Here is a 115,343-nt window from a genome sequence, read left to right as displayed (position 1 = left end):
AGATGCAGCTTTTAAAGCAGGATGTCATCGTTTTGATGGTGCAATTAAAGGTTATGGAGGTTGCCCAATGGCAAAAGACGATTTAACAGGTAATATGCCAACTGAAAAATTATTGTCATATTTTACGGCAAATAAAGTAACAACAAATATAAAACCAATGAGTTTTGAAAGTGCTTACAACAAGGCACTTGAAGTTTTTTAATAAAATATGAAGTTTAAATTTATCATACTTTTTCTAGTTTTCACATCACTTTGTCAATCTCAAATGGACAAAAGGATAGGAGTATGGCAAATTCGAAACGGAGAATTGATAAAAAACAGGTCTAATAAAAATGATTTAGCAAACGATTATTGGAAAGAGTTTTATAGAATTTTTCCACAAGAGTTAACAACAAGGTTTGTAAGAAGAATTGTTTTAATGACTGATGGTGTTGATGAAAAAACCGGAGCATTGGTTTCTTTAAATTCTAGAAATGATAAATGGCAGTTAGAAATAGATGTTAAAGATGTTAACTTAAAATCTAGAGATAAAAAAAGATTACATGAATCTATTTATACGATGGTTCATGAATTTGGTCATTTATTAACACTGAATAAAACTCAAATAAGACCAACAAAAAAACAAGAACAACAAGAGGGTGAGTTGTATTTAACGCTAGAAGGCGAGGCGTACAAGGATAGTTATATAAATAAGTTTGTAAACTTATTTTGGAAAGGTAATTTATTAACCCGCTGGGATACAATTCAGAAAGAATATTGCTTTACAGAAGCAAACTGTGTCGAAAAACTATATGATTTATACAATAATAACCGCTCGGAGTTTTTAACTGATTATGCAGCCGAAAGCCCTGAAGAGGATATTGTAGAAAGTTGGACTGCCTTTGTTTTAAGATCTAAAATTAGAAGACCAAAAACAACTGCACACAAAAAAATAAACTTCTTTTATCAATTTCCAGAATTGGTAGCATATAGAAAAATGATTAGACAAAATACCCGTAAATATCTTCATTAGAATATGTAAATTTGCTTCATTAAAAAACACACAATGAAACAAGTTAAAATTATATTTATAGTTACACTAACAATCTTTATAATAGGTTGTACTTCTAATAAAAACACCAATGCTGCTCATCAATTTAAAAAAGAAGCAGGAAAAACTTACTTTAATATACTGCAATTAAACGATGTTTATGAAATAGCACCTATTCAGGGAGGAAAGTTCGGAGGAATGGCTAGAGTAGAAACCGTACATCAAAATTTATTAAAAGAAAATAAAAATACCATGCTTGTTTTGGCAGGAGATTTTTTGAATCCTTCATTAATCGGAACCATGAAAGTTGATGGTTCTCGAGTAAGAGGTAAGCAAATGGTTGAAGTAATGAATGCGATGAATTTTGATCTTGTTGCTTTTGGTAATCATGAGCTAGATTTAAGTTATACGAGTTTGCAAGAAAGATTAAATGAAAGTAATTTCGATTGGATTTCATCAAATGTATTGCATAATAAAGATGGAGAACATTCTTATTTCCATAAAGTTATCAAAGAAAAAAAAGAAAACCTTAAAGATTCTTTCATTAAAGAATTTGATAATGAAGATGGTACAAAATTAAAAGTAGGTTTTATAAGCGCTTGTATTCCGTCAAATCCGAAAGGTTATGTGTTTTATGGAGATATGTATGAAGAAATACAAAGAGCTTATAATGATATAAAAGATAATGTTGATGTTGTTATAGGTTTAACGCATTTAACATTAGAGCAAGACAAGAAAGTAGCAGAAATGTTTCCTAATATCCCCTTAATAATGGGTGGACATGAGCATACTAATACTTACGAACATGTAGAAGATGTAATTATAGCAAAGGCAGATGCAAATGCAAAAACAGCTTACATTCATAGATTTGAATATGATTTAGCAACAAAAAAAGTTGAATTAAAATCAGAATTAAAAGAGATTAACGATCAAATTCCAGCAGATAAAAACGTCGGAGAGATTGTAACTAAATGGCAAGGAATTTTAAAGAACAAAATTCAAGATATAGTACCAAATCCGTATGAAGTAGTTTATAAGGCAAAAACGCCCTTAGATGCAACAGAAACAGCTATAAGAAGTGTGCAAACTAATATGGGGCAAATTATTACAAAAGCAATGAGTTTTGCTTATGATAACAAAGTAGATTGTGCTTTAGTAAACGGAGGTTCTGTTCGTATTGATGATGTTTTAGAAGGGGAGATAAATGTTATAGATATTTTTAGAGTTTTACCTTATGGTGGAGCTGTTTTAAAAGTTGAAATTAAAGGAAACTTACTAAAAGAAGTTTTAGATTACGGTTTTAATGCCGCAGGTACTGGTGCTTATTTACAGCGTTACAATGCAAATAAAGTAGATGAGAGTTGGCAAATAGCTAATGAACCTATAAATTTAGATAAAGTATATACAGTAGCTTTTTCAGATTATTTATTAAGAGGATTAGATATTCCTGGTTTATCTGATAAAAATCCAGATGTTATTTCGGTTTATAAACCAAAAGAAAGTGAATTAAGCTTTGATATTCGTAAAGCCATTATTACTTACTTGAAAAATAATTAAACAATAACTTTTTGATTTTTAAATTATTAAGATTTATTTTAAATAATATGTTAAAGTTTATTTAAAATAAATCTTAATAAGCTTTGTTAAATTGATTAACTCTTTTACATTTGCACCCGTAAAACAATTAATTATTTAAAGTTAATCTAAATAAAGATGAAGAAAGTATTTTTTGCAGTGTTACTAACTGCATCATTATTCGCAACAGCACAATCAGCTCCGCAAGATAGTATTCCTACAAACCCACAAAGTCAACAGAATGCTGCACAGCGTATTTTGTCTTCTAATTTAAGTCAAAAAGGATTAACTGTAGGAGGTTATGCAGAGGCTCATTATAATAGAGCTACAGGAGAAAATGCAAAATTAGACGTGCACAGAGTTGTAATGTTATTTGGTTATAAATTTAACGAAAGAACACAGTTTGTTACAGAAATTGAATTTGAACACGTAAAAGAAGTATACATAGAACAAGCTTTTTTACAATATACTTTAACAGATAATATTAACTTAAGAGCAGGTTTAATGCTAGTGCCAATGGGTATTGTAAATGAATACCATGAACCAACTACTTTTAACGGAGTTGAAAGACCAAGTATGGATAAATCGATTGTACCTACAACATGGAGAGAAATTGGTTTAGGAGTTTCTGGTAGATGGGATGAAGCGTCTTTACGTTACCAAGCATATGTTTTTAACGGATTTATTTCTGATAATGATGGTAAATATTTAGGAGGTAGTAACGGATTTCGTAACGGACGTCAGAAAGGTGCTGAATCTATGATGAATAATGTGAATTTTTCAGGTAAAGTAGATTATTACGGATTACCAGGCTTACGTTTAGGTTTGTCAGGATACTTTGGTAGAACACAATCAGAAAAGGCTGTTGAAGATATTGAAGGGTCAGATGTTGGTATTGCAATGGTTGGTTTAGATGCTCGTTATGCATACAAACGTTTTTCAGCAAGAGGTCAGTTTATTCATGCAAATGTAACAGATAGTGAAGAATATAATGCTTATTACGGTTCTGATTTAGGAAGTGCATTACAAGGTTGGTATTTAGAAACAGCTTATAATTTATTAGCTCAAGATAAAAAGCAACAGTTAATCGCATTCGCTAGATATGAAGATTATAATACACATGCAGCTACAGATGGTGGTTTAGCTGAAAACTTAGCTTATGATCGTGATGAGTGGACATTTGGTTTAACATATAAGGTAGCACCAGGAGCTGCATTTAAGGCAGATTACCAATTTAAAAATAATGCAGTTGACGGTAGTCAAACAATCAAACAATTAAACTTAGGTTTTGGTGTTTGGTTCTAATTAAAATTAAAAGTTTGTTATTATTTGTAGAGATCGAACCAATTTTTTAAAATTTGGTTCGGTTTTTGTTTTTTATTTAGACTAATTCTAATTATTTTTGCGGTATGAAAAATCGTTTTGTAGTACTTTTCTTATGTATCGTTACTTCTTTAGGGCTGTTGTCTTTTAGTATGCCTAAAAATTTACAGAAAAAAGTTGAAAAAGAAATTAAAAAAACATTTAATGTTGATGAGTTTTCGTTGAGTAAAGTTATTGTTCCAGAAGTAGTTAGCAATAAGTTGAAAGGGAGAATTACCGAAGAAAACCTGCTAAAGATTACAATTGGTGATAAAGTTTTAGGATTTGCTTTTATTGATAAAGCACCAAGTAAAACTGATGAGTTTGACTATTTGGTTTTATTAGATAAAGAATTAATTGTAATAAAAACGAAGATATTAATATACCGCGAAGATTATGGTGGCGAAATAGGTAGTAAGCGTTGGTTAAAACAATTTATAGGTAAAACATCAAAAGATACTTTAAAATACGAAAAAGATATTATAGCAATATCAGGAGCAACAATTTCGGCTTCTTCAATGACAATTGCAGTTAATACTTTCCTTCAAAATTTAGAAATCCTTCATCAAAATAAAGTATTGTAAATGCAAATTCACGGTCTAATTCATCAATTTCCGAAAGAAATAAAATTATTAATACTAGCTTTTATATGCACTTTAAGTATTGGTTTTTTTGGCGGAATATCATTTGTTAGAGATACAACAAATTCTAATCCAACAGGAATAGAAGAACGTTATCTAGGAAACGAAGATGTTGAAGAGGCTACCACAATGAAGTTTAAAAAATCTGCAGGAGAAATAAAAACAACAGTACACAATCATATTTTATCGCTTTCGGTAATTTTCTTTTTATTGGCTGTAATTGTATCTACAACAAGTATCAATAAAAAATTAAAATTATTTTTAATGATTGAACCTTTTATATCAATCATTTGTACTTTTGGTGGTATTTATTTAATGTGGACAGGTATTACTTGGATGAAATATATTATTATGATTTCAGGTTTACTAATGACCCTTTCTTTCGGAACAGCAGTTTTAATGATTTTTAGTCAAATTATATCAAAAAAGAAGTTGACTTTAGAATAAAGTGTACCTTATTTCTAAAACAAGATATTCAATAAATGGATTTATCTGCAAATTTTTGGGGAAATAAATATAAGTCCAATAAAATTGGTTGGGATTTAGGTGCTATTTCTCCACCTTTAAAAGCTTATTTTGATCAACTAGAAAACAAAGAACTAAAAATTTTAATTCCTGGAGGAGGAAATTCTTATGAAGCAGAATATCTTTTTAAAAACGGATTTAAAAATGTTTCTGTAGTTGATATATCTAAAGAGCCTTTAGATAACCTGAAGAAAAGAGTTCCAAAATTTCCTTCATCACAATTAATTAATGCTAATTTTTTTGATGTAAATTTTACATTTGATTTGATAATCGAACAAACTTTCTTTTGTGCCATAGATCCGATTTTACGTGTGAAATATACTTTAAAAATGAATGATTTATTGAATGAAAACGGAAAGTTAGTTGGTTTGTTATTTGATGCAAAACTAAATGAAGATCATCCGCCTTTTGGTGGAAATAAACAAGAATATTTATCTTACTTTAAACCTTATTTTAAGATAACAAAAATGGAGTCTTGCTATAATTCGTATCATAATAGAAAAGGTATGGAGTTGTTTGTTATGCTTCACAAAAAGTAGTTTTTAAATATCATATTTAATTTCCTTTTAAACGTATCCATAATTCTGATAGTAATTTTTTCCCATCTCTTTTATCTTTAGGTTCTTCTTTTAAAAGAATATTACCTAAGCGATCTTCTATAATTTTATATTTAAAAACAAAGTTTTGAGAATTTGGCGCCAAACTTAAAAGTCCAAATCGTAAGTCATTATAATAAAGATTTTTATCCTTTTTTGTAATCGTATACCAACCTTCAGAAATAGCAATCATTTGTTTTATTTTTATATTATCAGCTATTTTTCCTAATAAATGATGATTTTTAGGATAAGAATTAAAAGTAATAGGTTGTGTATCAAAAAATGAGTAATTGGCTAATAGATAAGCATTTTCTGTTGCTACATTAGCGCTCCAAAGAACAGTATTCATTGGCGAAGGCCTAGTATCTAATTCTAAATAGGATATATTTTGATTTTTTAAAGCAGCTTCAAATTGATTGAAAGCAATCCATTTAAAAAAAAATGTAAGGACTAAATAAGAAGAGCTTACCACTAAACCAATGGTGTTATAAATGTAACGTTTTCTTGATGTTCTTTTTTGTCTTATAGCTAAAATTAAAAAGATTAAAAAAGGCATTGTGTAAAGCGGATCGATAACAAATATAGTTTTAAATGCTAGCCGAATATCAAAAGGCCAAAAAAACTGCGTTCCCCAAGTGGTGTGAGCATCTAAAATAGGGTGTGTAATAAAAGCCCAGAAAAACAACCAAGACCAACCTTTAAAATTCTTGTATTTCTCATATCGAGAAACTAACCACCCAAAAATAGGAGCGAAGAGTATAGAAAATAGTATAGAATGTGTAAATCCACGATGAATAGAGAGTGCTGTAACTGTATCAGTAAAATAAGAAGCAAGCACGTCTAAATCAGGAATAGTTCCTGCTATGGCACCATAAAACAAGGCCTTATTGCCAATTTTTTTTCCTAAAACAGCTTCGCCAACAGCGGCACCTAATATTATTTGAGTAAGTGAATCCATATAGCAACAAAAATAAGTTATGTTTATTATAAAATATGGAAAACTTTATTTAATCTAGTTGTATAATATAATTGTAAACAAGTGATTTTTATTAACTTTAATTTAAAATTGAGTTGCCGTTATTTGTAGTATATTTGCATGTAATTAATTAATAACACACTAAATTAATTGCACATGCAAGCTCACGAATCAAAAATAGTAGGCGAAGGTTTAACGTACGATGACGTTTTATTAATACCAGCTTATTCAGAAATACTTCCAAGAGAAGTTTCTATTCAAACAAAATTCACAAAAAACATAACAATAAACGTTCCTATAGTTTCTGCAGCGATGGATACTGTTACCGAATCAGCTATGGCAATTGCTATGGCTAGAGAAGGAGGAATAGGTGTTTTACATAAAAATATGACTATCGAGCAACAAGCTCAAGAAGTTCGTAAGGTAAAACGTGCAGAAAGCGGAATGATTATCGATCCAGTTACGTTACCATTAACAGCGGTAGTTTTAGATGCTAAAATGTTAATGAAAGAACATAGTATTGGCGGAATTCCAGTTGTTGATGATAACGGAATTTTAAAAGGAATTGTTACCAACCGTGATTTACGTTTTGAGCATAAAAATGACAGAGCTATTGTTGAAGTAATGACCAAAGAAAATTTGGTTACCGCAGCAGTAGGAACTTCATTAAAATCAGCTGAAAGCATTTTACAAGAAAATAAAATTGAAAAATTATTAATTGTAGATGATAATTATAAACTATCAGGGTTAATTACTTTTAGAGATATTACAAAAGTTACTCAAAAACCAATAGCAAATAAAGATACTTACGGACGTTTACGCGTTGCAGCTGCATTAGGTGTTACTGCAGATGCTGTTGATAGAGCAGAAGCTTTAGTAAAAGCAGGTGTAGATGCGGTTATTATTGATACGGCTCACGGACATACAAAAGGCGTGGTTACTGTTTTAAAAGAAGTAAAAGCAAAGTTTCCTGAACTAGATGTTATTGTAGGTAATATTGCAACGGCAGAGGCTGCTAAATATTTAGTTGAGGCAGGTGCTGATGCAGTAAAAGTAGGTATCGGTCCAGGTTCTATTTGTACAACCCGTGTAGTTGCAGGCGTAGGTTTTCCTCAGTTTTCTGCAGTATTAGAAGTTGCAGCAGCTATAAAAGGCTCTGGAGTTCCAGTAATTGCTGATGGAGGAATTCGCTATACAGGTGATATTCCTAAAGCAATTGCAGCAGGTGCAGATTGTGTAATGTTAGGATCTTTATTAGCAGGAACAAAAGAATCCCCAGGTGAAACCATCATTTATGAAGGACGTAAGTTCAAATCATACCGTGGAATGGGATCTGTTGAAGCAATGAAACAAGGTTCTAAAGATCGTTATTTTCAGGATGTAGAAGATGATATAAAAAAGTTAGTGCCAGAGGGTATTGTTGGTCGTGTACCTTATAAAGGAGATTTAGAAGAAAGTATTCATCAATTTGTTGGTGGTTTACGAGCAGGTATGGGATACTGTGGTTCTAATAATATAGAAACATTAAAAGATACAGGTAAGTTTGTACGTATTACTTCTAGCGGAATAAATGAAAGTCATCCACATGATGTAGCAATAACTAAAGAAGCGCCTAATTATAGTAGAAGATAATATTATTTAGAATCCATAAATATCAAACTCTGTTGAAAACTAATTCAACAGAGTTTTTTGTTTTTTAAAGAGTAAATACTACTTTAGCAAAGACTTCAATTTCCTCAATTTATATGGCTCAAGAAACAAAATATACCGAAGATAATATACGCTCGCTCGATTGGAAAGAACACATTCGTATGCGACCGGGAATGTACATTGGTAAATTAGGAGATGGTTCTTCTGCTGATGACGGAATTTATATTTTGGTAAAAGAAGTTTTAGACAACTCTATTGACGAATATGTGATGGGAGCCGGTAAAACCATCGAAATTTCTATTCAAGGTAATAAAGTTATTGTAAGAGATTATGGTCGTGGTATTCCGTTAGGAAAGGTAGTAGACGTAGTTTCTAAAATGAATACGGGAGGAAAGTACGATTCTAAAGCATTTAAAAAATCGGTTGGTTTAAATGGTGTAGGTACAAAAGCCGTAAATGCACTGTCTTCGTTTTTTAGAGTAGAATCTTCAAGAGATGGTAAATCTGCAGCAGCAGAATTTTCACAAGGAAATTTAACCGATCAAGAGTTTTTAGAAGAAACCTCTCGCAGAAAAGGAACAAAAGTATCTTTTGTACCTGATGAAGCTATTTTTAAAAATTATAAATTCAGAAACGAGTACGTTGCTAAAATGCTTAAAAACTATGTGTATTTAAACACAGGTTTAACGATTGTTTTTAACGGCGAAAAATATGTTTCAGAAAATGGATTGAAAGATTTATTAGAAGATAACAACAGTCAAGATGATATGTTGTATCCGATTATCCATTTAAAAGGAGATGATATAGAAGTTGCTATCACACACAGTAAAACGCAATATTCAGAAGAATACCATTCGTTTGTAAACGGACAGCATACTACGCAAGGAGGTACGCATCAAGCAGCATTTAGAGAAGCTATTGTTAAAACCATTCGTGAGTTTTATGGTAAGAATTTTGAAGCTTCGGATATTCGCAAGTCAATTATTTCGGCAATTGCCATTAAAGTGATGGAGCCTGTTTTTGAAAGTCAAACAAAAACAAAATTGGGTTCTACAGATATGGGAGGCGAATTGCCAACTGTAAGAACGTATATAAACGACTTTTTAAAAACGAAATTAGATAATTATTTACATAAAAATGTAGATACGGCTGATAAGCTGCAACGTAAAATTATACAAGCAGAAAAAGAACGTAAAGAGTTATCAGGAATACGAAAATTAGCAAAAGACAGAGCAAAAAAATCAAGTTTACATAATAAGAAATTACGTGACTGTAGAGTGCATTTAGGTGATATTAAAAAGGATAATTATTTAGAGTCTACGCTGTTCATTACCGAGGGAGATTCAGCATCTGGATCTATTACAAAATCTAGAAACGTAAATACGCAAGCCGTTTTTAGTTTAAAAGGGAAGCCTTTAAATTCATACGGTTTGAGTAAGAAGATTGTATATGAGAATGAAGAGTTTAATTTACTACAAGCAGCTTTAAATATAGAAGACGGTTTACAAGATTTACGTTACAACAATATTGTAATTGCAACTGATGCCGATGTTGATGGTATGCACATTCGTTTATTATTAATCACGTTTTTTTTACAATTTTTCCCTGAAGTAATAAAAGAAGGTCATTTATATATATTAGAAACTCCGTTGTTTAGAGTTCGTAATAAAAAAGATACTTATTACTGTTATTCAGAAGAAGAAAAGCGAGAAGCAATAGAGAAGTTAAGAGGAAAACCAGAAATAACTCGATTTAAAGGATTAGGGGAAATTTCACCAAACGAATTTGTTCATTTTATTGGTGATGATATTCGTTTAGATCCTGTTATGTTAGATAAAGAAATGTCGATAGAGCAAATGCTAGAATTTTATATGGGGAAGAACACTCCAGACAGGCAAAAATTTATCATCGAGAATTTAAAAGTTGAATTAGATGTTGTTGAGGAAGAAGTTTAATAACTAAGTTTTAAGTGTTTTATAATAGTAATAATGAATAAAGAAAGAAGAGCAAGAATATATCTAATTATAGCTTTTACCATCTTTTTTATCAATTTGTTAAATGTTGATTTTGATAACTTAAGCTGGGAGATTAATAGCAAGCATTATATAAATATGTTAGTAGCATCAGTAGTTTTTGCTATCATTTTTATCCTCAATAAAAAAAACAATAACTCTTAAAAGAATACCCATTATTCAATGAGTGAAGAAAATAATAATTACGAGCACGACGAAGAGCTGAATCAACCAATAGAAAATACAGAAACGATAACGAAAGTTACCGGAATGTATAAAGAATGGTTTTTAGATTATGCTTCGTATGTAATTTTAGAAAGAGCTGTTCCGTCGCTTGAAGACGGATTAAAACCAGTACAGCGTAGAATAATGCATTCTATGAAAGACTTAGATGATGGGCGTTATAATAAAGTAGCAAACATTGTTGGGCATACCATGCAGTACCATCCACACGGAGATGCTTCTATAGCAGATGCGATGGTGCAAATTGGTCAGAAAGAGTTACTGATTGATATGCAGGGTAACTGGGGTAATATCTTAACAGGAGATCGCGCAGCGGCTTCTCGTTATATAGAAGCTCGTTTATCGAAATTCGCTTTAGATGTTGTTTTTAATCCGAAAACAACAGAATGGAAAATGTCGTATGATGGTAGAAGAAAAGAACCTATAGATTTACCAGTAAAGTTTCCTTTACTATTAGCACAAGGAGCAGAGGGAATTGCAGTTGGTTTATCAACAAAAATATTACCACATAATTTTAATGAATTGATTGATGCTTCAATCAAATATTTAAAAGGAAGAAGTTTTACAATTGTTCCCGATTTTTTAACAGGGGGAATTGCAGATTTTACTAATTATAACGATGGGGTACGAGGAGGAAAAGTTAGAGTAAGAGCAAAAATATCTCAATTAGATAAAAAGACCTTAGTGATTTCCGAAATTCCGTTTGCAACGACTACTACAACTTTAATCGATAGTATTTTAAAAGCAAATGAAAAAGGGAAAATAAAGATTAAGAAAATTGAAGATAATACTGCTGCCAATGTAGAAATTTTAGTGCATTTACCAACAGGAATATCACCAGATAAAACCATAGACGCTTTATACGCATTTACGAATTGTGAAAATTCAATTTCACCACTATCTTGTACTATTGAAGATAACAAACCTGTATTTGTTGGGGTTTCTGAAATGCTAAAACACTCTACAGATTTAACAGTAAATTTACTTAAGCGTGAATTAGAAATTCAGTTAAACGAATTGCAAGAGCAATGGCATTTTGCATCGTTAGAACGAATTTTTATTGAAAATAGAATTTACCGTGATATTGAAGAGGTAGAAACTTGGCAAGGTGTAATTGAGGCAATTGATAAAGGTTTACAGCCTCATATAAAACATTTAAAAAGGGCAATAACAGAAGAAGATATTGTTCGTTTAACGGAAATCAGAATTAAGAAAATCTCTAAATTTGATATTGACAAAGCCAAACAGCATATAGAAAGTTTAGAGGAGAAAATAGCTGAAGTAAAGAATTACTTAGATAATTTAATAGAGTTTGCTATTAACTACTTTAAAAACCTAAAAACAAAATACGGTAAAGGTCGTGAGCGTAAAACTGAAATCAGAATTTTTGATGATATCATCGCTACGAAAGTAGTAATGCGAAATACAAAACTTTATGTAAATAGAGAGGAAGGTTTTGTTGGTACTTCACTTAAAAAAGATGAATACGTTACAGAGTGTGCCGATATTGATGATATAATTATCTTTAAAAGCGATGGTAAAATGATTGTTACCAAAGTGGCAGCTAAAACTTTTGTAGGTAAAGATATTATTCACATTGCAATCTTTAAAAAGAAAGACAAGCGTACGGTTTATAACATGATGTATAAAGATGGTGCAAAAGGACCGAGTTATATGAAACGTTTTAACGTAACAAGTGTAACGCGCGATAAAGAATATGATTTAACAGCAGGGAATAAAGGTTCAAAAATGTTATACTTTTCAGCAAATCCTAATGGTGAAGCTGAGGTTGTTACTATAAATCTTCGAGCAGTTGGTAGTATAAAAAAATTAAAATGGGATATAGATTTCTCTGACTTAGCAATAAAAGGTAGAGCAGTTCGTGGTAATCAAATAACTAAATTTGCTATTAGAAAAATTGATTTTAAATCAGCAGGAGTATCTACTTTAAAACCACGAAAAATATGGTTTGATGATGCTGTACAGCGTTTAAATGTTGATGATAGAGGGGAGTTATTAGGAGAGTTTAGAGCAGAAGATAAAATTTTAATAGCAACACAATCAGGTAAAATAAAAGCGGTATCTCCTGAGCTAACAATGCATTTTGAAAATGACATGATTGTGTTAGAAAAATGGAAACCTAACAAACCTATTTCAGCTATTTATTTCGATGGAGAAAAAGAGCGTTATTATGTTAAGCGTTTTTTAATTGATACTACTGATAAAGAAGAATTATTTATATCAGAAACAGAAAAATCGAAATTAGAAATTGTTTCTACAGATTATCGCCCAATGGCTGAGGTATTATTCTCTAAGCGTAGTTTGGATAAGATTGATATAAATTTTGAAGATTTTATAGCCGTAAAAGGTATTAAGGCACAAGGAAATCAATTAACAACAGATAAAATACGTACGGTTAACTTATTAGATTCATTACCATACGAAGAGCCTGAAGAAGAAAAAGTTGAAGATATTGAAGTAAACGAAGAGGAAGAGATAACTGAAGAAAGTTTACCTCTTGATGTCGAAGAAATAGCGCCAAAAGAGTTTGTAAACTCTAAAGAAGATAAAGCAAAAAAAGCATTAGAAAGAGCGCTTCAAAAAAAGAAAAAGCAAACTGAAGAAGACGATGATAGTCAAACAGCATTATTTTAATGGATAAGTTATTTAAATATCATTTTAACTTAGATTCTTTTTTTGGAATTTTAGGGTATGTATTAATAGTTGTTTTTGTTGCTTGGGTATTATCTAGAATTATACGTTATATCATTGTTCAGATAATAAAACGCAGAAAAATAGATCGTTATGGGAAAACAAGTATTTTGTTTTTACGTAATTCGGTAAAGTTTTTTCTAGGGCTTTTCGGTATCATATATATTATTATGACCGTACCAGCTTTTAGAAGTAAAGCTACTTTAATTTTTTCGGGAGCAGGTATATTAGCTGCAATTATAGGTTTTGCTGCTCAAGCCGCCTTATCAAACTTAATAGCAGGTGCATTTATTGTTGTTTTTAAACCTTTTCGTGTTGGAGATTATATTAGACTAGATGATACTAGGGTTGGTATTGTTGAAGATATTACGTTGCGACACACGGTAATTAATAATTTTGAAAATAAGCGATTAATTATACCGAATTCTGTAATAAGTACCGATTCAGTTTTAAATCATACTATTGAAGATTCGCATGTATTAAGTTTTAATAATTTTAAACTAGGTTTAAAGGCAGATATCGATTTAGCGAGAAGAATTATACAAGAAGAAGCGATTAAACTTCCTACAGTAATTGATTTTAGAACGCCACATCAGGTAATTATTAATACAGATCAAGTAGATGTTCGAGTAATTGATGTGTATACAGATCATATACATTTAAGGGCTTATGTTTGGTTAAATGAACCGTTTCAAGAATTTAAAACCAAATGCGCTTTAAAAGAAGCAGTTCATAAACGATTTTTAGCTGAAGGTGTAGCTTTGCCGATACCTATTTATAAAGTAGTAAAGGTATAATGAGTTTTTAGTTATCTTTTTACTACGTATTTATATTTTTCAAATTTTTTAGGTAGCTCATTTGTAATTGTTAGCCTGTTAGATGTAATGTTAGGTTTAATTTTTATGATTTTTGTGTTTTCGCTAATTTTCACATCATGTATGCTTTTCATTTTAAGAACATCAATATGTAAAGCCTTAAAGGTATAATCTCCTTTCTTTAGGTTAATTATAACATATTCTTTAGGTCTAATTTGCCCTAATGCTTTATCGTTTATCCAAACATTTAATCTGGCAGTGTTATCTATTTTATGTAAAATATCCGCGCCATTATAAATTAATACTGTTCCGTTACCTAATTTATCAAGCGTTACTTTATTTAAACCTGTTTCTACAAAAGTATATTGAGAAGTTATTGGTTTTAAAGCACATGAGTTTAACAATGAAGTTATTAAGAATAGAATTATATATTTATAAGTTTTCATAGATTATTTTTTAGTGATTATAATTTAAATAAATATTAAGTGTTTTTTTGATAAAAAAGACTGCGAGAACTTTTAATATTAACTTATGATATGAACTATAAACATACAAAAAAAGTAATAAAAAGAACAGTATGAATACCTGTAGCTTTAAGTGTGATTAATTTAAAATAAATATTAAAAATAAAATAAAGAAGTATAATTTTTATTCTTAATCGAAATAAGGATTATTTTTTAAAAAGAAACCCTAAGCCTAAACGACTTAAAAACTTCTTTTCAAAAGCCCAAAAGAATTTAAATTGCCCAAATAACCAACCTACTAAAGGCAATGTAGTTTGGTAAATAGGAAAAATAAGTAGAATACGTAAAGGCCAATACAACCAAGGCGAAGTAGTTTCAGGAGAAAGTCCAAAAAAGGCAGTAATAGGTTTTGCAACCCATGAGGCAAACGAACCGTTAATAGAAAATACAATTAATACAGCTATTACATCCCAAGTAGTATTTAAACCCCAACGTTGTTTCAATTTTTCCATGGCGGCAAAAGTAATTAAAAGAAAAAGGGCAAACAAATGTTTACCCTTTTTGATATTATATAAATGTAAAATTTATTTTTTTCCAAAAATACCACCTAATAATCCTCCAAGTAATCCTCCATCAGACTTTTTTTGATCTGCATCACCTAAAACCATACCAGCAATATCATCAACAATACTACCATCACCATCTGCATCTAAAATTTGCTCTAAAAAACTTTGCTCTTTATCAGCAGAGCTACCACCAAGCAACCCACCTAATAACTCACCTAAATCACTTGATTTGTTTACATTATCTTGACGAGATTGTTTACCTAAAACTCCCATTAAAATTGGCGCGGCTGTTTTTAAGATATTAGCAACAGACCCTGCATCTATTCCAGCTTTTTGCCCAATGATTTTTTCTACACCTTGTTGTTTATTTCCTAAAACGTGTTTTAAAATATTACCTCCATCTTGCAAAACATCAGCATTTACACCGCCATTAAATAAACCGCCTAAATTATCTAAAATACTACCGTCGTGTTTATTTAAAGCACCCATTAATCCTTCAGCTCCTTGTTGGGTTGCAGTATTGCGTTGCATTGCTTTCATTAAAACAGGTAAAGCCATAGTTAAAACACTGCTTGTTTTGTTAGTGTCTTGCCCTGTAGAACCTGCCACTCCTGATATAATTGATTTACCTAAGTCGCTGTTTAATAAGTCTAAAATTCCTGCCATTTTAATGTTGTTATAAGGTTTGTAATTAGTTATTGGTAATTAAGACACAAGTTACGTATTTATGGTCACATTTTTTAAATATTTATTTTATCTTACAGCCTTTAAAAATTTAAATCAATTAGATGAAAAAACTGGCGTTACATTGGAAAATTTTAATAGGAATGGTTCTAGGAATCTTATTCGGATTTTTAGCATTGCAATTTGGCTGGAATAGTTTTATAGAGGACTGGATAAAACCATTAGGAACTATTTTTGTGAAATTATTAAAATTAATAGCTGTACCGTTAATTGTAGCTTCATTAATTAAAGGAATTTCAGATTTAAAAGATATTTCTAAATTTAAAAGTATTGGTGTAAGAACTATGCTTATATATATTGGTACTACTGTAGTTGCAATTACAATTGGTTTGGTATTGGTAAATGTGATTCAGCCAGGAGACGGAATATCTCCAGAAACAGTAGATAAGCTAACAAATACGTACGCAAAAAGTTCTGGAGTAACAGCTAAAATAACCGAAGCAACAAGGCAACAAAGTAGCGGTCCTTTACAGTTTGTAGTAGATATGGTACCAGATAACGCAGTCAGTGCGATGAGTAATAATAAAGCAATGTTACAAGTAATATTCTTTACTATTTTCTTAGGAATATCAATGTTATTAATAGGTGAAAAGAAAGCAAAACCTTTAAAGAATTTTTTCGATTCATTAAATGAAGCTATTTTAAAAATGGTAGACCTTATAATGTTAATTTCTCCGTTTGCTGTTTTTGCTTTATTGGCAAATGTTGTGGTTACTTCTGGTGATCCTGATATTTTACTTGCTTTATTAAAATATGCCGGAGTTGTAGTTTTAGGCTTATTGTTAATGATTGTTTTCTATTCAGTTTTAGTAAGTGTTTATGCAAAGAAAAATCCTTTTTGGGTTTTAAAACAATTAAGTCCAGCGCAATTATTAGCTTTTTCTACAAGTTCGAGTGCGGCAACGTTACCCGTTACGATGGAGCGTGTTGAGGAACATATTGGTGTAGATAAAGAAGTATCTAGTTTTGTGTTGCCAGTAGGTGCAACTATAAATATGGACGGAACAAGTTTATACCAAGCAGTAGCGGCAGTATTTGTAATGCAAGTTTTATGGCCAGAAGGTTTAGGCTTTGGAAATCAAATGGCAATTGTTTTAACGGCTTTGTTAGCATCTATAGGTAGCGCCGCTGTTCCTGGGGCTGGAATGGTAATGTTGGTTATTGTGTTAGAATCTATTGGTTTCCCTAAAGATTTGTATCCGGTGGCTTTAGCATTAATTTTTGCTGTAGACAGACCATTAGATATGTTACGTACTACTATTAATGTTACAGGTGATGCAACTGTTTCTATGGTTGTTGCAAAATCTGTAGGTAAATTACACGATCCTAAACCTAAAAATTGGGACGATAATTATGATGATGTAAAATAAAAAATGAATGTTATTTTTGAGTTAAAAAAGACTTTTGTAATGTCAGTTCGAGTGATTTTTGATAAAAAAATAGTATCGAGAACTAATTTAGAAGTAACAGCTTTAATTCTCGATATAAGTTTTGCTCATTTCAATCGTAAAACTCACTCGAATTGACAAAAAAATCACCAAAAGTGAACAATAGAATAAAAACATCAATGTATATTTTAACATTGATGTTTTTTAAGTTTATAAATTGATTTTTAAAAAGAGATAAATGAAAATTACAATTCCGAGTCCGCTTGTTTCAGTTCATTGGTTATTTAAAAATATAAAAGCAGATAATTTAATTATTTTAGATGCAAGTATTTCTAAATTAGGTGCTCAAGAAAATAAAGTAGATAGTAAAGAGCAAATTATAAATTCAGTTTTGTTCGATTTAAAAAGTGTTTTCTTAAATAAAGAAGGTGAGTTTCCGAATACAATTCCGACAAAAGAGCATTTTGAAAAAGAGGTTCAAAAACTGGGAGTTAATAAAGATAGTTGTATAATTATTTATGATGATTTAGGCGTGTATTCTTCACCTCGAGCTTGGTGGTTATTTAAACTGTTTGGTTTTGAAAACGTAGCTGTTTTAAACGGCGGATTACCTGCTTGGCAAGAAGCGGAATTTCCAATAGAAACTTATAAAAACAAACAACTATTAAAAGGTAATTTTAAGGCATATTTTAAAATTAACTACTTAAGCACTACTAAAGATGTATTGATAGCGTCAAAGAATAAGAAACATATTTTTGATGCGCGTTCTAAAGGACGCTTCGAAGCATCATTGCCAGAGCCTAGAAAAGATTTAAGAGGTGGTCATATTCCGAATTCTAAAAGTTTACCACATTCCGAATTACAGCTTGATGGTAAGATGAAATCTAAAGAAAAATTACAAGAAATTTTATCAGCATTAAATCCGAATAAAGAAACCGTTATTTTTTCATGCGGATCAGGTATTACAGCCTGTATTTTAGCATTAGGAAATGAATTAGCGGGGGGTTCAAATTATTCCGTATATGATGGCTCATGGACGGAATGGGCGAGTACTTTAGCCTTGCCAGTTGAGAAATAATTTTTTTTTAAAAAATAAATTATGAAAAGAAAAATATTAGTGTTTATGTTGTTGTTAGTTGCTGTTGAAACTTTTGCACATGAAGGATCAGAAGCTGTTATAAATAAAACAATCGTTAAAAACGGAATAGGTTTAGGAAGCGTAATTGCTGTTGTTATTTCTTGGGATAGAAATAAATCAGTTTTATACTCCTTTATTCACGGTATTTTTGGCTGGTTGTATGTAATTTATTTTATAATAGTTAGGGATAAAAAATAATTTAAATCAATTTCTTAACTTCTTGTTTTAAATATGCAATTGATGTTTGTGTAGGATTCTCATTCTGAGAATAATCAATTAATATACTTTCGCGTAAATCTTTTGCTGTTTTTGCTGTTTCTGATTTTTTACGAAGCTTAGCAATTATTGTTAATTTTGCAGCCACAATCGCTTTCCAACTGTCTTCCGATACATATAGTTGTTGCACCATATTGTGTTCGTATTCTTGTTCGATATTAGCAATTAATAATTGCACATAACTGTTAGTATCTTCTCCAATAGGAATTACTCTTACCAATAATTTTGTAGGGTTTATGCGCTCGCAAAACAAAAGTAAGCGCTCGTAAGCTTGCAGTTTAATAGGTAAGCTTTCACGTTTTTTATCAACTAAAGCATTAAATTTTTTTTCGTTGTTATCTTGTTTAATAAATGCGCCTAATATAAAATAGGCTACAAAGCCTGTTACCATTGCTGGTAAAGCGTATGCGAATCCTTCAATAATTTTATCTTCCATAATGCGAATATACAAGTCCTGTTAAAATTGCCAATCCAAAACTTAATAAAGTTCCGATTAAAATGTATTCTGTTAGTTTTCTATCTTTAGCTGAAGTTAAATCTCCAAAACGGAAAATAGATTTTGCAGCTAATAAAAACCCAACACCTGCCCATTGTCCGATAACAATGAACGTAAATATTAATAAACGTTCTAAAATTCCGATATATTTTCCTGCTTTAGCCAAAGAGTCATCTTCTTTTTTAAATTCTTTTTCAGGACTCCATTGCGATATTATCGTTTGTATTATTATTGATGCAACAAAACTCACAAAAATCAAACAAGATATCAGTAAAAGTGCTTTTAGAGAAAAAAGAAAATCAATATTAAATCGATAAGGGAAATACCAATAAGTTACCAAGGCTAACATTAAAATATGTAAAAACTGACCTATAAAAAACAACCAAGTTTTGTTCTTTTTATGCTGTAAATATAATTTACTTAAATCAATTAAATAGTGAGTTGTAGTTATAAAAAATACACCCAAAATATATTTAAAACTAAAGCTGGTCATTATTAATAACAATAATAAATGAACAGTAATATGTAAGTATAGTTTTTTAGATTTAATCTTTTTTTTCTCTTTATTTTTCACCCATTTTTCTGATTGAAAAATAAAATCACCTAAAAAATGAGCAATTAGAAACTTTAAGAATAAGATCATGATAAAACTGTTTTTTGTTGAATTAATTCTCTGTATCTTTTTTCTAATTTGATAATAGCATCGTAGCCAGCGCGTTTTTGTCGTTCACTAATATTACTTTGTGTGATGCCTATTTTTTTTCCAATTTCACTTTGAGTTAATAACGGGTTTTCTATTGATAATTGAAATACTTCAGCTGAATTTTTTGTCCAACTATTCATAGTCAATAAAGCCAACTCTAAAGCTAAGTTAAGTTCTTCATTTAACGCTAACCAAGGAGTTTTTATTGCAATTAATTGTTTTTTCACCAAACTGTCAAAAACTTCACCTGAGTTAACATAAGCTTCTCCATTGGCTTCTGTAATATGTAAATTTTTAGAATCTTTACTGCCAATACCAATACCAATTCTAACATCAATATTATCTACCTGTTTTAGCTGAGCTTTTAATAAAAAAGCAACATAAAGAGCCTTTTCTATAGGAACCTCTAGTTGAAAACTATCGCCTCTAAAAATTTCCCAATCAATAGGTTGTTTTCCGAATTTATTAAGAATAGTTTTTAGCTTTTCTAGCCAAACACTACTGTCGGATTTCCTAGATTTTACAATGTCTCCTGTTAAAATACTTGTCATTAATGTTTTTTATAAGTCTTAAAAATACTTAAATATTTATAGTTGACCAAAAATATCTGTAAATAAGCAGATATTGTTATTTATTTGCTCTAAAGCAAATATGTTATTTTATCCGCTTTTAAGGAAATAAAAATTGTGAATAAAAAAAAGGTTACATTCTTTATATAACCTAAAAGAATGGTTAAATTTCCGTTTTAAAAATTATTTCAAATTTTTTCTATTGAATACTTACTTAGAGCAACTTAACGAACCACAAAGAGCAGCCGTTTTACAAAAAGATGGCCCAATGATAATTATCGCAGGAGCCGGATCTGGTAAAACCAGAGTTTTAACCTATCGAATAGCGCATTTAATGAAAGAAGGAGTAGATTCTTTTAATATTTTATCGCTAACTTTTACAAATAAGGCAGCTCGTGAAATGAAAGAGCGTATTGGAGGTGTTGTTGGTTACAGCGAAGCAAAGAATTTATGGATGGGAACTTTTCACTCTGTTTTTTCTCGTATTTTACGATCAGAAGCAGATCGTTTAGGCTATCCTTCTAACTTTACAATTTACGATACACAAGATTCTGTTAGGTTGATATCTACGATCATTAGAGAAATGAAATTAGATAAAGATCGCTACAAACCAAAGCAGATTTTAAGCAGAATTTCATCGTTTAAAAATAGCTTAATAACTGTTAGAGCATATTTTAATAATTCAGATTTACAAGAGGCAGATCTAGAAGCAAGCAGGCCAAAAGTAGGTGAAATTTATAAAGCTTATGTAGAAAGATGCTTTAAGGCAGGAGCAATGGATTTTGATGATTTGTTGTTAAGAACCAATGAATTATTAACGCGTTTTCCTGAAGTTTTAGCAAAGTACCAAAGTCGTTTTAAATATATAATGGTTGATGAGTATCAGGATACAAATCATTCACAATATTTAATTGTTAGGGCATTAGCAGATCGTTTTCAGAATATTTGTGTAGTTGGTGATGATTCGCAAAGTATTTATAGTTTCCGTGGAGCAAACATAAACAACATCTTGAATTTTCAAAAAGATTATCCGGATGTTAAGACTTTTAAATTAGAGCAAAATTACCGATCAACAAGTAATATTGTTGAAGCTGCCAATAGTGTAATTGATAAAAATAAAACGAAGTTAGATAAGGAAGTTTGGACAGCAAATGACCCTGGAGAAAGCATTAAAGTAATGCGAACAATTTCTGACGGAGAAGAAGGGCGTTTCGTAGCGCAATCTATTTGGGAAAACAAAATGAATCATCAATTAACAAGTGATTCTTTTGCTATTTTATATCGTACCAATGCACAATCTAGAGCAATGGAAGATGCTTTGCGAAAAAAAGATATTAAGTACAAGATTTACGGAGGTATTTCATTTTATCAACGTAAAGAAATAAAAGATTTATTATCGTATTTACGTATGCTAATAAATCCGAATGATGAAGAAGCTTTAAAGAGAATTATTAATTATCCGGCACGAGGAATTGGTGCTACAACGATTGATAAATTAGCGATAGCAGCAAATCACTATAAAAAATCAATTTTCGATATTTTATTAAATTTAGATAAAGTTGATTTAAAAATAAATTCAGGTACCAAAACCAAGCTAGCTAATTTTACTAGAATGATTCAGCGTTTTCAAATAGACGCTCAAAAGATGAATGCTTTCGAAATTGCCGATTTGGTAGTAAAGCAAACACAATTAGTAAAAGATTTACAAAAAGATGGTACACCAGAAGGTGTAAATAAAGTTGAAAACGTTCAGGAATTATTAAACGGAATAAAAGACTTTATAACAGATAGAATTGAAACAGGCGAAGATGCTTCATTACCTATTTTCTTAGAAGATGTAGCCTTAGCAACAGATTTTGATAGTGAAAGTGACGATACACCAATGGTTTCATTAATGACCATACACTTATCAAAAGGATTAGAATATCAATATGTATACATTGTTGGTTTAGAAGAGGGGTTGTTTCCTTCTGGAATGAGCATGAATACACGTAGTGAGCTAGAAGAAGAGCGTCGTTTATTTTATGTAGCCTTAACACGAGCAGAAAAAGTAGCTTACTTAACGTATGCACAAACACGTTACCGCTGGGGAAAATTAACAGACGGCGAACCAAGTCGTTTCTTAGAAGAAATTGATGATAAATTTGTAGAGCATTTAGCACCTAAAGTGCCAGTAGCATTAGCGAATAGATTTATTGATGCAAGTATGTTTGATGATGATACTCCTAAGAATATCCGTTTTCAAAAACCAATTCAAAAACAACGAAAAGAGTTTTTAGCAAAAAAAGAAAAACCAAATATTATACCGCCAAAAAGTAAAATGAAAAAGGTATCAGATGTTAGTTCTGCAATCAATTTATTTGATGGTGAAATAGTGGTTGGTAATTTTGTAGAACACAACCGTTTTGGAACAGGTGAGGTAGTTGCTTTAGAAGGGAAAGGACCCAATAAAAAGGCAGAAATTAAGTTTGGTACCGTAGGGAAAAAGAAATTATTATTGCAATTCGCAAAATTAAAGGTAATCGGATAACTATGTAATTCGCAATAATTACCTATTTTGCATATATAAAATATAGAGAAATGACGTTTGATTTAGAGTACAATTCAGAAAGAGACCACTTAATAATTCCGGAATACGGAAGACATATACAAAAATTAATAAATCACTGCATCGCTTTAGAAACAAAAGAGGAAAGAAATACAATGGCAAAAGCGATTGTAGATGTAATGGGAAATTTACAGCCTCATTTACGTGATGTGCCAGATTTTAAGCACAAACTTTGGGATCAGTTACATATAATTGCTGATTTTAAATTAGATGCAGATTCACCATACGAAACTCCATCTAAAGAAGAATTGACAGAGAAGCCAGAAAAGATGGATTATCCAAAATCTGCTTCAAGATACCGTTATTACGGTAACAATATTCAAACCATGATAAATATTGCATTGACTTGGGAAGAAGGTGAAAAAAGAGAAGCATTGGTTTTTACGATTGCTAATCACATGAAAAAATGCTATTTAAATTGGAATAAAGATACCGTTGATGATGTTGTTATTTTTAACCATTTATATAATTTATCAGATAAAAAAATCGATTTAAGAGAAACTAATGAGAGGTTAGCAGAAAGTAAAAATTTATTAAGAAAACGTACTACACAGCAAGGTAAGACAAGTCATAAAAGTTCTTCTAAAGGAAAAACGAATTACAGTAATAATAAACACAGAAAAAAATAAATGGCATCATTTAAAATTGAAGGAGGTCACAAACTTAGCGGAGTAATAACACCTCAAGGAGCAAAAAACGAAGCATTACAAATTATATGTGCTGTATTATTAACTCCTCAAAAAGTAATAATCAACAATATTCCAGATATTATTGATGTAAATAAACTAATTTTTATTTTAGGAGAATTAGGTGTTAAAATAGAAAAATTAGGAAGTAATTCATATAGTTTTCAGGCAGATAATATTAATCTACAATATTTAGAATCACCTGAGTTTAAAAGAGACGGAAGTTCATTAAGAGGATCAATAATGATTGTTGGTCCGTTATTAGCGCGTTTCGGAAAAGGATATATTCCACGTCCGGGAGGTGATAAAATTGGTCGCCGTCGTTTAGATACACACTTCGAAGGTTTTATTAACCTTGGGGCTAAATTTCGTTACAATAAAGAAGAATACTTTTACGGTGTTGAAGCAGAAGATGGATTGGTTGGTACCGATATGCTCTTAGATGAAGCTTCGGTAACAGGAACTGCTAATATTATTATGGCTGCAGTTTTAGCTAAAGGAACTACCACAATATACAATGCTGCTTGCGAACCTTATATTCAACAATTATCTAAAATGTTGAATTCTATGGGCGCTAAAATTACAGGAGTAGGCTCTAATTTATTAACTATTGAAGGAGTAACTTCTTTAGGAGGATGCGAGCATAGAGTATTACCTGATATGATTGAAATTGGTAGTTGGATTGGTGTGGCAGCAATGACACGATCTGAATTAACCATAAAAGATGTTAGTTGGAAAAACCTAGGACAAATACCAAGTGTATTTGGTAAGTTAGGAATTAAATTAGAGAAAAAAGGAGACGATATTTACATTCCGGCACAAGATAGTTATGAAATTCAGAATTATATTGACGGATCTGTTTTAACAGTTGCAGATGCACCTTGGCCAGGATTTACACCAGATTTGTTAAGTATTGTATTAGTTATTGCAACACAGGCAAAAGGAACGGTATTAATCCACCAAAAGATGTTTGAAAGTCGTTTGTTTTTTGTTGATAAATTGATTGATATGGGCGCAAAAGTAATTTTATGTGATCCGCATAGAGCAACTGTAATTGGTCATGATTTTAAATCGATGTTAAAAGCAACAAAAATGACTTCACCAGATATTCGTGCAGGAATATCTTTACTGATAGCTGCTTTATCTGCAAAAGGTATCAGTATTATTAATAATATTGAGCAAATTGATAGAGGATACGAAAACATAGAAGCTCGTTTAAAATCTATCGGAGCCAAAATTGAAAGAATAGAAGATTAAAATTTATTTATAACAAGTATTCAATTAACTGTAAGTAATATTTAAGGCTACGACTACAAATCAAAACATATTAATTATAATATTATGAAAACATTATTTTCTTTAGCGTTAGTATTTAGTCTATTTTTAAATGCATCAGCTCAAATAATATCAGCTAAGGAGTTTACAAGTTCAATAGAGAAAAAACATCAAAAAGATGTGTTTTTGAAAAAGAAATATATTTCTTTTGATATAGATATTAAATTTGGTGGAGCAGAACATTTATTAGGTAAAATAACGCAAGAAACAGGAGGCGGTAAAATAAAAATAGAAAAGAAAGACGGTTCAATAATAATTTTTGACGGAACTAACGTTTACGTAAAAGGTATTGCTGAAAAATTACATGAAGGAGCGCGTTTTGATATTTTTACATGGTCTTACTTTTTAGGTTTACCATATAAATTAAATGATAAAGGAACAATTTGGTCTGATTTAGATAAAAATAAATGGGGGCAGGTTGATTTAGAAACAGCAAAACTATCTTTTTCTTCAGGAACAGGAGATGCACCAGATGATTGGTATATAATCTATAAAAATTCTAAATCAAGTATATTAGAAGGAGCAGCTTATATTGTTAGTTATGGAAAAGGCAAAGAAAAAGCAGAAAAAGAACCACATGCTATTAAGTACAATTCATACACAGTTATTGATGGTGCTCTTATCCCTAAAAATTGGACATTTCATATGTGGTCTTTAGAGGATGGGTATAAAAATAAAATAGGTGAAGTACAATTATCGAATGTGATTTTTACAGAACAGGCCGATTTTAGTAAGCCAAAAGGTAGTGCTATGGTAAATGCACCAAAACTATAAAAGTTAAAGTGAAAATATAAAATAAAAATCGTGTCAACATGACACGATTTTTTTATTGGCAATATTATTGATAAAAGTATGCTGAAGAATTTAAAGAGACGATTTACAATGAGTAAAGATCAATATACAAAAGAAGACGAATTAAAAGATGCTATAGATAAAGCACCTTTAGAGGAAACGCCACAAGTAGAGGAAGTTGTAGAGAAGGAAGAACCAACTACTGAGGAGTTATTAGCAACTGAAAAAGATAAACATTTACGTTTGTTTGCTGAGTTCGAAAACTATAAAAAGCGTACTTCTAAAGAACGTGTAGAGCTTTATAAAACTGCGGGACAGGAAGTAATGACAGTTTTACTGCCAATTTTAGATGATTTTGAGCGTGCTTTGACACATGCTGATGATGACAAAGAAGCAGAAGAATTACGCAAAGGAGTATTGTTAATTTATCAAAAATTAACAAAAACTTTAGAGCAAAAAGGTTTAACAGCTATTGAAGTAAAGCAAGGAGATGTCTTTGATGCAGAAGTGCACCAAGCAATTACGCAAATACCAGCACCTTCAGAAGATTTAAAAGGAAAAATTATTGACTGTATAGAAACAGGTTATAAGTTAGGAGATAAAATTATTCGTCACCCAAAAGTGGTGGTAGGACAAGCATAAAAATGATTTTATTATCAAAGCAATAGCTTTGTGCATGTATAAGAATAATTTTTAAAAATTGCTTTATATAATAAGCAATTCTAGAATAGAATAAAATGGCAAAACAAGATTACTACGAAGTATTAGGTATTTCAAAATCGGCGTCACAAGCAGAGATAAAAAAAGGATATCGTAAAATGGCGATAAAATATCATCCAGATAAAAACCCGGATGACAAAACAGCTGAAGAAAAATTTAAACTATGTGCCGAGGCTTATGAAATATTAAGTGATGACAATAAAAAAGCACGTTACGACCAATATGGTCATGCAGCTTTTGATGGTCCACAAGGTGGCGGTGGCGGCTTTGGCGGCGGCGGAATGGATATGGATGATATATTCAGTCAATTCGGAGATATCTTCGGTGGTGGCGGAGGCGGCTTTGGTGGTTTCGGCGGCGGCAGAGGGCAACGACAAGCCAGAGTTAAAGGGTCTAATATGCGAATTCGAGTAAAACTTACTTTAGAAGAGATCGCAAACGGAGTAGAGAAGAAGGTAAAGGTTCGTAGAAAAGTTCAGGCAGACGGTGTTACTTATAAAACATGTACAACATGTAATGGTAGTGGACAGCAAATGCGAGTTACCAATACTATTTTAGGTAGAATGCAAACAGCAACTACTTGTGGTACATGTCAAGGAGCAGGAGAAATGCTTAATAGCAAACCAAGCGGATCAGATGCGCAAGGTTTAATTGTTAAAGAAGAAACTGTTTCAATAAATATTCCAGAAGGAGTTACAGAAGGAGTTCAATTAAAAGTAGGAGGAAAAGGAAATGAAGCGCCAGGTAAAAACTCTATTCCAGGTGATTTATTAGTTTTAATAGAAGAAATTCAACACGAAACATTAAAGCGAGAGGGAAGTAATATTCATTACGATTTATATATTAATTTTTCTGAAGCAGTTTTAGGAGTTTCTAAAGAAGTTGAAACAGTAACAGGGAAAGTAAAAATAAAGATTGATGCAGGAACTCAATCAGGTAAAATATTAAGGTTAAAAGGAAAAGGTTTACCAAGCATTGAGCGTTATGGTACAGGTGATTTTTTAATACATATTAATGTTTGGACACCACAAGAATTAACAAAAGAACAGCGTGGTTTCTTTGACAAAATGGTAACCGATGAAAATTTTAGCCCAAGACCGCAAAAATCAGATAAGTCATTTTTTGACAAAGTAAAAGATATGTTCTCTTAAACCTATTTTTTCGTTGTATAATTAAAAAAACCACTCAAATTTTGAGTGGTTTTTTTGTAAAAATTAAAACTATGTTAATTTTTATGTAAAATATTTTTTTTAATTAAAAAACTGCACTATATTTGTAGTCGTTTAGAAGACGTTCTAAACACTTTTTCTTTTTCATAGCAATTTTCCCACTCAATTTATTGAGTGGGTTTTTTTATGAAAACAGCAAATTTTATAAAAATATTGAAGCAGACCATCTTATCGACTTGTATTTAGTATAAGTAGGAAAGTCTGGACACCAAAGAGTAGCATAGCGGATAACACCCGTCCGGTGAAAACCGAGGACAAGTGCAGCAGAAAGTATGTACAGGTAAGGCTGTAGTGAAACCAGGTAAACTCTATGCGGTGCAATGTCATGTACATTAGAGCTCGAGCGCTACTCGCGCGATTCTAAGGGGTAGGCAGATTGATTTTACGAGTAATTGTAAAACTAGAGAAATGATAAGAGCCTTATTTATAAGGAACAGAATCCAGCTTATAGGTCTGCTTTTTTATTTTTATTAATTATAACCATTGATTTACTAATTTCTCAATGGCTTTAAATTGTTAATTTGATAATATATTAACATTTTAAGTCTTTTTTATTGTTGATTTCTTTTTTTTTTAAATATAAATTATTATTTGCTTAGTAATTCACCTAGTTATGTGTTTATTTTTTAAAATTGAGATGAAAGCAGTACTTTTGCTCAACTAAAATTGCACAATTTTACTTTTAATATTTATATAATTAAGAGTGTTTGTATAAAACTCCAAAAGAGAATAAATACAATTAAAAGATTGTAATTAGGTGTTTAATGTTTTAAAAAAAAACTTTAGAATGAGTATTTATATAGAGTATATAAAAGAGATAGAAGAGAGAAAAACACAAGGACTTCATCCAAAACCAATCGATGGTGCAGAATTGGTGGGTAAAATAATTAATCAAATTAAAGATGTAAATAATGAGTTTAGAGAAGATTCTCTTAATTTTTTTATATATAACGTTTTACCAGGTACTACAAGTGCTGCTAGTGTAAAGGCTAAATTTTTAAAAGAAATTATTTTAGGAGAATCTGTAGTTGAAGAAATTTCAACAGCTTTTGCTTTCGAACAGTTATCTCATATGAAAGGTGGACCTTCTGTAGAAGTTTTATTAGATTTAGCTTTAGGAAATGATATAGTTTTGGCAAAACAAGCTTCTGATGTGTTAAAAACACAAGTGTTTTTATATGAGGCAGATACTGCTCGTATAGAAGAGGCTTTTAAACTAGGAAACACTATTGCAAAAGAGCTTATTGAAAGCTATGCAAAAGCAGAGTTTTTTACAAAATTACCAGAAATAGATGAAAAAATACAGGTTGTAACTTTTATCGCAGGAGTAGGTGATATCTCAACAGATTTATTATCTCCAGGTGGTGATGCACACTCTCGTTCAGATAGAGAATTACACGGTCAGTGTTTATTTGAACATAACATAGAACAACAGAACGAATTAAAAGCAGTACAAGCACAACATCCTGATAAAAGGGTGATGTTAATTGCAGAAAAAGGAACAATGGGAGTTGGATCATCAAGAATGTCTGGTGTAAACAACGTCGCATTATGGACAGGTATTAAATCGAGTCCTTATGTACCTTTTATTAATATCGCTCCGGCAATTGCTGGAACAAACGGAATTTCTCCAATTTTCTTAACAACTGTAGGTGTAACTGGTGGTATTGGTTTAGACCTTAAAAACTGGGTTCAACAAAAAGATGCAGAAGGAAACACAATTCGTGATGAAAACGGAGATCCAGTATTAAAAGAAGAGTATTCTGTTGCTACAGGAACCGTACTTACTATTAATACAAAAGAGAAAAAATTATACAACGGCGATAAAGAGTTAAAAGATATTTCTGCTGCATTTACACCACAAAAAATGGAGTTTATGAAAGCAGGTGGTTCTTATGCTGTTGTTTTTGGTAAAAAATTACAAACGTTTGCTTCAAAAGTATTAAACATTGATGTGATACCAGTTTATGCGCCATCAAAAGAGATTTCTATTGAAGGACAAGGTTTAACAGCTGTTGAAAAAATATTTAATAAGAATGCAGTAGGAACTACACCAGGTAAAACATTACATGCAGGATCTGATGTTCGTGTAGAAGTTAATATTGTAGGGTCGCAAGATACTACAGGTTTAATGACTTCTCAAGAATTAGAGATGATGGCTGCAACGACTATTTCTCCAATTGTAGATGGCGCTTACCAATCTGGTTGTCATACGGCTTCAGTTTGGGATGATAAATCGAAAGCAAACATACCAAGATTAATGAGTTTCATGAACGACTTTGGTTTAATTACTGGTCGTGATCCTAAAGGAAAATATTTTCCTATGACGGATGTTATTCATAAAGTATTAAATGATATTACAGTTGGTGATTGGGACATTATTATTGGTGGAGATTCTCACACACGTATGTCTAAAGGTGTTGCATTCGGAGCCGATTCAGGAACAGTTGCCTTAGCATTAGCTACAGGTGAAGCCTCAATGCCAATTCCACAGTCTGTAAAAGTTACTTTTAAAGGACAAATGAAATCTTATATGGATTTCCGTGATGTAGTTCATGCTACACAAGCTCAAATGTTAAAGCAGTTTGGTGGTGAAAATGTTTTCCAAGGAAGAATCATTGAGGTTCATATTGGAACATTAACTGCTGATGAAGCTTTTACATTTACAGATTGGACAGCAGAGATGAAAGCAAAAGCATCTATCTGTATCTCTGAAGATGATACTTTAATTGAATCATTAGAGATAGCAAAAGGTCGTATCCAAATCATGATTGATAAAGGAATGGACAATGCAAAGCAAGTACTTAAAGGTCTTGTTGATAAAGCAGAAACTAGAATTGTAGAGCTTAAAACAGGTATTAAACCATCTTTAAGACCAGATGCAAACGCAAAGTATCATGCAGAGGTAGTTATCGATTTAGATGAAATAGCTGAACCAATGATTGCGGATCCTGATGTTAATAACGATGATGTTTCTAAGCGTTATACACACGATAATATTAGACCATTATCATTTTACGGTGGAACTAAAAAAGTAGATTTAGGGTTTGTAGGTTCTTGTATGGTTCACAAAGGTGATATGAAAATATTAGCTCAAATGTTGAAAAATGTAGAAGCGCAACATGGTAAAGTAGAATTTAAAGCACCTTTAATAGTTGCACCTCCTACTTACAATATTGTTGATGAGTTAAAAGCAGAAGGAGACTGGGAAGTATTGCAAAAATACTCAGGTTTTGAATTCGACGATAACGCACCAAAAGGAGTAGCACGTACAGGATATGAAAACATGTTGTATTTAGAGCGTCCTGGTTGTAACCTATGTATGGGTAACCAAGAAAAAGCAGCTCCAGGAGATACAGTTATGGCAACATCAACACGTTTATTTCAAGGAAGAGTTGTAAAAGATTCAGGTGAGAAAAAAGGAGAGTCTTTATTATCATCAACTCCAGTAGTAGTTTTATCTACAATTTTAGGTAGAACTCCAACTATGGCAGAATATGAAGCAGCTGTAGATGGTATTGTTTTAACGAAGTTTAAACCTTCTACAAAGCAGTTAGTTAGATAAATATAAAATTATTATATATTGTTAAAAGCCTGAATTATATATTCAGGCTTTTTTTGTGCCTTAGTTAAAATGTTAAAAGATATATAAAAAACTTATTTTAGAATCAATCTATAATATGATAACTACTTTTAAATTGATGCTGTATTTTGTATATTACAACAATAAATTTTTAAAAAAAAAGTATGGCATTTGATATAGAAATGATAAAGAAGGTTTATGCTACAATGGCTGAGCGTGTAGAAAAAGCTAAAGAAATTGTAGGTAAACCGTTAACACTTTCAGAAAAGATTTTATACGCTCACCTTTGGGATGAAACTTCTAACAAAGCATTTCAAAGAGGTAAAGATTATGTCAATTTTGCACCAGATAGAATTGCGTGTCAAGATGCTACAGCACAAATGGCTTTATTACAATTTATGCAAGCCGGAAAACCAAAAGTAGCTGTACCAACAACAGTACACTGTGATCATTTGATTCAAGCAAAGCAAGGAGCTGCAGTAGATTTAAAACGAGCAAACAAAACAAGTAGTGAAGTTTTTGATTTTTTAGCTTCAGTATCTAATAAATACGGAATTGGTTTTTGGAAACCAGGAGCAGGAATTATTCACCAAGTTGTTTTAGAAAATTATGCCTTTCCAGGAGGTATGATGATTGGTACTGATTCTCACACCGTAAATGCAGGTGGTTTAGGAATGGTAGCAATTGGTGTAGGTGGAGCAGATGCAGTTGATGTAATGGCAGGAATGGCTTGGGAACTTAAATTCCCGAAACTTATAGGGGTAAAATTAACAGGTAGCTTAAATGGATGGACGTCTGCTAAAGATGTTATTCTTAAAGTAGCTGGTATTCTAACTGTAAAAGGAGGTACAGGAGCTATAGTTGAATATTTTGGAGAAGGAGCAAGGAACTTATCTTGTACCGGAAAAGGAACCATTTGTAATATGGGAGCAGAGATTGGTGCTACGACTTCTACTTTTGGTTATGATAAATCAATGGAGCGTTATTTACGTGCTACCGATAGAAGTGATGTTGCCGATGAAGCGAACAAAGTAAAAGAATATTTAACAGGTGATGAAGAAGTATATGCAAATCCAGAAGAATATTTTGACCAAGTTATTGAAATTGATTTAAGTACGCTACGTCCACATTTAAACGGACCTTTTACACCAGATTTAGCAACACCTGTTGGTGAGTTAGGAGCAAAAGCAAAAGAGAATGGTTGGCCAATTAAAGTAGATTGGGGACTTATAGGTTCTTGTACAAATTCTTCTTATGAAGATTTAACGAGAGCTGCATCCATCGCAAAACAAGCGGTAGATAAAAAGATTAAACCGAAATCTGATTTTGGAATCAACCCTGGTTCTGAACAAATTCGTTTTACTGCTGAACGTGACGGCGTTTTAAAAATATTTGAAGATTTAGATGCTACTATTTTCACGAATGCCTGTGGACCATGTATTGGGCAATGGGACAGAAGTGATAGAAAAGGCGAAGAAAAAAATACAATTGTACATTCATTTAATAGAAACTTTTCTAAGCGTGCAGACGGAAACCCAAATACACATGCATTTGTAGGATCACCAGAAATGGTTGCTGCTATTGCAATTTCAGGTCGTTTAGATTTCGATCCAATGAACGATACTTTGATTAATGAAGATGGTGAAGAAATAAAATTAGATGAACCAAAAGGTATTGAGTTGCCTCCTTTAGGATTTGATGTTATAGATTCTGGTTATGAAGAACCTTTAAAAGATGGAAGTGCTGTGAAAATTTCAGTGAATCCGAGCTCTGAACGTTTACAGTTATTAACACCTTTTAAACCTTTAGGAAATAATATAAAAGGGGCTAAACTTTTAATAAAGGCATTTGGTAAATGTACTACAGATCATATTTCTATGGCAGGACCATGGTTACGTTACCGTGGACATTTAGATAATATTTCTAACAACTGCTTAATTGGTGCCGTAAACGCTTTTGGTAAGAAAACAAATTTTGTTAAAAATCAATTAACAGGAGAATTTGGTGGTGTACCAGATGTAGCTAGAGCATACAAAGCAGCAGGAATAGAATCTATTGTAGTAGGAGATCATAATTACGGTGAAGGTTCATCAAGAGAACACGCAGCTATGGAGCCACGTCATTTAGGTGTTGCAGCGGTTATTGTAAAATCTTTTGCGCGTATTCATGAAACCAATCTTAAAAAACAAGGAATGTTAGGTTTAACGTTTGCTATTGAATCTGATTATGATTTAATTCAAGAAGATGACATTTTTAACTTTGTTGATTTAAAAGATTTTGCACCTAATAAACCTTTAACGATTGAAGTTGTTCATGCTGATGGTTCTAAAGATGTAGTTATGGCAAATCATACGTACAATCAAGGGCAAATAGAATGGTATAATGAAGGTTCTGCTTTAAACTTAATTAAAAAGCAAAACGCTTAGAGTAGGCTTAACTAATAATATAAAAGAACTCCAGATTTTATCTGGAGTTTTTTATTTTTGTCAAATGATACAAGCACTCAAAAATATTTCAAAAAAACCATTATTTGTAATTGATAAAGAAATACCAATTACCAAATATATTCCTATCTCAATAGCGAGCTCAAATAAAGATTTAACCTTTGATGTTGCTTCTTCAGATGAATGGGAAGTTTATATCAATAATTATCTTAAAGAAAATGATAAAGAAGTTGCTTTTGGAGGATATTTAGAGACTAGAGATATTTACAATAGAAGTGAATATTTTAATAAACAATCCAAAGAAAATCAGCGAAATATTCATTTAGGTATCGATTTATGGTGCGATGCTAATACTGCTGTTTTAGCGGTTTTAGATGGTGAAATACATAGTTTTAAAAATAACACAAATCACGGTGATTACGGACCAACAATGATTTTAAAACACACTGCTGATAATTGTGTTTTTTATTCACTTTATGGTCACTTATCAGAAGATTCACTAAACAACTTAAGTGTTGGAGATAAAGTATTACAAGGTGAAAAAATAGCAATGTTAGGTGATAACTCAATAAACGGAGATTATGCTCCTCATTTACATTTTCAACTGATAATCGATATGGAAGGTAACCTAGGTGACTATCCGGGAGTTTCATCTATAAAAACGTTAGACTTTTATAAAAATAATTGTCCAAACCCTAATTTATTATTAAAATTGCCAAATGAAGTATAGACAACTTACCAAAGAACAATTTGAAGGATTGCATGAAGAATTCGCTCGTTTTTTAGCCTCTCAAAGCATTGATGCTAAAGAGTGGAAAGAATTAAAAGAAGAGAAACCTAAAGTGGCTGAGGATGAAATGAATGTTTTTAGTGATGTTGTTTGGGATGACGTGCTTACTAAAACAAAACATTTAGAACATTTTTCCCCAAAAGTGGTAAACTTATTTAAATGTGATGAAGAAGAAATTCATCGTATTGTTATTAAAATCGACAAAGAAATAAATTTATTAGAGCAAGAAGGTTTTGAATGGTTGATGAAAAACCCAAATGACGAAAAAATAGAATTTTTTACAGGAAGTAAAAAGTATGATAAAGAAAGAAATATAGAGGTTTTCGATTTGATAGAAAAAGGGAGTTCAATTTCTAAAGGTGAGCTATTTACATATTTTAACAAGCTAACATCGTAAGTAATTTTTCGGTTCCTAAACTAGCAACGTCTTTAATAATTGTTAAATTACTAAAGGCGTTTTTGTTTACAATAGGTTTTGGGTCTATAAAATAAATAGGTGTTTTATCTGATATATAATCAATCAAACTAGCCGCAGGATATACTTGCATGGAAGTTCCAATTATTACTAAAATATCAGCTTTTAATGTAATTTCAATTGCTTTGTCAAGCATTGGCACATCTTCACCAAACCAAACAATATGCGGTCTTAATTGCGATTTTTCTTCACATAAATCACCTAAAACAATATCTGTTGTACAGTTATAAATTAAACTTGGATTAGCCGTACTTCTTGCTTTTAATAATTCGCCGTGTAAATGTAAAACGTTTTTGCTTTTGGCGCGTTCATGCAAATCGTCTACATTCTGAGTAATAATATCAACATGGTAATTTTTTTCTAGTTTAGCGAGATTATAATGAGCTTCATTAGGAGAAACATTTAGTAATTGTCTTCTTCGTTGATTGTAAAAATCGAGTACTAATTCAGGGTTTTTATAAAAACCTTCAGGTGTGGCAACTTCATAAATATCATGACCTTCCCATAAACCATCAGCATCTCTAAAGGTTTTTATTCCGCTTTCTGCACTAATTCCAGCACCTGTTAATATTACGACTCGTTTTTTCATCAGTAAAATTTTTACTCCTTAAAAATATGAAATTTTAGTATGTTTGTACTATGATTGACGAAGGATTATTTGCATATTTAGAAGGTTTTATTACGGATAAAAGAAAAGAAACATTTAATAGGGTGTTAAATGAGCGAACACGCCATTTTACAGTTGTTTTAGAAGATATTTACCAACCTCATAATGCAAGTGCGGTGGTGAGAAGTTGCGATATTTTTGGAGTACAAGATGTGTATGCGATTGAAAATAGGTTTACCAATAAAGTTTCTCGTCATGTGGCAAAAGGAAGTCAGAAATGGTTAAATATTAACCGTTTTAAAGAAGATGGCGATAATACCAAAGCTTGTTTAGAAGATTTACGAGCGAAAGGATATCAGATAATTGGTACTACGCCGCATACCGATTCGTGTGTTTTGGCTGATTTTGATGTTACTAAAAAATCTGCTTTTGTTTTTGGAGCCGAAAAAGACGGAATTTCAGATTATATTAAACAAGAAGCTGACGGATTTTTAAAAATACCGATGGTTGGTTTTACCGAAAGTTTAAATATATCGGTTGCAGCAGCAATTACTTTAAATGAGGTAACTTCTCGTTTAAAGAAGACAAATATCGATTGGCAATTAAGTGATGCAGAAAAGAAAGAGTTGTATTTTGAATGGATAAAAAACACCATTAAAAACCCTGATAAGTTAACAGAACACTATTATAAAGAACTTAGTAAATAAATACATCCGTTAACCGATTTTTTTTTCAGTTTCTTATAATAGAGTTTACGTCATTGCGAATAAAATGAAGCAATCTTATTGTAAGAGATTACTTCGTTCATTCTTCTCTCGTAATGACGTTTAAGGAATAAGTTTAATGTTTTAAAGCTTTGTCATTGCGAATAAAATGAAGCAATCTTATTAAAAGAAGTAAGAGATTACTTCGTTCATTCTTTACTCGTAATGACGTTAAATAGTAAGTTTAGTGTTTTTATGTTTCGTCATTGCGAATAAAAAGAAGCAACCTTATTAAAAAAAGTAAGAGATTACTTCGTTCATTCTTCACTCGTAATGACGTTAAATACTAATTTTAATGTTTTTATGTTTCGTTATTGCAAATAAAATGAAGCAATCTTACTATTGAGAGAAGAGATTACTTCGTTCGTTTTTCACTCGTAATGACGTTAAATAGTATATTTAGTGTTCTAATGTTTTGTCATTGCGAATAAAATGAAGCAATCTTCTTTTAGATTACTTTGTTGATTCTTCACTCGTAATGACATTTAATTTAACTAGAACTAATAATTTTTAAAACCAACTCTTTAGTCAATGCTTGTCCGTTGGCTATTTTTTTAATGTTATCAAACGTAAACACAAAATTACAACCGTTTTTGTAAAGAGAACATCCGTAAGCAGATTTTCCTTTTAAAACAGTTCCTTTTTTACATTTCGGACAAATAATTGTTTCAGAAACTTCGGTTGTTTTCGATTGCGCTTTAACCGACGTTTGTTTTTGTTCTAGTTTTAAATTGAAATTAGCATCAAAACGAACCAATCCTTCAACTTTATCGTTGCCGTGCTTAAACCCTTTTAAATTAGTAGTACATCCTTTGTCAATCAAGCGAATTAATTGATTCTCAGATATTTTTTTATCCATAAAACTAAAAGGTAATTTAAAGTCACATCCGCTTTTATAAGCTGAACATCCGTAGGCGGTACTTCCTTTTAATAACTGACCTTTTTTACATTTCGGACATTCTTTAGATACTACTGATTTTTTCTTAGATGCTGCCTTTTTTGGTTTTGGTTTCGGAGCTTCATTTTCTGAAGACAGTCGTTTTGTTTTAGTACTAGAACGGACTTCGTACACTAATTCGTCTACCATTTTTTTCATGTTGTTTATGAAAGTTCCGGCATTAAATTCTCCTCGTTCAATTTCTTTTAAACGTTTTTCCCAACGACCGGTTAATTCGGCAGATTTTAATAATTCATTGTCAATTAAATCAATTAAATCGATTCCTGTTTGGGTAGGAATCACTAATTTTTTTTGACGTTCTATATATTTTCTTCTAAATAAAGTTTCTATAATACTTGCACGAGTAGACGGACGACCAATTCCGTTTTCTTTCATCAATTCTCGCATTTCATCATCATCAACCTGCTTTCCCGCAGTTTCCATAGCACGTAATAAACTTGCTTCAGTATAATTACGTGGCGGTTTGGTTTCTTTTTCTAAAAAGCTAGGTTCATGTGGTCCTTTTTCACCTTTTACAAAAGTAGGTAAGGTGTTTGCTTCTGTTTTTTTAGTATCGTTTCCGTGCTCAAAAACAACACGCCATCCTTTGGATACTATTTCTTTTCCGCTTGTTTTAAAAGCTATTTTATCAACTTCACCAATTACCGAAGTGTTAGAAACATCACTTTCTGGATAAAAAACAGCAATAAAACGACGTGTAATAATATCATACACTTGTTGTTGATTGTACTGTAAATTATTCTGAATTCCGGTAGGAATAATAGCGTGGTGATCGGTTACTTTTTTATCGTCAAAAACCTTTTTAGATTTCTTTATTTTCTGTCCTAATAAAGGTTTTGTTAACTGACTGTAATTTGTAAGCTTACCTAAAATACCTGCTACTTTTGGGTAGACATCGTTAGGTAAAAAAGTAGTATCAACCCTTGGATAGGTAACAACTTTCATTTCATAAAGCTTCTGAACCATTTTTAGGGTTTCATCCGCAGAAAAGCCAAATTTATTATTACAATATACCTGCAAACCTGTTAAATCGAATAATTTAGGTGCGTATTCTTTTCCTTTCTTTTTGGTAACCGAAGTAATTTCGAAATCGCTTTCTTTTACTTTATCAGCAAAAACCTGACCTTCTTCTTTCTTTAAAAAACGCCCTTCTTCGTAACTAAAAAGTGTTTCGCGATATAAAGTTTGTAGTTCCCAATAAGGTTGTGGTTTAAAATGTTGAATTTCTTTAAAACGATTCACCAACATGGCTAGGGTAGGAGTTTGCACTCTACCAACCGACAATACTTGTTTGTAACCGCCAAATTTAACGGTATATAATCGTGTTGCATTTAAACCTAATAACCAATCGCCAATGGCACGAGAAAAACCTGCGTAATATAAATTATCGTATTGCGCGGCGGGTTTTAAATTATTAAAACCTTCTCTAATAGCTTCTTCAGTTAGTGAAGAAATCCATAAGCGTTGTACTTCACCTTTATAATTTGCTTGGTTTATTACCCAACGTTGTATGAGTTCTCCTTCTGTACCAGCATCTCCACAGTTTATAACAACATCAGCTCTTTCAAATAACGATTTAACAATGTTGAACTGTTTTTTTATACCACCATCGTTGGTTACTTTGGTGTTAAAACGTTCGGGAAGCATGGGTAAGTTATTTAAATCCCAACTTTTCCAATGCGGTTTGTAGTCTTTAGGTTCTAAAAGTGTGCATAAATGTCCGAAAGTATAGGTAACCGCATAACCATTACCTTCGAAATAACCATCTCGTTTGGTATTGGCTCCTAATATATTAGCAATTTCGCGAGCTACACTCGGCTTTTCGGCAATACAGACTTTCATTAACGCTATTTAGAAATTCGAAATTACTAAAATAAATTGGTTCGTGTAGATAGTAATTTTGGAATATGTTAATTGATGATTTATTTTAAAATAAACACTTTTTTCGTAATAAAATTAAATCATTATTAAACTCAATAGCCTTTTCAGCTCTATTATATGCGTCCTCAGAATTTTTTAAAGCATTTTTTTTGAATTTATCATTATCAATGGTTGCAATTGATTTAAAGGTTTTTTGTAATCTTAGCATAACCTCAATATTATTAGCACCGTCTCTTGCAATTGGTCTAAAAGCATCATCAAAAAAATCAGCGATAGCTATTTGGGGCACTTCAACACGATTATATGTAATTTCATGTTCTTGTTCTTCTTCTTGAGCTTTTTGTTGCCATAAAAAAAAGAGCCTCTCATGGCAACCAATAATTTGTATTGCTGTGCCAGGGTCATTTATCCCTGGTGATAAAGCTCTACTTGCAATTTCGGTTAAAGAGGTAAATCCTAATCTAGGATCATCTTCATACAACCTATTATGACCTACATGAATCGCACTATTAATACTTTGTTGTATTTCTTTAATTTCTATATCAGTCTCGCTAACATAAGCAACAACAAAGTTTTTATTAATAAATTTTCCTGGTAAACAATTTAGTTGAATTTTTATTTTTTTTTCTTCAGCCAATTCTTGTAATACTTCTATATTAATGTGTTGTATATAACCAATTGTGTTTCCGCATATAGCATTAGCCTTGTTAAATTTTTTTTTAATGGGATTAGCTTTTAGATTTGGGTATTTAATATAAGTTGCTAAAGCTTTAGAAGCTACCGTTTCTATTTGTTGTATTGTGTGCTCTAAACGACCTAATCTTGAAATTTTATCTACCCATCGTAAAAATGTTAAAATAACAACAGTAAATAATATTAAGGTTAATAAAAAAAGTAAAAACCTACCTGCTTTTTGATAATACCCATTATCAAGAGCTATAGTAGCAACTATACTAAATATAAAGGCTCCGATAAAAACGGATAGAGCATTTTGAGAAACGTCATCTGTAACTACAATTTTAAAAGACCTTGGAGTTGCCGTGCTACTTGCTGATGAAAATGCAGATAGCATAGATGTTACAGCAAATATAGAAATTACCAACATACTTGAAGATATGGTATCTAAAAGCCCTTTTATAGAGTCTGTGTCTATACTAGGAACATGTTTACTAATTCCAAAACCATCTATTTGATGTGCTAAGAGTGCCCCAAAAACTGAAAATAAACAGAATAAAAGCGGTCTAAACCATAGTTGCTGACGGATTTTATTATAATAAATAATTACTTTTTTTTTCATCAAATAATTTTTTAATTAAACAAGAAGTAATTTTAAGCTATCATTTCATTTTAACTAAATAGCTAATTTACAGAAAAAAATGTTTTAGATACAGATAGACTAAAACCCACGTTGTCTTTTAGCTTCGAAAGTTAAAATAGCCGCGGCCACAGAAACGTTCATAGAATCTATTTGACCTTGCATTGGTATGTTGATATTTTGTGTTGCTTTATCTCTCCAAATTTGTGTTAATCCGGTTGCTTCTGTACCTACAACTAAAGCAGTTGGTTTGGTATAGTCATTTTTGTGATATTCGTTAGAATTTTGAAGCGTAGCACTGTAAATATTAATTTTATACTGTTGTAAAAATTCAATAATTTCTTCGGATGTTCCTATGCCAATCTGATTGGTAAACAAGCAACCAACACTAGAGCGTACAATGTTAGGATTAAATAAATCGGTTTTTGGATTTGCTATAAAAACAGCATCTACATTTGCAGCATCAGCAGTACGCAACATAGCACCAATATTACCTGGTTTTTCAATGCCTTCTAAAACTAAAACAAGTGGAGTAGTGGTATTAAATTGAATCGTTTTTAAATTAAATGTTTTAGACTTAACAACAGCAACTACACCTTCGGTAGTATCTCGATAGGCTATTTTTTGATAAATTTCTTTGGTGATTTCTATACAGTTTGTAGTATGTTTTAACAGCTTATCTAAATTTTCGTTAGAGAACATATTCGGAACAAATAAAATAGTTTCTATTTCATAACCACCGCCAACAACTAAAGATATTTCACGTTGTCCTTCTACTAAAAACAATCCTTTCTTTTTTCGCTCTCGAGATTTATCTTGAAGTTTTAATAAATCTTTAATATAAGGATTCTGTATGCTGCTAATTTGTTTCATAAATACAAAAATACCCAATTAAGGGTATTTTTGATAGTATTTATAATACAATTTATAATTGAATTAAAAAGCTATTATAATATTGATATATAACGTCGTTACGTGAAATTTTTAATTTCGAAGTAATCTTAAAATTAGAAGTTCATAACTTAAAGATTCCTTCACGTTGCTCGGAATGACGTTTCTTAAAATACTAATTTTATTATTGATTTTTATATTTATTAGAATAACGTTTCCAAAGTTTTGTTTGGTGCGATTCTAAGCTAATTTTTCGGCCCTGTATAAAAGCTTCGTTTAAAATATTTGTTCGCATATCTAAAGCATCACCTTCAGATATAAATAAGGTAGCATCTTTACCAACTTCTAAAGTTCCTACTTTATCATCAACACCTAAAATCTTAGCATTGTTTTGAGTAATTAACTGTAAAGCTTTTTCTTTTCCTAATCCGTAAGCAGCGTATGTACCTGCGTAAAACGGAATGTTACGAGCACTCATGCGCTCCATGTCACCTTCCATACCTAAACCAATTAAAATACCAGCGTCTGATAATATTTTGGCAGCACGATAAGGTAAATCATAATCTTCATCCTCGGCACTAGGTAAACGGTGTGCGCGTTCTAAAATTACCGGAATATTATTTTCTTTTAGTAAATCTGCAACCTTTTCAGCTTCTTGTCCGTGAACAATTACTAAATTTTTAATTCCTACCTTTTTTAATGTAGTAACAGCATCTGTAATCGCTTTTTGACCACTCACGTGAACAAACATTTTTTGAGATCCGTTTAAAACTCCTTGCAATGCTTCGTAAGGTAAAATCTTAGCAGTTTTATCACCAACCAAATATGCTTTTGCATTATTGATATAGCTAGTTATTTGAGCTATATTTTTTGCATAATCTTTATTTGGTTTTAAGCCAGGTTCTTCACCTAACCACCAACGACCGTTGCTAAAATTACTTGGCCAGTTCATATGAATACCATCGTCTGTTTTTAAAGCAGCGTCTTCCCAGTTCCAAGCATCAAATTGTACGATAGATGATGTTCCTGAAATAACACCACCACGAGGCGTAATTTGCGCCATTAAAACTCCGTTCGGACGCATAGATTCAATTACTTTACTTTCGGTATTATATGCTATAATACTACGAATATGTGGTAGCATAGAACCTACTTCATCAAAATCTCTTGTAGCTCTTACGGCATCTATTTCTGCCAAACCTAAAGAAGTGTTTGCTGCAATAAACCCAGGATACACATGTTTTCCTTTAGCATTAATTACTGTTCCTCTTCTAGCAATTTTCATCATTGCACTACCCACGAAAGCAATTTTACCCTCAGAGAACATAATTAATGAGTTTTCGATAACTTGTCCGTTTCCTAAATGAGCAGTAGCACCCTCAATACTATAATCTTGCGTTTGTTTGGGCGCAGGTGTTTGTTGTGCTAGTATATTTCCTAAGAATAAGAAACAAACCAAACTATATATTATTTTAAATTTCATGTTTATTATTTTTAAGTTCTTATTCTGTATCACAGTGAAATAATTTTTTAGCTTTCTTAACAGGAGCCTGTGTTTTAGCGCCTTTTAATTTTTCTTTTAGCATCATATTAATCAGTTTCGAACGCTCAGTTTTTATAACTGCACGTTTTTCTTTATCCTTTTTAATATCAAAATAAAGCGTACCATCAATAATGGTATTTTCTGCTTTAGAATAAATTGATAACGGGTTACCGCTCCATAGAACAACATCAGCATCTTTACCAACTTTAATACTACCAGTACGGTCGTTTAAGTGTAATAATTTAGCAGGATTTATGGTAACTGTTGCCCAAGCTTCTTGTTCAGATAAACCACCATATTTAATTAATTTAGCAGCTTCTTGATTTAAACGACGAGACATTTCTGCATCATCAGAATTTATAGCAACAGTAATACCTTGGTTGTGCATAATTGCAGCATTGTAAGGAATTGCATCGTTTACTTCGTATTTATAAGCCCACCAATCTGCAAATGTAGAACCACCAGCGCCATGCTTTTTCATTTTATCAGCAACTTTATAACCTTCTAAAATATGTGTAAAAGTGTTGATGTTAAAATTGAACTTTTCAGCAACTTTCATTAGCATATTAATTTCAGACTGAACATATGAGTGACACGAAATAAAACGTTTTTTATTAATAATTTCAGCCAACGTTTCTAACTCAATATCTTTACGATATGGTTGTCCGTTTTTCTTTTTAGTATCATATTCTTTTGCTCTTTGAAAATAATCGATATAAACCTGTTCAACTCCCATACGTGTTTGTGGAAAACGAACTGTTTGAGAATCTCCCCAGTTAGATTGTTTTACATTTTCACCTAAAGCAAATTTGATAAACTTAGGTGTGTTTTTATAGATTAATCCATCAGCTTCTTCTCCCCATTTTAATTTGATAATTGCAGAGCGACCACCAATTGGGTTTGCAGAACCATGTAAAATTTGAATAGAAGTAACTCCACCAGCAATGTTTCTATAAATATTAATATCATCAGGATCTACAACATCTTCAATCGTTACTTCGGCAGTAGAGTTGTGACCAGATTCGTTTACTGCAGAAGTTGCAATATGTGAATGTTCATCAATAATACCAGCAGTTAAGAATTTACCAGTTCCATCAATAGTTTTAGCACCGTGATTTGAAAGATTTTTTCCTATCTGAGAAATTTTACCATCTTTAATTAAAACATCCGTATTTGTTAAAACTTCATTGTTTTCTGAAGTCCAGACTGTTGCGTTTTTAATTAAAATAGTTTGTTGTTGTGGTTTAGTATAATTTCCAAACCCTATATTAGGATAAGAAACAGCAACTACAGTAGTTTTCTTTTCCTTTTTCTCATCTTTTTTCTCATCTTTTTTAGAGTTGAAAGTAGCTGTCCAATTAGTTTCGTTTCCGCTATTATTAATCGCAGTTCCGTTTAGGTTTTTATGATCAACAAATCCTGACAAACGAGAAAAATTATCACCATCTCTTAAAGTAATTTTCACCCAATTATCTACAAATGAAAACTTAGAACTAATTTTTTTAGCATCCTTTTTTATAGTAGCTTTTTGCTTAGTTCCTTTTCCGCTGATAGACATTTTATATGTTTCTCCATTTACAGCTAAAGTATATTCACCAGAAATATTTTTAATAGTAATATCGTTTACTACATTTTTATCTCCTTGTACCCAGTTTTCATAAAGCGTTGTGTTTTTATCAAAAATATCACCAGAAGTAATTAAAAAGTTAGCAAAGCTACCTTTGTTTAAGTTTCCTATTTTATCGTTTTGTAGAATTTTAGCAGGAATACTTGTTAAAGCTTCTAGGGCAGTTGTTTTGTCTAAACCAAACTTTATAGCCTTTTGTAAATTAGCTGTAAAGTCAGTAGCTTTTTTTAACTTATAAGTAGTTAATGCAAAGGGAACATTATTTTTAGCAAGTGCTGCAGGATTTGCAGGCTCTTGATTCCATTTACGCATATCGCTTAACTCAATTTTATCAGCTAAAAAAGCATTACTTACATCGTATGCTTTTCTGAAATTGATAGGAATAATAAAAGTAGCGTTGGTGTTTTTAATAGCATTGATACGTTCGTATTCGTTACCACCACCTACAATTGTATATTGAATTCCGAATTCATCACCTACTTTATCTGCACGTAAATCATCTAAATAATTACCTGCTCTAAATATTTGAGGAAGATCTTTTTTATCATTTAAAGCTTGTAAAGCTAAATCAGTATTTTCTATATTTCCTTTAGCATACCAAGCGGCATCTAAATACGTTTGTCTTAACAACGCCATGGCTCCCATACGCGATGTAGGGTAAGACTGACGTGTTTTATTACTTTTACTAAAAGAAAGGTAATTAGCAGATTGCTTATTTAAAATACGATAGGCATCAGAAGTAGCAGGGTTTAAAGCTACTAAAACTCCGTTACCTTGCATAATTCCATCTTCTAAATGCGTATTTACAGTACCAAAACCTAAGTTTAATAATTCTTTGGCTTTTTTAGTATCGAATTTAAAATCGTTAAAAGAATTTACGTCAGGCCTAATATGATCGTTCCAATAGTATCCTTTTCTGCTAGCATCGTATTGTGGTCCTTGTCCGCGACCACCTTCTCTTTTAGGTGCTTTTATTCCAAAATCAGAATACACATCAATAAAAGAAGGGTAAATAGTTTTACCATTTAAATTAACGGTTTCAGTTCCTTTAGGAATGGCAACAGATTTACCTATTTCTAAAACTTTACCGTCTTTAATAAGTAGTGTTCCTTTTTTAATAATATTGGTTGGACTTACATAAATTTTTGCATTTGTAAATGCATATAATTTATTTTTTGATGTTTTAACTCCCGTATTACTTGGAAAGTATTCTTGTGCATGTACTATTGATACACAAAGAAATAAGAGTAGAATGAGTACTTTTTTCATTGATTAATTAAGTTGATTTATGTGATAAAGATATTTATTTAATAATGAGCAGATAACGTTTTAACAAATAATTAAGATTACTTTAAGACTAGCTTTCCAATTTTTTGATTGCCAGATAACCATGCTGTGTTTTTGTCAACAAATTTAATAGCATAATAAGAATCATTGCTTACTTCCGTCCAAGTATGTCCGCCGTCATTAGAAAATGATACTCCGGTTTTACCGACAGCAAAAACTTCTTTACCATTAGTATCAGGTACATATTGCACACAACTTTTATAATTAGGGTTTTGATTATCGGCAACTAACGTCCAAGTTTTTCCACCATCAGAAGTAATGGCTTTGTTGGCACAGTTGTCGTTTGGTTTTGCATAATTACCACCAATGGCAATTCCGTTATTTTCATCATAAAAATCGATAGAATAAATTCCTTGTGGCCCGTTACCTTGAATTATAGGTGTATCATAAATTTGCCAAGTATTTCCGTAGTCAGTAGATTTTAAAATTCTTGCTTTAGTGCCTCCAGAAGCAATCCAAACGGTATTATTTATAATTTTTATATTGGTGTTACTTGCAGCAAAAAAAGCTTCACCTTCTTCAAAAATAGGTAAATTATCACATGACAATTTGTTCCAGGTATTTCCACCATCCGAAGTTAAAATAATAGAAGCACAATTTTCGGTAGGATCACCAACTGCGATTCCGTGTTTACCATCGGCAAAGAATTTCATACTGTCGTAAAATACTTTTTCATGTGCTTCTTTGTAAACTAAAGTGGTTTGTTTTTTAGTGTTATCTAATTTATATAATAATGCAGGGTTGCCAATACTTAACGCAAAAACAGCAGTTCCGTTATAAGTAATACTTCTAAAATTAGGAATAAGGGTGTCATTATCTTTAATATTAATAAAAGAATTTTCACCCCACTTGTCTCCATTGCTTTTGGTAAAACCAATCACACCATTTGAACTAGCGTAATACAAACTAGTTTTATTTATTGGATAAATAGCTCTAATACTTGCGCTATCTCTTTTAAACTCGGTGATATTTATTTTTTTTAGGGTTCTGGGTAAGTTTTCTTTTTTGCAAGAAATTGTTAAGGCAGTTAATAGAAAAAAGGCAAATAATCGATTCATTTTTGTAGTTTTAAGATCACTAATTTAATTAAATGACTTTAAAAAGAGTATGAAAAATTAAATAAAAAGTGTCTTTCAAGTATATTTAAACGAAAAGTGTCACTGGAAATATCAGTAGTATTTTTTTGAGTATAAAACTGTTCGTTTAAGAGGTTAACACCAGATAAACTAAATTGCCAATTTTTATTTTTGGGTCTAAAAGATATTTTAGAATTTAAAAATGAGTAATTATTTTTTTTATCTTTAAAAGAAGGTATAAAATAATTATAAGAAATTGAACCAGAAATTTCTTTAGATGGTTTAAAAATTAATTTTAGTTTATTTTCTAAAGATTTATTTAAAAAGATATTATTGGTACTTTTATTTTCTTGCAGCACATATGTAGTCTTGTTTTCTATATTTATAGGTATATAAAATGCTGTTTTAAAAAAAAGACTATTGGTTGAAAACTTACTTTTATTATTTCTAAGTTCTGAATTATTAATGATATTTTTATAATTAAAAATAGAATAAGCTGAAGTAATTTTAAAATTAGTTTTTAAAGCAGGTATCAACTTAGAAACATTAAAATTTAAAGCAATATTTTCGGTGCTTTCAGGTAGAAAGAAGTTTGTAGTTTTAGTAGCATTTTCGTTTATGGAAGTATTATTAAAAAAGTTTCCTTTTTGTTTTATATAATTTGCACCTATATATAATTGAAATTGATTAAATAAATCATTTTTTGAATAGAATAAATTAAATGCTTGGTTATTCTGTAAAGATATATTTGGGATGTTATTTTTTACAATTCTATTATCTATTAATATTTGATTAGAAAATAAATATTTCATAACTGAAGTATCTTTGTTTAACCCCGAATTTAAACTTAATGAAGATGTTCTATCTATTTTATATCTAATATTAATTGAAGGTTCAAAGACAACTATTCCAGAATTTAATGATGTGTTATTTTCGTTTAAATTTTGATATAAATATTTTAAGGAGTAATTGGGTGTTATAGATGTTTTTCCTAACTTAAAACTGTACGAAGCATGATTGTAAATTTCATTTTTTGTATAGTTTACATTATTTAAACTATTTGCAATAGATAAATTTTGTGTACTGTTTTGACTAAATAAATTAGAATTAAGATTTTGATTTATTAAGTTAGTTCCTACTGAAAACGTGTACTTATTATTGTTTTTTTTACCAAGTAAAATGGCTTTAAAAGAAGTATGCCTTTTTTTTGAATTAAGATTTTGAATATCTTTTTCATATTCGTTTCTGTTAAAAACAGAAGGTTCAATGTTTAACTTTTGATCAACAGTATTTATTGTATTTACTAAATTTAATTGCAATACTTTTTTATCAGATATTTTTTTAGTGTATTCTAGGTTTTGTTTAAGAAATATGTTTTTGAATTTTGAATATGAAAGAAAGTCATCACTTTGGTTAGAGAATATAGTTTTGTTATTATTAATAACTTCATCTCTTATGCTGATATCATATTTTAATAATGATGATTTTGAAGTGTTATATTTTAATTCAATATCTCCTCTATATTGTACAGGTCTTTTTTGAATAAATTGATTATCAAAAGTATTGAAAACTTGATTATTAATTTCTATGTTGCTTTCTGAAAATTGACTACTTTCAATTTTATCCGAAATAGAATATAAATTTACTTTAGCTTTTATTTTATTAGAAAAACTATAAATGCTATTTAAGTTACCAAAAAACTGATTATTTATATTAGATAAATTGTTGTTTGTAACTTGTAGTAAAGTTAATTCGGGTATTATTTTTTCAGCTAAATACTTAAGCTCTTTAATTTGCTCTAAATTTAGTTGATTATTAAAGTAATTAAAAGGGGATGCATTTTCTCCAATATTATTGTATGCTACTATGGCAAATGATTTGTGTTTTTTATTGATACCTAATAAATTAGCAGAGACATCTAACGGAGTTTTTTTTGAGTCAGGAAAATCTCCAATTCCTAAATCGGTACTTAGTGAATAATCTGTTTTGTTTTCTTTTAATTTCAGGTTTAAAACAACCTTATTGCTGTTTTCAATACCTTTAAGTAAACTGTTTTCAGAGTAATTCTCTATAGCTTCAATTTCTTTAACTAAATCTATATTAATATTTTTAGTACCAATACTGTAATTGTAATCAAATAAATTATCTCCTTCAATAGTAACCGTTTCAATAGTTTTTCCTTTATATTTAATGATGCCATTGCTATCATTTATCTCTACACCAGGTAAGTTTTTTAATAAATCTTCTACTTTTCTTTCTGTACCATCTTTATATGCTGCTACTTTATAAGTAACGGTGTCTTTTTTAATTGTAAACTTTTTTTTAGCTTCAATAACAACTTCATCAAGTTTTTCAATTTTTTGTTCTAGTAATATAAATTTTAAATTTATAATTTTTTTAAACTCTGAAGGTTTTATAATTTTTTCATAAGGAGTATAACCTGCAGCAGTAACTTCTAAAACTACACCAGTAGTATTATATTTCTTCTTTAATTGATAAGAAAATTTACCCTTATTAACTAAAATAAATTCACTAATAGTTTCAATATTATTAGGTGTTTTTATTAGAATATTAGCAGTTAAAGGGTTTCCTTTAATGTTTGAAATTGTACCTTTTATTATTTGGGAATAACTAAATTTTAAACCAAAAAAAGTAAGAAACAGAATAAACGTAATTTTATCTTTTGTACTCAATTTTAATAAGTAATTTATTGTTTCTTTTGATGTGCTTTTAAAGCTTTATTATATTCTCTATCATCTTCACTTATGTACATTTCAATACCACCCCTAGAGCTTTCTGTACCTAGATGATGTTTGTCTGTTTGGTAGGTGAAAAGTTCGAGAGCTTTTTTCTTATATAACGCCTTAAATTGATCCCAAGTAAGTGTTTTTTTTGTTTTAAAAGGATTCTTTAATGCGCCTAACTTAATTTTATTATTTTTAATACTAATAGTTTTAAAGGCTATAAAATTATCGGTAGATTTAAGCTCCAAAATCATACCAGGTAAACCATCATATTTCCAAGGGCCTCCAACAGGAAGTTCTGTGCTAAACCAAGCTTCGTATTTTCTTCCTCTAAAATCCATAGAAGCCAATTGACAACTAAAACCTAAAATTTCTTTCTTTTTATTCTTAATAGCCCAATTAAAAATAGTTAAACTGTCTTTAACAACAAAGGGTTTATTTATTATCTGGTGCTTGTAGAAAAATTCATTTTTACCATAATTTTTAAAAACGGTACCAACATTCTTGCCTGATAAATTAAAAAATATAGGAGAATCATTATCTTTTTCTTTTACTAAAGAGGAATTTGATTTTTTAACATTACTTTTTTTCTTGTAAATTGATTTATTATATTCAATAAATTTGGTATATTCATAAGTAGCTACTAAAGGATTGTATAGATGATCTAGATTCAATGTTCTTTCGTATTGTATTTGATATACACTTATAGAATCTTGTTGTGAATAGATAGAATTAATACCAACTATAATAAGACATAATGCAAATATTTTTTTTATCATAATAATTTTAGTTTTATAAAAAAAAGGAGGTTAGGTTTTAAATAACCTTATACCTCCCTAACATTTTTTTAATTATTAATTCCCTAATTCGCTTACTAAATCATTAGCTACTTTTAGTGAATTAGAATGACAATTAGCTCTAGCTGATGCTCGTGAACTACCAAAACCAAGACCGCTAACTGTGTAAGATTCACCTGTATCACTATTAGTAACAGTTCTAGTACAAGTAGACATCCACATGTCTGCTTGTTTGTTATTCATTAACTCAACCTTAACAGTTTTAATTTCTTCTTTTTTTACAGAATTGTTAGCAAAAGTTATAGAGCTAACTAGCATAAAAGCTAAAGTAAATATTATTTTTTTCATTATTTGTGTTTTTTAAATTAGTTAATAAATTTATATGCAACATTTATTGCATTTAAAACAATATTTATACTTTAGAAAAACGTTTTTCTAAAGTATAAGTGTATCTAGAATAATTTAAAAAAGAATGGTCGCAATTTATATATACATTCTTTTTCTACCGGCAATTTTTAAGTCAGAATTGATCAGATTCTATTTAAAAGTTTTCAAATCTAAAAAAAAAAAAAACTCAAAAAGCAAAATAAAATGTTATTTTTTATAAATATCTTCTACTGAATAATATTATCTATTTTTACAAAACTAAAAATAGATAAAATCAAATCAATTATATGAAAAAAGCATTGGTAATTTCTGGAGGTGGAAGCAAAGGAGCATTTGCAGGCGGTGTAGTTGAGTTTTTGATGAAAGAAAAGAAAAATGATTATGATTTGTTTTTAGGAACCTCTACAGGAAGTTTAATGGTTTCTCACTTAGCTTTAAAAAAACTAGACGCTTTAAAAGAATTATATACCAATGTAAATCAGAATTCTATTTTTAGTAACAGCCCTTTTAAAATAACAAAAGTTCATGGAGAAAAAGTTATTTCTATTCGCCACATAAATACTTTTTGGAATTTTTTAAACGGCAGAAAAACTTTTGGAGAGAGTAAAAATTTGCGAAAACTTATAAAGAAGAATGTTACGCGAGAAATGTATGAAGAAATTCGAAAAAACAACAAAGAAGTTGTCGTAACAGTGTCTAACTTAACAGCAAATCAAATAGAATACAAAGCTATTTCTGAATGTAGTTATGATGATTTTTGTGATTGGATTTGGGGTTCGTGTAATTATGTACCTTTTATGAGTTTGTTAGAAAAAAACAGTTGCCAATATGCAGATGGAGGTTTTGGTAGTTTAGTACCAATTAGAGAAGCAATTTTAAGAGGAGCCAAAGAAATAGATGCTATTATTCTAGAAACAGAGGTTACGCAAATTAATAGAATGCATGCTAAAAATCCGTTTTCGTTAATGTTAGATGTTTTTGATTTTATGCTCGAAAATGTAGAAAGACATAATATTACCATAGGTAAGTTATCAGCAAAGCATAATGATGTGAAGCTTAATTTATATTACACGCCAACAGTTTTAACAACAAATTCATTGGTTTTTGATAAAGAAAAAATGAAAAAATGGTGGACATCAGGTTATCTGTATGCAAAAAGACTAGACGATGAAAAAATGAGTCAATTTAGACCAGAAATGGTAGAGAATCAAGAAATAGAAGAGGGTTTAGAAAATAGATAAAATATGCAGTTCGGAAAAGTAGAGTTGCCAGAGTTAGTAGATTTTTCATTGCCCTGCACTCACGAGAGAACAATAAAATTATTAAATTCTTTTGATGATGTAGAAAAGTCTAATATATATGTAGGTTGTGCTAAATGGAATAAAGCCGACTTAAAAGGATTTTATCCGAAGGGAACAAAAGATGAATTAGGGTATTATTCGAAACAGTTTAATTCAATTGAATTAAATGCTACATTTTACCGTCTTTTCTCTGCAGAACAGTTTGAAAAGTGGAAATTAAAAACACCTAAAGGATTTAAGTTTTTTCCGAAGCTAACACAAGATATTAGTCATTTTAAACGCTTGCAAGGCACTCAAGATTTTGTAAACTCTTTTTTAGATAATTCAGCACATTTACAAGATAGGCTAGGAACTATTTTTTTACAAATGCATGCTGATTTTGGACCAGAAAACTTTAATACACTTAAAAATTTTGTAATTAGTTGGCCAAAAGGAATTCCGTTAGCGATAGAAGTTAGGCATGAAGAATGGTTTTCAAACTCTACTGTTTTTGATGAATTTACTCAATTACTACAAGAAAATAACATAGCAAACATATTAGTTGACACATCGGGTAGGCGCGATATGTTGCATATGAGTTTAACAAATAACGAAGCTTTTATACGATTTGTAGGAGCAAATCATCCGTCGGATTATGAACGTTTAGATGCTTGGGTGCATCGCTTAAAAGAATGGAGCGATTTAGGATTAAAAAACATACACTTTTTTATTCATCAGAATATAGAAGAGGAATCCCCTTTGTTAGCAGCTTATTTTATTAAAAAATTAAACAAAGAACTAGAAACAGATTTAAAAGTTCCGAATCAAAATATTCAGCAACAAATGAGCTTGTTGTAAAGTGAAAAATCCAGCTTTTAAAGCTGGATTTTTCACTTATTTAAAAATTTATAATACTATATGTTATGATCATAACCTGAAACAAGTTCAGGTTGACAAAATTGATTTACTTTAAATCGATATACATATTGTTATAATCACTGTATTTCATGTTAGAATTCCACTGTGGCCTATAGTTGGTATTTATTTTTTTAGGTAAAGAAACTCCTTTAGCACCTGTGGTAATATATTGAATAGCTCTTTCTAATAAAGGTTCCGTAGGATCACCAATTACACCCAAATTACCAGGATCTTCTTCCATAAGCACTTCGGGAGTAAATCCATCAGGCTTATTTTCGCCATCTACATTCTGAATTTCTAAAACAATTGGTTGCATTGCATACGTATGATTTGTTTTAAAATTAGGGCCATTTCTTCTAAAGTCGTCAGAATCGTATAAAGTAATAGAACCTACATGTTTCCCATAAGTTTGCGCTCCTATTAATTTTACATCAATATAAGGAGAAAGTGCATTTATAATTAGTTCTGATGCCGAAGCAGTATTTTCTGATACAATAAAATAGATGGTGTTTAAATTTAAACTGTTAATAGTCTCGTTTAAAACAACATTACCATTACTATCTTTATTTAAAATTTTATCTGTAAAGTTATTAATTAAAAACTCAGGGTTTATTGCAGCTAACACTTTGCTATTCCATACTTCTTTAGCATATAATTGGTCTTTAAACTGACCAGTAACCATGCTTCCTAAATATACAGCCGTTTGCACAGAACCACCACCGTTGTATCGTAAATCGATTACTAAATCGGTAATAAGTGGTGATTTAAACTTTGCAAATTCCGCATTTAATTCACCATCAAAATCACTAGAAAATTGGTTGTACATTAAATAACCAATAGTATTGCCACCATCAACAATTACTTTTGCTTCTTTAATAGGGTTTTCTGTTATTGTAGCTCTAGTTAATGTAATCGTTGTTCCGTTACTAACAGGGTTTCCTGCATTGTAATCGGCCAATCCCACCGTAAAAGAATCAGTGCTAAAAAGCGAATTTACATTAGCTCTTGTTAAAGAGGTTCCGTTTACTTCGGTAATTAGCATTCCTCTAACAACACCTTTGGTTTCTGCATCAGAATTTTTTACCACATCGTATACATACACATAATAATTATTAGAACCATCTGCAAAATCAGCTCCTCTAACTTTCATTCCTGTTGTTTGACGCGTACCTTCAAAAGATTCTTCTAAAGCAATATAATCATCAACAATCCAAGAATAAGTTCTGTTCGGGTCTTTTGGGTACTCATTAGGTAAAAACAATAAATTGTTAAATAAATTCTCCGGACTTCCTGCTTCAGATAAATAACTATACAATTCTTGATCGTTATTAAAACGCCTGTCTGATAAATCAGGAACATCACTTTGCCATAAATAATAAGCGTTTAATCCTTTCCAAACAAAATTCTGAATTTGAACATCGGTAGGCGTGTCATCTTTTTCACTACAAGAAACTATTGATAGTAGTAAAAAAACAATAAGAGAGGCTTTAAGTATTTTCATAAGGAATATATTAGCTTTAATATCAACGCAATTTAATGATTAATATTATTTTTTTAGATTTTGATGTAACAAACTTACAACTACCTCGTCGTAGTTATGTAAACCTGATAGTTAAGACGGTGTTTTAATACTAAGTTTACAAAACTAACTAACTAAACCATGAATCAATCAGACTTTTTAAAAGTTGTACTACCATTTAAAGACAAGGTCTTTCGTTTGGCAAAAAGACTTTTAGTTTCTACCGAAGAAGCTGAAGATGCTACACAAGAACTGGTTTTTAAATTATGGAGGAACAAAGAAAAACTGTCGGGCTATAAAAATGTAGAAGCATTTGCAATGACGATGACAAAAAATTATTGTTATGATCGTTTAAAATCAAAGCAGGCAAGTAATTTAACATTGGTTCATAGTAATTATAAAGAAAAAGAAACGTCTTTAGATAAAAAAGTAGAATATAATGACAGTGTAAGTTTAGTACACAAATTGATTGATAAATTACCAGAACAACAAAAAACAATTATTCAATTAAGAGATGTAGAACAATATGATTTTGATGAGATATGTAAAATGGTAGATATGAAACCAACTGCTGTTAGAGTAGCCTTATCAAGAGCAAGAAAGACAATTAGAGAAGAATTAATAAAAAAACACAACTATGGAGTTAGCTAACATAGATAAATTAGTAGAAAAATACCTTAACGCAGAAACTACTTTGCAAGAAGAGCAAATACTTCAAGAGTATTTTACGTCGCCTAACGTGGCGCCGCATTTGCAAGAGTACAGTATGTTGTTTGGTTATTTTAAACAAAGTAAAGACGAAACGTTTACCAAAACCATTCAGTTAAAACCTGAGAAACCTAAGAAGAACTGGAAATGGTTATCGGTAGCAGCGTCAGTAGTCTTACTATTTAGTGTATTTGTAGGTAATGAAAAGTACCAAGAACATCAGCAAAGAAAAAAGTTTGCGCAAGTAACAGAAGCGTTGCAACTGCTTTCAATCAATTTAAACAAAGGAAACGACGCATTATATGCGGTTTCAAACAACTTAAACAAAGGAACTGATGCTTTACAATACTTAAACACCTACGAAAAAACAGTAAACAAAGTAATAAGCAAAGTAAATTAATAACAAAAAAAGTAAAACCAAGTACTTTATAAATTAAGACAATCATGAAAAAAATAATTATAATATTCGCATTCGTATTCACGGCAAACTTAAGTTTCGGACAATCAATATTTGATAAGTTAGAAGATATAGACGACGTTTCATCAGTAGTTGTAAACAAAGACGCTTTTGAAATGCTATCGAAATTTAATGTAGGTTCAGAAGATAATGAAGCTGTTGAAGTTTTTAATATAGTAAAAGAATTAAATGAGTTAAAAATATTTACTACAGAAAATACAAGTGTTGCTTCGCAAATGGAAAGCATGGTAAAATCTGCCGTAAGTAAAAGTAATTTAACCGAATTAATGCGTATTAAAGACAAGGATTCTAGAGTTAAAATTTACGTTAGAACTACAAAAAACAAAGATTTTGTTAGTGAAGTTTTAATGTTCGTAAAAGATAAAGGATCTAAAAAAGGTGGAGTAGAATCGGTTATTGTTTCTTTAACAGGAACTATCGATATTAATAAAATGTCGAAACTAGCAGAAACATTTTCGAAAGATAATAATGTAAAAGTAAAAGTTAGTAGCAAGTAATACTTTCTTTAATATAGGGTTAAGAAATAAATTTTTTAACCCTATTTTTTTAACCAATTCAAAAATAAAAAATACAATGAAAAAACTATTTATATATTCATTACTAGCAATCTCATTTGTAACAGTTTCATGTAAAAAAGAAGCTTCATTGCAAAGTTATTTAGTAGACAGTCAAGATAAAAAAGGATTTATAACTTTAGATGTTCCTGCGAGCATACTACAGTTAAGTATGGATAAAGCATCCGAAGAAGATAAAAAAGCATTCGAAAGCATTCGCAAAGTAAACTTAACGGGTTTACCTTATAAAGATGCTGATGAAGCAACTTATGAAGAGGAAAAAGGAAAGTTAAAAGATATTTTAAAAGGATCTGATTATAAAAAATTAATCAACTTTAAAAAAGATGGTATGCATGCTACAATCTATTATTCAGGTGAAACTGATGCTGTAGATGAAATTATTGCCTTTGGTTATGGTAAAGAAATGGGAGTAGGTATTGCACGTATTTTAGGTGACAATATGAATCCTGGTAAGATTATGCAGATGATGCAGAAAGCAAAAGTAGATGGTGGTGATTTAGATTTAAGTAAGTTTAAAGCGCTGTTAGGGAATACAATACCAATGAAAAATAAAAAGCAAGTTACTGAAGAAGATACAGTAGAAGCTTCTAACTAAAAAACTAGTATAAAATAACTAAAAGCCATCAATTTATTGATGGCTTTTTCTTTTTAACGACTCATTAACAAGCCTCCCAATAGATTTGCTTATTTTTGATGCTCAAACGAAAGTATTTATGAAGTTTCAAAAAACCCTTACACTAATAGTTGTACTTTTTACGGTATCCTTTTTTGCGCAAGTAGAGAATACGTATCGAGGAGAAAAAGATAAAATTCACGATTTAATTCACACAAAATTAAAGGTTGATTTTAACTTTAAAGAAAAACAACTGAATGGGGAAACATGGCTAACAGTAAAACCTCATTTTTATGAAACAGGTAAATTAACGTTAGATGCTAAAGCAATGGTTATTCATAAAATAACAATGAATGCTAAAGTGTTAGACTATAATTACGATAATTATAAGTTGATAATCGATTTACCTCGCATATATAAACGAAATGAAGAATTTACCATTTATATAAAATATACAGCTCGTCCAGAGAAAGTACAACAAAAAGGGAGTGCAGCGATTACATCAGCCAAAGGATTGTATTTTATAAATCCAACTGGTTTGGATAAAAACAAACCAACACAAATTTGGACACAAGGTGAAACCGAAGCAAGTAGTTGTTGGTTTCCAACAATAGATGCACCAAATCAGAAAACATCACAAGAAATCTATATTACTGTTCCTAATAAGTATGTAACACTTTCTAATGGTAAGTTAGAAAGTCAAATAACTAATACAAACGGAACAAGAACCGATTATTGGAATTTCACACAAAAACATGCACCGTATCTATTTTTTATGGGAGTAGGAGAGTATGAGATTGTTAAGGATACGTATAAAAATATTCCGGTAGATTATTATGTAGAAAAAGAATACGCTCCTTATGCGAAGGAAATTTTTGGTAAAACACCAGAAATGTTAGCTTTTTTCTCTAAAATTACTGGTATCGAATATCCTTGGAATAAATATGCGCAAATTGTTGGGCGTGATTATGTAAGTGGCGCTATGGAAAATACTACCGCTGTTATTCACGGAGAAAATGCCTACCAAATGCCAGGGCAATTAATTGATGAAAACATACAAGAAAATACAATTGCTCACGAAGCTTTTCATCATTGGTTTGGCGATTTAGTAACCGCAGAGAGTTGGAGTAATCTTACCGTGAATGAAAGTTTTGCAAACTATAGCGAATATTTATGGCGTGAATATAAATATGGAAAAAATGATGCAGATGCTCATTTGCTAGAAGATACTGAAACCTATAAAAATGGTCAAAATTTTGATAAACATTTAGTGCGTTTTAACTACCAAGACAAAGAAGATATGTTTGATGCGGTTAGTTATAACAAAGGTGGCGCAATTTTACATATGTTGCGTAATTATTTAGGAAATGAAGCTTTTTATGCAGGTTTAAACAATTATTTAACTACAAATAAATACGGTACTGGTGAAGCACATCAATTACGATTGGCTTTCGAAAAAGTTAGTGGAAAAGATTTAAATTGGTTTTTTAATCAATGGTATTTTAATAATGGGCATCCACAATTAGAAATATCTTATGATTTTAATAAATTAAGAAAAACGGTTACTGTAAATATTATTCAGAACCAAGATTACGAGTTTAAATTTCCTTTTGCGATAGATATCTTTGAAGGAAGTAAACGAACAAGACATACTGTTTTTGTAGAAAGCAAAGAGGCTTCTTTTACTTTTCCGTTTAGAAAACAGCCAGATTTAATTCAGGTAAATGCTAACGGTGTTTTGTTATGTGACGTAATTGAAAATAAAATATTGAGTGATTATATTCATCAATTAAAATATGCAGACAGTTACATGCATAAAAAAGAAGCTTTGATAGAAGTTGCAAAAAGACAGCAAGACGATACCAAAGCTTTTGATGCGATTGCCAATGCAATGAATGATGAGTTTTATAAAATTAGAATATTAGCGTTAGAAAACATTAATTTGGTAAACAAGAATTCTAAAAAAAGAGAGATAGAAACAATAAAGCAAATTGCAAACAACGATTCTAAAACACTTGTACAAGCAGCAGCTATAGAAACCTTAGGTAAATTAACTGATCCTGAGTTAAAAGCTGTTTTTGAGAAAGGTTTAACAAGTAAGTCGTATGCTGTTTTAGGAAAGTCGTTAGTAGGAATGTATTATGTAGATAAAACGTTGGCTATTGCAAAATCTAAAACTTTACCTGATGCGGTTAAAAAGATTATTGCAACGCCTTTAACACGCATTTATTTAGAAGAAAATGATGATGATGAATTAACTTTTATAGCAAGCAATGTAATGTCAGGTATGTATTTAAGTCAGAATAAAAAAATACAAACCTTGTATAAAAAGGCTTATGAAAAAATAGCAAAAAGTAATAATACAGCTGCTATTAAAAACTTAACGGATGATATTGTTTCGAAAGGAATTCAGTACAAACAATACAATTTCGATAAAGTAGGTATAAATTTGTTACGTCAAGTAGTGCAAAAACAAAAGACAGAAAACCAACCAAACAAAAATAACAACATTGAAATTGTTAAATTAGCAATGGCAAAATTATTAGAGTAAATAGATAAAAAAATAAATATATTGGCATTATAATTGCCTACTCTAAACAAACTGAAATACATGAAAAAAATTACCTTACAGTTAATCTTTATAGCTTTTGTTGCAATTTCTTGTAGTAGCATTAAAACAACTGAAAAAGCAATTAATTCAGGAGATTACGATAAAGCAATAGCATTATCTATTAAAAACTTGGCTAAAGATAAGTTTAAAGAAAAAAACCAGCCTTATGTTGTAATGTTACAAAATGCTTTTAAAAAAGCAAGTGATAGAGATCTATCTAAAATTGCCTTTTTAAAGAAGGAAAACAACGCTGAAAACTTAAAAACTATTTATGATTTATATAATCGTTTAAATAACAGACAAGAAAAGATAAAACCTTTATTGCCTTTAAAAAAAACACGTTTTAAATTAACGAATTACGACAATAATATTATTCAGTCTAAAGAAAATTATTCTGATTTTTTATATAAAAACGGAGTAGCATTCTTAAAAGAAGGTCGTCGTAACAAAATGAATTATAGAAGCGCTTTTAATGAATTACAGCACTTAGATAAGATTAATTCGAATTATAAAAACACCAGAAAATTAATAGAAGAAGCTCATGTTAAAGGAACCGATTATGTTTTTTTATCAGTAAGTAATGAAACCAATCAAATAATACCAAGAAGATTAGAAAATGATTTATTGGCAATGGATACTTATGGTTTAGATGATTTATGGACGGTTTATCATTCTAGAAAAAACAAACAAATTAACTACGATTTTGATTTAGAACTTAATCTTAGAAGAATTGATATCTCTCCTGAACAAATTCATGAAAAAGAAATTATAAAAGAGAAACAACTAAAAGATGGTTTTAAGTATTTAAAAAACACTAAAGGTGTTTACGTTAAAGATAGTTTAGGTAATAAAATTAAGGTTGATAATTTTAAAAATATTAGATGTAAATTATACCGTTTTACGCAATCTAAGAGCAGCAAAGTAATCGGGGTTGTTAAGTTTTATAATAATTCTACTGATCAATTAATAGAAAGCTTTCCTATTGAAAGCGAATTTATTTTTGAGCATAGTTATGCTAATTATGATGGTGATAGAAGAGCTTTAGATAAATCGTTTTTTAATTTAACAAAGTTAAGGTCGGTCCATTTTCCTTCAAATGAACAAATGGTATACGATACAGGAACAGATTTAAAGGAGAGGTTAAAGCATATTATTTCGCGTAATAAGTTTAGAAATTAAAATAAACATTATGAAAACTCCTGTTTTAAACGGGAGTTTTTTATTTTTATAATCGATGGATTTATTCTCACAATTTACTGATTTTCCTCATAACTTACTTCCAAAAAACGGGACTGTAAATTACTACGGATTAGTTTTATCTAGCGTAAAAGCGGAAGCTTATTATAATGTTTTATTAGATTCCATAGAATGGAAAAATGATGAAGCTATTATATTCGGGAAGCAAATTTTTACCAAAAGAAAAGTAGCTTGGTATGCAGAAAAACCTTTCGAATACTCTTATTCTAACAGCACAAAAACAGCATTACTTTTTACAAAAGAATTGCTAGAATTAAAGGAATTAGTAGAAAAAGAAACAAACGAAACTTACAATTCTTGTTTGCTTAATTTATACCACGACGGATCTGAAGGAATGGCTTGGCATAGTGATGGTGAAAAGGATTTAAAAGAACAAGGCGCTATTGCTTCTTTAAGTTTAGGCGCAGAGCGCAAGTTTGGTTTTAAACATAAAGAAACCAAAGAAACGGTTTATAAAGTGTTAGAACATGGTTCTTTATTGGTAATGAAAGATGAAACACAAACGCATTGGTTACACCGTTTACCACCAACAAAAAAAATACACCGACCTCGAATTAATTTAACTTTTCGAACTATTGAGAAATAGGTTTTCATTAACGGTTTGTATAAGCTTTAGTTTTTTGGGATATCGAAGATTTTTCGTGTTATGACGGAAGTAAAATAGAAAATTTACAAGTTCGTTAGGAAACTCAGCTCAAATTGAGTTTATGCATTGTTGTGGTTAGTTTAATTCAATCCAATTTATTTCAAAACTTGAATTAGATTTTTTTCCTTGGAAAAAACTAATATTATTACTGTAGTTTTCAATAATAATTTTTCTGATTAATTCAATATTACTTTTTTCAGTTTTTACACCAAAATAAATTGCTTTAATATCTGTATCTATAAATTTTATTTTTCGTGATTCTTCGTTGAATAAATTATAATCAAAACTTCTAAGTTCTTGTTCATATTTCCAATTACTAGCTTTTGTGTAAATTAGATGGTATAAGGAATCTTTAGGCTGTTTTAAATATTGTGATTTATTGAATTTATCAGTGTAGTTTATATCTAAGGGGTTTATACCGAGTAATCTTTTATTTGTTTCAAACTCGATACAGAACCCTTTATGATTGTCTGCATAATGTGACCACATTAATATTGATTTGTTTGTTCTAGAAAAGCAGCAAATTCCAAGTTCTTCAATTTTAGTTTTTGTCTCTTGAAAGTTTTTTACTTGCTGTGGTTTATATCGTCCATTTTTTTTTGAAAAAGTAATTAAATCTAAACTACAATCAAAAGGGTCATTGAAATTAGAGTATTTAGAGAAATATAGATATTTTTCTCTTAGGCTGTCAAAATTGTGTTTTTCTAAGTTGAAATATTTAAATACACTTTCGGGAATTCCTTTTAAATCTCTTATTTTTTCAATATTTTTTTTAGAACTGATAGGATATGAATTTATTTTTCTCATAATAATTTAGGAATATTAGATACTCAATGGTAGTAATTAAGCACAATTTTATTGATGTTTTTATTTTTAAATTATTATAACATTAATCGAATTAAGAACCAAACCAACCTTATTTCATTTTTTCGAAAAAGGTTAATTTATAGTCAGGTAATAGTTCCGGGTGAGTAATTTTTATAACATCTTTTAAAACTAAATCAGGTCGGGTGGGAGCTAGTTCAAAGTATAAAATACCACCTGTTTTTCCTTTTTTCAAAGCAGGAGAATAAATATGGTCATTTTTAAAAGCCTTGAATTCGGCGTAGTGTTTATTGCTGTTTAACATTTGCTCTTTAGAAGTGAAATAACCTGGGGCAATCCAAAAATCAGCATTTTTACCTTTATCTAAAATAGATTCGAAACTTAATGATAAACTCCCTTTTCCTTTGGTATGTTTCCATAAATAATTAAGATTAGCATCATTTAAATATTTAGCAACAAAACTTTCCCCGGCAGGTAAATTCCAAATATCCTTGCTCATAATGGCGCCAGAAAGTACTGTTGGTTTGTTCGTTGCTTTTTTGGCAATTTCTATAGCTTCTAAATAATTCTTTTTTATAGTATTAAAAATACTATCAGCTTTTTCATTTTCGTTATATAAAGCTCCAAAAACTTTAATCCATTCTGCTCTACCAAGCGGTGTTTCTTCCAGCCAATCACCATTTATAATAACTGGGATTCCTGCATTTTTTATGGTATTTAATGTTTTATTTGTTTTTCCCATCGAAAAACCAACAACTAAATCAGGTTTAATATCTATTAAAATTTCGGTGTTTAAAGATTGTTCTTTACCTAATTCTCTTACGTAGCCACTATCAATTAAAACTCTTGTTTTTTCTGAAGAAACATATTTGGTATGTGGAAAACCGATTAAGGTTTTTTCTTTGTTTAATAATTCTAATATAGGAATGTGAGTAGTTGAAGTAACGACTATTTCATTGATTGGAGTTTTTATATCAGCATTATCATTACCTAAACGATAGGTAAATGTTTCTTTAGATTTTGGATACGGAGTTTTAATAATCAATGTGGTTTGATTATTTTCTTTAACCAAATCGAAACCTAAAGCATGTGATATAATACTTTTACTCTCTATTACTTGTTCTTTTTCTTTTGATTTACATTGTGTTATTAAAATACATACAACGATAAAAAGTGATTTTCTTAAAAGAGTAATTTTCATGGCTTTTATTTTTGCAACAAGGATACAAAACTATTTTGTAATACCAATTTTTAAACTACATTTGCCGCGAATTTGGTTTTCTTTAAGAAATCTTCTTAAAGAAATTAAAAGGGAATTTGGTTAAAATCCAAAACTGTTCCCGCAACTGTAAGCTATAAAGCTTGTAACTATAACTTTTACCACTGTTTTTTTTAAAAAATGGGAAGGTAAGTTACAAGACGTAAGTCAGGAGACCTGCCAAAATCAAAAAAAAGTAAAAACTTTCGGGATAAAGGTTACTGTACTTATTGCTATTCTGTACTGTACAAAAAATTTACCTGATTAATTGTAAAAATTAAATCATTAAAAATGAACAAACAATTACTAATTGTTGGTGCTATTGCGTCGTTATTTGCAAGCACAAAAATTATTGCACAAGAGCAAGAAAAAACTGAAAACTTAGATGAAGTTGTAGTAACAGCAACTAAATTTGAATTAAAAAAAGAGCATACAGGTAAAGTTATTTACAAAATAACTAAAAAAGACATTGAAAACAACGCAGGAAGAACTGTTGTTGAGTTATTAAATAATTTACCAGGTATTGAGATTAATGGAGCAAATACTAACAGAGGTAGTGTACGCAATGTTTATATTAGAGGGGGTAGAAGTAGACAGGTTTTAATTTTAATAGATGGTGTACCAGTATCTGATGCCTCAGGTATCAATCAGGTTTATGATTTAAGATTATTATCTCTTAATCAAATTGAAAAAATAGAAGTGTTAAAAGGAGCAGCATCATCTTTATATGGTACAGGTGCAGCAACAGGTGTAATTAATATTATTTTAAAAAAATCATCTAAGAACGATATTTCTGCAACATACGAAGCAAGTTTCGGAACTAATAATTCAAGCAACTCTAAAAGTTTACGCGCAAATGATAGAAATCAAAACGTAAGTATTAACGGTACTTTAGGAGATGTTAGTTATTTAGCATACTTTAATTTAACCGGTACACAAGGAATGTCATCAGCAAGAAGTAATACTGCTGCAAAATTTGAAGATGATGCTTATTATGGAAAAAATGGGTTATTTAAGCTAGGCTACCAAATTACAAAAGCTGTTAAAATAGATGCTTTTTTAAATTACGATGCTTTTGATTCTGAATTTGATGCAGGAGCTTACAGTGATAATTCAATTAATAAATGGGAATATTCACAAGTTCGTTACGGTGTAAAACCAAGTTTTAAATATAATGGTGGTGAATTGTATGCTTTAGCATCTTTTAATAAAATTACAAGAGATTTGTTACAGTTTAATTCTTTTTCAAATACAAATGATACTTCTATTTATGAAGGTACAGGTTTAAACATTGATCTTGTTAATAAATATTCATTCTTAGGTAATAAACTACAAGTAATTACTGGAGTTAATTATCAAGAAAATAAGAATTATACAAAAACACCATTTTCTACAATAACTAAAGATGTAGCTAATTTTAATACAGTTGATCCTTACGCATCTGTAGTTTATATTTCAGATTACGGATTTAATGTAAATGTTGGTGGTAGGTTAAATATGCATAGTGTGTATGATAATCACTTTGTATATGATGGTAATGTTTCATACAACTTATTTAAAGATAGGGCATATAAGATAAAAGCTTTAGCGTCATACGGTACTGCTTTTATAGCGCCTAGTTTATACCAATTATATTCTTCTAGTGGTAACTTAGATTTAAAACCAGAAGATAGTAAGACTATTGAAGTAGGTTTTGAAGCTGCATATAAAGGAATTGTTAAATTTTCTGCTGTTTACTTTGATAGAACAGAAAACGACGCTATTGAATTTGATTATACAACATTTAAATATTATAATACAGATAAAAAAGGAAATGGAATTGAAACTGCTTTAGAGGTAAAGCCGATAAAAAATTTAAAATTAACAGCGAACTATACTTATACAGATATGGTTGCTACAGAGCATTTTGATGATTACATTCCAAATCATAAAATTGTTGCGGCTATAGAGACAAACCTTATTAAAAACACATTTATGTCATTAGTTTACAAAAATGTAGGAGATAGAATTAGATTTGATAGATATGGTAGTTTCGGAGCAGCGGGAGAAAATGTTATTTTACCAAGCTACAACTTGGTAGATTTTAACATCAACCATAAATTATTAAATAATAAAGTTACTTTCTTTGGATCTGTTTCTAATTTATTAAATGAAGATTATGAAGAGATTTTAGGATACAACACAAGAGGAAGGAATTATAAACTGGGAGTTCGTTTACAGTTTTAATAAAGAGGGAGAATTGCATAGTAAATAGTGAAAAGAAAAAGAAGAAAAAATCCTACCTTAATTGGTAGGATTTTTTTTATAAGAATTTGTCACGGATATTTTTAGAGGGAATCATACATGCATCTTTTTTACCAAACCAATTATACCTGTTTTTAGCGATAAAATCATAGACGATATTTCGTATACCTTCAGGTATAAATAAGAAAACTTGTGTAAGTTTCCAAAAACCACCAAACTTATTCATAATTTTTAGAGCAGCAGTAGATTTAATCTCATAAGAAATATTTGGTGCATATAAAATAATAGCATCAATTTTTAAAGTATCTATACCCAAATGATTTGTTATTTTTTTTCCAATATCAGATTGTAAAGAAGCAAATACAAATTTGTTTTTTTTATCAAAACGAATAATCCATAGAACTGTATTATTGCAAAAATTACAAACTCCGTCAAATAAAATTATCTCCTTATCCTTTGGTAAATCAATCATTTACGTGTATTTATTATAATTAAATTTAAAAATAATGTAATATTTTGTAACATAATTCAAAATTAGGCGTCTTGTAAGAAAGTAAATAATGATTTAACATAAAATTAGTAATAAGCTAATTATCAGTATTTAATTTAGATTTTTATAAAATTAACCAAGCAATGATTCGAATAGAAAACCTACACAAATCCTATCCAATAGGTAAAGACTCACTTCATGTTTTAAAAGGATTAGATTTACACATTAAAGAAGGTGAATTTGTTTCGATTATGGGGTCTTCAGGATCAGGAAAATCAACTTTACTAAACATTGTAGGTTTATTAGATACACACGATGAAGGTAAGTATTATTTAAACGGAGAATTAATTGAAAATTTAAATGAGAAAAAAGCAGCAATCTTACGTAATAAGTTCTTAGGATTCATTTTTCAATCATTTAATTTAATATCATATAAAACGGCATTAGAAAACGTTGCTTTACCTTTATATTATAAAGGAGTTGCTAGAAAAGAACGTTTAGAAATTGCATTAAGTTACCTAGAAAAAGTAGGTTTAAAAGATTGGGCACACCATTTACCAAACGAGCTTTCGGGAGGTCAGAAACAACGTGTTGCTATTGCAAGAGCTTTAGCTACAAAACCAAAGGTGGTTTTAGCCGATGAACCAACAGGAGCATTAGATTCATCTACAACAGATTCTGTAATGGGTTTATTACAAGAAATTAATGATGAAGGAATGACTGTTTTTGTAATTACACACGAAGAGGAAGTTGCAGAACAAACTAATAGAATTGTACGTTTAAAAGACGGTGTGATTATAAGTGATGAATACACCAAAGCAAAAGCAATTTAATTATGTTTGATATAGATACTTGGAGAGAAATTTTTCAAAGCATCAGCAAAAATAAACTACGATCTATATTATCGGGTTTTACGGTTGCCTTTGCAATTTTACTATTTACCTTACTTTTTGGTATTGGTAACGGACTTCAAAACACTTTTAAAGAACAGTTTGCTTCAGATGCAATTAATTCAATTTACATCAGTTCAAACAGCACAACTAAAGCATATAAAGGACACCAGGTTGGACGAAGAATTCAATTTAAAAATGATGATTTTGATTTTTTAAAGGAAGAGTATTCTGATAAAATTCAAATGATTAGTCCGCGTATACAAAGAAGCTCAAAAGTTGTTTATAAAACGGAAGAAGACAATTATACCATTAGAGGTGTATATCCGCAATATGACATATTAGAATCAGCCGAAATAACAGAAGGACGTTTTTTAAACTTTAGAGATTTAAACGAAAGATCGAAAGTAATTGTTATCGGTCGTATGGTTGAAAAAGATTTATTCGGTCAATTAAGTGCTTTTGGTAAGCAATTAAATATTGGCGGAATAATGTATAAAGTTATCGGTGTTTTTTCTGATCCAGGAGGCGATAGTGATGAGCGTTATATTTACACACCATTTACTACTATGCAGCAAATTTATGGTAATAACGATCATATTGGCGACTTCGGATTAACGTACAACCCAAAATTAAGTATTGATGAGGCTATTGCGTTCGGAAACAAAATGCTTCGTGAATTAAAGAAAAAACACGAAATAGATCCTAACGATCAAAGGGGAATTAGAGTCAACAATTATGCATCTGATAACAAAGAAGTATCTAGTATGATGGTTGGTTTAGGTATTTTAATTTTAATAATTGGTTTAGGAACTCTAATTGCTGGTGTTGTAGGTATAAGTAACATTATGGTATACGTTGTAAAAGAACGTACTAAAGAACTAGGAATTAGAAAAGCCATAGGAGCAAAACCAAGTTCTATTATAACAATGATTATGTTAGAATCTATTTTAATAACCGCTTTGGCAGGATATTTAGGATTGGTAATAGGAGTAGGTATTTTAGAAATTACCGGACCAAGTTTAGAACAATATTTTATTCTAAATCCAGGGGTATCGAAACCAGTTGTAGTGGGAGCTACCATAACATTGATATTAGCAGGAGTGATTGCAGGTTATTTACCAGCAAAAAAAGCAGCACAAATTAAACCAATAGTAGCCTTAAGAGCAGATTAATTATGAAATTTCTATTTGATAAAGATGTATGGCAAGAAATTTACGAAAGTATTCGTAAAAATAAAACCAGAACTGCAATTACAATTTTTGGAGCCTTTTGGGGAATTCTACTTCTTGTAGGATTGTTAGGAGCTGCCAAAGGAATTGAAAATGGTTTTAATAGTATGTTTGGTGATTTTGCAACCAACAGTGTTTTTATGGCTGGTGGTAGAACATCAAAAGCTTTTAAAGGTTTTCAGGAAGGTAGGCAAATACAATTAACAACAAGCGATGTTGAAAAAATTAAAACCGAAGTTAAAGGTATAGAATTTGTTGTGCCAAGAAATGCTACCGGAGGTTTGGTAGTAAACGGAATAAAAACAGCAAACCTAACTATTTTCGGAGATTACCCGTTATTAGATAAAGTTCAAAAGAAAAACTTAATTGAAGGTCGTTTTATCAATCAGAATGATATTAACGAAAATAAAAAAGTTTGTGTAATTAGCGACGATGTTTACGAGCAGTTATTTGATAAGGATGAAGAAGTTTTAGGTACTTATTTAAAAGTAAACAATATTGGTTATAAAGTTATTGGCGTATACAAGCCAGGTAGAATAGGAGGAAGAGGTAACACTGTACATATTCCGTTTAGCACTTTCCGCTTGGTTTACAATTCGGGTAACAAGTTTCAATGGATGATGATAACCGGTAAAGAAGGTTTTGATATCGAACAAGTAGAAACAGATGTTAAAGGGTTATTAAAAAGTATTCACAAAATTCACCCTGATGATAGCCGTGCTTTTAACGGTTTTAATTTAGGAAAAGAAATAGCCAAAGTAACAGGTTTTTTAACAGGAATGCAGTTTTTAACTTGGTTCGTTGGTATTGCAACATTAATTGCAGGAGTATTTGCGATTGGTAATATTTTATTAATTACAGTTAAGGAACGTACAAAAGAAATTGGTATTCGAAGAGCATTAGGTGCAACACCTATTATGATTCGTCAGCAAATTATATTAGAATCAATTTTCTTAACATTATTAGCAGGATCATTAGGTATCATTGCAGGTGGTTTAATTTTAATGCTAATTGATAAAGCAGATGTTTTAACAAATCCAACAGTAAACATACCAATCGTATTAATTGCATATGCAGTTTTAATAATACTAGGTACATTTATAGGATTTATACCAGCATACATGGCTACAGTTATACAGCCAATTGAAGCATTAAGAGAAGAATAAAAAAAATCAATTAACAAGAATATAAATAGATAAAAATGAAAAAAGTAATCATCTTTGGCGGAATTGCGTTAGCATTAGTACTAGTGTTAATATGGTTTGGAAAGAAGAATAGCGCTTCACCAATAGAGTATAAAACAGAAAAAGCTTTTAAAGCTACAATTGTTAAAAAGAGTGTTGCTACAGGTAAAGTAGTTCCTTTAGAAGAGGTTGAAATAAAACCTCAAATTGCAGGAATTATTGATAAAATAGCCGTTATAGAAGGTGCAATTGTTAAGTCAGGAGATTTAATTGCAACTGTAAGAGTAGTGCCAAACGTTGCTTCTTTAAACAGAGCAAATGGTATTGTTAAAAATGCAAAATTGTCATTTAATAATGCTAAAAATCAGTTTGATAGAGATAAGAGTCTTTTTAATAAGGGAGTAATATCTCGTCAACAATTTGAAAACTCTGAATTAAGTTTTAACAATTCAAAGCAAAACTTAGCAAATGCACAATCAGATATGGATATCATTAAAAAAGGTACCACATCAGGTTTAGGAAGTGCAGCAAACACAAGTATTAGAGCTACTACTGATGGTATGATTGTAGAGATTCCTGTTAAAAAAGGATATCAAGTAACACAGACAAACGATTTTAACGCCGGTACTACGATTGCTCGTATTGCAGATATGACTAAAATGATTTTTGAAGGTCAGGTTGATGAATCAGAAGTTGGTAAATTAGTAAAAGGAACAAAAATTGAAGTAGCTTTAGGTGCTATTGAAGATAAAAAATTCCCAGCAGTATTAAACTTTATCGCTCCAAAAGGAACAGATGAAGGAGGAGCAGTTCAATTTAAAATTAAAGCAGATGTAACTTTAGATGATTCTCACTTTATTAGAGCAGGTTATAGTGCAAATGCCGAAATTGTTTTAGCTAGAAGAGATAGTGTTTTATCTATTAAAGAAGCATTATTACAATTCGACAGAAAAACTGAAAAGCCATATATTGAAATTAAAACTGGTGATCAAGAATATGAAAAGAAAGATGTTAAATTAGGATTGTCTGACGGAGTAAATGTTGAAGTTTTAGAGGGAGTTACAGCAACCGATGAAATTAAAATATGGAATAAAGTTTCTAAAGAAGAATCTAAAAACGGAAAGAATTAATAGTAGTTACTTCCTATAAAAAAAGCAACTCATTTGAGTTGCTTTTTTTATGCTATTTATTTAAAACTATCCTTTGTAAAAAGGTAATTTAACCACCTTTGCAGGAATTTGTTTTTTACGAACCTGAATAAAAATTTCAGAATCTACTTTAGAAAGTTCTTTCGTTACATATCCTAAGCCAATTCCTATTCCTAAAGAAGGACTCATTGTACCAGAGGTAACTCTACCAATATTATTTCCATCAGCATCAACTATTTCATAATCATGACGAGGAACACCGCGTTCTGTTAATTCAAAGGCTACTAATTTTTTAGTAACACCGGCTTCTTTTTGTGCTTTTAAAGCTTCAGCATTTACAAAGTCTTTGGTAAACTTGGTTATCCAACCTAAACCAGCTTCTAAAGGAGAAGTAGTATCATCAATATCATTACCATATAGACAATATCCCATTTCTAAGCGTAAAGTGTCACGAGCTGCTAAACCAATAGGTTTAATTTCCCAATCAGCACCAGCTTCAAAAACTTTTTTCCAAAGTTGTTCTACATCTTTGTTTTTAACATAAATTTCAAATCCGCCAGAACCAGTATAACCCGTTGCAGAAACAACTACATCAGGAATCCCTGCAAAATCAGTAATTTCGAAAGTATAAAACTTAATAGTAGATAAGTTTACTGAAGTTAACGATTGCATAGCTTCAACAGCTTTTGGACCTTGAATAGCTAATAAAGACCAATCATCAGAACGGTCTTCCATTTCAACTTTTAAATCGTTGTGTTTAGAAATCCAGTTCCAATCTTTTTCAATATTAGAAGCATTTACCACTAACATATATTCGTTCTTGGCAATCATGTAAATGATTAAATCATCTACTATTCCTCCATCTGCATTTGGCATACAACTATATTGTGCTTTTCCAGGAACTAATTTAGAAGCGTCATTAGAGGCTATTTTCTGAATTAAAGCCAAAGCATTTCCTCCTTTTAAGAAAAATTCACCCATGTGACTTACATCAAAAACACCCACACCTTTTCTTACGGTTTCGTGTTCAATATTTATACCCTCGTATTGTACAGGCATGTTGTAACCCGCAAACGGAACTATTTTAGCGCCTAAAGCTTCATGAATATGTGTTAATGCAGTATTTTTCATTTTAAAGTTGTTTGTTTTATAAAAAGTACTGCTAAAATATCGAAAATATGACAAACAAATAGTGTCATTCAATTTAATATTTTAAGAAGTAAATTATCAAGAAGAGTAGTACATTTGATAAGTTTTAAATAGGAGTAATGAAGATTAGTAAAAAAACGATTTCTAATATTGTATTTGTAATCATAATCGGTTTATTGTTATATCCGCCTACGAAAGTATATTTTATACGGTTGATTTCTTTTTCGCCTTCGGTTATTACTGATGATAAGCAAGAAAAATTAACGGATTATAACTGGAACTTAAAAGGATTAAATACGGCGAATATTGATTTTAATGAAACCAAAAATAAGGTTGTTTTCATAAACTTTTGGGCAACTTGGTGTCCTCCTTGTATTGCAGAAATGCCAAGTATTCAAAAATTATATGATGATTATAAAGACAAAGTAACCTTTGTTTTTGTAAGTAATGAAAACTGGACTGTTATTGATGATTTTTACATTAAAAATAGTTATAATTTACCTACTTATAATACCTTGAGTAAAGTTCCCGGGCAATTAAAAAGCAATTCGATACCTGCTACTTTTATTATTGATAAAAAAGGAAACATTGTTACCGATAAAAAAGGACCAGCAAATTGGAATAGTACTAAAGTTAGAGAATTATTAGACGAATTAATCAAGTAGAAACTTTACTTTTGTGTTTTAAATATATTATGAGCCAAGAACAACCAAATAATCCGCTTCACGGAATAAAATTAGCCACCATGCTAGAAGAATTATATTTAGAATATGGTTGGGAAGAGTTAGGTGAAATTTTAAAGATAAATGCGTTTAAAAATAATCCTACTTACAAATCTGGTTTAAAGTTTTTAAGAACTACTCCTTGGGCAAGAACTAAAGTAGAAGCATTGTACTTAGAGTATATTAGTTAATTTAAGTCATATCTCTTTTTTAGCGTCATTCCGAATTTATTTCGGAATCACATCTGACAGGAAACTTGCCACTTGTCATGAAAACCTGAAACAAGCTTAGGTTTAAGTATTTAGTCTATCGTTAATAACGGGTAATCATAAATAAATTTCATTTAAAAGCTAAATAATTTCGTCTTTTAACACCAATTCACTCCATTCTTTTGGGTTTTCCAACATAGGGAAATGTCCTGTGTTTTGTAGCCATAATAATGTATTGTTAGGTATCTCTTTATGCAACAACTCAGCAATTTCTTTTACGGCAATAGGGTCGTGTGTTGCCCATACAATTTTTGTTTCGATGTTGGTTTGTGTTAAAGCACCAATCCAACGATGCCAAAAATAATAACGCTCGTTAATGTAATTACTTAATAAGTGAATCACATTCCGACCATTATTATAATTAATTTGAAACCACATTTCGTTTAACTCGGATTTAGAAACTTTAGATTTATCAAAATATATATTCTTTATATTTCGATTAAAAAGAGCTTGATTCGCCAATTTAGCAACCCATTTTCCTGTAATTTTATTTTTTAATAATTTCTGAATCGTTCTTAGTTTAGCCAATTCAATATGCATGCTTCCGTTACATAAAATCAATTTATCTATCGTAATATTTGCTTGATTTATATTGGCACGCGCAATAATTTCGGTAGCAATACTTGTTCCGTAATCGTGTGCTAATAGAGTTATGTTTTGTAAAGCTAGTTTTTTCCATAAAAGTAAAGCGATATCGGCTTGTTCAATTAAAGAATACGAATAATTTAAAGGTTTGTCTGAAAAACCAAAGCCTAAATGATCGTGAATAATCACTCGATATTTTTTAGTTAAATAAGGCAACGCTTTATAATAATCGAAAGAAGATGTTGGGTATCCATGTAAAATGATTAATGTATTATCATGATTTCCTTCATCAATAACAAAAATATCTCGATTATTAACTCTAATAATATTTCCTTTTGCTTTCCATTCTAATGAAGTCATAAATACCTTTATTTTTCTGTTTACAATGTAGTGATTTTTGTGTAGTTTTGATTTTGTCAGTTCGAGTAAAATTTATTTGAACAGATAAGAGAAAATTAAAATTATATAGAGAACTGAAAAAAAACTTCTCGATATAACTTTATTCATTTCAATCATAAAATTACTCGAAGTGACACCATATTTCATCGACATCATATTACCAATTCCGTTAAAAAAAACATTTACATATTCGGTAAATGAGGCAGAGTTTTCATTTCTTAAAAAAGGAATGCGAGTAGCTGTTTCTTTTGGTAAAAGTAAAATTTACACTGCTTTGGTGTTTAACATTCATCAAAATGCACCAGAATTATACGAGGCAAAAGACATTCATCAAATTTTAGATGAAAAACCTATTGTAACGGAGCGTCAATTAAAACATTGGGAATGGATTTCTAGTTATTATATGTGTTCTTTAGGAGATGTTTACAGAGCAGCATTACCATCTGCTTTTTTATTGGAAAGTGAAACGATTATTTACAAAAACAAAACTTTTACTGATGAAACAAGTTTAACAGATTCAGAGTTTTTAATTTTTGAAGCACTACAGCATCATTCGCAAATAACTATTCACCAGGTAGCAGATATTTTAGGTAAGAAAACAGTTTTGCCAATTATCGATGGATTGATAAACAAAGAAGCCGCTTTTATTAAAGAGGAAATTTACGAAACATATAAACCGAAATTAGTCAAGTATGTTCGTTTAAATTCGAAATATACTTCAAACGAAGCTTTGCAGAGTTTGTTAGAAGAGCTTTCTAGAGCAAAAAAACAACGAGAAGCTGTACTTACTTATTTTCAATTATCAGTTTCTAAAAAACCAATAAAGAGTAAGGAATTAGAAGACAAATCGGGCACTTCACCCGCAGTTTTAAAAGCATTAGTGGATAAAGAAATTTTCGAGTTTTATGAAATTCAAACAGATCGAATTAATTTTAAAGGTGAAACCAATGAAATAAAAGAACTGAACGAATTTCAGCAGCAATCTTTTAATGAAATAAAAACCTCTTTTGAAACTCAAAATGTAACGCTTTTACACGGAGTTACCGGTTCAGGGAAAACAGAAATATATGTAAAACTGATAAAAGAGGTTATTGCAGAAGGTAAGCAAGTATTATTTTTATTACCTGAAATAGCTTTAACAACACAAATAATTACGCGTTTACAGCGTTATTTTGGAAGCTTTATATCAGTATTCCACTCAAAATATTCTATGAACGAGCGTGTAGAAGTTTGGAATAACGTGTTAGAGAATAAGCCGAAAGCACAAATAATATTAGGGGCCAGATCATCAGGTTTTTTACCTTTTTCTAACTTAGGATTAATAGTTGTTGATGAAGAACACGAAAGTTCGTACAAACAATTTGAACCTTCGCCACGTTATAACGCACGTGACGCTGCCGTAATTTTAGGGCATTTACATAAAGCAAAAGTTCTGTTAGGTTCTGCTACACCGTCTTTAGAAAGTTATTATAACGCGAAGCAGAACAAGTATGGTTTTGTAGAATTAACAAGGCGTTTTGGAAATATTCAATTACCAAAAATTGAACTGATTGATGTAAAAGAAAAACATCGAAAAAAGGAAATGAAAGGTCATTTTTCTGACCGATTGTTAAAAATGATTACGGAGGCGTTAGAAGAAAAAGAACAGGTGATTTTATTTCAAAACCGACGTGGATTTTCACCTGTCGTAGAGTGTACAACTTGTGGTGTTTCTCCAGAATGTCCTAATTGTGATGTAAGTTTAACGTTTCATAAATTCCGACGCGAATTAAAATGTCATTACTGCCACTATCAACGTTCAATGCCAAATAGTTGCGGTGCTTGTGGTAGCGTAACTCTAGACACGAAAGGTTTTGGAACCGAACAGATTGAATTAGAATTAAAAGAACTTTTTCCGAAGTATAAAATCGGAAGAATGGATTTAGATACGACACGTGGTAAATATGGATATCAAAAAATAATTGGTGCTTTTGAGGCCCAGGAAATTGATATTTTAGTTGGTACACAAATGTTATCGAAAGGATTAGATTTTGAAAACGTATCGTTAGTAGGCGTTTTAAGTGCCGATTCGATGTTGAATTTCCCAGATTTTAGAGCACACGAAAGAGCTTATCAATTAATGGTACAAGTATCGGGTAGGGCAGGACGAAGCAAAAAACAAGGTAAGGTTGCGATACAAACGTATAATCCGTATCATCAAATTTTACAGCAGGTCTCTTCCACAAATTATGCTGAGATGTATAAGGAGCAACTACAAGAACGTTGGCAATTTCAATATCCGCCATATTTTCGATTGATAAAAATTACGTTGAAACACAAGGATTATAACCGTGTAGAAAACGGCGTAAACTGGTTGGCAAAATCATTACAAATTGTTTTTCAGGATAATGTATTGGGTCCAACAGCTCCGGCAGTTTCTCGTGTTCGTAATTTGTATATTAAGAATTTAATTATAAAAATTCCGCCGAAACAATCGTTAGCAAAAACAAAAGAACAGCTGCAAAAGGTGAGAAACACATTTGAAGGTATAAAAGATTTTAGACCTATCCGCTTTATTATTGATGTAGATGCTTATTAAAAATCTCTAATATCAACAATATCTCCGCTTTTTAATTGGTTTTCGGTATCTACTTTGTAAATAGTTTCAGCTACAAATTCAGGCGTATATAATTCGTTATTTTCTTTTAAATCAACAAAACGTTGTAAGCTATTAAAGTCAGTTTTATTAGTACTTCTAATTTCAGATTGCATATTGGTATCTACAACGCCAGGATATATAGCATTACATTTTACACCATTTTCTACTTCAATTTGTTCCGTAGCAATAGCTTTAGTCATCATGTCAATTGCAGCTTTTGACGTGCAGTAAATAGACCAACCTTGATATGGACTTTTCGCAGCTCCGGAAGAAATATTAATAATCTGTTTTTTACAACTTAGTTGTTTGGTTATTTTGATAAATAGGCTAGATAGTATAATTGGAGTAGTAGTATTTAACTGAATTGTTTTGGAAATATCGATAGGTTTTAAATTTTCTAGATTAGATATTTTACCTAAACGACCTGCATTATTAATTAAAGTAATAGAAGAAACACTGGTACTAATAATCTCTTTTAAAAGAGCGCTAAAAGTGTTTTCTGTTTCTGTAAGATTCGATAAGTCTATATTAATATTTGTTACGTTTGCTAAATCAGAAGATGTTCTAGCCAAAGAGTATACTTTGTAGTTTTCTGTAGCATATTTATTAGCCAATGCTTTTCCGATTCCTTTGCTACCACCTGTAATAATAATTATATCCATAAAGTAAAAATACAAAATGAAATATTATTATGAGGAAAAATGGTGAAGTAATGTATCACATCAAAACAATAAAGAGAAGTTTAAGAAAGTTTATTTTGTTGAAATAGAGATTCCTTCACTTTGTTTGCAATGACGAATTCTATACGTCATTACGAGGAAGTATGACGAAGTAATCTTTTTACTAGAAAAGCTTAAAGAGAGAAGTTTAAGAAAGTTTATTTTGTTGAAATAGAGATTGCTTTACTTTGTTTGTAATGACAATTCATACGTCATTACGAGGAAGTATGACGAAGTAATCTTTTTACTAGAGAAGCTTAAAGAGAAGTTTAAGAAAGTTTATTTTGTTGAAATAGAGATTGCTTCACTTTGTTCGTAATGACGAATTCTATACGTCATTACGAGGAAGTATGATGAAGTAATCTTTTTCATCAATTTACAGATTACTTTACTTTGTTCGCAATGATGAAATTCATACGTCATTACGAGGAAGTATGACGAAGTAATCTTTTAACTAGAAAAGCTTAAAGAAAGTAGTTTTAAGAAAGTTTATTTTGTTGAAATAGAGATTACTTCACTGCGTTCGCAATGACGAATTTCTTACGTCATTACGAGGAAGTATGATGAAGTAATCTTTTTCATCAATTTACAGATTGCTTCACTTCGTTCGCAATGACGAAATTTATATGTCATTACGAGGAAGTATGACGAAGTAATCTTTTTCATCAATTTACAGATTGCTTCACTTTGTTCGCAATGATGAATTCTATACGTCATTACGAGGAAGTATGATGAAGTAATCTTTTTCATCAATTTACAGATTCCTTTACTTTGTTCGAAATGACAAAGTGTTATCTGAAAAATTCTTTCGAATTTTCCCAATGCACATCCATTTCACCTAAAGTCATGTCAGAAAGTTCTTTGCCTTCTTTTTTAGCTGCTGCTTCTAAATATTGAAAACGATTGATAAATTTCTTATTCGTTTTTTCTAAAGCATTTTCGGGATTCACTTTAATAAAACGCGCGTAGTTAATCATAGAAAATAACACATCTCCAAATTCTTTTTCGATGTTTTCTTGATTATTTGCTTTTATTTCTTCGTTTAGCTCAGCTATTTCTTCTTGTACCTTTTCCCAAACTTGTTGTGGTTCTTCCCAATCAAAGCCAACACCAGCAACTTTTTCTTGAATACGACTTGCTTTTACCAACGCAGGTAAACTTTTAGGAACGCCTTCTAAAACCGAAGTTTTACCTTCTTTTAATTTTAGTTTTTCCCAATTCTGTTTTACTTCTTCTTCATTTTTAACTTCAACATCACCATAAATATGTGGGTGGCGGTGAATTAATTTATCAGAAATAGAATTAGCAACATCAGCAATATCAAAAGCTTGTTTTTCGCTACCTATTTTAGCATAAAAGACGATGTGTAATAACACATCGCCTAATTCTTTTTTTATTTCTTGTAAATCATTGTCTAGAATAGCATCTCCTAGTTCGTAAGTTTCTTCAATAGTTAAATGACGGAGACTTTCTAAGGTTTGTTTTTTATCCCACGGACACTTCTCACGAAGTTCATCCATAATATCTAACAAACGGTTAAAGGCGTCTAATTGCTGCTTACGAGTATTCATGATTTATTTTTCTTCTTCTTCGGTAGTTGCTACTTTATCTAAAGAACTAAAGTCAAATTCCGACTGCGCTAAAGTATTATACCATTGAATTACTTTTTTAATGTTAGAAGCATATACACGTTCTTCGTCATAACCTGGTAAAATTTCACTAAAATAAGCCGTTAATTTAGCATTACTTTCTTTGTGAGAAATTCCTTCTTTACCATCTTCTTTATCAGCCATGTTTTTAAGTACAACAGCTAAAGGAACTTCTTCTTCGTATGTATAAATTGCAATGTTTTCTAATAAACTAACATTGTGTGTTGCTGTAATAGGAAAACGCTTTCCATCTACAATAGATCTTACGATTACCCCTGTTTTTGTTTGAGATAATATTTGAAATAATCCTGGTTTACCAGTAACTGCAATAATTTTATTAAATTCCATATTATAATATTTTTAATGTCTTGATAGACTATTTTCTTTTGGCATTAGGGAAGCGCATTCTGTAACCAGCTTGTACTTTTCCTTTTGATATGTTTTCTAATTTCTTTTTGATTAACCTCTTTTTTAATGAAGAAAGTTTGTCTGTGAATAAAACACCATCAATATGATCGTATTCGTGCTGAAAAACACGCGCAGCTAAACCGCCTAAAACTTCAGTGTGCTTTTCGAAGTTTTCATCTTGATACTCAATCGTTATTGTTTCTTGACGAAAAACATCTTCACGAACATCAGGAATACTTAAACAACCTTCGCTAAAAGCCCATTCTTCACCTTCTTCTTTAATTATTTTTGCATTTATAAAAACGCGATTAAAGGTTTCTAAAACTTTTCTGTCTTCTTCTGATAAATCTTCATCATCTGCGAAAGGAGAAGCATCAATTAAAAACAAACGAATGTCTTTTCCTATTTGCGGAGCGGCTAAACCTACACCTTGTGCATTATACATTGTTTCTTTCATATCGGCAATTAGTTTTTCTAACTGCGGATACTCTTTATCGATCTCTTTTCCTACTTTACGTAATACGGGATCTCCGTAAGCAACAATGGGTAAAATCATTTTTTAAATTTTTTAAGGATTGCGAAAATACAAAGAATCGTTTGTCTATAAAATTATTTGTTATACAAATACGACTGTAAAATGATTGTAGCGCTTATTTCGTCTACTAAAGCTTTGTTCTGACGTTGTTTTTTATTCAAACCGCTATCAATCATTGTTTGAAAAGCCATTTTAGAAGTAAAACGTTCATCTTCTCTTTTTATTGATATAGTAGGAATAGCTTTTGCTAGTTTCTGTAAAAAAGGTAAAATCAAAGCTTCACTTTCACTATCAGAATTGTCCATTTGTTTTGGCTTTCCGATAATAAATAACTCTACATTTTCTTTTTTAATATATTCTTTTAAAAAAGGAATTAACTCTTTGGTACTGATAGTTGTTAACCCTGAGGCAATAATTTGCAATTCATCAGTAACAGCAATACCTGTTCTTTTTTTTCCGAAATCTATGGCTAAAACTCTTCCCAAACTAGTTTGTTTTTATGCAAAAATACAGATTTTAAACATGCTACAAGCATCTGTTTAAAAAATGTATCTTCGCATTATATTGAATTAGAGATTTTATATTTGTAGAAAATTATAGAAATGACAGAATTACAAGATATTATAGAAAAAGCATGGAATGACCGTGATTTATTAAAAGAAGAAAACACGATTAATGCGATTAGAAAAGTTGTTGATTTATTAGATGCTGGTGAGTTACGTGTAGCAAAACCAACAGCTAATGGATGGCAAGTAAATGAATGGGTTAAAAAAGCGGTTGTGTTATATTTCCCTATTCAAAAAATGGAAACTTTGGAAGCTGGTATTTTTGAGTACCATGATAAAATTCCGTTAAAAAGAAACTTTAAAGAAAAAGGAATACGTGTTGTGCCAAATGCTGTAGCAAGACATGGAGCATATATTTCTGCAGGAACTATTTTAATGCCAAGTTATGTAAATATTGGTGCTTATGTAGATGAAGGAACGATGGTTGATACATGGGCAACAGTAGGCTCTTGTGCTCAGATTGGTAAAAATGTACATTTATCTGGTGGAGTAGGTATTGGAGGAGTTTTAGAGCCTTTACAAGCAGCACCAGTAATTATAGAAGATGGCGCTTTTATAGGTTCTCGTTGTATTGTTGTTGAAGGAGTTAGAGTTGAAAAGGAAGCTGTTTTAGGAGCAAACGTTGTATTGACAATGAGTACTAAAATTATTGATGTTACTGGTGATGAACCTGTCGAAATGAAAGGTGTAGTTCCTGCTCGCTCAGTAGTAATTCCAGGTAGTTATACCAAAAAATTTGCAGCAGGAGAATATCAAGTTCCTTGTGCTCTAATAATTGGTAAGCGTAAAGAAAGTACTAATAAAAAAACTTCGTTAAATGATGCTCTTAGGGAGTATGATGTAGCGGTGTAATTTTAAACAAATAGCTTTACATATTTATTTCAGATAAATATTATGGTTGCAAAATTAATTAACATTTAGAAGAGGAAATTTAATTCATAAAATGAAATCTATTTTTTTTATAAGAACGTCGCTTGAAATGTTAGGAGCAATTGAGGCACGGAAACAATTCGGGGTAATTGATACTTTACTAATAATTAAATCTGATAGAAGACAAGATAGCACAATAAATTTTTTAATAAAAAAATCGGAAGGCTGGAATAATATAATAAGAACTAAAAAAAAGACTTCTTACGGAGTTTCTTGGCTTAAATTAGTTAAGAAACTGAATAAAGAAAAGTATAAATATTTATTCACTCGTGCATTTCCAATAGCATCTTATTTTGTTAATAATCTAAATTATGAAAAACTATATATTTTAGACGATGGTGCCGCGACTATTGCTATTGCAAAGGAATATAAAAATACAGGAAATTTAACGAAGCGATTTTCTTTATTTAAAGGGAAAAATAAAGTTGGATTTAAATATGATTTAGTTCAAAAAATTTATGCTTCAAATAAGATAAAAATTGATGAGGATGTAACCGACGTTAATTTCTTCACGTTCTATAATTTACCTGATTATGAAAATAATGAATATGTTCAGAATAATTTTACTTGGTTACATTCGTTAAAAAATAATTCTAAAAAAGAGAATAGCAATAAAGTCTATCTTATAGGAACAGCTGTTGTGGATAGTAAAATTTTACTTTTTGAAGATTATTTTACGACTTTAAAAAGGATTTCAGAATTTTATAAAGATAAAGAGATTGTATATGTTCCTCATAAAAGAGAAGATAGTAAGGAATTAAAGACTTTAGAAAAGGAGCTTAATTTTAACATTCGAAGAAATAAGTTTAATATAGAGTTAGACTTCTTGTTAAATAATGAATTTCCAACGCATGTTACTGGTACTATTAGTACTGCTTTAATTATTTTAAAAGGTATATATAAAGAATCAGAGATAGACTTTTTTAACTTCGATGACTCTAAAATTATTGAAAATAAAAAGAAAGTGATAATAGATGTTTATAAGTATCAAGAAAAATATATTAATTATAACAGGTTAAATTATTAGAAATTACAATCTTTATAACAAAAATAAAACCATCTTTCATAATTTTAAAATGAAAAATGGTTTTATTTTTTATATTAAAAATTAGCTTAATTTATTGGAAACATTTTTTGTTTAAAGCTGTTCCTTTTTCAAAATCATTATTAAATTTTTTACCTAAAACTTCATTGTAGTTTTTTGGATGCATTCCAAATCCGGGTCTAACAGAACGAATATTTTCTTCAGAAAGAATATCTCCTTTTTTTACATCTGAAGTAATATATAAAGAGCGAGAAAATTCTCTACCACTTTTCATCTTGTCAGTTAGCTGATAACTAATTTTTCCACTAGTTTTTTCGGCTGATCTAACAGCTTCTACCATTTGAGTAAATTCGGTTTCATCTAATGAAAAAGAAGCATCTGGTCCTCCAATTTCTTTATTTAATATAAAATGTTTTTCAATGACTGTTGCTCCTAAGGTAACAGCAACAACAGGGGTTACAATTCCCATAGTATGATCAGAAAGTCCAGATTTCACATTAAAACGTTCTTTTAAATCTTTTATCATTACCAAATTAGCTTCTTCAATAGGAGCAGGGTAAGAAGAAGTGCATTTTAATAATGTAATATCATTATTTCCAATATTTCTACACGTATCAACTGCTAACTGAATATCTTCATCTGTTGCAATTCCTGTAGAAATGATAATAGGTTTCATTGTTCTTGCAGCATATTCAATTAATGGAATATCAGTAATTTCGAATGAAGCTATTTTATAAATTGGGTTATCTAAAGATTCTAATAAATCTACTGCAGTTTTGTCAAAAGGAGAAGAAAAAACAATAAGACCTTCCTCTCTAGCTACTTTATATAAATCTTCAAACCATTCCCAAGGAGTATATGCTTGTTGATATAAATCATGCAAAAACATTCCGTCCCAAATGGTTCCTTGTTTTAATTTGAAATCGTTTTTTTTAGAATCTAAAGTAATGGTATCGGCAGTATATGTTTGAAATTTAATAGCATCTGCACCAGCTCTTTTAGCTGCTTTAATAGTTTCTATGGCAATTTCTTTACTTCCGTTATGGTTTGCTGATAATTCAGCTATTATAAAACATTTATCTGATGGAATCATCTCTTTTCTAATTTATATACATAACTGTCTATGTTGTTGATTTTTTCTTGTTTATAGTAGTTGTATCCTGCTTTTTCAAAAGACTTTACAGAAGCAACATTTTCTTTTTTTATGTAAGCCAAAATAGGCTTTTTAAATTCTTTAAAGTATTTTTTTGCAGCTTCAATTAATAATATTTGAGCTAATTTTTTGCCTCTAAAATTTTTATCAAGAGTAATTCCTATGGTACTATTTTCTTCCATTATATCAAATCGAATTAAACCAACAGATTGATTATTTTTGATTCCTATTAATAAAAGAGAGTTATTGTCTTTAATTTTGTTCGTAAACCATTTTTTGTGCTCTGAAAAACTAATTTCTTTTGATTGATAAGAATTTTGACGAGTTAAAGTGTCGTTAGACCAATCAAATAATAAGCGAACATCATTTTTATTGACCTTTCTAATATCTATTTTATAATTTATCTTAGAATGAATAATTACATCTTTAAACTCATTATCATAAAAACAGTGATCTTTTAAAACAGCCTCTTTACGATAGTTACTTTCTTGTAAAGCATTGTATAAATTGGGTCTTAAGTCAAAAGCATATGTAAATACCTTATGGAAATTTAATTCATCAAAAGCAACTTTTTCAATGAGTTCTAAATAAGTTTTCCAGTGGAAATTAAAAGACTCTTTTTCTAAAGAGGTGTCCATTATAAATGAGATCTCTGCATTTTTATCAATCCAATTAATATGAACTAAACCACCATAACCTATACATTGATTACCTTTTAAATAAGAAAATAAAATCTGATTTGGTTTTACTTCTTCAAATAGTTTTGAAACTATGTTTTTAAAATAATAATCTTGATCCTCTTCCGTAAGTTTTTTTGCTTGTCGTAAATGATACATTTGTTCATTACGCCATTCCATTATCTTGTTTTTGTCTTCAAAACGGATAGGAACAATAGAAAAATCATCTTTTATAAAAGAGTTATTTTCTAAAATGATGTAATTGTTTTTTTTATTTTTCAAGAGCAAGTTGATATTTTATTTCTGCCAATTTCCAATCTGTTTCTGTGTCAATATCTTGGGCATTTAATTCATTTATTTCAATAATTCCTGAATTGTCAGTCCATAATTTTCCTTTTTCTAAAGCTGTTTCTGGTTTAAAAAAGTAAAACTGTCCCACATCGTGGTAAGCTACTTCTAAATCTTGTGACCTACTATTTAAATGTTCTGGTTGAAACATTTCCATTTTACCGTTCTCATCTAAAACTTTTAAAGCTCTTTGTATAGGGAAACCGAAGCGGATTGCAGGAAAAACAGTATCAAAATTATTAGCTACTAATTGTTGATGTGCATTTATTAATAAGTCACTCGTTACAAAAGGAGCTGTTGCATAAATACAACATGCTGTTTCTATAAAAGTATTTTCTTTTTTATACCAGTTTAAAACTTCGTTAATTACATCAAATGTAGTTGCAAAATCATTAGAATTTTTTTTACTTCTTTTAAAAGGTATTGTTGCTCCGTATTGCTTCGCTATTTTTGCAATTTCATCGTCATCAGTAGAAACAATAACTTCATCAAATAAATTACTATTTATAGCAGCTTCTATTGAATATGCAATAATAGGTTCTCCTAAAAAGGTTTTAATATTTTTCTTAGGAATCCGTTTACTTCCGCCACGTGCAGGTATAATAGCAATTCTACTCATTAATAAATTCTAAAACTTTATCGATTACAAATTGTTGTTCCTTATTGGTTAAACTAGGAAACATAGGTAAACTAATACACCTTGAATAATAATTTTCAGCATTTGATAAATTAGCAGTACTATAATCGATATTTTGATAGTAAGGTAATTTGTGAACTGGTATATAATGTATTTGAGCAAAAATAGAATGACTTCTTAAGAAATCGTATAATTCTTTTCTCTTATCTACTTCAATAATAAATAGGTGATGTGCATTATAGCTTTTATTTGGTAATTCTTGGAATTTAATTTTTCCTTGAAAAGCTTTTTTATAAGTATCTGAGATTTCATTTCTACGAATTACACCAGCTTCATTTTTCGCTAACTGAGTAATTCCTAAAGCTGACTGAAAATCAGTTAATCTATAATTAAAACCCAACTCTTGCATTTCGTAAAACCAATCACCATGATTTTCTGTCATGTTTTCTTTGGTAATTCCGTGAGTTCTAAGTAAAGATAATTTTTTATAGGTTTCTTCTGAATTTGTAGTTAACATTCCACCCTCACCACAAGCAATATGTTTTACAGGATGAAATGAAAATACACCTATATTAGCATAGTTCCCATTTCCGCACTTTTGTATTGTATTGTTAGTGTCTTTAAAATAAGCACCAGGTGCATGACAGGCATCTTCAATAAGCCATAAATCATACTTATCTGCTAACTTTTTGAAGTCTTGAAGATTAACAGGTAAACCAGCAAAGTCAACAGGAATTATTCCTTTAAAGAATCCTTTAGGCTTACTTTCAATTAATTTACGCACACTTTCTATTGATAATAAATAAGTGTCAGGATCAATATCTGCAAACCATACTTCACCATTCGCAAAACGGACACAATTTGCGGACGCAGCAAATGTTATAGGTGTTGTAATAACGCGATCTCCTTTTTTTAAACCCATCGCTAAAACTGATAAATGTAAACCAGAAGTAGCGTTATTTACAGCTAAAGCATATTTAGAACCTACATAAGTAGCAAACTTTTCTTCAAATTCTTTAACTTTTGGCCCTTGAGTTAAAAAGTCCGCTTGTAAAGTTGTTACAACGGCATCAATATCATCTTGTTGTATGTTTTGTCGTCCATAAGGAATTTTAAAAACCATTATTATATATTAAAGTTAGGATCTACATGTTCTTTAACCAATTCTCTTAAGCTCTCTATAGTTTCCCATTCTGTATTGTTATTTGAATCGTAAGAGAAACCTTTTGGCACATTTGTACCATTAAAAGCCTTTTTATATTCATCTAAAGTATAAGAAGAGTAAGGAGAGTTTTGAGGTAAAATAGCGTAATATTTTCCTAAATCTAATGTAGTAAAAGAGTCAGATGAAGTAATCATTTCTTCGTGTAATTTTTCACCAGGTCGTATTCCTACAATTTTCTGCTCTAATTCAGGAGCAATAGCTGTTGCTACATCTACGATATTATAAGAAGGTATTTTAGGAACAAAAACTTCACCTCCCCAAGCTTTTTCAATAGCATAAAAAACCATTTCACATCCGTCCTGTAACGATATGTTAAAACGAGTCATGTCAGCATCTGTAATAGGTAGAAAAGTTGATCCACTTTTCTTTTTATTTAAGAAAAAAGGCATAACAGAACCATTTGATCCCATTACATTACCATACCTAACTACTGAAAACTTAATATCTCTTTTTCCTTTAATATTGTTAGCAGCAATAAATAATTTATCTGAAGTTAATTTTGTTGCCCCATATAAGTTTATGGGAGCTGCAGCTTTATCTGTTGACAAGGCAACAACATTTTTAACACCACATTTTAACGCAGCATCAATAACATTTTCAGCACCATTAATATTAGTTTTAATACATTCCATTGGGTTGTATTCTGCTAAATGAACATGTTTCATAGCTGCAGCATGAATGATAATATCTATATCTTCAAAAGCGCTTTCTAATCTTTTTACATCTCTTACATCTCCTATAAAATAGCGAATTTGTGGGTATTCTGTTTCAGGAAATTCCTGAGCCATCTGAAAATGTTTTTGTTCATCTCTAGATAATATTACAAGACGTTTTACAGCTGGAAATCTACTTAAAATTAATTTAGTAAACATTTTACCAAATGATCCTGTACCACCAGTAATTAAAATAGATTGGTTATTTAAGTTTAGCATAAAATTTTTGATTCAAAATATAAATATGATAGTTTGTAAAAATACATATTTTATAACTTTTATGTATCTTCTATTTAATAAATAGTAAAAGGAATTTTTGTATGGCATAAATTATGGTAAATTTGTCAGAAAAAAAATGTAAAATTTTATCTTTATAAAGATAAAGTGATAAAAGATTTACAAAAAGAAAGATATATTTTTTTCTAGGTAATTTTATGCACAGTTTAGGACTGTGTTTAAAGCACCTAATTTAAATTTCATTAAAATTCATGAGCTATCCTATTGATGCTGTTATAACCTGGGTTGATGGCAAAGATGCAAAGCATCAACAAAAAATGTTACCATATCTAAAAGATAAAAGTGTAATTAGTAATAAGGAGTTTCGAACACGTCTTGATCAAGTTGAAGAAATAAAGTATGCTGTCAATTCTATTTTAAAATATGCAAGTTTTATTAGAAATATATTTATAGTAACAGATAATCAGGTTCCAAATTTTATTAAACTTAAAAAAAAAGGTACTTATGAAAACGTTTTTATAATAGATCATAAAGATATCTTTAAAGAAGATAGTGAATATTTACCTGTATTCTCTAACAGACCTATAGAAGCTAAATTGTATAATATACAAGGTTTGGCTGAGCATTTTATTTATTTAAATGATGATATGTTTCTGCTTAAAGAAACTAAAATTACAGACTATTTTATTAATGAAGAACCTATAATAAGAGGTAAATGGATAAAATTTGAAGAAGAAAAACTTCATAAAAAAATATTTCCAGATTCGGATAAAACAAAGCCTAAGCATAAAAGAGCACAGCAAAAATCAGCAGAAATAGTAGGGTTTGAAAAAAAATTTTATAGATTTCAACATATTCCCGCACCGTTAAGAAAATCAACGTTTAAAAAATTCTTTAAAGAGAATCGTAGTATTGAAATTGATAATGTTAGGCATAAGTTTAGGGATGTAACTCAGTTTACCGCTCAAGGACTTGCAAATCATATTGAAATAAAAAATAATACATGTACTTTAAAAAGTGATTATAAATTAATTTATATACATAAATGTAAACCTTTTTTTTGGGCGAAGTATAAATTAAATATTCTAGGTAAAAAAAAGAATAAATTATTTTTAAACATGCAAAGTTTAGATCAGCGTCCTAAAAAAGTACAAATTTACTTATTGAAATGGTTAGAGAAAAAATTTAATTTAAATAAGTGAAAATTTTAAAGCAAAAAAATGTTCTCTTATATAGATTTCTTTAGAATATAATAACTAAGCCTGTAGAAAATTATAGCTATAATAAGTATTTTATGATTGAATTAATTAATAACCTAAAGCAAGGTAAAACAATCCTCTACCCAACAGATACTGTTTGGGGTATTGGCTGTGATGCTACAAATGAAGTTGCTGTTAAAAAAATATATAAAATTAAAAAAAGAGAAGAATCTAAAAGTTTAATTATTCTAGTTTCTTCTATAGAAATGCTAAAGGAATATGTTAAAGTTGTTCCTCAAATAGCATTGGATGTGTTAGAAAATACAACAAAACCAACTACAATCATATATCATAGCCCTAAAAACTTAGCAAAAAATACAATTGCTTCAGATAACACGATTGCTATTAGAATACCAAAAAATGATTTTTGTTTGCAATTAATAAAAGAGTTTGGTAAACCTATTGTGTCTACATCTGCAAATATTAGTGGTGAATCTACGCCAAAATCATTTATAGATATAAGTAAATCAATTTTAAAAAGTGTAGATTATGTGGTAGATTTGCATGAAGATAATACAACAGAAAAATCATCTACAATTTTAAAGATGGATGGTGATTCTGTTATTGTGATAAGAGAATAATTAGATGCAAGAACAATATTTTAAAGAAGCAATTTCTGCTGAAATATTTCAATATATAAGTAAAGCAACCGAAGAATTACAATTAGAAAGTTATGTAATTGGTGGTTTTGTACGAGATTTTATTTTACAAAGAGGTACTGCAAAAGATATAGATGTCGTTGCTGTTGGTAGCGGAATTGAGTTAGCAGAAAAAGTAGCTTCTTTATTGCCAAACAAACCAAAAGTTCAGATTTTTAAGACATACGGAACAGCAATGTTGCGTTATAAAGATATTGAAATAGAGTTTGTAGGCGCTCGTAAAGAATCGTATACAGAAGATAGTAGAAATCCAGAGGTTAAACCTGGTACTTTACAAGACGATCAGAATAGACGTGATTTTACTATTAACGCTTTGGCTTTGAGCTTAAATAAAGAATCATTTGGACTTTTATTAGATCCTTTTGATGGAATATCAGATTTAGAAGCTAAAATAATTAAAACACCTTTAGATCCTGATATCACTTATTCTGATGATCCGTTGCGTATGATGCGTGCTATTCGCTTTGCTTCTCAATTAAACTTTGTAATTGAAGCAGAATCTTTAAGTGCCATTGCTAAGAATTCAAAAAGAATAAATATTATTACGAAAGAACGAATAATTGTTGAATTAAATAAAATATTAGAATCGTCTAAACCTTCTGTAGGATTTTTACTATTAGAACAAACAGAACTTTTAGAGCGAATTATTCCTGAATTAACAGCATTAAAAGGAGTAGAAGAGGTAGAAGGGCAAAAGCATAAGGATAATTTTTATCACACTTTAGAAGTGGTTGATAATATATCAGAAAATACTGAAGATGTTTGGCTTCGCTGGGCTGCTTTATTGCACGATATTGGTAAAGCACCAACAAAACGTTATCATAAAAAACAAGGTTGGACGTTTCATGCACATGAATTTGTAGGTTCTAAAATGGTTTTTAAATTATTTAAACGCTTAAAAATGCCATTGAATAACAAAATGAAATTTGTTCAGAAAATGGTCATGTTAAGTTCTCGACCAATTGTGTTGGCAAGTGATGTAACAGATTCGGCTGTAAGAAGATTAGTTTTTGATGCAGGTGAAGATGTAGATAGCTTAATGACGTTATGTGAAGCTGATATAACAACTAAAAACTCAAAGAAGTTTACACGCTATCATAAAAACTTCGAACTTGTTCGTGAAAAAATTAAAGAAGTAGAAGAGCGTGATAAAGTTCGTAATTTCCAACCACCTATTACGGGAGAAGAAATTATGAAAGCCTTTAATTTAAATCCATGTAGAGAGATAGGTCAGATTAAAGAAGCCATAAAAGAAGCTATTTTAGAGGGTGAAATTCCTAATGAACACGAAGCCTGTTATCAATATATGATAGAAAAAGGTAAGAAGTTAGGTTTAGAAAATAATTAAAAAGTTATAAGTAATAAAAAAGGGAAGTTTTTAAAAACTTCCCTTTTTTATTTATGTTAATGATTGCATTGTAACAAGTTTAAAATACTCTCCTTTCTTGGCAAGTAATTCCTCATGTTTACCTTGTTCTACAATTCTTCCTTTTTTCATTACAACAATATTATCAGCTTTTTGAATTGTTGATAATCGATGCGCAATTATTAAAGAAGTTCTATTTTTCATCATTTTTTCTAAAGCAACCTGAACTAATTGCTCAGATTCTGTATCTAAAGCAGATGTTGCTTCATCTAGAATCATTATAGGCGGATTTTTTAAAACAGCTCTGGCAATTGCAATTCTTTGTTGTTGTCCTCCTGAAAGTGAGCTACCGCGATCTCCTATTATTGTATCATATTTTAGTGGTAAATCTTTAATAAATTCTTCAGCATTTGCTATTATGGCGGCATCTTCAATTTCTTTTTCTGTAGCAGATGGTTTACTTAATTTAATATTATTAGCGATAGTATCATTAAACAAGGTTGAATCTTGAGCAACAATACCAGTTAAACCTCTTAACGATTTTTTAGAAATATTTTTTATGTTATTTCCGTCTATAAGAATATCACCTTTGTTAACATCGTAAAAACGAGTAATTAAATTTGCAAGTGTAGATTTTCCACTTCCAGATTGCCCAACCAATGCTACTGTTTTACCTTTAGGTATTGTTAATGAAAAATCTTCTAATACATATGTGTCATCATACATAAAAGAGATATTCTTAAATTCAACCGTATTATTAAATTCAGTTAATTCTTTAGCGTTATTAATATCTGTTAATTCATTCTCAGTATCTATAATTTCAAATATTCTTTGTGCCGCAGCATTTCCTATTTTAATATTATTATTAGCCTTTGCCATAGCCTTAGCAGGCGTAAGTATATTATATGCAGCAGCCATAAAACCGATAAAAGTTCCTCCCAATAAGGTTTCATCAATCAAAACCATTTTACCACCATACCAAAGAAGGCCAGCAATGGTAATTACACCTAAAAATTCGCTCATAGGGCTTGCTAGCGTTTCTTTTTTACTCATTTTATTAGATAATAAGCGAATGTCTTCTGTTTGAGTATTAAACTTTGAAGAAAATAATTGTTCAGCGTTAAATGCTTTGACAATTTTTAAACCAGAAATACTTTCTTCTAGAATACTTAAAAGACCACCAATCTTATGAGAAATTTCACCAGACTGTTGTTTTATTTTTTTACTTATAAATGAGATAGCTAAACCAGAAATAGGAATGAAAGTAAAAATAAAAATAGATAATTCCCAGCTTGTTGAAATCATAAAAAATAACGTAAAAACAATATTTAATGGTTCTCTAATAAAAGTTATAATCAAATTAAGGTATGAATTGTTAATTGTATTAACATCATTAGTACTACGAGCTATAATATCTCCTTTGTTTTGATTTGAGAAAAAGGCCAATGGGAGCGTTATTATTTTGTTGTAAATAGTTGTTCTTAGGTCTTTTAACACGTTGTTTTTTAGAAAAACCATTGCTAATTGCCCTAGGTAACCAAACAAATTCTTTAGCAAGAAAACTGCAACTACAGCTATTACTACATATAGTAACGTTGTTTCTTGTCCATAATTTTCATTAGTGTAAGTAACGAAGTAATTTAATAAATCACTTAGATAGTCTTTGTTTAATGATTCACTAAACCCCTTATAAATAGGTTTTAAATATACTTTAGGTGTTTCTCCAAATAGTATATTTAAAGTAGGCATTAATATAATGTATGATAGCGTAGTAAATAAAGCATACAAAATATTAAGAATAATACTTAATATTCCTAATGATTTATACGGTTTTGCGTATTTAAAAAAACGTTTTAAATAATTCATTTACAAATTTAATTCTTTTATAATTCGTTGAATTTTTACATCTAATGCTTTTTCAATAGTTACGGCATTATCTACAGTATCTAATTTTGACTTTACACTAAAATAAAACTTAATTTTAGGTTCTGTTCCGCTAGGACGAGCTGCCATTTTAGTTCCATCTGTAGTTTGATAAATCAATACATTAGATTTCGGAATATCCATAACCGTTTCTTCACCTGTAATTAAATTCTTTTTTATAGATGATTGATAATCGTATAAGTATTCCACTTTAGCATTGTCTATTTTAGTAAACGGATTCTTACGTAAATCAACCATCATTTGTTTGATTTGTTGCGCACCGTCCATTCCTTTTTTAACAATAGAAATTAAGTGTTCTTTATAAAAATGATGACGTGTATATAATGCCAACAATTCTTCATAAAAAGAACTATTATTTGCTTTTGCATTTGAAGCTATTTCACAAGCCAATAGGGCAGAGGTAACCGCATCTTTATCGCGAACAAAATCACCAACCATATAGCCAAAACTTTCTTCACCACCACCAATAAAATCTAATTCAGGGTAGTCTTTAATCATTTTAGCAATCCACTTAAAACCGGTTAAACCAACTTTAGTTTCTACACCGTAAGAAGTTGCAATTTCGTTTACTAAATTCGTAGAAACGATGGTAGAACCTACAAACTGTTTTCCGTTTAATTTGCCTTTATTTTTCCAATCATTAATTAAAAAATCGGTCATCATACTCATAGTCTGATTTCCGTTTAATAATTTCATGTTACCTTCTAAATCACGCACAGCAATACCAATTCTATCAGAATCTGGATCTGTTCCTAAAACGATATCCGCATCAACTTCATTGGCTAAATCAACCGCCATTTTTAAAGCAGCTGGTTCTTCAGGGTTTGGCGATTTTACGGTAGGGAAACTTCCGTTAGGTTCTGCTTGTTCGGCTACAATATGAACTTGTGTATAACCAGCACGTTTTAAAACTTCAGGAATTAACTTAATGGCCGTTCCGTGTAAATTGGTGAAAACAATTTTTAAATCTTTACGACCTTTTACATCAAAGGTTCCGTTTTTAATCGATGCTTGCCAAAAAGCTTCGTCAACTTCATTACCGATAGTTGAAATTAAATCTTCATTGGCATTAAAATGAACATCGGTATAAGCTAAAGAATTTACTTCATCAATAATGCCTGTGTCTTGTGGTGGTACAATTTGTCCTCCGTCAGACCAATATACTTTATAACCGTTATATTCTGGTGGGTTATGTGATGCTGTTAATACGATACCAACATCGCAACCTAAATGATTCACGGCAAAAGATAATTCGGGAGTAGGGCGTAGATCTTCAAAAAGAAATACCTTAATATTATTTGCTGAAAATACATCAGCAACTACTTTAGCTAACCATTTACTATCGTGGCGACAATCGTAACCAATGGCAACTTTTATTTCTTTGTTAGGATAAGTTTGATGTAAATAATTACTTAAACCTTGTGTTGCTTTACCTAAAGTATATTTGTTTATTCGGTTGACTCCTGCGCCAACAATACCGCGCATTCCGCCTGTACCGAATTCTAAGTTCTTATAAAATCGGTCTGCTAAATCGTCAGAATTAGTGTCGATTAGTTGTTGAATTTCTTTTCTAGTTTCTGAATCGAATGTATCAGATAACCATAATTTTGCTTTGTTTAAAATCTCTTTCATGTGTCAAGTTAAAACGTACAAAGATACGCGTTTTAAAAGTTTATTTTTTCTTTAATCTTGTAGTGCTTTTGTTGCGTATTACTTTTAATAATTAATTCTCCTAAAAAACCTGCCAAGAACAATAAGGTTCCTAAAATCATAGAAGTTAAAGCAATATAAAACCAAGGATTATTGGTTACCAAAATGGTTTTTATACCTGTAGATAAACGGTATATTTTCATAATTCCGATAAAAAAAGCAGCAAAGAAGCCGAAGATAAACATTAAACTTCCCCAAAGACCAAAAAAGTGCATTGGTCGTTTTCCGAACTTTGATAAAAATGAAATGGTAATTAAATCTAAAAATCCGTTTACAAAACGATCCATTCCAAATTTAGTAACACCATATTTTCGTGCTTGATGCTGCACTACTTTTTCGCCAATATTATTAAAACCTTCGTTTTTTGCTAAAACAGGAATGTAACGATGCATTTCGCCACTTACTTTTACTGTTTTTATTACTTCGTTTTTATAAGCTTTTAATCCACAATTAAAATCATTTAACTCTAAACCAGATGTTTTACGAGCTGCCCAATTAAATAGTTTTGATGGTATGTTTTTGGTTACAACATTATCATAACGTTTCTTTTTCCAACCAGAAATTAAATCGAAATTTTCGGCAATAATTAAATCGTATAATTCAGGTATTTCATCAGGGCTGTCTTGTAAATCGGCATCCATAGTAATAACAACATTTCCTTTTGCTAAACCAAAACCAGCATCTAAAGCTTGTGATTTACCATAGTTACGTTGAAAACGAATTCCTTTTACCGAGTTGTTTTTTGCTGATAATTCCTCAATTACTTGCCAAGAAGTATCGGTGCTACCATCATCAATAAATATAATTTCATATAAATAAGTATTGGATTGCATAACTTTTGCAATCCAATTGTGTAATTCTAGTAAAGATTCTTCTTCGTTAAGAAGTGGTATTACTACCGATATATCCATAGTGTTTTGTGCAAAAATTAAAAAGGTAAAGTTACAAAGTCTTTAATGAACTTTATGACTTTACCTTTTTAAAGTATTCTTAATATTGATCTTCTTCTGTTTTTTTCATAATAGCACCACCAATAGCTGAAATGATAAAACCAAAAAAAGCAGACATTACTATGGTTATAGGAATAGTAATAGCTGGACCTCCGAACTTTTTAGCCATTTCTTCCGAAGCTTCTATTTGCTCATCATTCATACCAGCATCCATCCAAGCTTGTTTTTGAATTTCCATTACTTGGTCTTGAAATCCTGGTTCTATAAAATTTGTGAAAATTAAGGTATAAACAGCGCTAATTACAGCACTAAATGCTGCAATTCCTACACCAACCTTTAAAGCTTGTCCGAAACTTAAAAAACCTCCATTATCTGTTTTAAACTTTTTAATACCTAAAACAATCAACGTAATCATTGCTACAAAACCTAAAATACCAGTTAACCAGCCTAATGAAATTAAGTTACCTGTTGCATAAAATACTAAATGAATAAATATTCCGATTAAACCTAAGTATAATCCGTAATTTAAAATAATGTTTTTACTGTTAGCTTGATTTTCCATGTTTGTGTAATTGATTTTTAGTTAGTTTAACAAATATATTATTTTGTTTTCGAATCGAGTTCTTTGAAAAAAAAGATTCTCAACAATGTATTAGTATTCAAAGAGTTAAAAATGTTACAAAAAAAAGCGTTTTTTTTTCATTGTTTTTATCAAAAAAGGCTGTAGATTTGCATCGGCAAGTCCTACACAACTAGCTCCCTTTGAATCCCCCAGGGCGGGAACGCAGCAAGGGTATTAGGTTGTAGCAGTGTGATGTAGGTAGCTTGCCTTTTTTTATGCCCTTTATTTTTTTAAATAAAGGGCATAATTGTTTTTGGCTTTACTGCTTTCTCAGCGTTTATTATCTAAATGCAAAAAACAATTCTCTTTTTTATTTATCATTTATATTAATATCACTTCTTGGGTGATGTAATTCTACTACTTCTTTTAAATAACTAGTATCTAAATGCACATAAATTTCGGTTGTTGTAATACTTTCATGTCCTAATAGTTGTTGTATAACTCGTAAATCTGCTCCGTTTTTTAGTAAATAGGTTGCAAAAGAATGGCGTAATGTATGCGGACCGATACTCTTTTTAAGATTTGTTTTTATAGCCAAATCCTTTAGTATAATAAAAATCATTTGTCGCGTTAATCGTTTTCCTCGCCTGTTTAAAAAAACGATATCCTCTTCTTCTTTCTTCGGATTAATTTTAGAACGAATCTCATCTATATAAAAATTTAAACGTTTTATGGTAGTATGATGTATGGGGACAAAACGGAATTTATTTCCTTTTCCTAAAACACGGATGTAACCGTCATCAAAAAATAAATCAGATAATTGTAAATTGATTAATTCGCTTACACGTAAACCACAACTAAAAATGGTTTCTATAATTGTTTTGTTTCTTTCGCCCTGCGGATGACTTAAATCAATCGCAGCAATTAAGTTATCAACTTCTTGTTTTTCTAACGTATCGGGTAGTTTACGCGTAATATTCGGACTCTCAATTAAATCGGTAGGGTTATCTTGGCGATAGTCTTCAAAAATTAAATAATCAAAAAAACTTCGCAAACCAGAAATTAAACGTGCCTGACTTTTCGAGTTGATACTTTTACTAGCGTCGTATATAAATTCTTGAATAATATCTGAAGTTATATGTATAGGTAAACTTTTATTTTTATGCACAGCAAGAAACGAAACTAGTTTTTTTACGTCTCTATTATAACTATCAATAGAGTTTTTAGAAAGTCCTCTTTCTATTTTTAAATAGTTTGTGTAATCAAATGTTGCTTGCTGCCAGTTCATTAGATTTTTTCTTGATGAGCTATTATATTTTACGGTAAAATTAGTAAACAAAAAATTAAAAATAAGCATTTAAAAACTATATAGTTACATTGATAAAGTAGATGAATTTAGTTTTTTTTTAAAAAAAATTTTGCCTGTCTTAAAAAAAGAAATATTTTTGTCGGACAAATTAATAAACAATAAAAATTTAAATTATGAAAAAAGTATTACTAGTTATTGCAATGGTAGCTGCAGGATTTACTGCAAATGCACAAGATGGCCAAACAGCTAAAGGGAAATTTTTAATCGAAGGAAATACAAACTTCGGTACAAATGCTTCTCATCTTTCTAACACAGGTTTTTCTTTGAACTCTGTATCTTTAGATGGAGTAGATGATTCAGTAACAACTTATAACTTAGGTTTAGAAGGAGGTTACTTTATTATGGACGATTTAGCTATTAAATTAGGGTTAGGTTTTGGAGGTTCTAGTGTTGATGGTGTTGATACTAAGTTTTCTTACAAAATTGGAGCTAAATATTATATTAGTAGTATGATTCCTGTACAAATTGATTATTCGGGAGCTTCTCAAGGAGATGCAGATGCTTCTTTCTTAGGATTACAAGCAGGTTATGCTATTTTCTTAGGAGATATGGTAAGTATTGAGCCAGGATTAAGATATAACTTAGGTTTAGGTGATAGCGACGGAGTTAATGTATTACAATTTAACGTTGGGTTTGCTTTGCATATCTAAGAATAAAATTACTTATTAAAAAGGGAAGCAGTTATGCCTCCCTTTTTTTATGCTTAAAATTTAAGTAGCCTATTTTTTATTTCATAAATTTGAAACATGAAAAAAATAATTATCATAAACGGACCAAACTTAAATTTGTTAGGTAAGCGTGAGCCTGAAATTTATGGTTCAAATTCTTTTGAAGACTTTTTTAAAGAGTTGCAAAAAAAGTACAAATCAGTTGAATTAGCTTATTTTCAGTCGAATATTGAGGGAGAAATTATTGATAAACTACATGAAGTAGGTTTTAATTATGATGGTGTTATTTTAAATGCTGCGGCTTATACACATACATCTGTTGGTATTGCTGATGCTGTAAAAGGTATTGAAACTCCGGTTATAGAAGTACATATTTCTAACGTGCATTCTCGCGAAGATTTTCGCCATGTAAGTTATATTGCTCCCAGTGCAAAAGGAGTAATTACAGGTTTTGGTTTACAAAGTTACGAATTAGCGATTCAGAGTTTTTTGTAAAAACCAAAATCTAATTCCCAGTAAAATTAATAAAGGAATTAAGGTGAAAGAGAATAATTGAGTTTTAGTAATCCAAATAATAGTTGCTATTCCTAAAAAAGCGAGTAGTGCTAAACAATACTTGGCAATCCATTTTGGTGTGGTTTTCTTTAGCAAAAAGAAAGCAATAAGTAAGTTTGGAAAAAAAGCCCATAAAAAATTAAAATTATTGGGAGCGGTAGTGTGGTTGGTGAAAAACCATAAATACACAATTAATAGCCCGATGATTCCTGTTGTAAAAAACAAAGAAAAATCTAACCATTTAGTTCTTTTTTTGTTTTTGTAATCTTTATAGGTGATAAATAAGCCAAATAAAGAAAGTAGTAAAATTATTAAAAACGGACTAACAGCATCACTTTTTGATTCTTTCTCTTCAAAATCTAATAAAATAATTGTTTTTAAGACTAAATTATCTTCTTTACCTTCTTTTAAAACCTTAGCATAATTTAAAGCTTCAAAAACATAATCAGGTAAATATAAATATTCGCTTGCAGTAGCAATTTTATCTAACCTGCTTCCTAAAGCAACATTAATACCTAAGCTTCCCCAACTGTTTTGATGAATTTCTTTATTCATTAATTGTCTTAAAGATAAATTTTCAGCAACAAAATCATCTTTAAAAATTAAATTATCACCCAAAACTTCTTTAATAATATCACGAGGCTTGGTAGCGCAATTGTCAAAATAAGGATCGTATAAATAACCTGCATTTTTAGGTAGTGCATTTGTTTCTAAAATACTAAAAAAATCATTCTTCTGATTTTGAGTTAAGTTTAAAATTTGCTCTTTAACCCAACGTTTATCTTGTTGACTGCTTTTTAAAGCTATATAAAATGGATATTTAACCAATTTGTATTTCATGTATCCTTTTGTGAAATCAACATAAAAAGTAGGATTGTCAAAGTCGAAAATTCCGTAATTATAAATTAAATCTAGTTGCGTAGCAGGATCTTTAACTCGTATTGCGGTATGACCAAACTTTTCATATAAAACCTCTCCAGGGCCAGATGTGATGATACTAATGTGCGAAAATTCAGACAAGCTCTTTGTGGCAACTATTTGCGAGAAAATAGCATTCGTACAAAATAATAATAGAAGAATTGAAGTGATTTTTTTTATCATAACTTGAATCTGAAAAGTAATTATTAGTAATACAAATATCTTAATAAAGATTAAAGAAATACTATTTATTAGGGCTATTATCTTTAAGAAGTAATGCCTAAATTTTCTTGTATAAATTTAACAATATTATTTTCTATCCATCTACTATCTGTATCATTAAATGAACTTATAAAACCTACGTGGCCACCGTAATTTGGAGTTAATAAATGAAAAATAGTTGAGTTTTTAGCTTCCTCAAAAGGATAACATTCTTTAGATAAAAAACTATCATCTAATGAGTTTATTAATAAAGAAGGTACTTTTATTTTGGGTATATATGGTTTAGCACTTGCTTTTATCCAGTAATCTTCAGAGCTTTTAAATCCGAAAACAGGCACTGTATATTGTTTTTCTAAATGACGAAATTTTGTTGCTTTAAATAATAAAGCTTTATTTAAATTAAATTCGGGAAACTTTTCTGCTTTTTCAAGCATTTTAAGTTTTATAGACTTTATAAATTCGTTTAAATAAATTTTGTTTTTTAGTTTCAATAACTCCGCTTGTGAACTTGTTAAATCAATAGGAACAGAAACAGCAATTCCGCCTTTAACTTCAGTAGGAATATTATCATATTCTCCTAAATATTTTAAAGTTAAATTCCCACCAAGACTAAAACCTACAATAATTATATTTTCGTAATTATAATTGGATGTAAGGTGTTTAATAATAAAATCTACATCATCTGTTTTTCCGCTATGATAGGTTTCTAATAAGAGGTTATCTTCACCACTACAACTGCGCAGGTTCATGCAAACTGTGTCAAAACCAGTTTCATTTAAATGATTGGCGGTTGTAATCATGTAATTAGATTGCGCACTTCCTTCTAAACCATGAATTAACAGCACTAATGTTTTAGAACCGATACAAGAAAAGTCTAAATCTATAAAATCAGCATCCCAAGTGATCAATCTTTTTCGTTGGTATTTAATTGTATCCTTCATAAACAAAGGACGATACATTGTGTTAAAATGTGCACTTTTAAAAGGAAGACTCGGATTAAAATCAGTAGTAAGAATAGGCATGGTTTTCGAATTATAGCAAGTGTTTACAAATATGATAAAAAAATAGTAAAATGTAAAACTGATAAAATGATTTCTTATTTTCGCCTTAAATATTAAAAATCGATGAAAAAACATATTCCGAACTTATTAACATTAGGGAATTTACTAAGTGGTACAATTGCTATAATCTTTGCTCTTAAAGGCGATTTTGTAGGAACCGCTGTTTTGGTAACAGCAGGAATTGTATTTGATTTTTTTGATGGTTTTGTAGCTAGAATGTTAAATGTACAGGGTGAATTAGGTAAGCAATTAGATAGCTTGGCTGATATGGTAACAAGTGGAGTAGTGCCAGGTATTGTAATGTTGCAGCTTTTAATTAGTAGCTTAGGAGTTAATGAAGTAAGTTATTTTGCAACAGATGGCAATGGTAGTAATTTGCCATATATAGGTTTGTTATTAACTTTAGGAGCATGTTATAGATTGGCTAATTTTAATATTGATACAAGACAGTCAGATTCTTTTATTGGTTTACCAACACCTGCAATGACATTATTAGTGATTTCTTTACCGTTAATAGTTGAGTTTTCTAATCAATCTTTTTTTATTGATTTAATAACGAATCAATATTTTTTGATAGCAGTAACAGTATTATTGACTTTTTTAATGAATGCTGAAATTCCGTTGTTTGCTTTAAAATTTAAAAGCTTCAGATTTAAAGAAAATGCATTAAAATATATCTTTTTAGCACTGTCTATTATACTTTTAATAGTTATTAAATTTGTGGCAGTGCCTTTAATAATATTATTATACGTAGGATTATCAATGTTTAATAATTTAAAGAAAGCGTAATTTATAATTAAATATAGAACAAAAAAAAGGAGCTATTAAGCTCCTTTTTTTGTAGGTTTTAACGTTAAAACTTTTTCTTTTTTAGTTCGAAATCTTTACCAAGATAAACGCGACGTACAGTTTCATCTTCTGCTAATTCTTCGGGAGTTCCTTCTTTTAAAATACTTCCATTATACATTAAGTAAGTTCTATCGGTAATTGCTAGTGTAGCTTGCACATCATGATCGGTAATTAAAATACCAATGTTTTTTGTTTTAAGCTTAGCCACAATTCCCTGAATATCTTCTACCGCAATAGGATCTACACCCGCAAAAGGTTCATCTAATAAAATAAACTTCGGGTCAGAAGCTAAACAACGTGCAATTTCTGTTCTACGACGTTCACCACCAGAAAGTAAATCTCCGCGGTTTTTACGAACATGATCTAAACTAAATTCATCAATTAATTCTTCTAAACGTTTTTTTCTTTCTGATTTAGATCTATTAGTAAATTCTAAAACCGACATGATGTTATCTTCTACAGATAATTTTCTAAAAACAGACGCTTCTTGCGCTAAATACCCAATTCCTTTTTGAGCACGTTTATACATTGCATCATCAGTGATTTCTTCATCATCTAAATAAATGTTACCAAAATTTGGTTTTACCATTCCAACAATCATGTAAAAAGAAGTTGTTTTACCGGCTCCGTTTGGCCCTAATAAACCAATGATTTCTCCTTGTTCTACTTCTAACGAAATACCTTTTACAACCTTTCTACTGCCATAAAGCTTTTGTATGTTATCTGCTCTTAATTTCATTGATTATTAATTGCTTTTTTTTGATAAATGATTGTACTAAAATACAGAAAAACTATAAATTGATAGCTTAATTATTTGTTAACTATTCTCTTCTAATGATTCCCAAAATTCAACCGCACGTCGTAAATGCGGAATTAAAATGGTTCCACCAACCAAAGTAGCAATACCCATAGTTTCCATCATTTCTTCTTTTGTTACTCCGTTTTTATGAGCAGTTTCTAAATGATAGGCAATACAATCATCGCAACGTAAAACTGCAGATGCTACTAAACCTAGTAACTCTTTAGTTTTTGTTGGTAAATGACCTTCTTTAAATGCATTTGTATCTAAATTAAAAATACGTTTGATAATTTTATTATCACCCGCTAAAATTTTATCATTCATTTTAGCACGGTAGTCGTTAAACTCTTGGACTTTTTGAGACATTCTTTTTATTTTGTTTTTTTAAGACATATTGTGATACATGAATACTTATTTCATATAGTATCATTATTGGAACCGAAACGATTACTTGACTAGCAACGTCTGGCGGTGTTATAATTGCTGATAATACTAAAACTACAACTAATGCGTGTTTACGATATTTACGTAAAAATTCAGGTGTTATCAATCCTATTTTAGTTAGAAAAAAGATAACAACAGGTAGTTCGAAAAAGATAGCTACCCCTAACAAGGTATTTGTTATTAAACCGATATAGGCTTCTAGTTTAAAATTATTTTCAATAACATTAGATATTTCAAAGTTGTAAAAGAAATATACAGACATTGGTAAAATAATATAATAACTAAAAAGGATTCCTAAAAAGAATAAAAATGAAGAAGTGAAAATAAAACCTCTTGATTTTTTTCTTTCAGCGCTATGTAATCCGGGAGCTATAAATCGCCAGAACTCCCATAATATATAAGGAAAAGAAACTACAAATCCTAGAATTAAAGAAGACCAAATACCGGTCATCAATTGTTGTGTAGGGTTTAAAGCTTGTAGGGTTTGTTTAAAATTTATAGTACAAAAGCTACTATCAATACCTATAGCTGTAAATACATTACAGAAAAATTGATAAGTAGCAAAATCTGGTTTTAAATGCGCTAATAAAATTTCGTTAAAAACAAAATTAATATTAGCAAAAATAAGAACTGCAACAATAAAAATTGCCGCAAAACTTCTTACCAAATGCCATCTTAATTCTTCGAGGTGGTCTAAAAAAGACATTTCTTTTACAGCCATTTTAAAATATATCTTCTTTTATTAAATTATGTAAATAATGATACTCATCACTATTATTTAAATTGAAAATAAAATTTACAGCATCAACAAACGAACTATCTAATAATTTTGCTAAATTAGCAATAGCATTACTTTCTAAAAGTATGGTTTCTTTTGCTGTTGAGAGAATTGCGTTTGCGTCTTTCAAGTTAAAAAAGTTTTTAGTAATTTATAGAGTGTAAAAATAAGAATATTTAAGAAGAAAACTTTTTAATAAAAATAAAATTTACCTAGTTAGTGTAAAGTTTTTTTGTAAATTGGTTTGCATTTTTAATTTTTGATATTAGGAGATGAATATAGAGCAGTCGGAGTTATATGGATCATTAAAAAAAATATTTGGTTTTAACCAATTTAAAGGTCTACAAGAAAAAGTTGTTAAGAGTATTTTAAACAACGAAAATACATTCGTAATAATGCCTACTGGCGGAGGGAAATCTCTTTGCTATCAGTTGCCAGCATTAATGAAAGAAGGAACAGCAATAGTTGTTTCTCCTTTAATAGCTTTGATGAAAAATCAAGTAGATGCTATTAGAGGGATTTCTGAAGAACATGGAATTGCCCATGTACTAAACTCTTCATTAAATAAATCGGAAGTAGCACAAGTAAAGGCGGACATTGAAAACGGCATAACAAAACTTTTATATGTTGCGCCTGAATCTTTGGTAAAAGAAGAATATGCTGAGTTTTTAAGGAGCCAAACAATCTCTTTTGTAGCAATTGATGAAGCGCATTGTATTTCGGAATGGGGTCATGATTTTAGACCTGAGTATAGAAACTTACGTACAATTATCAAACAGATTGATAATGTGCCTATTATTGGTCTAACAGCTACAGCAACAGAAAAAGTGCAAGAAGATATTCTTAAAACTTTAGGAATGAGTGATGCAAACGTTTTTAAAGCGTCGTTTAATAGAGCCAATTTATTTTATGAAGTTAGACCAAAGACTAAAGATGTAGAAAAAGATATTATTCGTTTTATAAAACAACGAATAGGTAAAACCGGAATTATATACTGTTTAAGTCGTAAAAAGGTAGAAGAAATAGCACAAGTTTTACAAGTAAACGGTATAAATGCACTTCCTTATCATGCCGGATTAGATGCCAAAAAAAGAGCAAGACATCAAGATATGTTTTTGATGGAAGATTGTGATGTTATTGTCGCTACGATTGCTTTCGGAATGGGAATTGATAAGCCAGATGTTCGTTACGTTATTCACCATGATATTCCTAAAAGTTTAGAAAGTTATTACCAAGAAACTGGTCGTGCAGGGCGTGATGGAGGAGAAGGGTATTGTTTAACTTTTTACTCATATAAGGACATAGAAAAACTAGAGAAGTTTATGGCAAACAAACCTGTAGCAGAACAGGAAGTTGGTCATGCATTACTGCAAGAAGTTGTTGGTTATGCAGAAACGTCTATGAACAGACGTAAATACATATTGCATTATTTTGGCGAAGAGTTTGATGCAGTAAACGGAGAAGGAGCAGAAATGGATGACAATATGAGAAATCCAAAAAAGCAACACGAAGCAAAAGAAGAAGTAAAAACATTATTATCTGTAATTAGGGATACTAACGAAATGTATAAGCCTAAAGAGGTTGTGAATACAATAATAGGTTCGCAAAATGCATTATTAAAATCACATAAAACAACGGCACAACCTTTTTTCGGAATCGGAAAAGATAAAAACAATCATTATTGGATGGCGTTAATCCGCCAGATATTGGTGGTAGATTTAATTAAGAAAGAAATTGAACAATACGGCGTTTTAAAGTTAACCAAAAAAGGAAAGGAATTTATAAAAAATCCAACCTCTTTTATGATGACTGAAAATCATGTGTATGCTACAGATGATGCAGGAATAATTATTGCAAATCAAAAATCAGCAGGTGGTGTAGATGCTAAATTGGTCGCTATGTTAAAAGATTTACGTAAAAGTGTAGGTAAGAGTTTAGGAGTGCCTCCTTTTGCAGTTTTTCAAGATCCGTCTTTAAATGATATGGCTTTAAAATACCCAATAACATTAGAAGAATTGTCTAAAGTTCACGGTGTAGGAGAAGGTAAATCTAAGAAATTCGGTAAAGATTTTGTAAAACTTATTACAAGTTATGTTGCCGAAAATGATATTATGCGCCCTGATGATTTAATCGTTAAGAGTATAGGTGTAAATTCTGGATTAAAGCTTTTTATTATTCAGAATACAGATAGAAAATTACCTTTAGAGGATATTTCTAAATCAAAAGGGCTAAGCATGGCAGAGTTGTTAAAAGAAATGGAAGCAATTGTGTTTTCTGGAACTAAATTAAATATAGATTATGCCGTTGAAGACTTGTTAGATGAAGATCAACAAGAAGAAATACATGATTATTTTATGGAATCTGAAACAGATAAAATTCAAGAGGCATTAGATGAATTTGATGGTGATTATGACGAAGATGAATTGCGTTTAATGCGTATTAAATTTACAAGTGAAATAGCAAATTAAAATAATCTACTAATGAATACCAAAGTACTAGATTATATTACCGCTAAAAATAAATGGACGCAAGAGTTAAAGCTCTTGCGTTCTGTTTTATTAGAATTATCATTAGAAGAAACTATTAAATTGGGAGCTCCAGTTTATGTTTATAAAAATAAAAACATTGTGGGTTTGTCTGCTTTTAAAAATTATTGTGGACTTTGGTTTTTTCAAGGAATGTTTTTAAATGATGATAAAAAAGTATTGAAAAATGCGCAAGAAGAAAAAACACATGCGATGCGTCAATGGCAGTTTTGTGCATTAAACAAAATTGATGTAGATTTAGTGAAGGAATATGTATTAGAAGCTATTAAGAATTCTGAAAACGGAAAAGAATTTAAACCAATTAAAAACACTAAACCGTTAATAATTCCAACTGAATTGCAAATGGCATTAGATGATGATGATGCTTTAAGAGCGTGTTTTGCTAATTTTTCACTTAGTAAAAAAAGAGAGTATGCAAATTATATTTCTGAAGCAAAACGAGAAACAACGAAGTATAAAAGGTTAGATAAAATTACACCTATGATTCTAAAAGGAATGGGACTTCATGATAAATATAAAAACTGCTAGTTTATTGTAATCTTATCAATAGTTGTGGTAGAATCACATCTAATAACATATAAATCGATATGTTTTAAACTGTCTTTTCCTGTAATAAAGTACTCAGGGCAAGGTTTTAAACGAGGTTTACTTTTACCGAAATCTACATCTCCATTTTTTAAAATTGCAGATACCGTAGCAGTATCAATAGCAGAATTTGTTAAAACCTGTACTGCTTTATCAGAAAACAATCTTTTTCTAATACGAATTGTTTTTAAGGTACGCGCATCCATTCCATAATCAAAAGAAACATCTTTACCCTTCCAAATAAATAAGACAATTAAAGAACCGAAACCTAATCCGATTGCATAATAACCAAAACGTTTTAAAAATTGCATAGTAAAATTTTGTGATCGCAAAAGTAAGAAAAAAACAGGTTATAAAATCAATAAATTAATATCTCTATAAGGCAAGTCAAACCAATCAGCTACCGTTTTATTTGTTAGAATTCCGTGATAAAAATACATTCCGTTACGTAAACTTCTATCAAAACGAGCCGCATTTTCAAATCCGCCTTCTTCTGCAATATTCAATAGGTATGGAGTAAATATATTACTAATAGAAACCGAAGCAGTACGTGCATATCGCGAAGGAATGTTTGGTACACAATAATGAATTACACCATGTTGGGTAAAAGTAGGTTTACTGTGTGTAGTAATTTTTGAAGTTTCAAAACAGCCACCACAATCAATACTTACATCAACAATAACGGCTCCATCTTTCATTTGTTCAATCATGTGTTCTGTAACAATTACAGGAGAGCGCTCTTTACCTCTAATAGCACCAACAACAACATCACAGCGCATTAAAGCTTTAGTTAATGTTTTGGGCTGAACAGTAGAGGTGTATATTGGAGATTGCAAACAGTGTTGTAATTTCCTTAATTTGGTAATAGAATTATCAAAAACCTTTACACGAGCTCCTAATCCGATAGCAGAACGTGCAGCGAATTCACCAACAGTACCTGCTCCTAAAATTACTACATCACTAGGAGGAACACCACCAATATTTCCTAATAATAAACCATTACCACCGTTAGATGTTGTCATTAATTCGGCTGCGATATGCATAGAAGCAATCCCCGCAATTTCACTTAATGATTTTACGATTGGGTACACTCCGTGTTCGTCTTTTATATAATCAAAAGCTACAGCAGTGATTCGTTTATTAGCCAAAGCTTCAAAATATTTTTTATCTTGAGTTTTGAGCTGCAATGCAGATATTAAAACTGTTTGCGGATTTAACATTTTAATTTCCTCTAAAGAAGGAGGGGCTACTTTTAAAACAATAGTACACCCAAAAGCTTCTTTTGTATTGTAGGCTATTTTAGCACCAGCATCAGAATATTCTTTATCACTATAATTAGCACCATCACCAGCGCCAGCTTCAACAACAACTCTATGGCCGTTTTCAACCAAAGCAGAAACAGCATCGGGAGACAAACTAATACGTTTTTCCTCAAAATGCGTTTCTTTAGGTAAGCCAATAAATAATTCGCCTTTTTGTCTTTTTATTTCAAGCATTTCAGGTTGCGGCATTAATTGCTCTTTGGTAAAAGGCGAAATAGAACTCATTATAACTAGTTGTTTGTTAGTTGGATATTACGTTGACCGTTCTCTAAAAGATTAATTTTTACAGTAACAGCATCTAAAGGTAGTAAATTTTTAACATTTTCAGGCCATTCAATTAGGCACCAATTATTGCTATATAAATAATCTTCAACGCCCATATCGTAAGCTTCTTCTTCGTGTTCGATGCGATAAAAATCAAAATGATAAACAATATCACTATTAGTTGTTTGATACTCGTTTACCAGAGAGAAAGTAGGTGAGTGCGCAGCATCTTCGACACCCAAAACTTTGCAAATTTCTTTTATTAAAGTTGTTTTACCAACACCCATATCACCATAAAAAAGCAATACTTTATTCTGAGCATTTTTAACAATGTCTTCAGCTATTAGGGTTAATTCGTTTAAAGAATAATTTTTGTTCATAGCAAGCAAAAATAGAAAACTATAATATATTTATAAAATTATTTAGGACTATATATAGCACATGGAATAATTACTTCTTCTAATGATACACCGCCATGCTGATAAGTGTTTTTAAAGTACTTTACAAAATGATTATAATTATTAGGATAGGCAAAAAACAAATCTTCTCTGGCAAAAATAAACGGGCTATTTATAGCAATACTAGGTAAAAAGATATCTTTGGGATTCTTAACAGCAAACACATCTTTGTCTTCATAACTTAAGCTCCTGCCTGTTTTGTAACGTAAATTAGAACTGATGTTTTTGTCACCAACTACTTTTGTCGGGTTTTTAGCATTTATAGTACCATGATCGGTAGTAATAATTAGTTTTTGACCCAGTTTTTGTGCTTTCTGAATAATATCATATAAAGGAGAGTTTTTAAACCAACTAACAGACAACGATCTATATGCCTTGTCATCACCAGCAAGCTCTTTAATAACTTCCATTTCTGTTTTAGCATGCGATAACATGTCTACAAAATTATAAACAACCACTGTTAAATCATTTTGTTTTGTACCGTTATAGTTATCTGCTAATTCTTTACCACTTTTAAGTGATACAATTTTATAATATTCGTGTTTAATGTTTAATTTTAATCTTTTTATTTGAGCATCTAAAAAATCTGGCTCAAATAAGTTTTTCCCACCTTCATCTGTGTCATTTCTCCAAAAATCAGGATGTTTTTTTTCCATTTCAGAAGGCATCAATCCAGAAAAAATAGCATTACGAGCATATTGTGTTGCTGTAGGTAAAATACTATAATAAGAATGTTCCTCTTCTTTTTTATAATAATTATTGATAAAAGGCTCTAAAACGCGATATTGATCGTAACGAAGATTATCAATAACAACCAATAAAACTCCTTGCTCTTTTGATAGCGTAGGAACTACATAGTCTTTAAATAATGTGTGAGAAAAAGTGGGTTTATCATCACTAGTAAGCCAATTTTGATAATTTTTTTTGATGAATTTAAAAAACTGTGAATTCGCTTCTGATTTCTGAGATTCTAAAATCTCTAGCATTCCGGTATCATTAATATTCTCTAACTCTAATTCCCAATGCACTAATTTTTTATATAACTCTGCCCATTCTTCATAAGAATTTACCATGGCTAAATCCATCGATATTTTTCTGAACTCTTGTTGATAATTAGAAGTGGTTTTTTCGGAGATTAAACGAGAATGATCTAAGTTTTTCTTTAAGCTTAATAATATCTGATTCGGATTTACAGGTTTTATTAAATAATCTGCTATTTTAGATCCTATAGCTTCTTCCATTATATATTCTTCTTCACTTTTGGTAATCATCACTACAGGAAGATTTGCGTTTTTTTGTTTGATGGCAGCCAGTGTTTCTAAACCAGTGATTCCTGGCATATTTTCATCTAAAAAAACAATATCGAAATTTTGTTCATCAACTAAATCTATTGCATCAGCGCCATTTGTAGATGTTGTTACCACATAATTTTTCTTTTCTAAAAACAAAATGTGTGGTTTTAATAAATCTATTTCATCATCAACCCAAAGTATATCTATATTTCTCATCATAATTTTCATGTCTTTATACTAAATTAACGCTCTTAAATGTATTTGTTGTACATCTAAAAGCTAAAAATACGTTAATAAAGCTTTTGTTAATTTGGTTTTGTAGATAAATTATGATTCTTTTGTTTAAAATTGAAATATTAAGATATTTTGAACAGTCAGAAAACGAACAAATTAAAGATTATAAACGATCCTATTTACGGCTTTATAACCATTCCAAATTCTTTAATATTTGATATTATAGAGCATCCTTATTTTCAACGATTAAGAAGGGTTACACAAATGGGGTTATCTAGTATGGTGTATCCCGGTGCTAATCATACGCGCTTTCACCACGCAATTGGCTGTATGCATTTAATGCAAAAAGCAGTATACATATTAAGGAATAAAAATGTAACTATTTCGGATGAAGAAGCAAACGCTTTGTATGTAGCTATTTTATTACATGATATTGGTCATGGTGCTTTTTCTCATGCTTTAGAACATAGTATTGTTAATGGCGTTTCACACGAGGAGATTTCATTAAAATTTATGAGAGTTTTAAATGATGAATTTGATGGACAATTAAATTTGGCTATTCAAATTTTTGAAGGAAAATATCATAGAGAATTTTTATACCAGTTAATATCAAGTCAATTAGATATTGATCGATTAGATTATTTAAAAAGAGATAGTTTTTATACAGGAGTTACCGAAGGTAATATTTCTTCAGATCGTTTAATTGCAATGATGAATGTTGTAAATGATGAATTAGTTATAGAGCAAAAAGGAATTTATTCTGTCGAAAAATTTATTATTGCGCGTCGTTTAATGTACTGGCAAGTTTATTTGCATAAAACAGGTTTGGTTGCCGAAAGCACGCTAGTAAACGTATTAAAAAGAGCCAAAGAATTAGCTACAAAAGGAGTTGATTTACCTGCCGGAAGTGCCTTGAAGCATTTTTTATACAACCCAATAACCGAAAGTAATTTCACTAATAAAACATTAAAAATATTTTCGGAATTAGATGACTATGATGTAATGTCGGCAATAAAAGAATGGGTGCATCATGAAGATTTTGTACTTTCTTCTTTAGCAAAAATGATTATTCATAGAAATCTTTTAAAGATAGAAATGCAAGATGAAGCCTTTACAGAAAAGTATAAAAATGAAATTTACAAAAAGATTTCAGAAAATAAAGGTATTGAGAAAGAGGATTTAAATTATTTTGTTTTATCAAATAAAATAAAACATCAAGCATATAATACTAATAAACCTATAAAAATTTACACAAAAAAAGGCAAATTAAAAGATATCGCAAAAGCTTCTGATCAACTAAATTTAAAGGCTTTATCTAAACCAGTTATAAAATACTATTTATGTTATCCTAAAAAAACTAGTTTAATTTAATTGTTAAGTAATTCTAACTAGAGGTAATTAAACAAAAATAATTACTTTTGCATTCAATGAAATTTACAGCAGAACAAATAGCGGGTATATTAGAAGGAGAAATTATAGGTGATTCTAACGCAGAAGTATCTAAACTTTCAAAGATAGAAGAAGGTACAGAGGGTTCTCTTACTTTTTTATCTAATCCTAAATATAATTCATACATATATACTACTAATGCAAGTATCGCAATAGTAAACAAGAACTTTGAATTAGAAAGTGAAATAACTACAACCTTAATTAAGGTTGATGATGCTTATGCGTCATTTTCTAAATTATTAGAGTTTTATAATGAAGTTAAAAACAATAAACAAGGTAGAGAAAATCCGCATTTCATAGCTGATTCTGCATCTGTAGGAGAAAATGAATACATCGGAGCCTTTGCTTATATTGGAGAAAATGTTGTTTTAGGAAAAAATGTAAAAATTTACCCGAATTCTTATATAGGAGACAATACAAAAATAGGAGATAACACGACTATTTTTGCAGGAGTAAAAATTTATTCTGAAACTGAAATAGGATCGAATTGTAAAATTCATTCTGGAAGTGTTATTGGTTCAGACGGATTTGGATTTGCACCTACCGAAAGCGGTGAATATACAACGATACCTCAAATAGGAAATGTTATTATTGAAGATAATGTTGATATCGGAGCAAACTCAACAATAGATAGAGCTACATTAGGGGCTACAATTATTAGAAAAGGAGTAAAGCTAGACAACCAGATACAGGTTGCTCATAATGTTGAAATAGGTAAAAATACCGTAATAGCATCGCAAACTGGTATTGCAGGATCTGCAAAAATAGGTGAGAGTTGCATGATTGGTGGTCAGGTTGGTATTGTTGGACATATTACAATAGGTAATAATGTACGAATACAAGCACAATCAGGAATAGGTAAAAGTATAAAAGATAATGATGTAGTTCAAGGAACACCAGCATTTGGATATTCAGATTATAGTAAATCATACGTTAATTTTAAAAATTTACCAAAGCTAGCATCAACAGTATATAAAATTGAAAAAGAGTTAAATGCTCAAAAAATAAAAAATGAGTAAGCAACAAAAAACAATACAAAACGAAATTACATTATCTGGTGTAGGATTGCATACAGGTAATGAAGTAACAATGGTGTTTAAACCAGCTCCAATAAATCATGGATTTGCATTTGTAAGAGTTGATTTAGAAGGTTCACCTATAATACAAGCAAAAGCAGAATATGTAACCAATACTCAAAGAGGAACAAATATTGAGAATAAAGGTGTGCAAATTCAAACATCAGAGCATGTTTTAGCGGCAGCTGTAGGTTTAGATATCGATAATTTAATTATTGAGATTGATGCTTCAGAGCCTCCTATTATGGATGGTTCTTCAAAGTTTTTTATTAAAGCATTAGAAGAAGCAGTAATTGTAGAGCAAGATGCACCGATTGAAGAATATGTTGTAAAAGAAATTATTTCATACAAGGATGAAGCTACAGGTAGTGAAATTATCTTAATGCCTTCTGATGAGTATCAAGTAACTACAATGGTTGATTTTGGCACTAAAATTTTAGGAACTCAAAATGCAACTTTAGATAAAATTTCAGACTTTAAAGAACATATTTCAGCAGCAAGAACTTTTAGTTTTTTACATGAAATAGAAATGTTATTAGAGCATAACCTTATTAAAGGAGGTGATTTAAATAATGCAATTGTATATGTTGATAAAGAATTATCTGCAAGTACTACTGAAAAATTAAAGAAAGCTTTTAATAAAGAAGATATAAAAATACAGTCTAACGGAATTTTAGATAATCTAGAATTACATTGGGCAAACGAAGCAGCACGTCATAAATTATTAGACGTAATTGGAGATTTAGCATTAGTTGGTACTCGTATTAGAGGTAAAGTTATAGCTAATAAACCAGGCCATTTAGTGAACACTGTTTTTGCTAAGAAACTAGCCAAAATCATTAAATTAGAGAAACGTAATAACGTTCCTAAATATGACTTGAATCAGCCTCCATTAATGGATATTCACCAAATAATGGATGTTTTGCCTCACAGACCACCATTTTTATTAATTGATAGAATTTTAGAGTTATCAGATAAACATGTGGTTGGTATGAAAAATGTAACAATGAATGAAAATTTCTTTGTTGGTCATTTTCCAGGAGCACCAGTAATGCCAGGAGTTTTACAAGTAGAAGCAATGGCTCAATGTGGTGGTGTATTAGTATTAAATACAGTACCAGATCCAGAAAATTATTTAACATATTTCATGAAAATGAATAATGTTAAGTTTAAACAAAAAGTGTTGCCAGGGGATACTTTAACTTTTAAATGTGAATTGATAACACCTATTAGAAGAGGTATTTGTCATATGCAAGCGTATGCTTATGCAAACGGAAAAGTTGTAGCAGAAGCAGAATTAATGGCACAAATAGCAAAAAAACAATAGTTTATGAATCAACCACTTGCATACGTACACCCACAAGCAAAAATTGCTCGAAATGTGGTAATAGAACCTTTTACAACTATACACTCTAATGTAGAAATTGGTTCTGGAACATGGATAGGATCTAATGTTACCATAATGGAAGGAGCTCGTATCGGTAAAAATTGCAAAATTTTTCCTGGGGCTGTGATTTCTGCTATTCCTCAAGATTTAAAATTCGCAGAAGAAGAAACAACGGTGGTAATTGGTGACAATGTTACCATAAGAGAGTGTGTTACAATAAACAGAGGAACTTCTGATAGAATGAAAACTATTATCGGAGATAATTGTTTAATAATGGCGTATTGCCATATTGCACATGATTGTTTTGTTGGAGAAAACTGTATCTTTTCTAATAATACCACCTTAGCAGGTCATGTTACTATTGGCGATAATGTAGTGTTAGCAGGTATGGTTGCAGTACACCAATTTGCATCAGTAGGAAATCATGCTTTTGTAACCGGAGGGTCTTTGGTTCGTAAAGATGTTCCGCCATATGTAAAAGCAGCTCGTGAACCATTATCATACGTAGGAATTAATTCTGTTGGTTTGCGTAGAAGAGGATATGCAATAGAAAAAATCAGAGAAATTCAAGATATATATAGAATATTATTCCAGCAAAATTATAATTATTCACAAGCGATTGACATCATCGAAGCAGAAATGGAGGCAACTTCTGAACGTGATGAAATTATACAGTTTATAAAAGATTCGCATCGTGGTATTATGAAAGGATACTTTAAATCAAATTAAGCATAAAAATTAAATAGTTGAAAAATTAGTGAATAATTATTTCAACATAAAATAAATTAAAGAATGGCATCTACATCAGATATTAAAAACGGATTATGCATGAGATACAACAACGATATTTATAAAGTTGTTGAATTTTTACATGTTAAACCAGGAAAAGGACCTGCTTTTGTAAGAACAAAGTTAAAAAGTGTAACAAACGGTAAAGTAGTTGATAATACATTTCCTTCAGGAAGAAAAATTGATGATGTTAGAGTTGAAACTCATAAATTTCAATATTTATACAGAGAAGGAGAAACGTTTCATTTTATGAATCAAGTTGATTATT

General features: G+C 30.3%; 105 protein-coding genes, 2 other RNA genes and 1 riboswitch (2 of these 108 cut by a window edge). Of the genes, 59 read left to right on the top strand and 48 right to left on the bottom strand.

What is annotated here, in order from left to right; genetic code table 11:
* The 7 genes from H0I30_RS02115 to H0I30_RS02085 all read left to right on the top strand — a co-directional run.
* Positions 1-202 carry the 3' portion of a hydroxymethylglutaryl-CoA lyase gene (locus H0I30_RS02115; protein WP_370624057.1) on the top strand. The gene continues 656 nt to the left of window position 1, outside the view, so 202 of the gene's 858 nt are visible here — the last part of the coding sequence; the start codon falls outside the window, past its left edge; it ends in the stop codon at positions 200-202.
* A gap of 63 nt (positions 203-265) precedes the next feature.
* Positions 266-1,012, top strand: a complete 747-nt coding sequence (locus H0I30_RS02110) for a hypothetical protein (RefSeq protein ID WP_218772666.1) — start codon at positions 266-268, stop codon at positions 1,010-1,012.
* A 33-nt stretch (positions 1,013-1,045) separates the two neighbouring features.
* On the top strand, positions 1,046-2,587 hold the full coding sequence (locus H0I30_RS02105) for a bifunctional UDP-sugar hydrolase/5'-nucleotidase (protein ID WP_218772665.1): 1,542 nt from the start codon (positions 1,046-1,048) through the stop codon (positions 2,585-2,587).
* 156 nt (positions 2,588-2,743) lie between these two features.
* Positions 2,744-3,910 (top strand): porin, encoded by a 1,167-nt coding sequence (locus H0I30_RS02100; RefSeq protein ID WP_218772664.1) that lies wholly within the window; start codon positions 2,744-2,746, stop codon positions 3,908-3,910.
* Positions 3,911-4,014: 104 nt separating this feature from the next.
* Positions 4,015-4,551 carry an FMN-binding protein gene (locus H0I30_RS02095; protein WP_218772663.1) on the top strand — a complete coding sequence of 179 codons (537 nt, stop codon included), beginning with the start codon at positions 4,015-4,017 and terminating at the stop codon, positions 4,549-4,551.
* Positions 4,552-5,055, top strand: a complete 504-nt coding sequence (locus H0I30_RS02090; RefSeq protein WP_218772662.1) for a hypothetical protein — start codon at positions 4,552-4,554, stop codon at positions 5,053-5,055.
* Between the two features lie 35 nt (positions 5,056-5,090).
* Positions 5,091-5,672, top strand: a complete 582-nt coding sequence (locus tag H0I30_RS02085) for a methyltransferase domain-containing protein (RefSeq protein WP_218772661.1) — start codon at positions 5,091-5,093, stop codon at positions 5,670-5,672.
* A gap of 16 nt (positions 5,673-5,688) precedes the next feature.
* Here H0I30_RS02085 and H0I30_RS02080 read toward each other — a convergent pair whose 3' ends face one another.
* Positions 5,689-6,687 carry a metal-dependent hydrolase gene (locus tag H0I30_RS02080; protein ID WP_218772660.1) on the bottom strand — a complete coding sequence of 333 codons (999 nt, stop codon included), beginning with the start codon at positions 6,685-6,687 and terminating at the stop codon, positions 5,689-5,691.
* Positions 6,688-6,861: 174 nt separating this feature from the next.
* Here H0I30_RS02080 and guaB point away from each other — a divergent pair, with 174 nt between their 5' ends.
* The 4 genes from guaB to H0I30_RS02060 all read left to right on the top strand — a co-directional run bounded on the left by guaB (position 6,862) and on the right by H0I30_RS02060 (position 14,119).
* Positions 6,862-8,337: an IMP dehydrogenase gene (guaB, locus tag H0I30_RS02075; protein WP_218772659.1), complete on the top strand. Its 1,476-nt coding sequence runs from the start codon at positions 6,862-6,864 to the stop codon at positions 8,335-8,337.
* 113 nt (positions 8,338-8,450) lie between these two features.
* Positions 8,451-10,310 (top strand): DNA topoisomerase IV subunit B, encoded by a 1,860-nt coding sequence (locus tag H0I30_RS02070; protein WP_218772658.1) that lies wholly within the window; start codon positions 8,451-8,453, stop codon positions 10,308-10,310.
* 240 nt (positions 10,311-10,550) lie between these two features.
* Entirely contained in the window at positions 10,551-13,265 is a 2,715-nt protein-coding gene (locus tag H0I30_RS02065; protein ID WP_218772657.1) for a DNA gyrase/topoisomerase IV subunit A, read from the top strand.
* Entirely contained in the window at positions 13,265-14,119 is an 855-nt protein-coding gene (locus H0I30_RS02060) for a mechanosensitive ion channel family protein (protein WP_218772656.1), read from the top strand. The genes H0I30_RS02065 and H0I30_RS02060 overlap by 1 nt, the downstream gene beginning before the upstream one ends.
* An 11-nt stretch (positions 14,120-14,130) precedes the next feature.
* Here the strand turns inward: H0I30_RS02060 and H0I30_RS02055 are convergent, their stop codons facing one another.
* The 3 genes from H0I30_RS02055 to H0I30_RS02045 form a co-directional block, all read right to left on the bottom strand.
* Complete coding sequence (locus H0I30_RS02055; protein WP_218772655.1) at positions 14,131-14,583, bottom strand: hypothetical protein; 453 nt, start codon at positions 14,581-14,583, stop codon at positions 14,131-14,133.
* A 224-nt stretch (positions 14,584-14,807) separates the two neighbouring features.
* Positions 14,808-15,113 carry a DUF6787 family protein gene (locus H0I30_RS02050; RefSeq protein ID WP_218772654.1) on the bottom strand — a complete coding sequence of 102 codons (306 nt, stop codon included), beginning with the start codon at positions 15,111-15,113 and terminating at the stop codon, positions 14,808-14,810.
* Between the two features lie 72 nt (positions 15,114-15,185).
* Positions 15,186-15,833 carry a DUF937 domain-containing protein gene (locus tag H0I30_RS02045; RefSeq protein ID WP_218772653.1) on the bottom strand — a complete coding sequence of 216 codons (648 nt, stop codon included), beginning with the start codon at positions 15,831-15,833 and terminating at the stop codon, positions 15,186-15,188.
* Positions 15,834-15,955: 122 nt separating this feature from the next.
* On the opposite strand from H0I30_RS02045, the gene H0I30_RS02040 reads away from it, so the two are divergent.
* The 3 genes from H0I30_RS02040 (at position 15,956) to H0I30_RS02030 (ending at position 18,635) form a co-directional block, all read left to right on the top strand.
* The gene (locus tag H0I30_RS02040; protein ID WP_218772652.1) at positions 15,956-17,281 is read left to right on the top strand and encodes a dicarboxylate/amino acid:cation symporter; all 1,326 of its coding nucleotides are present in this window, start codon (positions 15,956-15,958) and stop codon (positions 17,279-17,281) included.
* A gap of 256 nt (positions 17,282-17,537) precedes the next feature.
* Complete coding sequence (locus H0I30_RS02035) at positions 17,538-18,377, top strand: sulfurtransferase (RefSeq protein ID WP_218772651.1); 840 nt, start codon at positions 17,538-17,540, stop codon at positions 18,375-18,377.
* Between the two features lie 21 nt (positions 18,378-18,398).
* Entirely contained in the window at positions 18,399-18,635 is a 237-nt protein-coding gene (locus H0I30_RS02030; protein WP_218772650.1) for a hypothetical protein, read from the top strand.
* A gap of 1 nt (position 18,636) precedes the next feature.
* Here H0I30_RS02030 and H0I30_RS02025 read toward each other — a convergent pair whose 3' ends face one another.
* Genes H0I30_RS02025 through H0I30_RS02015 form a run of 3 tightly spaced genes read right to left on the bottom strand, consistent with a single transcriptional unit; the run spans position 18,637 to position 20,463 of the window.
* Positions 18,637-19,149, bottom strand: coding sequence for a hypothetical protein (locus H0I30_RS02025; RefSeq protein ID WP_218772649.1), 513 nt, complete (start codon positions 19,147-19,149; stop codon positions 18,637-18,639).
* Positions 19,139-19,852 (bottom strand): DUF3307 domain-containing protein, encoded by a 714-nt coding sequence (locus H0I30_RS02020; protein WP_218772648.1) that lies wholly within the window; start codon positions 19,850-19,852, stop codon positions 19,139-19,141. The genes H0I30_RS02025 and H0I30_RS02020 overlap by 11 nt, the downstream gene beginning before the upstream one ends.
* Positions 19,849-20,463, bottom strand: a complete 615-nt coding sequence (locus H0I30_RS02015; protein ID WP_218772647.1) for a SatD family protein — start codon at positions 20,461-20,463, stop codon at positions 19,849-19,851. The genes H0I30_RS02020 and H0I30_RS02015 overlap by 4 nt, the downstream gene beginning before the upstream one ends.
* A gap of 220 nt (positions 20,464-20,683) precedes the next feature.
* On the opposite strand from H0I30_RS02015, the gene H0I30_RS02010 reads away from it, so the two are divergent.
* The 11 genes from H0I30_RS02010 to H0I30_RS01960 all read left to right on the top strand — a co-directional run bounded on the left by H0I30_RS02010 (position 20,684) and on the right by H0I30_RS01960 (position 35,065).
* Complete coding sequence (locus H0I30_RS02010; protein ID WP_218772646.1) at positions 20,684-23,011, top strand: ATP-dependent helicase; 2,328 nt, start codon at positions 20,684-20,686, stop codon at positions 23,009-23,011.
* Between the two features lie 50 nt (positions 23,012-23,061).
* Positions 23,062-23,718 carry a DUF4290 domain-containing protein gene (locus H0I30_RS02005; protein ID WP_218772645.1) on the top strand — a complete coding sequence of 219 codons (657 nt, stop codon included), beginning with the start codon at positions 23,062-23,064 and terminating at the stop codon, positions 23,716-23,718.
* Positions 23,719-25,032 (top strand): UDP-N-acetylglucosamine 1-carboxyvinyltransferase, encoded by a 1,314-nt coding sequence (murA, locus tag H0I30_RS02000; RefSeq protein ID WP_218772644.1) that lies wholly within the window; start codon positions 23,719-23,721, stop codon positions 25,030-25,032.
* 84 nt (positions 25,033-25,116) lie between these two features.
* Positions 25,117-25,884 (top strand): heat-shock protein Hsp90, encoded by a 768-nt coding sequence (locus H0I30_RS01995; protein WP_218772643.1) that lies wholly within the window; start codon positions 25,117-25,119, stop codon positions 25,882-25,884.
* Positions 25,885-25,992: 108 nt separating this feature from the next.
* Positions 25,993-26,544, top strand: a complete 552-nt coding sequence (locus H0I30_RS01990; RefSeq protein WP_218772642.1) for a nucleotide exchange factor GrpE — start codon at positions 25,993-25,995, stop codon at positions 26,542-26,544.
* A 95-nt stretch (positions 26,545-26,639) separates the two neighbouring features.
* Positions 26,640-27,773 (top strand): molecular chaperone DnaJ, encoded by a 1,134-nt coding sequence (gene dnaJ, locus H0I30_RS01985; RefSeq protein ID WP_218772641.1) that lies wholly within the window; start codon positions 26,640-26,642, stop codon positions 27,771-27,773.
* Between the two features lie 233 nt (positions 27,774-28,006).
* Positions 28,007-28,315, top strand: an RNA gene (gene rnpB / locus H0I30_RS01980) — RNase P RNA component class A.
* Between the two features lie 323 nt (positions 28,316-28,638).
* Positions 28,639-31,416 carry a bifunctional aconitate hydratase 2/2-methylisocitrate dehydratase gene (locus H0I30_RS01975; RefSeq protein ID WP_218772640.1) on the top strand — a complete coding sequence of 926 codons (2,778 nt, stop codon included), beginning with the start codon at positions 28,639-28,641 and terminating at the stop codon, positions 31,414-31,416.
* Between the two features lie 182 nt (positions 31,417-31,598).
* Positions 31,599-33,860 carry an aconitate hydratase gene (locus H0I30_RS01970; RefSeq protein WP_218772639.1) on the top strand — a complete coding sequence of 754 codons (2,262 nt, stop codon included), beginning with the start codon at positions 31,599-31,601 and terminating at the stop codon, positions 33,858-33,860.
* Positions 33,861-33,924: 64 nt separating this feature from the next.
* A complete protein-coding gene (locus tag H0I30_RS01965; protein WP_218772638.1) occupies positions 33,925-34,608 on the top strand; it encodes a peptidoglycan DD-metalloendopeptidase family protein in 684 nt (227 codons plus the stop codon).
* Positions 34,598-35,065, top strand: coding sequence for a DUF6495 family protein (locus H0I30_RS01960; protein ID WP_218772637.1), 468 nt, complete (start codon positions 34,598-34,600; stop codon positions 35,063-35,065). The genes H0I30_RS01965 and H0I30_RS01960 overlap by 11 nt, the downstream gene beginning before the upstream one ends.
* On the opposite strand, the gene H0I30_RS01955 is transcribed toward H0I30_RS01960, so the two are convergent.
* Positions 35,046-35,732: an NAD-dependent deacylase gene (locus H0I30_RS01955; protein ID WP_218772636.1), complete on the bottom strand. Its 687-nt coding sequence runs from the start codon at positions 35,730-35,732 to the stop codon at positions 35,046-35,048. The genes H0I30_RS01960 and H0I30_RS01955 overlap by 20 nt on opposite strands.
* 50 nt (positions 35,733-35,782) lie before the next feature.
* Here H0I30_RS01955 and H0I30_RS01950 point away from each other — a divergent pair, with 50 nt between their 5' ends.
* The gene (locus H0I30_RS01950; protein ID WP_218772635.1) at positions 35,783-36,457 is read left to right on the top strand and encodes an RNA methyltransferase; all 675 of its coding nucleotides are present in this window, start codon (positions 35,783-35,785) and stop codon (positions 36,455-36,457) included.
* Positions 36,458-37,004: 547 nt separating this feature from the next.
* On the opposite strand, the gene H0I30_RS01945 is transcribed toward H0I30_RS01950, so the two are convergent.
* The 9 genes from H0I30_RS01945 to H0I30_RS01905 form a co-directional block, all read right to left on the bottom strand.
* On the bottom strand, positions 37,005-39,314 hold the full coding sequence (locus tag H0I30_RS01945; RefSeq protein WP_218772634.1) for a type IA DNA topoisomerase: 2,310 nt from the start codon (positions 39,312-39,314) through the stop codon (positions 37,005-37,007).
* Between the two features lie 85 nt (positions 39,315-39,399).
* Positions 39,400-40,650: a DUF2254 domain-containing protein gene (locus H0I30_RS01940; RefSeq protein WP_218772633.1), complete on the bottom strand. Its 1,251-nt coding sequence runs from the start codon at positions 40,648-40,650 to the stop codon at positions 39,400-39,402.
* Positions 40,651-40,749: 99 nt separating this feature from the next.
* A complete protein-coding gene (locus H0I30_RS01935; protein WP_218772632.1) occupies positions 40,750-41,541 on the bottom strand; it encodes an RNA methyltransferase in 792 nt (263 codons plus the stop codon).
* Positions 41,542-41,743: 202 nt separating this feature from the next.
* A complete protein-coding gene (locus tag H0I30_RS01930) occupies positions 41,744-43,042 on the bottom strand; it encodes an amidohydrolase family protein (protein WP_218772631.1) in 1,299 nt (432 codons plus the stop codon).
* A 19-nt stretch (positions 43,043-43,061) separates the two neighbouring features.
* Positions 43,062-45,998: an amidohydrolase family protein gene (locus H0I30_RS01925; RefSeq protein WP_218772630.1), complete on the bottom strand. Its 2,937-nt coding sequence runs from the start codon at positions 45,996-45,998 to the stop codon at positions 43,062-43,064.
* A gap of 77 nt (positions 45,999-46,075) precedes the next feature.
* A complete protein-coding gene (locus tag H0I30_RS01920) occupies positions 46,076-47,134 on the bottom strand; it encodes an oxidoreductase (protein WP_218772629.1) in 1,059 nt (352 codons plus the stop codon).
* Between the two features lie 38 nt (positions 47,135-47,172).
* A complete protein-coding gene (locus tag H0I30_RS01915; protein WP_218772628.1) occupies positions 47,173-49,845 on the bottom strand; it encodes a hypothetical protein in 2,673 nt (890 codons plus the stop codon).
* A gap of 14 nt (positions 49,846-49,859) precedes the next feature.
* Positions 49,860-50,675: a GLPGLI family protein gene (locus H0I30_RS01910; RefSeq protein WP_218772627.1), complete on the bottom strand. Its 816-nt coding sequence runs from the start codon at positions 50,673-50,675 to the stop codon at positions 49,860-49,862.
* A 75-nt stretch (positions 50,676-50,750) separates the two neighbouring features.
* Positions 50,751-51,041 carry a hypothetical protein gene (locus tag H0I30_RS01905; RefSeq protein ID WP_218772626.1) on the bottom strand — a complete coding sequence of 97 codons (291 nt, stop codon included), beginning with the start codon at positions 51,039-51,041 and terminating at the stop codon, positions 50,751-50,753.
* Between the two features lie 326 nt (positions 51,042-51,367).
* Between H0I30_RS01905 and H0I30_RS01900 the strand changes: the two genes are divergently transcribed.
* Complete coding sequence (locus H0I30_RS01900) at positions 51,368-52,321, top strand: patatin family protein (protein WP_218772625.1); 954 nt, start codon at positions 51,368-51,370, stop codon at positions 52,319-52,321.
* 3 nt (positions 52,322-52,324) lie between these two features.
* The gene (locus H0I30_RS01895) at positions 52,325-53,218 is read left to right on the top strand and encodes a DUF72 domain-containing protein (RefSeq protein WP_218772624.1); all 894 of its coding nucleotides are present in this window, start codon (positions 52,325-52,327) and stop codon (positions 53,216-53,218) included.
* 106 nt (positions 53,219-53,324) lie between these two features.
* On the opposite strand, the gene H0I30_RS01890 is transcribed toward H0I30_RS01895, so the two are convergent.
* Positions 53,325-54,779, bottom strand: coding sequence for a S41 family peptidase (locus H0I30_RS01890; RefSeq protein WP_218772623.1), 1,455 nt, complete (start codon positions 54,777-54,779; stop codon positions 53,325-53,327).
* Positions 54,780-54,938: 159 nt separating this feature from the next.
* Here H0I30_RS01890 and H0I30_RS01885 point away from each other — a divergent pair, with 159 nt between their 5' ends.
* From H0I30_RS01885 to H0I30_RS01855, 7 genes are all read left to right on the top strand, one after another.
* Entirely contained in the window at positions 54,939-55,448 is a 510-nt protein-coding gene (locus H0I30_RS01885) for an RNA polymerase sigma factor (protein ID WP_218772622.1), read from the top strand.
* A complete protein-coding gene (locus tag H0I30_RS01880; protein WP_218772621.1) occupies positions 55,435-55,905 on the top strand; it encodes a hypothetical protein in 471 nt (156 codons plus the stop codon). The genes H0I30_RS01885 and H0I30_RS01880 overlap by 14 nt, the downstream gene beginning before the upstream one ends.
* 44 nt (positions 55,906-55,949) lie before the next feature.
* Positions 55,950-56,480, top strand: a complete 531-nt coding sequence (locus tag H0I30_RS01875; RefSeq protein WP_218772620.1) for a DUF4252 domain-containing protein — start codon at positions 55,950-55,952, stop codon at positions 56,478-56,480.
* Between the two features lie 76 nt (positions 56,481-56,556).
* Positions 56,557-57,153 (top strand): DUF4252 domain-containing protein, encoded by a 597-nt coding sequence (locus H0I30_RS01870; RefSeq protein ID WP_218772619.1) that lies wholly within the window; start codon positions 56,557-56,559, stop codon positions 57,151-57,153.
* A gap of 118 nt (positions 57,154-57,271) precedes the next feature.
* On the top strand, positions 57,272-59,722 hold the full coding sequence (locus H0I30_RS01865; RefSeq protein WP_218772618.1) for a M1 family metallopeptidase: 2,451 nt from the start codon (positions 57,272-57,274) through the stop codon (positions 59,720-59,722).
* 60 nt (positions 59,723-59,782) lie between these two features.
* On the top strand, positions 59,783-60,961 hold the full coding sequence (locus H0I30_RS01860) for a hypothetical protein (protein ID WP_218772617.1): 1,179 nt from the start codon (positions 59,783-59,785) through the stop codon (positions 60,959-60,961).
* Positions 60,962-61,016: 55 nt separating this feature from the next.
* Positions 61,017-61,625, top strand: a complete 609-nt coding sequence (locus tag H0I30_RS01855; protein ID WP_218772616.1) for an alpha-ketoglutarate-dependent dioxygenase AlkB — start codon at positions 61,017-61,019, stop codon at positions 61,623-61,625.
* 135 nt (positions 61,626-61,760) lie between these two features.
* Here the strand turns inward: H0I30_RS01855 and H0I30_RS01850 are convergent, their stop codons facing one another.
* Together H0I30_RS01850 and H0I30_RS01845 are read right to left on the bottom strand one after the other, a co-directional pair.
* Positions 61,761-62,492, bottom strand: coding sequence for a DUF2971 domain-containing protein (locus H0I30_RS01850; protein ID WP_218772615.1), 732 nt, complete (start codon positions 62,490-62,492; stop codon positions 61,761-61,763).
* 109 nt (positions 62,493-62,601) lie between these two features.
* Positions 62,602-63,711: an ABC transporter substrate-binding protein gene (locus H0I30_RS01845; protein WP_218772614.1), complete on the bottom strand. Its 1,110-nt coding sequence runs from the start codon at positions 63,709-63,711 to the stop codon at positions 62,602-62,604.
* Positions 63,712-63,767: 56 nt separating this feature from the next.
* Positions 63,768-63,968, top strand: a riboswitch (cobalamin riboswitch).
* 91 nt (positions 63,969-64,059) lie between these two features.
* On the opposite strand from H0I30_RS01845, the gene H0I30_RS01840 reads away from it, so the two are divergent.
* Positions 64,060-65,994, top strand: a complete 1,935-nt coding sequence (locus H0I30_RS01840; RefSeq protein ID WP_218772613.1) for a TonB-dependent siderophore receptor — start codon at positions 64,060-64,062, stop codon at positions 65,992-65,994.
* Positions 65,995-66,070: 76 nt separating this feature from the next.
* Here the strand turns inward: H0I30_RS01840 and H0I30_RS01835 are convergent, their stop codons facing one another.
* On the bottom strand, positions 66,071-66,484 hold the full coding sequence (locus H0I30_RS01835; RefSeq protein ID WP_218772612.1) for a thiol-disulfide oxidoreductase DCC family protein: 414 nt from the start codon (positions 66,482-66,484) through the stop codon (positions 66,071-66,073).
* Positions 66,485-66,645: 161 nt separating this feature from the next.
* Here H0I30_RS01835 and H0I30_RS01830 point away from each other — a divergent pair, with 161 nt between their 5' ends.
* Genes H0I30_RS01830 through H0I30_RS01815 form a run of 4 tightly spaced genes read left to right on the top strand, consistent with a single transcriptional unit; the run spans position 66,646 to position 70,938 of the window.
* The gene (locus H0I30_RS01830) at positions 66,646-67,335 is read left to right on the top strand and encodes an ABC transporter ATP-binding protein (RefSeq protein WP_218772611.1); all 690 of its coding nucleotides are present in this window, start codon (positions 66,646-66,648) and stop codon (positions 67,333-67,335) included.
* Positions 67,336-67,337: 2 nt separating this feature from the next.
* Positions 67,338-68,567, top strand: a complete 1,230-nt coding sequence (locus H0I30_RS01825; protein WP_218772610.1) for an ABC transporter permease — start codon at positions 67,338-67,340, stop codon at positions 68,565-68,567.
* Positions 68,568-68,569: 2 nt separating this feature from the next.
* Positions 68,570-69,790: an ABC transporter permease gene (locus tag H0I30_RS01820; protein WP_218772609.1), complete on the top strand. Its 1,221-nt coding sequence runs from the start codon at positions 68,570-68,572 to the stop codon at positions 69,788-69,790.
* A gap of 35 nt (positions 69,791-69,825) precedes the next feature.
* Complete coding sequence (locus tag H0I30_RS01815; protein ID WP_218772608.1) at positions 69,826-70,938, top strand: efflux RND transporter periplasmic adaptor subunit; 1,113 nt, start codon at positions 69,826-69,828, stop codon at positions 70,936-70,938.
* Between the two features lie 66 nt (positions 70,939-71,004).
* Here H0I30_RS01815 and gcvT read toward each other — a convergent pair whose 3' ends face one another.
* The gene (gene gcvT, locus H0I30_RS01810; protein WP_218772607.1) at positions 71,005-72,087 is read right to left on the bottom strand and encodes a glycine cleavage system aminomethyltransferase GcvT; all 1,083 of its coding nucleotides are present in this window, start codon (positions 72,085-72,087) and stop codon (positions 71,005-71,007) included.
* A gap of 137 nt (positions 72,088-72,224) precedes the next feature.
* Between gcvT and H0I30_RS01805 the strand changes: the two genes are divergently transcribed.
* Positions 72,225-72,770, top strand: coding sequence for a TlpA disulfide reductase family protein (locus H0I30_RS01805; RefSeq protein WP_218772606.1), 546 nt, complete (start codon positions 72,225-72,227; stop codon positions 72,768-72,770).
* Between the two features lie 29 nt (positions 72,771-72,799).
* Positions 72,800-73,018, top strand: coding sequence for a VF530 family DNA-binding protein (locus H0I30_RS01800; RefSeq protein WP_218772605.1), 219 nt, complete (start codon positions 72,800-72,802; stop codon positions 73,016-73,018).
* Positions 73,019-73,177: 159 nt separating this feature from the next.
* On the opposite strand, the gene H0I30_RS01795 is transcribed toward H0I30_RS01800, so the two are convergent.
* A complete protein-coding gene (locus tag H0I30_RS01795) occupies positions 73,178-74,041 on the bottom strand; it encodes an alpha/beta fold hydrolase (protein WP_218772604.1) in 864 nt (287 codons plus the stop codon).
* A 169-nt stretch (positions 74,042-74,210) separates the two neighbouring features.
* Between H0I30_RS01795 and priA the strand changes: the two genes are divergently transcribed.
* Positions 74,211-76,658 carry a primosomal protein N' gene (priA, locus tag H0I30_RS01790; protein ID WP_218772603.1) on the top strand — a complete coding sequence of 816 codons (2,448 nt, stop codon included), beginning with the start codon at positions 74,211-74,213 and terminating at the stop codon, positions 76,656-76,658.
* On the opposite strand, the gene H0I30_RS01785 is transcribed toward priA, so the two are convergent.
* The 5 genes from H0I30_RS01785 to ruvX all read right to left on the bottom strand — a co-directional run bounded on the left by H0I30_RS01785 (position 76,655) and on the right by ruvX (position 80,514).
* Positions 76,655-77,380, bottom strand: a complete 726-nt coding sequence (locus H0I30_RS01785) for a (S)-benzoin forming benzil reductase (RefSeq protein WP_218772602.1) — start codon at positions 77,378-77,380, stop codon at positions 76,655-76,657. The genes priA and H0I30_RS01785 overlap by 4 nt on opposite strands.
* 848 nt (positions 77,381-78,228) lie before the next feature.
* A complete protein-coding gene (mazG, locus tag H0I30_RS01780) occupies positions 78,229-79,008 on the bottom strand; it encodes a nucleoside triphosphate pyrophosphohydrolase (RefSeq protein WP_218772601.1) in 780 nt (259 codons plus the stop codon).
* 3 nt (positions 79,009-79,011) lie between these two features.
* Positions 79,012-79,434, bottom strand: a complete 423-nt coding sequence (locus H0I30_RS01775) for a DUF5606 domain-containing protein (RefSeq protein WP_218772600.1) — start codon at positions 79,432-79,434, stop codon at positions 79,012-79,014.
* A gap of 28 nt (positions 79,435-79,462) precedes the next feature.
* On the bottom strand, positions 79,463-80,050 hold the full coding sequence (gene def, locus H0I30_RS01770; RefSeq protein WP_218772599.1) for a peptide deformylase: 588 nt from the start codon (positions 80,048-80,050) through the stop codon (positions 79,463-79,465).
* A gap of 53 nt (positions 80,051-80,103) precedes the next feature.
* A complete protein-coding gene (ruvX, locus tag H0I30_RS01765) occupies positions 80,104-80,514 on the bottom strand; it encodes a Holliday junction resolvase RuvX (RefSeq protein WP_218772598.1) in 411 nt (136 codons plus the stop codon).
* Positions 80,515-80,631: 117 nt separating this feature from the next.
* On the opposite strand from ruvX, the gene H0I30_RS01760 reads away from it, so the two are divergent.
* Both H0I30_RS01760 and H0I30_RS01755 read left to right on the top strand, forming a co-directional pair.
* Complete coding sequence (locus H0I30_RS01760; RefSeq protein WP_218772597.1) at positions 80,632-81,447, top strand: 2,3,4,5-tetrahydropyridine-2,6-dicarboxylate N-succinyltransferase; 816 nt, start codon at positions 80,632-80,634, stop codon at positions 81,445-81,447.
* Positions 81,448-81,538: 91 nt separating this feature from the next.
* Positions 81,539-82,552, top strand: a complete 1,014-nt coding sequence (locus H0I30_RS01755) for a hypothetical protein (RefSeq protein WP_218772596.1) — start codon at positions 81,539-81,541, stop codon at positions 82,550-82,552.
* Positions 82,553-82,643: 91 nt separating this feature from the next.
* On the opposite strand, the gene pseI is transcribed toward H0I30_RS01755, so the two are convergent.
* From pseI to pseB, 5 genes are read right to left on the bottom strand one after another with little or no spacing between them, the layout of a single operon-like run.
* Positions 82,644-83,663: a pseudaminic acid synthase gene (pseI, locus tag H0I30_RS01750; protein WP_218772595.1), complete on the bottom strand. Its 1,020-nt coding sequence runs from the start codon at positions 83,661-83,663 to the stop codon at positions 82,644-82,646.
* Positions 83,660-84,682: a GNAT family N-acetyltransferase gene (locus tag H0I30_RS01745; RefSeq protein ID WP_218772594.1), complete on the bottom strand. Its 1,023-nt coding sequence runs from the start codon at positions 84,680-84,682 to the stop codon at positions 83,660-83,662. The genes pseI and H0I30_RS01745 overlap by 4 nt, the downstream gene beginning before the upstream one ends.
* Entirely contained in the window at positions 84,672-85,367 is a 696-nt protein-coding gene (gene pseF / locus H0I30_RS01740; protein WP_218772593.1) for a pseudaminic acid cytidylyltransferase, read from the bottom strand. The genes H0I30_RS01745 and pseF overlap by 11 nt, the downstream gene beginning before the upstream one ends.
* Complete coding sequence (pseC, locus tag H0I30_RS01735; RefSeq protein ID WP_218772592.1) at positions 85,360-86,508, bottom strand: UDP-4-amino-4,6-dideoxy-N-acetyl-beta-L-altrosamine transaminase; 1,149 nt, start codon at positions 86,506-86,508, stop codon at positions 85,360-85,362. Before pseC ends, pseF begins: the two co-directional genes overlap by 8 nt.
* Positions 86,509-86,510: 2 nt before the next feature.
* Positions 86,511-87,542 (bottom strand): UDP-N-acetylglucosamine 4,6-dehydratase (inverting), encoded by a 1,032-nt coding sequence (pseB, locus tag H0I30_RS01730; RefSeq protein WP_218772591.1) that lies wholly within the window; start codon positions 87,540-87,542, stop codon positions 86,511-86,513.
* Between the two features lie 269 nt (positions 87,543-87,811).
* Between pseB and H0I30_RS01725 the strand changes: the two genes are divergently transcribed.
* The 3 genes from H0I30_RS01725 (at position 87,812) to H0I30_RS01715 (ending at position 90,826) form a co-directional block, all read left to right on the top strand.
* On the top strand, positions 87,812-88,762 hold the full coding sequence (locus tag H0I30_RS01725; RefSeq protein WP_218772590.1) for a Stealth CR1 domain-containing protein: 951 nt from the start codon (positions 87,812-87,814) through the stop codon (positions 88,760-88,762).
* Between the two features lie 92 nt (positions 88,763-88,854).
* Positions 88,855-89,400 (top strand): L-threonylcarbamoyladenylate synthase, encoded by a 546-nt coding sequence (locus H0I30_RS01720; protein ID WP_218772589.1) that lies wholly within the window; start codon positions 88,855-88,857, stop codon positions 89,398-89,400.
* Positions 89,401-89,404: 4 nt separating this feature from the next.
* Complete coding sequence (locus H0I30_RS01715; RefSeq protein WP_218772588.1) at positions 89,405-90,826, top strand: CCA tRNA nucleotidyltransferase; 1,422 nt, start codon at positions 89,405-89,407, stop codon at positions 90,824-90,826.
* A gap of 51 nt (positions 90,827-90,877) precedes the next feature.
* On the opposite strand, the gene H0I30_RS01710 is transcribed toward H0I30_RS01715, so the two are convergent.
* The 4 genes from H0I30_RS01710 to H0I30_RS01695 form a co-directional block, all read right to left on the bottom strand.
* Positions 90,878-92,710, bottom strand: coding sequence for an ABC transporter ATP-binding protein (locus H0I30_RS01710; protein ID WP_218772587.1), 1,833 nt, complete (start codon positions 92,708-92,710; stop codon positions 90,878-90,880).
* Positions 92,711-94,420 (bottom strand): phospho-sugar mutase, encoded by a 1,710-nt coding sequence (locus H0I30_RS01705; protein WP_218772586.1) that lies wholly within the window; start codon positions 94,418-94,420, stop codon positions 92,711-92,713.
* A gap of 32 nt (positions 94,421-94,452) precedes the next feature.
* Positions 94,453-95,409 carry a glycosyltransferase family 2 protein gene (locus H0I30_RS01700; RefSeq protein ID WP_218772585.1) on the bottom strand — a complete coding sequence of 319 codons (957 nt, stop codon included), beginning with the start codon at positions 95,407-95,409 and terminating at the stop codon, positions 94,453-94,455.
* Positions 95,410-95,488: 79 nt separating this feature from the next.
* The gene (locus H0I30_RS01695; protein ID WP_218772584.1) at positions 95,489-96,010 is read right to left on the bottom strand and encodes a DUF4199 domain-containing protein; all 522 of its coding nucleotides are present in this window, start codon (positions 96,008-96,010) and stop codon (positions 95,489-95,491) included.
* Positions 96,011-96,183: 173 nt separating this feature from the next.
* On the opposite strand from H0I30_RS01695, the gene ffs reads away from it, so the two are divergent.
* Positions 96,184-96,282: signal recognition particle sRNA small type (gene ffs, locus H0I30_RS01690), an RNA gene on the top strand.
* 98 nt (positions 96,283-96,380) lie between these two features.
* On the opposite strand, the gene H0I30_RS01685 is transcribed toward ffs, so the two are convergent.
* A complete protein-coding gene (locus H0I30_RS01685; RefSeq protein ID WP_218772583.1) occupies positions 96,381-97,298 on the bottom strand; it encodes a tyrosine recombinase in 918 nt (305 codons plus the stop codon).
* Between the two features lie 194 nt (positions 97,299-97,492).
* On the opposite strand from H0I30_RS01685, the gene H0I30_RS01680 reads away from it, so the two are divergent.
* The gene (locus H0I30_RS01680; RefSeq protein ID WP_218772582.1) at positions 97,493-98,029 is read left to right on the top strand and encodes a hypothetical protein; all 537 of its coding nucleotides are present in this window, start codon (positions 97,493-97,495) and stop codon (positions 98,027-98,029) included.
* A 96-nt stretch (positions 98,030-98,125) separates the two neighbouring features.
* Positions 98,126-98,542, top strand: coding sequence for a type II 3-dehydroquinate dehydratase (gene aroQ / locus H0I30_RS01675; protein ID WP_218772581.1), 417 nt, complete (start codon positions 98,126-98,128; stop codon positions 98,540-98,542).
* On the opposite strand, the gene H0I30_RS01670 is transcribed toward aroQ, so the two are convergent.
* Positions 98,519-99,703, bottom strand: a complete 1,185-nt coding sequence (locus H0I30_RS01670; protein ID WP_218772580.1) for a DUF4105 domain-containing protein — start codon at positions 99,701-99,703, stop codon at positions 98,519-98,521. The genes aroQ and H0I30_RS01670 overlap by 24 nt on opposite strands.
* 83 nt (positions 99,704-99,786) lie before the next feature.
* Positions 99,787-100,764 (bottom strand): YheT family hydrolase, encoded by a 978-nt coding sequence (locus H0I30_RS01665; protein ID WP_218772579.1) that lies wholly within the window; start codon positions 100,762-100,764, stop codon positions 99,787-99,789.
* A 102-nt stretch (positions 100,765-100,866) separates the two neighbouring features.
* Here H0I30_RS01665 and H0I30_RS01660 point away from each other — a divergent pair, with 102 nt between their 5' ends.
* Positions 100,867-101,592 carry a phosphatidylcholine/phosphatidylserine synthase gene (locus tag H0I30_RS01660; RefSeq protein WP_218772578.1) on the top strand — a complete coding sequence of 242 codons (726 nt, stop codon included), beginning with the start codon at positions 100,867-100,869 and terminating at the stop codon, positions 101,590-101,592.
* Positions 101,593-101,656: 64 nt separating this feature from the next.
* Here the strand turns inward: H0I30_RS01660 and lptB are convergent, their stop codons facing one another.
* The 4 genes from lptB to H0I30_RS01640 all read right to left on the bottom strand — a co-directional run bounded on the left by lptB (position 101,657) and on the right by H0I30_RS01640 (position 103,803).
* A complete protein-coding gene (gene lptB, locus H0I30_RS01655) occupies positions 101,657-102,391 on the bottom strand; it encodes an LPS export ABC transporter ATP-binding protein (protein ID WP_218772577.1) in 735 nt (244 codons plus the stop codon).
* A gap of 78 nt (positions 102,392-102,469) precedes the next feature.
* Positions 102,470-102,817: a carboxymuconolactone decarboxylase family protein gene (locus tag H0I30_RS01650; RefSeq protein ID WP_218772576.1), complete on the bottom strand. Its 348-nt coding sequence runs from the start codon at positions 102,815-102,817 to the stop codon at positions 102,470-102,472.
* A complete protein-coding gene (gene tatC, locus H0I30_RS01645) occupies positions 102,792-103,616 on the bottom strand; it encodes a twin-arginine translocase subunit TatC (RefSeq protein WP_218772575.1) in 825 nt (274 codons plus the stop codon). The genes H0I30_RS01650 and tatC overlap by 26 nt, the downstream gene beginning before the upstream one ends.
* Before the next feature lies 1 nt (position 103,617).
* On the bottom strand, positions 103,618-103,803 hold the full coding sequence (locus tag H0I30_RS01640) for a hypothetical protein (RefSeq protein WP_218772574.1): 186 nt from the start codon (positions 103,801-103,803) through the stop codon (positions 103,618-103,620).
* Positions 103,804-103,945: 142 nt separating this feature from the next.
* Between H0I30_RS01640 and H0I30_RS01635 the strand changes: the two genes are divergently transcribed.
* Both H0I30_RS01635 and H0I30_RS01630 read left to right on the top strand, forming a co-directional pair.
* Entirely contained in the window at positions 103,946-106,141 is a 2,196-nt protein-coding gene (locus H0I30_RS01635; protein ID WP_218772573.1) for an ATP-dependent DNA helicase RecQ, read from the top strand.
* 12 nt (positions 106,142-106,153) lie between these two features.
* Positions 106,154-106,747 (top strand): YdeI family protein, encoded by a 594-nt coding sequence (locus H0I30_RS01630; RefSeq protein WP_218772572.1) that lies wholly within the window; start codon positions 106,154-106,156, stop codon positions 106,745-106,747.
* On the opposite strand, the gene H0I30_RS01625 is transcribed toward H0I30_RS01630, so the two are convergent.
* Genes H0I30_RS01625 through H0I30_RS01610 form a run of 4 tightly spaced genes read right to left on the bottom strand, consistent with a single transcriptional unit; the run spans position 106,744 to position 110,356 of the window.
* A complete protein-coding gene (locus H0I30_RS01625; protein WP_218772571.1) occupies positions 106,744-107,115 on the bottom strand; it encodes a DUF4258 domain-containing protein in 372 nt (123 codons plus the stop codon). The genes H0I30_RS01630 and H0I30_RS01625 overlap by 4 nt on opposite strands.
* A gap of 39 nt (positions 107,116-107,154) precedes the next feature.
* Positions 107,155-108,351, bottom strand: a complete 1,197-nt coding sequence (locus H0I30_RS01620; RefSeq protein ID WP_218772570.1) for an alanine dehydrogenase — start codon at positions 108,349-108,351, stop codon at positions 107,155-107,157.
* 5 nt (positions 108,352-108,356) lie between these two features.
* Positions 108,357-108,770, bottom strand: a complete 414-nt coding sequence (gene tsaE, locus H0I30_RS01615) for a tRNA (adenosine(37)-N6)-threonylcarbamoyltransferase complex ATPase subunit type 1 TsaE (protein ID WP_218772569.1) — start codon at positions 108,768-108,770, stop codon at positions 108,357-108,359.
* A 38-nt stretch (positions 108,771-108,808) separates the two neighbouring features.
* Positions 108,809-110,356, bottom strand: coding sequence for a bifunctional response regulator/alkaline phosphatase family protein (locus H0I30_RS01610; protein WP_218773452.1), 1,548 nt, complete (start codon positions 110,354-110,356; stop codon positions 108,809-108,811).
* Positions 110,357-110,506: 150 nt separating this feature from the next.
* Between H0I30_RS01610 and H0I30_RS01605 the strand changes: the two genes are divergently transcribed.
* The 5 genes from H0I30_RS01605 to efp all read left to right on the top strand — a co-directional run.
* Positions 110,507-111,745, top strand: a complete 1,239-nt coding sequence (locus H0I30_RS01605; protein WP_218772568.1) for an HD domain-containing protein — start codon at positions 110,507-110,509, stop codon at positions 111,743-111,745.
* A gap of 56 nt (positions 111,746-111,801) precedes the next feature.
* Positions 111,802-112,842 carry a UDP-3-O-(3-hydroxymyristoyl)glucosamine N-acyltransferase gene (lpxD, locus tag H0I30_RS01600; RefSeq protein WP_218772567.1) on the top strand — a complete coding sequence of 347 codons (1,041 nt, stop codon included), beginning with the start codon at positions 111,802-111,804 and terminating at the stop codon, positions 112,840-112,842.
* Positions 112,835-114,226, top strand: a complete 1,392-nt coding sequence (locus H0I30_RS01595; RefSeq protein ID WP_218772566.1) for a bifunctional UDP-3-O-[3-hydroxymyristoyl] N-acetylglucosamine deacetylase/3-hydroxyacyl-ACP dehydratase — start codon at positions 112,835-112,837, stop codon at positions 114,224-114,226. The genes lpxD and H0I30_RS01595 overlap by 8 nt, the downstream gene beginning before the upstream one ends.
* Before the next feature lie 3 nt (positions 114,227-114,229).
* The gene (gene lpxA, locus H0I30_RS01590; protein WP_218772565.1) at positions 114,230-115,015 is read left to right on the top strand and encodes an acyl-ACP--UDP-N-acetylglucosamine O-acyltransferase; all 786 of its coding nucleotides are present in this window, start codon (positions 114,230-114,232) and stop codon (positions 115,013-115,015) included.
* A 63-nt stretch (positions 115,016-115,078) separates the two neighbouring features.
* Positions 115,079-115,343, top strand: the 5' portion of a protein-coding gene (efp, locus tag H0I30_RS01585; RefSeq protein ID WP_218772564.1) for an elongation factor P. It continues 302 nt past the right edge of the window; only the first 265 of its 567 coding nucleotides appear in the window; it begins with the start codon at positions 115,079-115,081; the stop codon falls past the right edge of the window.

Origin of the sequence: Tenacibaculum sp. AHE14PA, assembly GCF_019278465.1 — a bacterium.
GTDB lineage: Bacteria > Bacteroidota > Bacteroidia > Flavobacteriales > Flavobacteriaceae > Polaribacter > Polaribacter bernardetii.
The sequence above is the reverse complement of the archived record's forward strand: the minus strand, read 5'-3'. Positions and strand labels throughout refer to the sequence as shown.

Bases quoted from the DNA above. Each gene is read 5' to 3' on its own strand.
- H0I30_RS02110 (WP_218772666.1), top strand. From the start codon at position 266: ATGGACAAAAGGATAGGAGTATGGCAAATTCGAAACGGAGAATTGATA.
- H0I30_RS02105 (WP_218772665.1), top strand. From the start codon at position 1,046: ATGAAACAAGTTAAAATTATATTTATAGTTACACTAACAATCTTTATA.
- H0I30_RS02100 (WP_218772664.1), top strand. From the start codon at position 2,744: ATGAAGAAAGTATTTTTTGCAGTGTTACTAACTGCATCATTATTCGCA.
- H0I30_RS02095 (WP_218772663.1), top strand. From the start codon at position 4,015: ATGAAAAATCGTTTTGTAGTACTTTTCTTATGTATCGTTACTTCTTTA.
- H0I30_RS02090 (WP_218772662.1), top strand. From the start codon at position 4,552: ATGCAAATTCACGGTCTAATTCATCAATTTCCGAAAGAAATAAAATTA.
- H0I30_RS02085 (WP_218772661.1), top strand. From the start codon at position 5,091: ATGGATTTATCTGCAAATTTTTGGGGAAATAAATATAAGTCCAATAAA.
- H0I30_RS02080 (WP_218772660.1), bottom strand. From the start codon at position 6,687: ATGGATTCACTTACTCAAATAATATTAGGTGCCGCTGTTGGCGAAGCT.
- guaB (WP_218772659.1), top strand. From the start codon at position 6,862: ATGCAAGCTCACGAATCAAAAATAGTAGGCGAAGGTTTAACGTACGAT.
- H0I30_RS02070 (WP_218772658.1), top strand. From the start codon at position 8,451: ATGGCTCAAGAAACAAAATATACCGAAGATAATATACGCTCGCTCGAT.
- H0I30_RS02065 (WP_218772657.1), top strand. From the start codon at position 10,551: ATGAGTGAAGAAAATAATAATTACGAGCACGACGAAGAGCTGAATCAA.
- H0I30_RS02060 (WP_218772656.1), top strand. From the start codon at position 13,265: ATGGATAAGTTATTTAAATATCATTTTAACTTAGATTCTTTTTTTGGA.
- H0I30_RS02055 (WP_218772655.1), bottom strand. From the start codon at position 14,583: ATGAAAACTTATAAATATATAATTCTATTCTTAATAACTTCATTGTTA.
- H0I30_RS02050 (WP_218772654.1), bottom strand. From the start codon at position 15,113: ATGGAAAAATTGAAACAACGTTGGGGTTTAAATACTACTTGGGATGTA.
- H0I30_RS02045 (WP_218772653.1), bottom strand. From the start codon at position 15,833: ATGGCAGGAATTTTAGACTTATTAAACAGCGACTTAGGTAAATCAATT.
- H0I30_RS02040 (WP_218772652.1), top strand. From the start codon at position 15,956: ATGAAAAAACTGGCGTTACATTGGAAAATTTTAATAGGAATGGTTCTA.
- H0I30_RS02035 (WP_218772651.1), top strand. From the start codon at position 17,538: ATGAAAATTACAATTCCGAGTCCGCTTGTTTCAGTTCATTGGTTATTT.
- H0I30_RS02030 (WP_218772650.1), top strand. From the start codon at position 18,399: ATGAAAAGAAAAATATTAGTGTTTATGTTGTTGTTAGTTGCTGTTGAA.
- H0I30_RS02025 (WP_218772649.1), bottom strand. From the start codon at position 19,149: ATGGAAGATAAAATTATTGAAGGATTCGCATACGCTTTACCAGCAATG.
- H0I30_RS02020 (WP_218772648.1), bottom strand. From the start codon at position 19,852: ATGATCTTATTCTTAAAGTTTCTAATTGCTCATTTTTTAGGTGATTTT.
- H0I30_RS02015 (WP_218772647.1), bottom strand. From the start codon at position 20,463: ATGACAAGTATTTTAACAGGAGACATTGTAAAATCTAGGAAATCCGAC.
- H0I30_RS02005 (WP_218772645.1), top strand. From the start codon at position 23,062: ATGACGTTTGATTTAGAGTACAATTCAGAAAGAGACCACTTAATAATT.
- murA (WP_218772644.1), top strand. From the start codon at position 23,719: ATGGCATCATTTAAAATTGAAGGAGGTCACAAACTTAGCGGAGTAATA.
- H0I30_RS01995 (WP_218772643.1), top strand. From the start codon at position 25,117: ATGAAAACATTATTTTCTTTAGCGTTAGTATTTAGTCTATTTTTAAAT.
- H0I30_RS01990 (WP_218772642.1), top strand. From the start codon at position 25,993: ATGAGTAAAGATCAATATACAAAAGAAGACGAATTAAAAGATGCTATA.
- dnaJ (WP_218772641.1), top strand. From the start codon at position 26,640: ATGGCAAAACAAGATTACTACGAAGTATTAGGTATTTCAAAATCGGCG.
- H0I30_RS01975 (WP_218772640.1), top strand. From the start codon at position 28,639: ATGAGTATTTATATAGAGTATATAAAAGAGATAGAAGAGAGAAAAACA.
- H0I30_RS01970 (WP_218772639.1), top strand. From the start codon at position 31,599: ATGGCATTTGATATAGAAATGATAAAGAAGGTTTATGCTACAATGGCT.
- H0I30_RS01965 (WP_218772638.1), top strand. From the start codon at position 33,925: ATGATACAAGCACTCAAAAATATTTCAAAAAAACCATTATTTGTAATT.
- H0I30_RS01960 (WP_218772637.1), top strand. From the start codon at position 34,598: ATGAAGTATAGACAACTTACCAAAGAACAATTTGAAGGATTGCATGAA.
- H0I30_RS01955 (WP_218772636.1), bottom strand. From the start codon at position 35,732: ATGAAAAAACGAGTCGTAATATTAACAGGTGCTGGAATTAGTGCAGAA.
- H0I30_RS01950 (WP_218772635.1), top strand. From the start codon at position 35,783: ATGATTGACGAAGGATTATTTGCATATTTAGAAGGTTTTATTACGGAT.
- H0I30_RS01945 (WP_218772634.1), bottom strand. From the start codon at position 39,314: ATGAAAGTCTGTATTGCCGAAAAGCCGAGTGTAGCTCGCGAAATTGCT.
- H0I30_RS01940 (WP_218772633.1), bottom strand. From the start codon at position 40,650: ATGAAAAAAAAAGTAATTATTTATTATAATAAAATCCGTCAGCAACTA.
- H0I30_RS01935 (WP_218772632.1), bottom strand. From the start codon at position 41,541: ATGAAACAAATTAGCAGCATACAGAATCCTTATATTAAAGATTTATTA.
- H0I30_RS01930 (WP_218772631.1), bottom strand. From the start codon at position 43,042: ATGAAATTTAAAATAATATATAGTTTGGTTTGTTTCTTATTCTTAGGA.
- H0I30_RS01925 (WP_218772630.1), bottom strand. From the start codon at position 45,998: ATGAAAAAAGTACTCATTCTACTCTTATTTCTTTGTGTATCAATAGTA.
- H0I30_RS01920 (WP_218772629.1), bottom strand. From the start codon at position 47,134: ATGAATCGATTATTTGCCTTTTTTCTATTAACTGCCTTAACAATTTCT.
- H0I30_RS01910 (WP_218772627.1), bottom strand. From the start codon at position 50,675: ATGATAAAAAAAATATTTGCATTATGTCTTATTATAGTTGGTATTAAT.
- H0I30_RS01905 (WP_218772626.1), bottom strand. From the start codon at position 51,041: ATGAAAAAAATAATATTTACTTTAGCTTTTATGCTAGTTAGCTCTATA.
- H0I30_RS01900 (WP_218772625.1), top strand. From the start codon at position 51,368: ATGAAAAAAGCATTGGTAATTTCTGGAGGTGGAAGCAAAGGAGCATTT.
- H0I30_RS01895 (WP_218772624.1), top strand. From the start codon at position 52,325: ATGCAGTTCGGAAAAGTAGAGTTGCCAGAGTTAGTAGATTTTTCATTG.
- H0I30_RS01890 (WP_218772623.1), bottom strand. From the start codon at position 54,779: ATGAAAATACTTAAAGCCTCTCTTATTGTTTTTTTACTACTATCAATA.
- H0I30_RS01885 (WP_218772622.1), top strand. From the start codon at position 54,939: ATGAATCAATCAGACTTTTTAAAAGTTGTACTACCATTTAAAGACAAG.
- H0I30_RS01880 (WP_218772621.1), top strand. From the start codon at position 55,435: ATGGAGTTAGCTAACATAGATAAATTAGTAGAAAAATACCTTAACGCA.
- H0I30_RS01875 (WP_218772620.1), top strand. From the start codon at position 55,950: ATGAAAAAAATAATTATAATATTCGCATTCGTATTCACGGCAAACTTA.
- H0I30_RS01870 (WP_218772619.1), top strand. From the start codon at position 56,557: ATGAAAAAACTATTTATATATTCATTACTAGCAATCTCATTTGTAACA.
- H0I30_RS01865 (WP_218772618.1), top strand. From the start codon at position 57,272: ATGAAGTTTCAAAAAACCCTTACACTAATAGTTGTACTTTTTACGGTA.
- H0I30_RS01860 (WP_218772617.1), top strand. From the start codon at position 59,783: ATGAAAAAAATTACCTTACAGTTAATCTTTATAGCTTTTGTTGCAATT.
- H0I30_RS01855 (WP_218772616.1), top strand. From the start codon at position 61,017: ATGGATTTATTCTCACAATTTACTGATTTTCCTCATAACTTACTTCCA.
- H0I30_RS01850 (WP_218772615.1), bottom strand. From the start codon at position 62,492: ATGAGAAAAATAAATTCATATCCTATCAGTTCTAAAAAAAATATTGAA.
- H0I30_RS01845 (WP_218772614.1), bottom strand. From the start codon at position 63,711: ATGAAAATTACTCTTTTAAGAAAATCACTTTTTATCGTTGTATGTATT.
- H0I30_RS01840 (WP_218772613.1), top strand. From the start codon at position 64,060: ATGAACAAACAATTACTAATTGTTGGTGCTATTGCGTCGTTATTTGCA.
- H0I30_RS01835 (WP_218772612.1), bottom strand. From the start codon at position 66,484: ATGATTGATTTACCAAAGGATAAGGAGATAATTTTATTTGACGGAGTT.
- H0I30_RS01830 (WP_218772611.1), top strand. From the start codon at position 66,646: ATGATTCGAATAGAAAACCTACACAAATCCTATCCAATAGGTAAAGAC.
- H0I30_RS01825 (WP_218772610.1), top strand. From the start codon at position 67,338: ATGTTTGATATAGATACTTGGAGAGAAATTTTTCAAAGCATCAGCAAA.
- H0I30_RS01820 (WP_218772609.1), top strand. From the start codon at position 68,570: ATGAAATTTCTATTTGATAAAGATGTATGGCAAGAAATTTACGAAAGT.
- H0I30_RS01815 (WP_218772608.1), top strand. From the start codon at position 69,826: ATGAAAAAAGTAATCATCTTTGGCGGAATTGCGTTAGCATTAGTACTA.
- gcvT (WP_218772607.1), bottom strand. From the start codon at position 72,087: ATGAAAAATACTGCATTAACACATATTCATGAAGCTTTAGGCGCTAAA.
- H0I30_RS01805 (WP_218772606.1), top strand. From the start codon at position 72,225: ATGAAGATTAGTAAAAAAACGATTTCTAATATTGTATTTGTAATCATA.
- H0I30_RS01800 (WP_218772605.1), top strand. From the start codon at position 72,800: ATGAGCCAAGAACAACCAAATAATCCGCTTCACGGAATAAAATTAGCC.
- H0I30_RS01795 (WP_218772604.1), bottom strand. From the start codon at position 74,041: ATGACTTCATTAGAATGGAAAGCAAAAGGAAATATTATTAGAGTTAAT.
- H0I30_RS01785 (WP_218772602.1), bottom strand. From the start codon at position 77,380: ATGGATATAATTATTATTACAGGTGGTAGCAAAGGAATCGGAAAAGCA.
- mazG (WP_218772601.1), bottom strand. From the start codon at position 79,008: ATGAATACTCGTAAGCAGCAATTAGACGCCTTTAACCGTTTGTTAGAT.
- H0I30_RS01775 (WP_218772600.1), bottom strand. From the start codon at position 79,434: ATGGAATTTAATAAAATTATTGCAGTTACTGGTAAACCAGGATTATTT.
- def (WP_218772599.1), bottom strand. From the start codon at position 80,050: ATGATTTTACCCATTGTTGCTTACGGAGATCCCGTATTACGTAAAGTA.
- H0I30_RS01760 (WP_218772597.1), top strand. From the start codon at position 80,632: ATGACAGAATTACAAGATATTATAGAAAAAGCATGGAATGACCGTGAT.
- H0I30_RS01755 (WP_218772596.1), top strand. From the start codon at position 81,539: ATGAAATCTATTTTTTTTATAAGAACGTCGCTTGAAATGTTAGGAGCA.
- pseI (WP_218772595.1), bottom strand. From the start codon at position 83,663: ATGATTCCATCAGATAAATGTTTTATAATAGCTGAATTATCAGCAAAC.
- pseF (WP_218772593.1), bottom strand. From the start codon at position 85,367: ATGAGTAGAATTGCTATTATACCTGCACGTGGCGGAAGTAAACGGATT.
- pseC (WP_218772592.1), bottom strand. From the start codon at position 86,508: ATGGTTTTTAAAATTCCTTATGGACGACAAAACATACAACAAGATGAT.
- pseB (WP_218772591.1), bottom strand. From the start codon at position 87,542: ATGCTAAACTTAAATAACCAATCTATTTTAATTACTGGTGGTACAGGA.
- H0I30_RS01725 (WP_218772590.1), top strand. From the start codon at position 87,812: ATGAGCTATCCTATTGATGCTGTTATAACCTGGGTTGATGGCAAAGAT.
- H0I30_RS01720 (WP_218772589.1), top strand. From the start codon at position 88,855: ATGATTGAATTAATTAATAACCTAAAGCAAGGTAAAACAATCCTCTAC.
- H0I30_RS01715 (WP_218772588.1), top strand. From the start codon at position 89,405: ATGCAAGAACAATATTTTAAAGAAGCAATTTCTGCTGAAATATTTCAA.
- H0I30_RS01710 (WP_218772587.1), bottom strand. From the start codon at position 92,710: ATGAATTATTTAAAACGTTTTTTTAAATACGCAAAACCGTATAAATCA.
- H0I30_RS01705 (WP_218772586.1), bottom strand. From the start codon at position 94,420: ATGAAAGAGATTTTAAACAAAGCAAAATTATGGTTATCTGATACATTC.
- H0I30_RS01700 (WP_218772585.1), bottom strand. From the start codon at position 95,409: ATGGATATATCGGTAGTAATACCACTTCTTAACGAAGAAGAATCTTTA.
- H0I30_RS01695 (WP_218772584.1), bottom strand. From the start codon at position 96,010: ATGGAAAATCAAGCTAACAGTAAAAACATTATTTTAAATTACGGATTA.
- H0I30_RS01685 (WP_218772583.1), bottom strand. From the start codon at position 97,298: ATGAACTGGCAGCAAGCAACATTTGATTACACAAACTATTTAAAAATA.
- H0I30_RS01680 (WP_218772582.1), top strand. From the start codon at position 97,493: ATGAAAAAAGTATTACTAGTTATTGCAATGGTAGCTGCAGGATTTACT.
- aroQ (WP_218772581.1), top strand. From the start codon at position 98,126: ATGAAAAAAATAATTATCATAAACGGACCAAACTTAAATTTGTTAGGT.
- H0I30_RS01670 (WP_218772580.1), bottom strand. From the start codon at position 99,703: ATGATAAAAAAAATCACTTCAATTCTTCTATTATTATTTTGTACGAAT.
- H0I30_RS01665 (WP_218772579.1), bottom strand. From the start codon at position 100,764: ATGCCTATTCTTACTACTGATTTTAATCCGAGTCTTCCTTTTAAAAGT.
- H0I30_RS01660 (WP_218772578.1), top strand. From the start codon at position 100,867: ATGAAAAAACATATTCCGAACTTATTAACATTAGGGAATTTACTAAGT.
- lptB (WP_218772577.1), bottom strand. From the start codon at position 102,391: ATGAAATTAAGAGCAGATAACATACAAAAGCTTTATGGCAGTAGAAAG.
- H0I30_RS01650 (WP_218772576.1), bottom strand. From the start codon at position 102,817: ATGTCTCAAAAAGTCCAAGAGTTTAACGACTACCGTGCTAAAATGAAT.
- tatC (WP_218772575.1), bottom strand. From the start codon at position 103,616: ATGGCTGTAAAAGAAATGTCTTTTTTAGACCACCTCGAAGAATTAAGA.
- H0I30_RS01635 (WP_218772573.1), top strand. From the start codon at position 103,946: ATGAATATAGAGCAGTCGGAGTTATATGGATCATTAAAAAAAATATTT.
- H0I30_RS01630 (WP_218772572.1), top strand. From the start codon at position 106,154: ATGAATACCAAAGTACTAGATTATATTACCGCTAAAAATAAATGGACG.
- H0I30_RS01625 (WP_218772571.1), bottom strand. From the start codon at position 107,115: ATGCAATTTTTAAAACGTTTTGGTTATTATGCAATCGGATTAGGTTTC.
- H0I30_RS01620 (WP_218772570.1), bottom strand. From the start codon at position 108,351: ATGAGTTCTATTTCGCCTTTTACCAAAGAGCAATTAATGCCGCAACCT.
- tsaE (WP_218772569.1), bottom strand. From the start codon at position 108,770: ATGAACAAAAATTATTCTTTAAACGAATTAACCCTAATAGCTGAAGAC.
- H0I30_RS01610 (WP_218773452.1), bottom strand. From the start codon at position 110,356: ATGAGAAATATAGATATACTTTGGGTTGATGATGAAATAGATTTATTA.
- lpxD (WP_218772567.1), top strand. From the start codon at position 111,802: ATGAAATTTACAGCAGAACAAATAGCGGGTATATTAGAAGGAGAAATT.
- H0I30_RS01595 (WP_218772566.1), top strand. From the start codon at position 112,835: ATGAGTAAGCAACAAAAAACAATACAAAACGAAATTACATTATCTGGT.
- lpxA (WP_218772565.1), top strand. From the start codon at position 114,230: ATGAATCAACCACTTGCATACGTACACCCACAAGCAAAAATTGCTCGA.